The sequence below is a fragment of the Curtobacterium sp. S6 genome, assembly GCF_000710345.2.
In the GTDB taxonomy this organism is placed as follows: Bacteria; Actinomycetota; Actinomycetes; order Actinomycetales; family Micrococcaceae; genus Rothia.
The window spans coordinates 57672-171352 of record NZ_JHEL01000009.1 but is presented as its reverse complement, the minus strand read 5'-3'; the positions used below and the strand labels follow the sequence as shown (position 1 = coordinate 171352).

104 protein-coding genes, 3 tRNA genes and 1 riboswitch (2 of these 108 cut by a window edge) are annotated in these 113681 nt (G+C 66.6%); of the genes, 45 read left to right on the top strand and 62 right to left on the bottom strand.

From position 1 onward, the window contains the following. From CURSPS6_RS01030 to CURSPS6_RS01010, 5 genes are all read left to right on the top strand, one after another. A protein-coding gene (locus CURSPS6_RS01030; RefSeq protein WP_030013446.1) for an MFS transporter crosses the window boundary here: on the top strand, positions 1 to 25 show its 3' end. 1121 nt of this gene lie to the left of the window's left edge; only the last 25 of its 1146 coding nucleotides appear in the window; its start codon lies beyond the left edge, outside the window; the stop codon is at positions 23 to 25. A 91-nt stretch (positions 26 to 116) separates the two neighbouring features. After that, on the top strand, positions 117 to 1892 hold the full coding sequence (locus CURSPS6_RS01025; protein ID WP_030013445.1) for an AMP-binding protein: 1776 nt from the start codon (positions 117 to 119) through the stop codon (positions 1890 to 1892). Between the two features lie 88 nt (positions 1893 to 1980). Further along, positions 1981 to 2673 carry a hypothetical protein gene (locus tag CURSPS6_RS01020; protein WP_030013443.1) on the top strand — a complete coding sequence of 231 codons (693 nt, stop codon included), beginning with the start codon at positions 1981 to 1983 and terminating at the stop codon, positions 2671 to 2673. Between the two features lie 86 nt (positions 2674 to 2759). Beyond that, on the top strand, positions 2760 to 4256 hold the full coding sequence (locus tag CURSPS6_RS01015; protein ID WP_035809893.1) for a PepSY-associated TM helix domain-containing protein: 1497 nt from the start codon (positions 2760 to 2762) through the stop codon (positions 4254 to 4256). Next, positions 4253 to 5287, top strand: coding sequence for a Gfo/Idh/MocA family protein (locus tag CURSPS6_RS01010; RefSeq protein WP_030013440.1), 1035 nt, complete (start codon positions 4253 to 4255; stop codon positions 5285 to 5287). Before CURSPS6_RS01015 ends, CURSPS6_RS01010 begins: the two co-directional genes overlap by 4 nt. Positions 5288 to 5356: 69 nt before the next feature. Here the strand turns inward: CURSPS6_RS01010 and CURSPS6_RS01005 are convergent, their stop codons facing one another. The 5 genes from CURSPS6_RS01005 to CURSPS6_RS00985 form a co-directional block, all read right to left on the bottom strand. Continuing rightward, positions 5357 to 6142 (bottom strand): enoyl-CoA hydratase, encoded by a 786-nt coding sequence (locus CURSPS6_RS01005; RefSeq protein ID WP_030013438.1) that lies wholly within the window; start codon positions 6140 to 6142, stop codon positions 5357 to 5359. Further along, positions 6139 to 7038: a 3-hydroxyisobutyrate dehydrogenase gene (gene mmsB / locus CURSPS6_RS01000; RefSeq protein WP_030013436.1), complete on the bottom strand. Its 900-nt coding sequence runs from the start codon at positions 7036 to 7038 to the stop codon at positions 6139 to 6141. The genes CURSPS6_RS01005 and mmsB overlap by 4 nt, the downstream gene beginning before the upstream one ends. Continuing rightward, the gene (locus CURSPS6_RS00995; RefSeq protein ID WP_035809892.1) at positions 7035 to 8132 is read right to left on the bottom strand and encodes an enoyl-CoA hydratase/isomerase family protein; all 1098 of its coding nucleotides are present in this window, start codon (positions 8130 to 8132) and stop codon (positions 7035 to 7037) included. Before CURSPS6_RS00995 ends, mmsB begins: the two co-directional genes overlap by 4 nt. A gap of 46 nt (positions 8133 to 8178) precedes the next feature. Further along, complete coding sequence (locus CURSPS6_RS00990) at positions 8179 to 9690, bottom strand: CoA-acylating methylmalonate-semialdehyde dehydrogenase (protein ID WP_030013434.1); 1512 nt, start codon at positions 9688 to 9690, stop codon at positions 8179 to 8181. Between the two features lie 118 nt (positions 9691 to 9808). Then, positions 9809 to 10747, bottom strand: a complete 939-nt coding sequence (locus tag CURSPS6_RS00985; protein WP_051687471.1) for an SDR family oxidoreductase — start codon at positions 10745 to 10747, stop codon at positions 9809 to 9811. A gap of 135 nt (positions 10748 to 10882) precedes the next feature. Here CURSPS6_RS00985 and CURSPS6_RS00980 point away from each other — a divergent pair, with 135 nt between their 5' ends. Then, positions 10883 to 11689: an exodeoxyribonuclease III gene (locus CURSPS6_RS00980; RefSeq protein ID WP_030013432.1), complete on the top strand. Its 807-nt coding sequence runs from the start codon at positions 10883 to 10885 to the stop codon at positions 11687 to 11689. An 89-nt stretch (positions 11690 to 11778) separates the two neighbouring features. Here CURSPS6_RS00980 and CURSPS6_RS00975 read toward each other — a convergent pair whose 3' ends face one another. Further along, positions 11779 to 12405, bottom strand: a complete 627-nt coding sequence (locus CURSPS6_RS00975) for a hypothetical protein (RefSeq protein ID WP_030013431.1) — start codon at positions 12403 to 12405, stop codon at positions 11779 to 11781. An 828-nt stretch (positions 12406 to 13233) separates the two neighbouring features. Between CURSPS6_RS00975 and CURSPS6_RS00965 the strand changes: the two genes are divergently transcribed. The 3 genes from CURSPS6_RS00965 (at position 13234) to CURSPS6_RS00955 (ending at position 16505) form a co-directional block, all read left to right on the top strand. Beyond that, positions 13234 to 14682: an amidohydrolase family protein gene (locus CURSPS6_RS00965; RefSeq protein WP_051687470.1), complete on the top strand. Its 1449-nt coding sequence runs from the start codon at positions 13234 to 13236 to the stop codon at positions 14680 to 14682. After that, positions 14679 to 15389, top strand: a complete 711-nt coding sequence (locus tag CURSPS6_RS00960; RefSeq protein ID WP_030013427.1) for a sulfite exporter TauE/SafE family protein — start codon at positions 14679 to 14681, stop codon at positions 15387 to 15389. The genes CURSPS6_RS00965 and CURSPS6_RS00960 overlap by 4 nt, the downstream gene beginning before the upstream one ends. 84 nt (positions 15390 to 15473) lie before the next feature. Continuing rightward, positions 15474 to 16505, top strand: coding sequence for a LacI family DNA-binding transcriptional regulator (locus CURSPS6_RS00955; protein ID WP_030013426.1), 1032 nt, complete (start codon positions 15474 to 15476; stop codon positions 16503 to 16505). A gap of 40 nt (positions 16506 to 16545) precedes the next feature. Here the strand turns inward: CURSPS6_RS00955 and CURSPS6_RS00950 are convergent, their stop codons facing one another. The 7 genes from CURSPS6_RS00950 to CURSPS6_RS00920 all read right to left on the bottom strand — a co-directional run bounded on the left by CURSPS6_RS00950 (position 16546) and on the right by CURSPS6_RS00920 (position 23783). Beyond that, positions 16546 to 17949, bottom strand: a complete 1404-nt coding sequence (locus CURSPS6_RS00950) for a uracil-xanthine permease family protein (RefSeq protein ID WP_051687469.1) — start codon at positions 17947 to 17949, stop codon at positions 16546 to 16548. 166 nt (positions 17950 to 18115) lie between these two features. Further along, positions 18116 to 20389 (bottom strand): glycoside hydrolase family 3 C-terminal domain-containing protein, encoded by a 2274-nt coding sequence (locus CURSPS6_RS00945; RefSeq protein ID WP_030013422.1) that lies wholly within the window; start codon positions 20387 to 20389, stop codon positions 18116 to 18118. Positions 20390 to 20685: 296 nt separating this feature from the next. After that, positions 20686 to 20758, bottom strand: a tRNA-Phe gene (locus CURSPS6_RS00940). 72 nt (positions 20759 to 20830) lie between these two features. After that, a tRNA-Asp gene (locus CURSPS6_RS00935) sits at positions 20831 to 20904 on the bottom strand. Positions 20905 to 20973: 69 nt separating this feature from the next. Then, positions 20974 to 21046: transfer RNA gene (locus tag CURSPS6_RS00930), tRNA-Glu, on the bottom strand. Between the two features lie 161 nt (positions 21047 to 21207). After that, a complete protein-coding gene (locus tag CURSPS6_RS00925) occupies positions 21208 to 22233 on the bottom strand; it encodes a universal stress protein (protein WP_051687468.1) in 1026 nt (341 codons plus the stop codon). Between the two features lie 146 nt (positions 22234 to 22379). Further along, on the bottom strand, positions 22380 to 23783 hold the full coding sequence (locus tag CURSPS6_RS00920) for an FAD-dependent oxidoreductase (RefSeq protein ID WP_030013420.1): 1404 nt from the start codon (positions 23781 to 23783) through the stop codon (positions 22380 to 22382). A gap of 164 nt (positions 23784 to 23947) precedes the next feature. On the opposite strand from CURSPS6_RS00920, the gene CURSPS6_RS00915 reads away from it, so the two are divergent. The 4 genes from CURSPS6_RS00915 to CURSPS6_RS00900 all read left to right on the top strand — a co-directional run bounded on the left by CURSPS6_RS00915 (position 23948) and on the right by CURSPS6_RS00900 (position 28203). Further along, on the top strand, positions 23948 to 25957 hold the full coding sequence (locus tag CURSPS6_RS00915; protein ID WP_030013419.1) for a M13 family metallopeptidase: 2010 nt from the start codon (positions 23948 to 23950) through the stop codon (positions 25955 to 25957). Then, positions 25957 to 26892, top strand: a complete 936-nt coding sequence (locus tag CURSPS6_RS00910; RefSeq protein ID WP_030013418.1) for a ribokinase — start codon at positions 25957 to 25959, stop codon at positions 26890 to 26892. The genes CURSPS6_RS00915 and CURSPS6_RS00910 overlap by 1 nt, the downstream gene beginning before the upstream one ends. Then, positions 26889 to 27650 (top strand): LamB/YcsF family protein, encoded by a 762-nt coding sequence (locus CURSPS6_RS00905; protein WP_152978008.1) that lies wholly within the window; start codon positions 26889 to 26891, stop codon positions 27648 to 27650. Before CURSPS6_RS00910 ends, CURSPS6_RS00905 begins: the two co-directional genes overlap by 4 nt. 244 nt (positions 27651 to 27894) lie before the next feature. After that, positions 27895 to 28203, top strand: coding sequence for a hypothetical protein (locus tag CURSPS6_RS00900; protein ID WP_030013416.1), 309 nt, complete (start codon positions 27895 to 27897; stop codon positions 28201 to 28203). A gap of 101 nt (positions 28204 to 28304) precedes the next feature. Here CURSPS6_RS00900 and CURSPS6_RS00895 read toward each other — a convergent pair whose 3' ends face one another. The 6 genes from CURSPS6_RS00895 to CURSPS6_RS00870 all read right to left on the bottom strand — a co-directional run bounded on the left by CURSPS6_RS00895 (position 28305) and on the right by CURSPS6_RS00870 (position 34905). Next, positions 28305 to 29591, bottom strand: coding sequence for a glycosyltransferase 87 family protein (locus tag CURSPS6_RS00895; RefSeq protein WP_051687467.1), 1287 nt, complete (start codon positions 29589 to 29591; stop codon positions 28305 to 28307). Positions 29592 to 29611: 20 nt separating this feature from the next. Continuing rightward, positions 29612 to 30184: a hypothetical protein gene (locus CURSPS6_RS00890; protein ID WP_051687466.1), complete on the bottom strand. Its 573-nt coding sequence runs from the start codon at positions 30182 to 30184 to the stop codon at positions 29612 to 29614. 19 nt (positions 30185 to 30203) lie between these two features. After that, the gene (locus tag CURSPS6_RS00885) at positions 30204 to 30704 is read right to left on the bottom strand and encodes a DUF456 domain-containing protein (protein WP_030013411.1); all 501 of its coding nucleotides are present in this window, start codon (positions 30702 to 30704) and stop codon (positions 30204 to 30206) included. Between the two features lie 91 nt (positions 30705 to 30795). Then, positions 30796 to 32199 carry a S8 family peptidase gene (locus CURSPS6_RS00880; RefSeq protein ID WP_051687465.1) on the bottom strand — a complete coding sequence of 468 codons (1404 nt, stop codon included), beginning with the start codon at positions 32197 to 32199 and terminating at the stop codon, positions 30796 to 30798. A gap of 136 nt (positions 32200 to 32335) precedes the next feature. Beyond that, entirely contained in the window at positions 32336 to 33688 is a 1353-nt protein-coding gene (locus tag CURSPS6_RS00875) for a D-arabinono-1,4-lactone oxidase (protein ID WP_082469892.1), read from the bottom strand. Then, positions 33688 to 34905: an alanine racemase gene (locus CURSPS6_RS00870; protein ID WP_030013407.1), complete on the bottom strand. Its 1218-nt coding sequence runs from the start codon at positions 34903 to 34905 to the stop codon at positions 33688 to 33690. The genes CURSPS6_RS00875 and CURSPS6_RS00870 overlap by 1 nt, the downstream gene beginning before the upstream one ends. A gap of 68 nt (positions 34906 to 34973) precedes the next feature. On the opposite strand from CURSPS6_RS00870, the gene CURSPS6_RS00865 reads away from it, so the two are divergent. The 3 genes from CURSPS6_RS00865 to CURSPS6_RS00855 all read left to right on the top strand — a co-directional run bounded on the left by CURSPS6_RS00865 (position 34974) and on the right by CURSPS6_RS00855 (position 38131). Beyond that, on the top strand, positions 34974 to 36566 hold the full coding sequence (locus CURSPS6_RS00865; protein ID WP_051687464.1) for a succinic semialdehyde dehydrogenase: 1593 nt from the start codon (positions 34974 to 34976) through the stop codon (positions 36564 to 36566). A gap of 84 nt (positions 36567 to 36650) precedes the next feature. Next, positions 36651 to 37256, top strand: a complete 606-nt coding sequence (locus CURSPS6_RS00860) for a lytic transglycosylase domain-containing protein (protein WP_051687463.1) — start codon at positions 36651 to 36653, stop codon at positions 37254 to 37256. A 26-nt stretch (positions 37257 to 37282) separates the two neighbouring features. Next, positions 37283 to 38131 (top strand): sulfurtransferase, encoded by an 849-nt coding sequence (locus CURSPS6_RS00855; protein WP_030013403.1) that lies wholly within the window; start codon positions 37283 to 37285, stop codon positions 38129 to 38131. Positions 38132 to 38189: 58 nt separating this feature from the next. On the opposite strand, the gene CURSPS6_RS00850 is transcribed toward CURSPS6_RS00855, so the two are convergent. The 3 genes from CURSPS6_RS00850 to CURSPS6_RS00840 form a co-directional block, all read right to left on the bottom strand. Then, positions 38190 to 39455 carry a PLP-dependent aminotransferase family protein gene (locus CURSPS6_RS00850; protein ID WP_235503641.1) on the bottom strand — a complete coding sequence of 422 codons (1266 nt, stop codon included), beginning with the start codon at positions 39453 to 39455 and terminating at the stop codon, positions 38190 to 38192. A gap of 40 nt (positions 39456 to 39495) precedes the next feature. Continuing rightward, a complete protein-coding gene (speB, locus tag CURSPS6_RS00845) occupies positions 39496 to 40509 on the bottom strand; it encodes an agmatinase (RefSeq protein WP_035809941.1) in 1014 nt (337 codons plus the stop codon). Between the two features lie 160 nt (positions 40510 to 40669). Next, a complete protein-coding gene (locus tag CURSPS6_RS00840) occupies positions 40670 to 41425 on the bottom strand; it encodes a fructosamine kinase family protein (protein ID WP_030013398.1) in 756 nt (251 codons plus the stop codon). A gap of 83 nt (positions 41426 to 41508) precedes the next feature. On the opposite strand from CURSPS6_RS00840, the gene CURSPS6_RS00835 reads away from it, so the two are divergent. After that, the gene (locus CURSPS6_RS00835; RefSeq protein ID WP_152978001.1) at positions 41509 to 42318 is read left to right on the top strand and encodes a glycerophosphodiester phosphodiesterase family protein; all 810 of its coding nucleotides are present in this window, start codon (positions 41509 to 41511) and stop codon (positions 42316 to 42318) included. A gap of 211 nt (positions 42319 to 42529) precedes the next feature. Further along, the gene (locus CURSPS6_RS00830; RefSeq protein WP_160319762.1) at positions 42530 to 43216 is read left to right on the top strand and encodes a S1 family peptidase; all 687 of its coding nucleotides are present in this window, start codon (positions 42530 to 42532) and stop codon (positions 43214 to 43216) included. 92 nt (positions 43217 to 43308) lie between these two features. Here the strand turns inward: CURSPS6_RS00830 and CURSPS6_RS00825 are convergent, their stop codons facing one another. Continuing rightward, on the bottom strand, positions 43309 to 44106 hold the full coding sequence (locus CURSPS6_RS00825) for an SDR family oxidoreductase (RefSeq protein ID WP_152978000.1): 798 nt from the start codon (positions 44104 to 44106) through the stop codon (positions 43309 to 43311). A 97-nt stretch (positions 44107 to 44203) separates the two neighbouring features. Beyond that, positions 44204 to 44770 (bottom strand): helix-turn-helix domain-containing protein, encoded by a 567-nt coding sequence (locus CURSPS6_RS00820; protein ID WP_030013392.1) that lies wholly within the window; start codon positions 44768 to 44770, stop codon positions 44204 to 44206. 81 nt (positions 44771 to 44851) lie between these two features. Between CURSPS6_RS00820 and CURSPS6_RS00815 the strand changes: the two genes are divergently transcribed. The 4 genes from CURSPS6_RS00815 to CURSPS6_RS00800 all read left to right on the top strand — a co-directional run bounded on the left by CURSPS6_RS00815 (position 44852) and on the right by CURSPS6_RS00800 (position 49725). Continuing rightward, a complete protein-coding gene (locus tag CURSPS6_RS00815; RefSeq protein ID WP_030013391.1) occupies positions 44852 to 46303 on the top strand; it encodes a sodium:solute symporter in 1452 nt (483 codons plus the stop codon). A 223-nt stretch (positions 46304 to 46526) separates the two neighbouring features. Then, the gene (locus CURSPS6_RS00810; RefSeq protein WP_082469874.1) at positions 46527 to 48170 is read left to right on the top strand and encodes a thiamine pyrophosphate-binding protein; all 1644 of its coding nucleotides are present in this window, start codon (positions 46527 to 46529) and stop codon (positions 48168 to 48170) included. Between the two features lie 42 nt (positions 48171 to 48212). Next, the gene (locus tag CURSPS6_RS00805) at positions 48213 to 48800 is read left to right on the top strand and encodes a hypothetical protein (protein WP_152977999.1); all 588 of its coding nucleotides are present in this window, start codon (positions 48213 to 48215) and stop codon (positions 48798 to 48800) included. Between the two features lie 4 nt (positions 48801 to 48804). Then, positions 48805 to 49725 carry an AEC family transporter gene (locus CURSPS6_RS00800; RefSeq protein ID WP_030013387.1) on the top strand — a complete coding sequence of 307 codons (921 nt, stop codon included), beginning with the start codon at positions 48805 to 48807 and terminating at the stop codon, positions 49723 to 49725. A gap of 893 nt (positions 49726 to 50618) precedes the next feature. Here the strand turns inward: CURSPS6_RS00800 and CURSPS6_RS00795 are convergent. Genes CURSPS6_RS00795 through CURSPS6_RS00785 form a run of 3 tightly spaced genes read right to left on the bottom strand, consistent with a single transcriptional unit; the run spans position 50619 to position 51706 of the window. Continuing rightward, the gene (locus tag CURSPS6_RS00795; protein ID WP_051687461.1) at positions 50619 to 50798 is read right to left on the bottom strand and encodes a hypothetical protein; all 180 of its coding nucleotides are present in this window, start codon (positions 50796 to 50798) and stop codon (positions 50619 to 50621) included. 51 nt (positions 50799 to 50849) lie between these two features. Then, positions 50850 to 51236 (bottom strand): fluoride efflux transporter CrcB, encoded by a 387-nt coding sequence (gene crcB, locus CURSPS6_RS00790; RefSeq protein WP_030013383.1) that lies wholly within the window; start codon positions 51234 to 51236, stop codon positions 50850 to 50852. After that, positions 51233 to 51706, bottom strand: coding sequence for a fluoride efflux transporter FluC (locus tag CURSPS6_RS00785; protein WP_051687460.1), 474 nt, complete (start codon positions 51704 to 51706; stop codon positions 51233 to 51235). Before CURSPS6_RS00785 ends, crcB begins: the two co-directional genes overlap by 4 nt. A 314-nt stretch (positions 51707 to 52020) precedes the next feature. Here CURSPS6_RS00785 and CURSPS6_RS00780 point away from each other — a divergent pair, with 314 nt between their 5' ends. Both CURSPS6_RS00780 and CURSPS6_RS00775 read left to right on the top strand, forming a co-directional pair. Beyond that, the gene (locus CURSPS6_RS00780; RefSeq protein WP_051687459.1) at positions 52021 to 52716 is read left to right on the top strand and encodes a GntR family transcriptional regulator; all 696 of its coding nucleotides are present in this window, start codon (positions 52021 to 52023) and stop codon (positions 52714 to 52716) included. A 65-nt stretch (positions 52717 to 52781) separates the two neighbouring features. Beyond that, positions 52782 to 54017, top strand: coding sequence for an MFS transporter (locus tag CURSPS6_RS00775; RefSeq protein WP_051687458.1), 1236 nt, complete (start codon positions 52782 to 52784; stop codon positions 54015 to 54017). A 9-nt stretch (positions 54018 to 54026) separates the two neighbouring features. On the opposite strand, the gene CURSPS6_RS00770 is transcribed toward CURSPS6_RS00775, so the two are convergent. Continuing rightward, on the bottom strand, positions 54027 to 54977 hold the full coding sequence (locus tag CURSPS6_RS00770) for a phosphoglycerate dehydrogenase (protein ID WP_030013377.1): 951 nt from the start codon (positions 54975 to 54977) through the stop codon (positions 54027 to 54029). Positions 54978 to 55131: 154 nt separating this feature from the next. Here CURSPS6_RS00770 and CURSPS6_RS00765 point away from each other — a divergent pair, with 154 nt between their 5' ends. Both CURSPS6_RS00765 and CURSPS6_RS00760 read left to right on the top strand, forming a co-directional pair. Then, a complete protein-coding gene (locus CURSPS6_RS00765) occupies positions 55132 to 55455 on the top strand; it encodes a putative quinol monooxygenase (protein ID WP_030013375.1) in 324 nt (107 codons plus the stop codon). Then, a complete protein-coding gene (locus tag CURSPS6_RS00760) occupies positions 55452 to 56264 on the top strand; it encodes an NUDIX hydrolase (RefSeq protein ID WP_030013372.1) in 813 nt (270 codons plus the stop codon). Before CURSPS6_RS00765 ends, CURSPS6_RS00760 begins: the two co-directional genes overlap by 4 nt. 28 nt (positions 56265 to 56292) lie before the next feature. Here the strand turns inward: CURSPS6_RS00760 and CURSPS6_RS00755 are convergent, their stop codons facing one another. The 6 genes from CURSPS6_RS00755 to CURSPS6_RS00730 all read right to left on the bottom strand — a co-directional run bounded on the left by CURSPS6_RS00755 (position 56293) and on the right by CURSPS6_RS00730 (position 62440). Continuing rightward, positions 56293 to 56775, bottom strand: coding sequence for a pyridoxamine 5'-phosphate oxidase family protein (locus CURSPS6_RS00755; RefSeq protein WP_051687457.1), 483 nt, complete (start codon positions 56773 to 56775; stop codon positions 56293 to 56295). A 112-nt stretch (positions 56776 to 56887) separates the two neighbouring features. Next, complete coding sequence (locus CURSPS6_RS00750; protein ID WP_030013368.1) at positions 56888 to 58249, bottom strand: NAD-dependent succinate-semialdehyde dehydrogenase; 1362 nt, start codon at positions 58247 to 58249, stop codon at positions 56888 to 56890. Positions 58250 to 58405: 156 nt separating this feature from the next. After that, the gene (locus tag CURSPS6_RS00745) at positions 58406 to 59038 is read right to left on the bottom strand and encodes a superoxide dismutase (RefSeq protein WP_030013367.1); all 633 of its coding nucleotides are present in this window, start codon (positions 59036 to 59038) and stop codon (positions 58406 to 58408) included. 108 nt (positions 59039 to 59146) lie between these two features. Then, complete coding sequence (locus CURSPS6_RS00740) at positions 59147 to 60055, bottom strand: GDSL-type esterase/lipase family protein (RefSeq protein ID WP_030013366.1); 909 nt, start codon at positions 60053 to 60055, stop codon at positions 59147 to 59149. A gap of 61 nt (positions 60056 to 60116) precedes the next feature. Further along, the gene (locus tag CURSPS6_RS00735; protein ID WP_030013365.1) at positions 60117 to 60785 is read right to left on the bottom strand and encodes a response regulator; all 669 of its coding nucleotides are present in this window, start codon (positions 60783 to 60785) and stop codon (positions 60117 to 60119) included. After that, positions 60782 to 62440 carry a sensor histidine kinase gene (locus CURSPS6_RS00730; protein ID WP_035809885.1) on the bottom strand — a complete coding sequence of 553 codons (1659 nt, stop codon included), beginning with the start codon at positions 62438 to 62440 and terminating at the stop codon, positions 60782 to 60784. Before CURSPS6_RS00730 ends, CURSPS6_RS00735 begins: the two co-directional genes overlap by 4 nt. Positions 62441 to 62590: 150 nt before the next feature. Between CURSPS6_RS00730 and CURSPS6_RS00725 the strand changes: the two genes are divergently transcribed. Both CURSPS6_RS00725 and CURSPS6_RS00720 read left to right on the top strand, forming a co-directional pair. Further along, positions 62591 to 64090 (top strand): CitMHS family transporter, encoded by a 1500-nt coding sequence (locus CURSPS6_RS00725; protein ID WP_030013363.1) that lies wholly within the window; start codon positions 62591 to 62593, stop codon positions 64088 to 64090. Positions 64091 to 64133: 43 nt separating this feature from the next. After that, on the top strand, positions 64134 to 64595 hold the full coding sequence (locus tag CURSPS6_RS00720) for a universal stress protein (RefSeq protein ID WP_030013361.1): 462 nt from the start codon (positions 64134 to 64136) through the stop codon (positions 64593 to 64595). Between the two features lie 27 nt (positions 64596 to 64622). On the opposite strand, the gene CURSPS6_RS00715 is transcribed toward CURSPS6_RS00720, so the two are convergent. The 5 genes from CURSPS6_RS00715 to CURSPS6_RS00695 all read right to left on the bottom strand — a co-directional run bounded on the left by CURSPS6_RS00715 (position 64623) and on the right by CURSPS6_RS00695 (position 69805). Beyond that, positions 64623 to 65312: a TenA family protein gene (locus tag CURSPS6_RS00715; RefSeq protein WP_030013359.1), complete on the bottom strand. Its 690-nt coding sequence runs from the start codon at positions 65310 to 65312 to the stop codon at positions 64623 to 64625. A gap of 20 nt (positions 65313 to 65332) precedes the next feature. Continuing rightward, on the bottom strand, positions 65333 to 66271 hold the full coding sequence (gene thiD / locus CURSPS6_RS00710; RefSeq protein WP_030013358.1) for a bifunctional hydroxymethylpyrimidine kinase/phosphomethylpyrimidine kinase: 939 nt from the start codon (positions 66269 to 66271) through the stop codon (positions 65333 to 65335). After that, entirely contained in the window at positions 66271 to 66957 is a 687-nt protein-coding gene (thiE, locus tag CURSPS6_RS00705; RefSeq protein ID WP_030013356.1) for a thiamine phosphate synthase, read from the bottom strand. Before thiE ends, thiD begins: the two co-directional genes overlap by 1 nt. After that, complete coding sequence (gene thiM / locus CURSPS6_RS00700; protein WP_030013354.1) at positions 66954 to 67790, bottom strand: hydroxyethylthiazole kinase; 837 nt, start codon at positions 67788 to 67790, stop codon at positions 66954 to 66956. Before thiM ends, thiE begins: the two co-directional genes overlap by 4 nt. Beyond that, a riboswitch (TPP riboswitch) is annotated at positions 67781 to 67874 on the bottom strand. It overlaps the preceding gene by 10 nt. A 716-nt stretch (positions 67875 to 68590) precedes the next feature. Further along, on the bottom strand, positions 68591 to 69805 hold the full coding sequence (locus CURSPS6_RS00695) for a VanZ family protein (RefSeq protein WP_030013352.1): 1215 nt from the start codon (positions 69803 to 69805) through the stop codon (positions 68591 to 68593). Positions 69806 to 69981: 176 nt separating this feature from the next. Here CURSPS6_RS00695 and CURSPS6_RS00690 point away from each other — a divergent pair, with 176 nt between their 5' ends. The 3 genes from CURSPS6_RS00690 (at position 69982) to CURSPS6_RS00680 (ending at position 72495) form a co-directional block, all read left to right on the top strand. Then, positions 69982 to 70539: a pyridoxine/pyridoxamine 5'-phosphate oxidase gene (locus tag CURSPS6_RS00690; RefSeq protein ID WP_030013351.1), complete on the top strand. Its 558-nt coding sequence runs from the start codon at positions 69982 to 69984 to the stop codon at positions 70537 to 70539. A gap of 86 nt (positions 70540 to 70625) precedes the next feature. After that, positions 70626 to 71540, top strand: coding sequence for a LysR family transcriptional regulator (locus CURSPS6_RS00685; RefSeq protein WP_082469871.1), 915 nt, complete (start codon positions 70626 to 70628; stop codon positions 71538 to 71540). A gap of 55 nt (positions 71541 to 71595) precedes the next feature. After that, the gene (locus tag CURSPS6_RS00680) at positions 71596 to 72495 is read left to right on the top strand and encodes a VOC family protein (protein ID WP_030013348.1); all 900 of its coding nucleotides are present in this window, start codon (positions 71596 to 71598) and stop codon (positions 72493 to 72495) included. On the opposite strand, the gene CURSPS6_RS00675 is transcribed toward CURSPS6_RS00680, so the two are convergent. The 6 genes from CURSPS6_RS00675 to CURSPS6_RS00650 all read right to left on the bottom strand — a co-directional run bounded on the left by CURSPS6_RS00675 (position 72492) and on the right by CURSPS6_RS00650 (position 77224). After that, complete coding sequence (locus tag CURSPS6_RS00675; RefSeq protein ID WP_152977998.1) at positions 72492 to 73325, bottom strand: rhomboid-like protein; 834 nt, start codon at positions 73323 to 73325, stop codon at positions 72492 to 72494. The two genes, CURSPS6_RS00680 and CURSPS6_RS00675, sit on opposite strands and share 4 nt — an antisense overlap. Before the next feature lie 50 nt (positions 73326 to 73375). Next, positions 73376 to 73792 (bottom strand): DoxX family protein, encoded by a 417-nt coding sequence (locus CURSPS6_RS00670; protein ID WP_030013345.1) that lies wholly within the window; start codon positions 73790 to 73792, stop codon positions 73376 to 73378. An 84-nt stretch (positions 73793 to 73876) separates the two neighbouring features. Further along, on the bottom strand, positions 73877 to 74806 hold the full coding sequence (locus tag CURSPS6_RS00665; protein WP_030013343.1) for an ABC transporter substrate-binding protein: 930 nt from the start codon (positions 74804 to 74806) through the stop codon (positions 73877 to 73879). Then, the gene (locus CURSPS6_RS00660; protein WP_030013341.1) at positions 74803 to 75474 is read right to left on the bottom strand and encodes an ABC transporter permease; all 672 of its coding nucleotides are present in this window, start codon (positions 75472 to 75474) and stop codon (positions 74803 to 74805) included. Before CURSPS6_RS00660 ends, CURSPS6_RS00665 begins: the two co-directional genes overlap by 4 nt. Continuing rightward, positions 75471 to 76157: an ABC transporter permease gene (locus CURSPS6_RS00655; RefSeq protein WP_030013339.1), complete on the bottom strand. Its 687-nt coding sequence runs from the start codon at positions 76155 to 76157 to the stop codon at positions 75471 to 75473. The genes CURSPS6_RS00660 and CURSPS6_RS00655 overlap by 4 nt, the downstream gene beginning before the upstream one ends. Further along, a complete protein-coding gene (locus CURSPS6_RS00650; protein WP_051687455.1) occupies positions 76154 to 77224 on the bottom strand; it encodes an ABC transporter ATP-binding protein in 1071 nt (356 codons plus the stop codon). Before CURSPS6_RS00650 ends, CURSPS6_RS00655 begins: the two co-directional genes overlap by 4 nt. Before the next feature lie 137 nt (positions 77225 to 77361). Between CURSPS6_RS00650 and CURSPS6_RS00645 the strand changes: the two genes are divergently transcribed. Beyond that, on the top strand, positions 77362 to 78120 hold the full coding sequence (locus CURSPS6_RS00645) for a GntR family transcriptional regulator (protein ID WP_030013337.1): 759 nt from the start codon (positions 77362 to 77364) through the stop codon (positions 78118 to 78120). Between the two features lie 16 nt (positions 78121 to 78136). Here the strand turns inward: CURSPS6_RS00645 and CURSPS6_RS00640 are convergent, their stop codons facing one another. Continuing rightward, a complete protein-coding gene (locus CURSPS6_RS00640) occupies positions 78137 to 78649 on the bottom strand; it encodes a MarR family winged helix-turn-helix transcriptional regulator (protein WP_235503640.1) in 513 nt (170 codons plus the stop codon). Positions 78650 to 78940: 291 nt separating this feature from the next. On the opposite strand from CURSPS6_RS00640, the gene nhaA reads away from it, so the two are divergent. The 8 genes from nhaA (at position 78941) to CURSPS6_RS00605 (ending at position 90546) form a co-directional block, all read left to right on the top strand. Then, the gene (gene nhaA, locus CURSPS6_RS00635; RefSeq protein ID WP_030013334.1) at positions 78941 to 80245 is read left to right on the top strand and encodes a Na+/H+ antiporter NhaA; all 1305 of its coding nucleotides are present in this window, start codon (positions 78941 to 78943) and stop codon (positions 80243 to 80245) included. Positions 80246 to 80304: 59 nt separating this feature from the next. Continuing rightward, positions 80305 to 81489, top strand: coding sequence for an alpha/beta hydrolase (locus CURSPS6_RS00630; RefSeq protein WP_030013333.1), 1185 nt, complete (start codon positions 80305 to 80307; stop codon positions 81487 to 81489). A gap of 3 nt (positions 81490 to 81492) precedes the next feature. Beyond that, a complete protein-coding gene (lysX, locus tag CURSPS6_RS00625) occupies positions 81493 to 84966 on the top strand; it encodes a bifunctional lysylphosphatidylglycerol synthetase/lysine--tRNA ligase LysX (protein ID WP_082469870.1) in 3474 nt (1157 codons plus the stop codon). Continuing rightward, a complete protein-coding gene (locus CURSPS6_RS00620; protein WP_051687454.1) occupies positions 84963 to 85673 on the top strand; it encodes a hypothetical protein in 711 nt (236 codons plus the stop codon). The genes lysX and CURSPS6_RS00620 overlap by 4 nt, the downstream gene beginning before the upstream one ends. Positions 85674 to 85805: 132 nt before the next feature. Further along, the gene (locus tag CURSPS6_RS00615) at positions 85806 to 87311 is read left to right on the top strand and encodes an alanine/glycine:cation symporter family protein (protein ID WP_035809883.1); all 1506 of its coding nucleotides are present in this window, start codon (positions 85806 to 85808) and stop codon (positions 87309 to 87311) included. Between the two features lie 117 nt (positions 87312 to 87428). Next, entirely contained in the window at positions 87429 to 88007 is a 579-nt protein-coding gene (locus CURSPS6_RS00610) for an arsenic metallochaperone ArsD family protein (protein ID WP_030013327.1), read from the top strand. A 492-nt stretch (positions 88008 to 88499) separates the two neighbouring features. Further along, on the top strand, positions 88500 to 89324 hold the full coding sequence (locus CURSPS6_RS12235) for a class I SAM-dependent methyltransferase (RefSeq protein WP_082469869.1): 825 nt from the start codon (positions 88500 to 88502) through the stop codon (positions 89322 to 89324). Then, the gene (locus CURSPS6_RS00605) at positions 89311 to 90546 is read left to right on the top strand and encodes an MFS transporter (protein WP_082469868.1); all 1236 of its coding nucleotides are present in this window, start codon (positions 89311 to 89313) and stop codon (positions 90544 to 90546) included. Before CURSPS6_RS12235 ends, CURSPS6_RS00605 begins: the two co-directional genes overlap by 14 nt. Here the strand turns inward: CURSPS6_RS00605 and CURSPS6_RS00600 are convergent. Next, positions 90541 to 91470, bottom strand: coding sequence for a hypothetical protein (locus CURSPS6_RS00600; RefSeq protein ID WP_030013325.1), 930 nt, complete (start codon positions 91468 to 91470; stop codon positions 90541 to 90543). The two genes, CURSPS6_RS00605 and CURSPS6_RS00600, sit on opposite strands and share 6 nt — an antisense overlap. Before the next feature lie 88 nt (positions 91471 to 91558). Here CURSPS6_RS00600 and CURSPS6_RS00595 point away from each other — a divergent pair, with 88 nt between their 5' ends. After that, positions 91559 to 92308, top strand: a complete 750-nt coding sequence (locus tag CURSPS6_RS00595) for a hypothetical protein (protein ID WP_051687453.1) — start codon at positions 91559 to 91561, stop codon at positions 92306 to 92308. 23 nt (positions 92309 to 92331) lie between these two features. Here the strand turns inward: CURSPS6_RS00595 and CURSPS6_RS00590 are convergent, their stop codons facing one another. Beyond that, the gene (locus CURSPS6_RS00590; protein WP_200910802.1) at positions 92332 to 92739 is read right to left on the bottom strand and encodes a hypothetical protein; all 408 of its coding nucleotides are present in this window, start codon (positions 92737 to 92739) and stop codon (positions 92332 to 92334) included. A 48-nt stretch (positions 92740 to 92787) separates the two neighbouring features. On the opposite strand from CURSPS6_RS00590, the gene CURSPS6_RS00585 reads away from it, so the two are divergent. Continuing rightward, a complete protein-coding gene (locus CURSPS6_RS00585; protein WP_030013320.1) occupies positions 92788 to 93258 on the top strand; it encodes a MarR family winged helix-turn-helix transcriptional regulator in 471 nt (156 codons plus the stop codon). Here the strand turns inward: CURSPS6_RS00585 and CURSPS6_RS00580 are convergent. Genes CURSPS6_RS00580 through CURSPS6_RS00570 form a run of 3 tightly spaced genes read right to left on the bottom strand, consistent with a single transcriptional unit; the run spans position 93249 to position 95724 of the window. After that, a complete protein-coding gene (locus CURSPS6_RS00580) occupies positions 93249 to 94235 on the bottom strand; it encodes a phosphatidate cytidylyltransferase (protein WP_030013319.1) in 987 nt (328 codons plus the stop codon). The genes CURSPS6_RS00585 and CURSPS6_RS00580 overlap by 10 nt on opposite strands. Next, the gene (locus CURSPS6_RS00575; protein WP_051687452.1) at positions 94232 to 94933 is read right to left on the bottom strand and encodes a lysophospholipid acyltransferase family protein; all 702 of its coding nucleotides are present in this window, start codon (positions 94931 to 94933) and stop codon (positions 94232 to 94234) included. The genes CURSPS6_RS00580 and CURSPS6_RS00575 overlap by 4 nt, the downstream gene beginning before the upstream one ends. Next, positions 94930 to 95724: a CDP-alcohol phosphatidyltransferase family protein gene (locus CURSPS6_RS00570; RefSeq protein WP_051687451.1), complete on the bottom strand. Its 795-nt coding sequence runs from the start codon at positions 95722 to 95724 to the stop codon at positions 94930 to 94932. The genes CURSPS6_RS00575 and CURSPS6_RS00570 overlap by 4 nt, the downstream gene beginning before the upstream one ends. 82 nt (positions 95725 to 95806) lie before the next feature. Between CURSPS6_RS00570 and CURSPS6_RS00565 the strand changes: the two genes are divergently transcribed. After that, positions 95807 to 96430 (top strand): hypothetical protein, encoded by a 624-nt coding sequence (locus CURSPS6_RS00565; protein ID WP_051687450.1) that lies wholly within the window; start codon positions 95807 to 95809, stop codon positions 96428 to 96430. Here the strand turns inward: CURSPS6_RS00565 and CURSPS6_RS00560 are convergent. The 6 genes from CURSPS6_RS00560 to CURSPS6_RS00535 all read right to left on the bottom strand — a co-directional run bounded on the left by CURSPS6_RS00560 (position 96399) and on the right by CURSPS6_RS00535 (position 104718). After that, entirely contained in the window at positions 96399 to 97853 is a 1455-nt protein-coding gene (locus tag CURSPS6_RS00560; protein ID WP_030013312.1) for an amino acid permease, read from the bottom strand. The two genes, CURSPS6_RS00565 and CURSPS6_RS00560, sit on opposite strands and share 32 nt — an antisense overlap. Before the next feature lie 94 nt (positions 97854 to 97947). Continuing rightward, on the bottom strand, positions 97948 to 99288 hold the full coding sequence (gene gabT / locus CURSPS6_RS00555) for a 4-aminobutyrate--2-oxoglutarate transaminase (protein ID WP_030013311.1): 1341 nt from the start codon (positions 99286 to 99288) through the stop codon (positions 97948 to 97950). A gap of 29 nt (positions 99289 to 99317) precedes the next feature. Continuing rightward, positions 99318 to 100748, bottom strand: coding sequence for a gamma-aminobutyraldehyde dehydrogenase (locus tag CURSPS6_RS00550; RefSeq protein WP_030013310.1), 1431 nt, complete (start codon positions 100746 to 100748; stop codon positions 99318 to 99320). A gap of 45 nt (positions 100749 to 100793) precedes the next feature. After that, positions 100794 to 102269 carry an NAD-dependent succinate-semialdehyde dehydrogenase gene (locus tag CURSPS6_RS00545; RefSeq protein WP_030013309.1) on the bottom strand — a complete coding sequence of 492 codons (1476 nt, stop codon included), beginning with the start codon at positions 102267 to 102269 and terminating at the stop codon, positions 100794 to 100796. 80 nt (positions 102270 to 102349) lie between these two features. After that, complete coding sequence (locus tag CURSPS6_RS00540) at positions 102350 to 103273, bottom strand: universal stress protein (protein ID WP_051687449.1); 924 nt, start codon at positions 103271 to 103273, stop codon at positions 102350 to 102352. Continuing rightward, positions 103270 to 104718, bottom strand: coding sequence for a flavin monoamine oxidase family protein (locus CURSPS6_RS00535; RefSeq protein WP_051687482.1), 1449 nt, complete (start codon positions 104716 to 104718; stop codon positions 103270 to 103272). Before CURSPS6_RS00535 ends, CURSPS6_RS00540 begins: the two co-directional genes overlap by 4 nt. Positions 104719 to 104867: 149 nt before the next feature. Here CURSPS6_RS00535 and CURSPS6_RS00530 point away from each other — a divergent pair, with 149 nt between their 5' ends. After that, on the top strand, positions 104868 to 105581 hold the full coding sequence (locus CURSPS6_RS00530) for a TetR/AcrR family transcriptional regulator (RefSeq protein WP_030013305.1): 714 nt from the start codon (positions 104868 to 104870) through the stop codon (positions 105579 to 105581). 77 nt (positions 105582 to 105658) lie between these two features. Here CURSPS6_RS00530 and CURSPS6_RS00525 read toward each other — a convergent pair whose 3' ends face one another. Genes CURSPS6_RS00525 through CURSPS6_RS00515 form a run of 3 tightly spaced genes read right to left on the bottom strand, consistent with a single transcriptional unit; the run spans position 105659 to position 110113 of the window. Then, complete coding sequence (locus CURSPS6_RS00525) at positions 105659 to 107284, bottom strand: APC family permease (protein ID WP_082469867.1); 1626 nt, start codon at positions 107282 to 107284, stop codon at positions 105659 to 105661. A gap of 55 nt (positions 107285 to 107339) precedes the next feature. Beyond that, a complete protein-coding gene (locus tag CURSPS6_RS00520) occupies positions 107340 to 109055 on the bottom strand; it encodes an amidase (protein ID WP_030013302.1) in 1716 nt (571 codons plus the stop codon). 5 nt (positions 109056 to 109060) lie between these two features. Beyond that, on the bottom strand, positions 109061 to 110113 hold the full coding sequence (locus CURSPS6_RS00515; protein ID WP_030013300.1) for an agmatine deiminase family protein: 1053 nt from the start codon (positions 110111 to 110113) through the stop codon (positions 109061 to 109063). A gap of 233 nt (positions 110114 to 110346) precedes the next feature. Here CURSPS6_RS00515 and CURSPS6_RS00510 point away from each other — a divergent pair, with 233 nt between their 5' ends. Further along, complete coding sequence (locus CURSPS6_RS00510; RefSeq protein ID WP_051687448.1) at positions 110347 to 111417, top strand: YdcF family protein; 1071 nt, start codon at positions 110347 to 110349, stop codon at positions 111415 to 111417. A 178-nt stretch (positions 111418 to 111595) separates the two neighbouring features. On the opposite strand, the gene CURSPS6_RS00505 is transcribed toward CURSPS6_RS00510, so the two are convergent. Then, on the bottom strand, positions 111596 to 113482 hold the full coding sequence (locus tag CURSPS6_RS00505; protein ID WP_152977996.1) for a YcaO-like family protein: 1887 nt from the start codon (positions 113480 to 113482) through the stop codon (positions 111596 to 111598). Further along, positions 113466 to 113681, bottom strand: the final stretch of a protein-coding gene (locus CURSPS6_RS00500; RefSeq protein WP_030013297.1) for a hypothetical protein. 1692 nt of this gene lie beyond the right edge of the window; the window shows 216 of its 1908 coding nt (coding positions 1693-1908); the start codon falls outside the window, past its right edge — the gene reads right to left on this strand; the stop codon is at positions 113466 to 113468. The genes CURSPS6_RS00505 and CURSPS6_RS00500 overlap by 17 nt, the downstream gene beginning before the upstream one ends.

Sequence of the window (113681 nt, the reverse complement as noted above, 5' to 3'; positions counted from 1 at the left end):
GCGCATGGGGCGCTCCGCCGCGTAATCTTTCGCTCGCTCCACGAGCTGGGTTAGGCTACGTTGCGTGAGTTGCCTCACATTTTGGGTGAGTCGACAACCGTCGAGGAGGAAGCCACATGACCGTCACCGAGCAGTTCCGCCAGGCCCGAGATCGTCTCGTCGAGCTGCGGGAGGACTATCCCGCGGCCAGGGCAGAATTCGAATGGCCTCGATTCGAACACTTCAACTTCGCGATCGACTGGTTCGACGCCGTCGCCGCCACGCCCGAGCGCGCGGAGCAAAACGCGCTGGTCATCGTGGAACAGGACGGATCGTCTCAGCGGCTGACGTACCGCGAAATGTCCGATCGGTCGAGCCAGGTGGCTCGATGGTTCACGGAGATCGGCGTCCGCAGGGGCGACCACATGATCCTCATGCTCGACAACCAAGTGGAGCTGTGGGAAAGCATGCTCGCGGGCATCAAGATGGGAGTGGTGCTTCTACCCACCACCACGATGCTCGGGCCGAAGGACCTGGAGGAGCGCGTGAGCCGGGGATCGGCCTCCTGGGTCCTGACCAATTCGGGCAACGTCGCGAAGTTCGCCGAGGTCCCCGGCGATTTCTCGGTGATCGAGACCGGCGGTCTGACCCCGCACGCGGTCCCAGGGCGATTCCACGCGGCCTACACCGACAGTGCCGACGCCCCGCAAGAATTCACCCCGGAAGCCCCGACCCCCGCCGACGAAACGCTCTTGCTGTACTTCACCTCGGGCACCACGTCGCGGGCCAAGCTGGTCGAGCACACGCACGTCTCCTACCCCGTGGGCCACTTGTCCACGATGTACTGGATCGGCCTGGAACCGGGGGACGTGCACCTCAACGTTGCCTCGCCGGGATGGGCCAAACACGCGTGGTCGAATATCTTCACGCCGTGGATCGCCGAGGCCACGGTGTTCATCTACAACTACTCGCGCTTCGATGCCGCGGCCCTCATGCAGATCATGGACGCCGAAGCCGTCACGAGCTTCTGCGCCCCGCCGACCGTGTGGCGGATGTTCATCCAGGCGGACCTCTCGACGCTGAAGACCCCGCCCCGGAAGGTCGTCGCCGCCGGCGAACCGCTGAACCCCAAGGTCATCAACCGGGTCCGGGAGGCCTGGGGCCTGGACATCCGCGACGGATTTGGGCAGACCGAGACCTCGGTCCAGATCGCCAACACCCCCGGTCAGGAGCTCGTGGTGGGCACCGTGGGCCGCCCCCTGCCGGGATTCGACATCGACCTGGTGGATCCGGTCTCGGGCGAGGTCGTCCAGGGCGCCGGCGAGGGCGAGGTCTGCATCGTGACCACGCCTCGCCCGGTCGGCCTGATGACCGGCTACAAGGGCGACCCCGCCAAAAACGACGAGGTCTTCCGCGACGGCGTTTACCACACCGGAGACATCATGAGCCGGGACGCCAACGGCAACTTCACGTACGTCGGCCGGGCCGACGACGTCTTCAAGGCGAGCGACTACAAGCTCTCGCCCTTCGAGCTCGAGTCCGTGGTGATCGAGCATCCGGCCGTCGCCGAGGCCGCGGTCGTGCCATCCCCCGACCCCCTGCGTCTCGCCGTCCCCAAGGCCTTCGTCTCCTTGAACGCCGGTCACGAGCCCACGGCCGAGCTCGCGGAGTCGATCCTCGCCCACTGCCGGACCAATCTGGCCCCCTACGCACGCATTCGGCGCCTCGAATTCTTCGACTTGCCGAAGACGGTCTCCGGGAAGATCCGCCGCGTCGAGCTGCGGGCCCACGAGCGGGAGGTACACGGCGAGGACGGGGAGAAGACCGCCGCCGTGCGCGAGAACCGCAACACCTCGGAAGGGTTCGGTCACGAGTTTTCGGATGCCGATTTCCCCGGGCTGAAGGAGGGTTAAGTAGGGTCGCGCGGCCAACGAAACTCCTGGTCAGCCACGGGTTATCGGGATAGTACCCTTCGCGAAGATCGGCACTTAGAATGAAGCGATGAGCCAGCACGAGACCCAACCCCCGGTGGACGTTCGTTCCACGGGATGGCGTCTCACGCGCACCCTCCTGGTGGTCCTGGTGATCTTCTGGCTGGGATGCGTCGCCCACGTCACGGGCGGTGGCCGGATCGAGATTTCCGGGCTATCGCTGGCGCTTTCCCTCCCGCTGATCAGCGGGGTCTTTGCCCTCACCCGCTTTCGGCTCGGCCCGCTGGGTTGCCTTCCGGTGCTCGCGGCCGGACAATTCGCGGTGCACGGACTCCTCATGATCGGTGCCCACGGAACGGCCCCCGGCCCCAGAATCCTGGCCGGGGATCCCGTGGGTCCTTCGGCCGCCGCATCGGGCGCGGCCCATCTGCACGGCCCACACGCCGCCGTCGGCATGAACGCCGCCCACACGATGGCGAGCGGCATGGACGGCATGTCCATGGACCACGGCTCGGTGCCCATGCTCGTGGCGCACATCGCGGGGACGCTCCTGGCGATGGTGGTCCTCGGATCCGTCGACGCAACGCTCTGGATCCTCACCGCCCTCGTCCTTCCCTGGTTGAGGCGACTCTGCCTCCGCGCGATTCATCCGCGACCCCAGATGCCCCTCGCGGCCGCCGTCGAGACCGTGCCGCCCCGCAAATCCCCACCCAGGGCCTTTGACCCCGTTCGGGGACCTCCCGCTTTCCTCACTCTCGCCTAAATCAACGGCCGAGCCCTCCCCCTGGGCTCGGAGCATTCATCGTGCCTCGATGCTTTCCCGAGGCACCTGCTCACTGTGAGGAATTTATGTCCATCAACACCACAACCCGCCCCGAACGGGGCGCCCGTACGACCGGAACCGGAAGACGAGCACGCGGATGGTTTCGCCCGATGATTCTCCGGCTCCACTTCTACGCCGGGCTGGTCGTTGGACCGTTCATCCTGGTCGCGGCCCTGTCGGGGGCCCTTTACGCCGCCGCACCTCAGCTGGAAAAGATCGTGTACGCGCACGAGCTGAACGCCGGTTCCGACGCCCGCAACCTGACCGTCGACGACCAAGTCCACCGCGCGGTCGATCACGTCCGTCGGGAGGGCTCGACCGGGACGGACAATCCCCAGCCGATCGCTGTGCGCCCCGCCCCCGAGGCCGGGGACACCACCCGGGTCATGTTCGCTTCCCCGCCCGGCTCCTCGGAGTCCGACCGCCGAGCCGTATTCGTCAGCCCGGCCGACGGCGAGATTCGCGGCGATCTGACCGCTTACGGATCCTCGGGGGCCCTCCCCTTGCGGACCTGGATCGATCACCTCCACAGGGACCTGCACCTCGGAGAGACCGGCCGGCTGTACTCGGAATTCGCGGCCTCGTGGATGTGGGTCATCGCCCTGGGCGGCCTGATCCTCTGGCTGCCGCAGCTGACCTCTCGACTGCGCGCCGGCATGAGCCGCCGTCGCGCGATACGCGAGTCGACTCTTCCCCGGCGCGGTGCACGCGGCCGGAGCCGCCTCCTCGGATGGCACTACTCGGCGGGCCTCGGGCTGCTGGTCGCCATGTTCTTCCTCTCGGCCACCGGCATCACCTGGTCGGCACACGCCGGGGACAACGTGGCCTCCCTGCGAGCCGCCCTCAATTGGGGCTCCCCGAAGCCGAATACCTCGCTCACCGGGGCGGCAATGCCCACCGGTGGCGAACACGCCGGGCACGGCGCGGGCGCCGGCCACTCGTCGTCGGGGTCCGGAGGCATGTCGATGCCCACGGATTCCGGATACGACGCTGTGCTGCGGGCCTCCCACCGGTTCGGCATCGATTCCCCGAAGGTCGAGGTCGTTCCCGCCGAGTCGATGGATCAGGCGTGGACGGTCCAGGAGGTCGACCCGCACTATCCGACGCATATCGACAGCGTCACCATCGACCCGATGACCTACCGGGAAGTCGACAAGGTCTCCTTCGCGGAGGACTACTCGCTGCCGGCCAAGCTCGCGCGATGGGGAGTCGACATCCACATGGGCCTGTGGCTCGGCCTGGTCAACCAGATCATCCTGTTCGTCATCGCCATCGGCCTCGCCTCGATGGTCGTCTCCGGGTACGTGATGTGGTTCAAGCGGCGCCCGACGTTGCGCCGACCCAAGGCTCCGCGCGCCGGGGCCTCGACGGCGCCGTGGTGGGCCTGGCTCGCCCTGGGCCTGCCGGCCTTGTATCTCGGGATCTTCCTGCCGCTCTTCGGCATCCCTCTGGTCGCCTTCATGGTGGTCGACGCCTTGGTGACCCGATGCCGGAGACCCCTCCTGCCTAGGATGGATGCATGACGGAGACACAGAACCCCCTGACAGCAACCGGTCGGACCCTCGGCTGGGGCATCGTTTCGACGGGCGCCATCGCCCGCAAGGTCACCCCGGACATCTCGGCCCTCGAGGACGCCCGCCTCGTGGCGGTCTCGTCCCGCGGACAAGATTCCGCGGAGGAGTTCGCCCGCGATTTCGGCGTCGAGAAGGCCTACGGGAACGACGCCGACCGCACCGGTTTCGAGCGGCTACTCGCCGACCCGGAGGTTGAGGTCCTCTACATCGCCACGCCGCACGGCCAGCACTACGAGAACATGCTCCAGGCCCTGGACGCGGGCAAACACATCGTGTGCGAGAAAGCCTTCACGATCACCGCGGCCGAGGCCCGCGAGGTCCTCCGAGTGGCGGCCGAGAAGGATCTCTTCGTGATGGAGGGGCTCTGGACGCGGTTCCACCCACTGCGCGCCCGGGTCGCCGAGCTGCTCGACGCCGGCGAGATCGGAACCCCGCGATGGGTCCAGGCCGACCTCGGTTTCCGAGGCCCGGCGGACAAGTCCCACCGCCTGTGGCGCGAGGATGCCGGCGGCGGGGCCACCTTGGACATGGGCTGCTACGTGTTGCACTGGCCGTGGTTGGCGCTGGGCCGCCCGACCGGCGTCGTCGCCCAGACGGTCAAGCGCGGAAACGTCGACGCGCTGACCCAGGTGACCGCGACCTTCGACAAGGCCGGGGCCCAAATGAACATGTCCCTGGTCTCCCAGGGGCCTCGGGAAGCGGTGATCTCCGGGCACGAGGGGTACATCTCGATCCCGGCACCGATGCATCGGGCCGAGACCTTCACGGTGACCGACGCGCAGGGCCAGGCCCGGGAGGAATCATGGCCCCTGGTCGGCCGCGGCTACTCCTATGAGATGCGCGAGGCCACGCGTTGCATCCAGGAGGGTCTGCGGGAGTCACCGATCATGCCGTGGGAAGACACCATCGCGCAGATGGATCTCCTCGACGAGATCCGTCGGCAGATCGGCGTCACGTTCCCGGAGCACGACGAGGCCTAGCCCCACGGGCCAAACACCGCTTCGCCGCCGGCGCCATGGTTCGGCGTCGGCGGCGAAGCGGTGTCCGCCTCAGCGATTCGTGAAGTTCGGCGTGCGCCGTTCGCTGAAGGCCGCCATGCCTTCCTTCTGATCCTGCGTGGCGAAGAGGGAATGGAATATGCGGCGTTCGAACGTCAGGCCTTGGGCCAGCGGCGTTTCGAAGGCGGCCGTGATGGCTTCCTTGGCCATCATCGCGGCCGGCCGGGACTTCTGCGCGATGGTGGCGGCGATGTCCTGGGCGGTGTCGAGAACTTCTCCGTCGGGGACGACCCTCGAGACGAGCCCGGCCCGCTCGGCCTCCTCGGCGCCGATGTTTCGGGCGGTCAGGATCATGTCCATCGCCTTGGCCTTGCCGATGGCGTGCGTCAGGCGTTGGGAACCGCCCATCCCCGGGATGACCCCGAGATTGATCTCGGGCTGACCGAATTTCGCGCCTTCACCGGCAACGATGATGTCGCACATCATCGCGAGCTCGCATCCGCCACCCAGCGCATAGCCGTGCACGGCGGCGATGATCGGCAGGCGAACCTGCGTGAGGCGCTGCCACTGCGCGAACCAGTCGCTCGCGTACATGTCCGTGTAGCCCTTGGCCGCCATCTCCTTGATGTCGGCACCTGCCGCGAACGCTTTCTCGGAACCGGTCAACACGATCGCCGAGACGGACTCGTCCCGCTCCCACGCCTCGGCGGCGTCGACCACGGCGACCATCGTGTCGTAGTTCAACGCGTTGAGGGCCTTGGGCCGGTTGAGTCGGATGATCCCGACGCCGTCGCCCTTTTCGGTGAGAATCGGGGCGTTGTCTGTGGAATCGCTCATGATGCGTCCTTCCTCATCGTCTGGATGATCGCGGAAAAGTCGAGGTCCCCGTTGCCGGCCTCGGCGAACTCAGCGTATGCCTTCTGCGCGGCGCGCCCGAAGGATGCGGAGGTTCCCGTGGATTCCAGGGCCGCGAGAGCCAGCCCGAGGTCCTTGGCCATGAGTTTCGTCGCGAACCCAGGCCGATAGTCGTTGCTGGCCGGGTTTCCGGGAACCGGCCCAGGAACGGGACAGTTGGTGGTCACGGACCAACACTGCGCGGCCGAGGTAGACATCACGTCAAAGAGGGCCTGATCGGTCAGACCGAGCTTCGACCCCAGGGTGAAGGCCTCGCTCGCGCCGATGGTCGTGATGGCAAGAAGCATGTTGTTGCAGCACTTCGCGGCCTGTCCGGCTCCGTTGTCGCCGCAGTGGACGATCTTGTGGCCCATGGTTTCGAGCAGCTCGTGGGCGGCGTCGAAGTTGTCCTTCGGGCCGCCGACCATGAAGGTCAGCGTTCCGCCTTCGGCCCCCGCGGTTCCCCCCGAGACCGGCGCGTCGAGCGCTCGATGTCCGGCGTCGCGGACCAACCCCGCCGCCTCGACGGCCTCGTCGACGCTGATGGTCGAGCTGTCGATGAACAGCGTGTTCGGGCGTGCCGCGGACAGCAGGCCAGGCTGCCCGTCGGCGCCCCGGTAGGCGGCGAGGACGTGCTTGCCGGCGGGGAACATCGTGATGACCACCTCGGCGTCCCGCACGGCCTCCGCACCGGTATCGGCAACGGTCAGCCCGTCCGCGGCGGCGTTCTCCCGCGCGGCGTCGACGAGGTCGAAGGCCACGACATCGTGACCCGCTTCCTTGAGGTTCCGCGCCATCGGGCCGCCCATGTTTCCGAGTCCCAGGAATGCGATCTTCATGGCTTCTCTCCTTCGTCGGGCAACCGAAGGTCCTCGTGATTCGGCACGGGACCGAAGAAACCGAGAACGGTCTGGCGATCCACGTCCTCGAGCGTGCGCGGTTGCCATTGTGGGTTGCGATCCTTATCGATCACCTGCGCCCGGATGCCCTCCGCCATGTCGTGGGCAAACAGCGCGTTTCCGCTGGTGCGGAAGTCTTGGACCAGGGTCTCGGCGAGGCTCTGATCGGCGGCGCGGCTCAGGCCTTCGAGCGCCGTCTTCATCCCGGTGGGGCTGTTGCGCCGGATGGCCGTCAGAGCCGCGGCCGCGAGCTCGTTCTCCGGCTCCTTCGCGACGCGGGCCTCGAGATTGGCCAGGATTTCCTCGACGGTATCCGGGGCGTAGTCCGCATCGATCCACGACGCCGCCTCGGCCAACCGGGAGGCGGGCCGTTCGGCCTCGAATTCCTGAAGCGTGGTGGCCACGGTCCCGGGATTCTCGGTGCCCTCGAGCCGGGTCAGCAGCTCCTCGATCCGTGCGTCCGGAACGTAGTAATCGGCCAGACCCGCGTGGACCGCATCGGCGCCGTCCACGTGGAGGCCGGTCAGGGCCATGTGCTTGCCGGCCTGTCCGGGCGCGTGGGAAAGGTAGTTGAGCCCTCCGACGTCGGGCGAGAAGCCGATGCCGGTTTCGGGCATCCCGGTGCGAGTCGAGTCCGTGGCCACCCGGTGCGAGCCCGGCACCGACAACCCGATGCCGCCGCCGAGGACCAGGCCGTTCATGATCGCGACGTACGGCTTCGGGTACCGGGAGATGCGGTAGTCGAAGTCGTACTCGCGGCGAAAGAAGTCGATGCCTTGCCCGGGATCGTCGCTGGCCGCGGCCCGGTAGAGCGCCACGACGTCACCGCCCGCGCACAGTCCACGATCTCCCGCGCCCACGATCGCTACCGCCTTGACGTTGGCGTCCTGCTCGAAGTCATCGAGCGCCTGGTTGATCATCCCGATCATCGGGACATTCAGCGCGTTGACCGCGCGCGGACGGTTCAGAGTGATCAGCCCGAGGTGTCCGCGGATCGTGGACAGCACGGGGGTTTCCTGTTGCTGGTCGGCCATCGATGGTCCTCCTGTGGGATGGATTTCGGTTCCTCGGCGAAGCTCGTCAGTTGCCGGTCGGCATGACGAAGCTGGCGCCTTCCTTGATTCCGGAAGGCCAGCGCTGCGTCACCGTCTTGGTCTTGGTGTAGAAGCGGAAGGAGTCCGGTCCGTGCTGGTTGAGATCGCCGAAGCCGGAGGCCTTCCAGCCGCCGAAGGTGTAGTAGGCGATCGGGACCGGGATCGGGACGTTGACGCCGACCATGCCCACCTCGACTCGGCGGGCGAACTCGCGGGCCGTGTCGCCGTCGCGGGTGAAGATAGAAACCCCGTTGCCGAATTCGTGGCGGGTCGGCAGGTCCAAGGCCTCGTCGAAGTCCGCGGCGCGCAGGACCGTCAGCACCGGCCCGAAGATCTCCTCGCGGTACACGCTCATCTCGGGGGTCACCCGGTCGAAGAGGGTGGGCCCCGAGAAGAAGCCGTCCTCGTGACCGGCGACCGAGGCCCCGCGGCCGTCCAGGACCAGCTCGGCGCCTTCCTCGACGCCGCGGGCGATCATGGTCTCGACGCGGTCCTTGGCCACCGCAGAGACGAGCGGGCCGAAATCGGAGGACTCTTCCAGAGACGGGCCGAAGGTGAGTTTCTCGGCCTTCTCACGCACCTTGGCAACCAGGGCATCGGCGGTCTCCTCCCCCACGGGAACGGCCACCGAGATGGCCATGCACCGTTCCCCCGCGGAACCGTAGGCCGCGCCGATCAGGGCGTCCGCGGCCTGGTCCAGGTCGGCGTCGGGCATCACGATCATGTGGTTCTTGGCGCCGCCGAAGCACTGCGCGCGCTTTCCCCGCCGGGCCGCGTGCTCGTAGATGCTCTGCGCGATCGGCGTGGATCCCACGAAGGCCACCGCCTGGACGTCTTCGTGGTCGATCAGCGCGTCGACGGCTTCCTTGTCGCCGTTGACGACGTTGAAGATGCCGTCAGGCAGGCCGGCCTCCTTCCACAGGCGCGCGAGGATCAGCGGCACGGAGGGGTCGCGTTCGGACGGCTTAAGCACGAACGCGTTGCCGGCCGCGATCGCGGGTCCGGCCTTCCACAGCGGAATCATCGCGGGGAAATTGAAGGGGGTGATGCCCGCGACCACGCCGAGGGGCTGCCGCATGGAATACACGTCGATGCCGGTGCCGACCGCGTCGCTGAACTCGCCCTTCAACAGGTGCGGGGCACCCATCGCGAATTCGACCACGTCGAGCCCGCGCTGGAGATCGCCGTGAGAGTCGGGCACCGTCTTGCCGTGTTCGCGGGAGAGCGCCTCGGCGATTTCGTCGGCGTGTTCGTTGGCGAGGTTCACGAATCGGCCGAGCACCCGGGCGCGCTTCTGGGCGTTGGTGGCTCCCCACGCGACCTGGGCTTCCTTGGCGTTGCGGACGGCCTCGTCGACCTCCTCGCTCGAGGCCAGCGGGACCGAGGCCTGCACGTGACCCGTGCTCGGATCGTAGACGTCGGCGAACCGGCCGCCGCGACCGGCGACCTCCCGCCCTCCGATGAAGTGCTTGAGCTGCGTGACCTGGTCCTTCGACATCCGCCGGTTCTCCTCTCGAGAGATTCCGCTGTTGGTAATTGTGTCTCGGGTCACAGGCTATCGAGCGCCGGGGAACAACACCAGGAACCGGGCGAACCACGCCGTAACATCTCCGTCGCTAGACGTTCCGATGCTTCTTGGATTCGGCGGCGGCGCGCTTGCCCTTCTCCGCGATCTCGGCCCAGTCGGAATCGTCCAGCCCGGCGAGCGCCGAGAAGGTCGAGGGGCCCGCGAGCATCTGGCCGCCATCCATGGTGATGGTTTGCCCCGTGATGTAGTCGCAGGCCCCGGAGATCAGGAAGATCGCCAGGTTGCCCATCTCTTCGACCGTTCCGGGGCGACCCGCCGGCACCGCGTCGATATCCGTCATGGCACCCTGCCCGTCCTTATTCGAGCTGAGCACCACGGAGGTAAATTCGGTGGGGATCGGGCCGGGGGCGATCGCGTTGAGCCGGATGCCATACTTGGCCCATTCGACCGCGAGGGACATGGTCATGGCGTTGACGGCGGACTTGGCCATCGCGGAGGGCACCACGAAGGGCGATCCCGTGTACACCCAGCTGACCAGGGTCGAGAGGATGTTACCGGTGAGCCCCTGCTCGATCCATCGGCGGCCGACCGCGTGGGTCACGTTGTAGGAGCCCTTCATGACGGTGTCCGTGATGGCCTGAAAACCGCGCGGGCTCAGATCCTTGGTTTGGGCGATGAAGTTTCCGGCGGCGTTATTCATCGCGCCGGTCAGGGGGCCGTAACGCTCCCAGATGTCCCCCACCGCGGCACCCACGGCCTCGGAGTCGCGGACGTCGACGGCTTGATAGTGCACCGTTCCTCGGGCGCCCTGGGAAATCTCCTCGGCGGTTTCCTGAAGGACGTTTTCGCGACGGCCCCAGATGTGAACGGTCGCGCCGTGCTGGGCGAAGTGCCGCGCGACGCCCTTGCCCAGGTCGCTTCCGCCACCGGTCACGAGGATGCTCTGCCCCTCGAGGATGTCCTCCCGGAAGGGCGAGGGCGGCGGCTTGGGGTGGTTGCGGTGGTTCTGGACGGTCGAGTCGGTCATGCGTTTCCTCCGAGAGTTTCTCTTGCGGGGGCCGCGAAAGGCCACCCCCGGGACGTGTCCCCCATCACGTTAGTCGCGCCGGTGACGACCTCCCAACCGGGCGCGCGGCGAGCGGAAGCCGGTAGCCTGGACATCATGAGAATTGCGACCTGGAATGTGAACTCGATCCGCGCCCGTGCCGACCGCGTGGAGGCCTGGCTGGACCGCTCGGACATCGACGTCCTGGCCATCCAGGAGACCAAGGCCAAGGACGAGAACTTCCCGTTCGCCATGTTCGAGCGGCTCGGCTACGACGTCGCCCACTTCGGCCTGAACCAGTGGAACGGCGTGGCCATCGCCTCCCGCGTGGGGCTCGACGACGTCGAACGCACCTTCCCCGGCCAGCCGGCCTTCGGCAAGCCCGGCAAGGAAGAGGTTCAGGAGGCTCGGGCCATCGCCGCCACGTGCGGTGATGTTCGGGTGTGGAGCCTCTACATCCCCAACGGCCGAGGTCTCGACGACCCGCACATGGCCTACAAGCTCGAGTGGCTCAAGGTCCTGCGGGAGAACACCCAGAAGTGGCTCTCGGATGATCCCGCGTTGCAACTCGCCCTGGTCGGCGACTGGAACGTCGCGCCCCAGGACGACGACGTCTGGGACATCGACTTCTTCCGCAAGAACGAGATGACGCACGTGACCGAGCCCGAACGCGCGGCGTTCTTTTCCTTCATCGAGGAGGCCGGGTTGGCCGACGTCGCCCGCCCCTACACGCAGGGCGAGAAGGACTACACCTACTGGGATTACACGTCCCTGCGGTTCCCCAAGAACGAGGGCATGCGCATCGACTTCCAGCTGTATTCCCCGGCATTGGCCGAACGCGTGACCGGCGCCGAGTACGACCGCGAAGAGCGCAAGGGCAAGGGCGCCTCGGATCACCTGCCCGTGATCGTCGAGCTGGACTAGCCCTTCCCTCCAAGCAACCACAAGGCCCCCTTTGCCACTCACGGGCAAAGGGGGCCTTGTCACGCCCCGTCAAAGGCGTGGGGTCCGGCTCAGTATTGGACGCCGGACATCGGGTCGTAGCCGTCGGACATCTCGCCCAACTTATTCTGGGCGCAGTAGGACTTCATGAGCTGGTCGGTCGTCAGATCGTACGGCTCCGAAGAGGTCCAGGCGATGGTGCACTGCCCGCCGCCGTTCCAATAGTTCTGGATCTTCTCGACGACGGCGGCGTTGCTGGCGTCGGCCGCGCCGTTGGCACCGGATTGGTCGCCGCCGGTCGCACTGCCGTTGGCGGAGGAGCCGTCGGCACCCGAGGCTCCGCTGGTCCCGTCGGCGCCGTTCGCCCCGGCACCGTCGGATCCCGAGCCGCCCGTGGCCCCGTCACTACTTGCTCCACCCGTGGAGCCGGACCCGCCGTTCGCATCGGCGCCAGCGCTCGCGCCGCCACTGGCGCCGTCGCTGGATCCGCCATTGGCGCCCGAGCCGGAGGACGAGTCCCCCGAGGCGCCCGACGACGAGTCCGAACCCGCCGAGGCCGAATTCGAGCTGTCGGCGGAGCTGGACGAAGAATCCGAGGCGGACGCGGAAGAATCCGATCCGCCGGAATCGCTCTGGCTACATCCGGCCAAAGCCAACGCGGCGATTGCCGCGGTTACTGTCAGAACACGAGCTTTCATGGGGCCCTCCAGGTGTGTCTTGGATAACACCTGAGTATAAACAGATAGCTCCTCTATTTGTCTCTAGTTTTCATCAATATTTCCAAGACAATGCGAAGCCCAGCCGTGAAGGGCCGTTCAAGAAGCCGCTATTCCTCCCGCGCCTGACCGACGGAGGCATTTCTCCACGCCCGCCGCACCGCCAGATTGTGCCACAGCAGCATGAAAACGGTGCTCCCGATGAAGAGAGCCACCCAGAAGAAGCACCACCAGGGTTGCTCCTTCTGCAGCCCCGCTATACCGGGCACAAAGAGAAGTACCGCTATTACCGTCAATCTCCTCTCCCCGTTCGGCCGAACGACCGGTCGCCCGAAAAGCAATGGAATCGCATACTTCCGGTTGGCGCGGGTCAACCTCACCAACCTCGCCACATTGACGCACGTTCCCGCCACGAAGCAGAGGTTGATGAGAAGGAGGTTCATGCCCACATAACAACAAAAACTCGCATGGATGACAAGGTCCTCGAAAAATCGCACGAGTCCCTTTTATTCAATATCTCAAGTTATTTTTTGAGGTACTTTTCCCGCGGCGAGCTACGGTGCGCCTACCGTCCGCCTGCTTCACACCAAAAACCGCCACGACCCTTCCCGCGCGTTCACCGCAACGACGTTGTCTTTCGACGCAAGCTCGCATTGGTCCCAGCCCTACCCCCGACTGCCACCCCCCCGGCATCTCATGCACCATGAAACCCGTCAACATCGTAGCCAAATCGATTTGCTTACCGTTGGTAGTTCGTGGAAAGATGACGCCATGGCACCATTGTCGGTCCAGGAAACATAGGTGAGCCACATGTCCGATTTGCGCGAGCTGCACCACGCCCCGGCGGTTTTGGTGCCCGACTATGTATTGCTACCCGAAGGTCCGGCGCGTGACCACGCCGTCGTGGTGGAGGGCGACGCCATTGCCGCAACGGGGCCGGTCGAGGAGGTGACCCGGCGATTCCCCGCGGCGCGCCGCATCGACCTACCGGGGCGCTTGCTCATGCCCGGGTTTGTCGACGCCCACCACCACCTCTCCCAGTCCTTCGGAAAATCGCTCGTCTTTGGGGAACCATCCGAAATCTTTCAGCGAGTCTGGGTCCCCATGGAGTCCCATATGGACGCCGACGCCGTAGAGGTCGCCACCCGGCTGGCGGCCTGGGAATCGCTACGAGGCGGCTTCACGACCGTCGCCGATGCCGGGACTCGTTCCGCCGCGGGCGCCGAGGTCATCGCCCGAACCGTCGACGAGGTCGGGATCCGTTGCGTGCTCGGTAGCATCTGTGACGACCTCAGTCAGGGGTCCCCGGTTCGGGAGGTCGCCGAGGCCCGTCGTTCCGCCGAGGAGCACCTGAATCGCTGGGCCGATACCCCACTCGTCCATCCCTCGCTGGCGCTTTCCATTCCCGACGCCGCATCCGACGCGGCGATAACGGCCGCATCCCAGCTCTCTCGCGAGGCGGGCGTGCCGCTCCAGATTCACCTCAACGAGCACCTTGCCGGGGTCGAACGGTCTCTCAAGGCCTCACGGGAGAGGCCGCTCGAACGGCTGCACCGCCTCGATGCGCTCGGCCCCGAGCTGTTGGCCGCCCACACCACCCTCCTGACGCCCCGCGAAATACGGCTCCTCCGGGAATCGGGCGGAGCCATCTCCTATAACCCCGTGGCCAGCTCGTGGAAGGGAAACGCCGTCGCGCCCGCCCTGCTCCTGCACGAGCTCGGCGTCCGCGTGGGCCTGGGCACCGACGGAACGCGCTCCGATGCGTTCCGTCTCCTCGACGCCGCCGAGACCGCCCAACGCCTGACCTCCGGAATGGCGTCCGGCGATTCCTCCTCCGGCGGAGGTTGGACGTGGCTGGAGTGCGGCCTGCGCGGGGGCGCCGACGCCGTCGGGCTTTCGGACGCGGTCGGCCTCATCGCGACGGGGGCTCAGGCCGACCTCCTCGTGGTCGACCTCGAGGTGCCCGAATTCGCGCCGTCGTGGGATCTCCCCTGGGAACTCGTGCGACTCGGGAACCGGGATCAGATCGATGCGGTCATCGTCTCGGGACGGCTCCGTCTCGAGAACGGCTGGCCGGTCGACTGGGACGGTCACGCGCTTCTCGCCAAAGCCCGAGAGGTCTCCCAGCGAGTCGTGACCGCGGCGTCCATCACGAGGGTCGATCCTTTCTCGGCAGAGCATCGCCGTCGATGGTTCGCCGAGCATCCGATGCGCCCCCGCCAGGGACCCCCGGAAGACACGACGGGACGGCCCTCATGACCACCGCGGCCCTGATCATCATCATTGCGGCCGCCCTTCTGGCGGCCTTCGTGCAGGGCGCCACGGGCATGGGCTTCGCGATGATCGTGACGCCCGTGGTGAGCCTTCTCGAACCCTCACTGGTGCCCGTCCTGATCCTGTTTCTCATGCTCCCCCTCAACCTGTACGTGCTGGCCCGAGAGAGGCACGCCGTCGATTGGCGGGGTGCCTCGTGGGTGAGCGTCGGGCGATTCCTCGGGACCTTCCTGGGGCTTTGGGTGCTCGTGCTCGTCAACCTCCATCAGCTTTCCCTGCTGATCGGTTGGTCGACGCTCGTCGCCGCCGTCATCGCGATCCTGGCCCCCGAATTCAAGGCCAACAGGACCGTCCTGACGACGGTCGGCCTGGTCACGGGAATCACCGAAACCTCGACGGGCGTTGGCGGACCGCCCTACGCGCTGGCGTACCAGCACCGGCCCGGCCCGGAGCTGCGGTCAACCGTGGCGCTGTGCTTCTTAGTCGGAGAAATCATTTCGCTGCTTGTCCTGGCCCTCGGCGGGCGAGTGACCGGGGCGGACCTCACGGCGACCGCCGCCGTCGTACCCGCCGTTCTCGTGGGCGCCTTTCTCTCGCGGTACGTGCACCGGCGCCTCGACGGTCCGGTGCTGCGCTACATCGTTTTGGGGTTCGCGATCGTTTCGGGGATCGTCGTCATCCTTCGAGCGTGACCCGCGGATCGCCCCGAACCCGTGAGGTCCGCGTCGCGCCGCCGGGAATGCGTCCCAGGTCCGCCCGCCAGTAAGATCGCTTCCATGAACAATACGTCGCGCCCTCGTCGAGCAACGATCGCCGATGTTGCCCGTGAGGCCGGCGTATCGCGCACGACCGTCTCGCATGCCCTCAACGACCTCGGCAAGGTGAACCCTCAGACCCGCGAGCGCATCAAGGAAGTCGCCGCCCAGCTCAACTACCGCCCGAGCGTTCGTGCTCAGGGGCTCCGCTACGGGCGTTCCCACACGGTGGCCCTTCTCTCCTCGATGCCGTCGGAGGTTTCTGCGGGGTCTTCCCAACTCGGCTTCTTCATGGAATTGGCCATGGGTTGCTCCAGGCACGCCCTCTTACGCGGATACGCTTTTGTCCTGGTGCCTCCCATGGCGGACGGCGATCCCCTGGACCGCCTCGACATCGACGGGGCGATCCTTTTGGAGCCCCTCCCCGGCGATCCGATGACGGCGGCGCTCACGTCGCAGGGCATTCCCTTCGTGACCATCGATGGCAACGATGGACCCCGGGAGGTCACCCTCCGACCGACCGAGACGGCGGATCTCATGCTCGAGCACCTCCATGGCCAGGGAAGCACCGCCCCGGCGTTGGTGATTTCGGATAGCGACCGCACGGCACAGTCGGCCGCGCTGAGCCGATACCTCGAGCGGGCCGAGACGTTCGGCTTCACCCCGCACGTCGCCCGGGTCGCCGAATCGGAGGGTGAACACGGCGGCTACCGCGCGACCTCCTCATTACTGGCCGCCCATCCCGAGATCGACGCGCTCTGCGTCCCCATTGACGCGTTCGCCACCGGCGCCGTGGAAGCGGGCCAGGCGAACGGGCGAACCATCGGCGAGGATCTGTTGGTGGCAACCCGGTACGACGGCCTGCGTGCCAGGTCCGCCACGCCGCAGTTGACGGCCGTCGACCTGCACCTCGAACAGATCTCCCAGCTGGCCGTGGCCAAGCTCCTGAGCCTGATCGCGAACGGTGGTGAGCAGGACGGTCCCCTGACGGAGGACTCCGCCCCTTACCCGTCGCTTGTTCCGCGGGCGTCGACCCGCGCCGGTCGGGAATGACCGAGGCGCTGCCATGAACCGTGACGGCGGCGCTCAGATTCTATAGTCCCCCGGCCGCCGCTCGGCCTCGACGGGCCCGGGCCGCCCCTTCCCCCTCGTCCGCCCGGTCCGGATCCCCGGACTCCTTCGCGGCGCCACGCCGGCCCAGATGATGAAACAGAATATTGAGGGCGACGGCCACGAAAGCCGACATCGCAACCCCGCTACTCAACAGGGATTCCACGATGGTCGGGAATTGCGAGTACATCCCGGGCAGAAGCAACGGAAGTAGGCCTACCGCGAGGCTCACCGTCGCCGTGACCAGGTTGCCCGTCTGATTGAAGTCCACGCGTGCCAGCATCTGAATTCCCAGCACGGAAATGATGGCGAACACGACGATCGCTGCGCCTCCGACGACCGCCGACGGGATACCACCGAGGATCCGGGCCAGGGGGCTCAGGCCAATGATGACCAGCAAGACGCCGCCGAGCGCGGTGACGAACCGGCTCCGCACGCCGGAGGCCCTGATGATCCCGACGTTCTCCCCGCTCGTGACCATGGCCGGGGTGCCGAAGAGCCCGCCCACGAGTGTCACGAGACCATCGGAGCGGACCAGTCGGGGAACGTCGCGGCTCGGCTCCACCTTTTTCTGCACGATTTCGCCGTTGATGATGGTCTGCCCGGTCGCTTCGGCCATCGAGGCGAGGGCCCATACCAACATGGGGATCGCCGCGAGCAGGTCAAAGGTCGGGCGGCCCAGGGGAAAGAGCTCCGGCGTGACGAAAAGTGGTCCGGGCATCTTCTCCGTAAAGTGCGTCACCCCCATGAGGGCGCCCACCACAGTGCCCCCGAGAAGCCCGAGCGCAATGGACAGCCGACCCAGCGTCCCCTTCAGGAACCGGAAGCACAGCACGATGATGCCCACCGTGACGACGCCGAGGAGCAGATTCTGGGGATCGCCAAAGGCCTGACTGCCTTCCTCCCCCACCACGAGCGACCCGGTCACCTGCAACAGGTTGATCCCGATGACGACCACCATGATGCCGACGACGAGCGGCGGGAAGTAGTCGAGTATTCGCACGAACAGCGTGACGGCAAGGATATAGAACACGCCGGTGATGAGCACCGAACCGACCGCCGTGGAGACGTCCGTGCCTTGTGCCACGGTGATGAAAAGGACCGAGGCGGCACCACCGGGAAGCATCACGAACGGTAGTCGCACACCGATTCTCCAGACCCCCACCGACTGCAATACCGACCCCAGGCCCGAGAATATGAAGACCGCGGAGAGAACGGCCGAGACGACGCGCGGCGGCAGATCCAGCGAATTTCCGATCAGGAAAACCGACGATATGGGCGTGGCCACCATGACCAGCACGTGCTGAATCGCGAAAGGGATCATCGGCAGGACGGGCCTGACCTGGTCGACGGGGTGGACTGTCGTGGATGTCTTCGCCTGATGCATGAGTGATTTCCCTCCGACGGCGTCGATGAACACCGTTAACACACGAGCCAAATCGATTTGCTTCAGTGTGCTCTGAATCACTACAACAGTCAAGTATTTTGCGCCCCCGGGGCAACAGCCACTCGGCTACCCCACGAACCCTCGGTGGGACGAAGCGGAACGCCCTCTAGCTCTGCCCCAGCCTGATGAGTTCGTCGACCTTCTCCTGCGGCACCCCGAAGCTGACGAGCCGCCCCACGGGGAAAGAGGCCATCATCATGCCGATGTCCGTCTGCTCACCCCCGGGCGACGCCTCCGCACCGGCAGCGGCCCCTGTCTGACTCTCGGTTTTCTGCCCGGCGTCCTCCGCGTCTGGATCCCCCATGAACCCGGCCAACCATTGACGCGCCACAGGCCCGGCCTTCGGGTGGGCCAGGACTTCACCGAGGGAAGCTTCCCGGGTGAGTTCGATGTCGGGATCGTCGCCGTCGATCGAGACCGATACCTCGCCCCGGATGTCTCGAGACGAAGCACCCACTTCCACGCGATAGGTGCCTTCCTCAACCACAAAGCGGTCCACTCGGATGTCCCAGTATGCGAGGTCGGAGCGGTCGACGGTCAGCGTCACACGCCGGGTCTGCCCCGAGGCGATCTCGACCGAGGAGAACGCCTTGAGCTCGCGCGGGGACCGGTCCACGGCGGATTCGTCTCGCCCGACGTACACCTGCACCACTTCGCGTCCGTCGCGCGGGCCCACGTTGGTCACGTCCACCGAGACATCCAGGCCGCCTCGAGCGTTCACCTGAACCGTGGGCTCCCCGTAGTCAAAGTCGGTGTAGGTGAGGCCGTGGCCGAAAGGAAAGGCGACCTCAAGGCCTCGCTTGTCGTACCACCGGTAGCCGACGTGGACGCCTTCGCCGTACCTCACGTGCCCCAATTCGCCGGGGAAGTTGCCGTATGAAGGGGTGTCCTCAAGCCGGTGCGGGATGGTTTCGCTGAGTCGCCCTGACGGATCGGAGGCACCGGTAAGGATGTCCACGATCGCTGATCCGCCGGCCTGCCCCAAGAGCCATCCCTCGACGATCGCCGGCACGGTGTCCGCGAAGGGCAAGGAGACGACGCCGCCGTTGGACAGAACGACCACGGTCCGCGGGTTGGCCTCCACGACCTCATCCAAGAGCTCGATCTGGTCGGCGGGCAGATCGATCGTGGTGCGATCGAAACCTTCCGACTCGGCGGCGTCGGGCAGGCCGAGGAAGACAACGGCGACGTCGTTCGAACGGGCCAACTCGACCGCTTCGGCGCGAAGCGACGCCGACGGTTCGCCATCGAACGTGAAGCCCGGCGCGAAGGAGACCCGGTCGCCCACCGCCTGCGTGAAACTGTCCAGCGCCGTGTCCACGCGAGTCGGGGTGATGTGGGAGGAGCCTCCGCCCTGGTATCGCGGGGTCCGGGCGAACTCCCCGATCAACGCGATGTCCTGCCCCTCGGCCAGCGGAAGCAACGACCCTTCGTTCCGAAGCAGGACGACGGATCGCGCCGCGGCCTCGCGCGCCAGGGCGTGGTGGGCATCGACGTTGAGGGAGCCGTCAGGCTTCTCGCGGTGGCCGGATTTCTCGACCAGGTCCAGGACCCGTTGCGCCGCCCGGTCGACCAGCGCCTCGTCCAGGTCTCCACCGCGGACGGCGGCGACGATCTGGGCATCCGTGACGCCGTCCGAGGATGGCATTTCCAGATCCAACCCCGCCGCGACGCCCTTGACCCGGTCGTTGACCGCGCCCCAATCGGAGACCACCAGGCCGTCGAACCCCCATTCGTCGCGCAGAACATCGGTGAGCAGCCACGGGTGCTCCGACGCGTATGTCCCGTTGACCTTGTTGTAGGAGCACATCACGGTCCACGGCTGCGCATTCTTGACCACGCGCTCGAAGGCACGGAAGTAGATCTCGCGGAGCGGCCGGGGGTCGACGTCGGCCGAGACGCGCATCCGGTCCGTCTCCTGATTGTTCGCGGCAAAGTGCTTCAGGGATGCGCCGACGCCCCGCGACTGCATGCCCCGCACCATCCCGGTCGCGACCTCGCCCGCGTGGTGCGGGTCCTCGGAAAAATACTCGAAATTGCGGCCGCACAGGGGTGAACGCTTGATGTTGACGCCGGGGCCCAAGAGGACCGCGACGTCTTCGATCGCGGACTCCACCCCCAGGGCGATGCCAACTTTCGCGGCCAGCTCCGGGTCAAAGGCCGAACCGAGGCCGACGGCCGGAGGAAAGCACGTGGCCGGGATCGAATCATTGATCCCCAGGTTGTCGCTGGACCCCGTCTGTTTGCGCAGGCCGTGGGGTCCGTCGGGCATCATGATCGATGGGACGCCGGCCCGGTCGATATTTTTGGTGGTCCAGAAGTCCTTGCCGCTGAGCAGGCTTGCTTTCTCTTCGAGAGTCAGATCTCGCGCGGTCGTCATGATGTCTCCCTCTGTTTCGCTGATGCGGCGGTTGGGAATGGGGGGCGTTGGTCGGGTGAAAAAGCGTGGACCATCCCGTGATCAAGCGGATTTGATGGATATCACGGCCATGGTTTCCATGATGCCGACAACGAGGGCTCAGGGGAAGAAGATTTCGGCGCGAGGGACCGGGCCAGCGGCGCCGAGCAGGAGACCGCCGTCTGCCCGAAGATCCTCACCATGGCGGAATCGGCAGATCAGCAAACCGTTAAATAAAGAAAACCGCCCCGCATAGAAGCCTACGGGGCGGTTTTCAGTGGCTCCGACCGGCGTCGATCCGGTGACCTTACGATTTTCAGTCGTACGCTCTACCAACTGAGCTACAGAGCCAGGCATTTCTTCTCAGATATGCCGCGACGGCGCCTTCACCTGAATTTCTTCAGAAGAAATACGCCGCCTGAGCGACCCTGACGGGACTTGAACCCGCGACCTCCGCCGTGACAGGGCGGCGCGCTAACCAACTGCGCTACAGGGCCTTGGTGTTTTTCCAACGAGAATCAATCTTATTGGAACAACATGTGGTGCGCAAATCCAAGGATTTGCAGTACCCCCAACGGGATTCGAACCCGTGCCGCCGCCGTGAAAGGGCGGTGTCCTAGGCCGCTAGACGATGGGGGCTTAGGCCAGCTCGGGAAGCTTTCCTCGCTTGGACCTCCATAAGCATACTCACCCCGTCGGGGAAAGTACAAATCAAATCGGCCAAAAGCGGTGGGGATCACAGGCCGACGCCGTGGCCCCCGGGATGCCGCGGCGCCCCGGGGGCCTCAGGGGGGGGCAAATCAGCCCCACACGACTCCCGGCTCCGGGGCCGACTCGATGCGTTCGTCCTCGATGTCCGGGACGATCATCACGGGGTTGTCCGCGGCGTGAAGCACGCCCTGCGACGTCGAACCGAGGATCATGCCGGTCAGCCCACCGCGGCCTCGGGTACCGACGACGATCATGTCGGCCTCTTCTCCGGCCTCGATGAGGACCTTGACCGGCGAACCGTCGATGAGCTCGGCGGTGACCTCCAGGTCCGGATAGAACCCGTTGACCCACTTCTTGGCGGACTCCTGGAGCTGCTCGACCTCGCGATACATCGCCTCGAAGTCCACCGCCGCCGGAACCCAGTTCACGGCCCCGGTGAAGGGAGCGAGCGCGTTGACCAACTTGAGACCCACGCCCATGCGCTCGGCCTGCTCGGCGGCCTTGAGGATCGCGATGCGTGCCTGGTCCGAACCGTCCGAGCCGACCGCGACGCCGTACTTCGGGGTGAGGACCGTGGCATCCTCCGCGTGACGCTTGGCCCAGTTGAGCGGCACCACGACCACGGGGCAGCTGGACTTCGCCGGGAGCGCCGTCGAGACGGTCCCCAGGAGCCGTCCGAGGAAACCCCGGGCGGAGCGAGAACCGACCACGATCAGCTCGGCGCGCTTGGACAACTCGATCAGGATCGCCGAGGCGTCCCCGGTCTCGACGGTCGCGCGCAATTCGACGCCTTCGTCCTCGACCCGGCGATACGCCTCGTCGAGGATCTGGCGGACGCCGTCCTCGAGGGCTTTGTCGTCGATCACCGAATAGCCGGCGTCGAATCCCGTGCCGGTGAAGATGGGCAAGGAATACGCGGTGACCAGCCGGACGGCGACCTTGCGCCGCTTGGCCTCGGAGACGGCCCAGGTGAGGGCGCCGTAGCTCTGGTCCGACCCGTCGATTCCAACCACGATCTCGCCGTGGATATCTCCCAAATTCGACGGCCCGCTGCTGTCCTTCAGTGCCCGCGCACCAAAGGTGTTTTCGGAATTGAAGCCGCTGGTCTCTGACATGGCGCCCCTCCTTGGGTAGTTCCTCTTCCCATTCTAGGACGTAGATCACTAAAGTCAGCCGGTCTGTGAGAAAGATTTCAGATATGAAAAACCGCCCCGAATCCAGGATCCGGGGCGGTTTTCTGGCACGAATGCGCCGGGCGAAATTACTCTCCGCGGGAAATATTCACCATGTCCTCGCGGGGCACGACCTTCACGCGCTTGCGCGGCTGGCCCGCGGCATCGGTCGCGGCCTCGCCGAGGGAACGCTCGTGCTCGTCCAGGGTGTGCCACCCGTCCCACGTGGTGAACCGGACGCCCTTGGCGTCGAGGAACTCGTTGACGTGTTCGGGCTCGGCGTCGGAGGCCGAGAAGCTGTGGTCCTCAATGAGGTGGGTGATGGTCTCCAGCGCATCCGACTTGGTCGAACCGATCAGACCGACGGGTCCGCGCTTGATCCACCCGGTCGCGTAGAGCCCCGGGATCGGGCTCTCGGTGTCGTCCAGGACCCGACCCTCCTGGTTGGGGATGACGCCGCGCAGTTTGTCGTAGCCGACCTCCGGTAGCTCCGAGCCGAAGTACCCGATCGCGCGGTACACGGCCTGGACCGAGTACTCGATGGTCTCTCCGGTCGGGCGGATGCCGCCGGCGCCGTCCAGCTCGTTGCGCTCCATGCGGATCGCGCGGACCTTGCCGTTCTCGTCGCCCACGATCTCGGCCGGCGACTGCAAGAAGTGCAAGTGCAGGCGGCGCGAGGCCGTGCCCGGATTCTCCTTCTGCTCCTCGCGCCACTTATCGAGGGTCTTGATCATGGCCTTGATCTGATTGTTCGACTCGATGGCCGCGCGGGAGGCTTCGTCGAACTCGAAGTCTTCGTCGTACAGCACGATGTCGACGTCGCGAGACTTGGCGAGTTCGCGCAATTCCAGCGGCGTGAACTTCATCTGCGCCGGGCCGCGGCGGCCGAAGATGTGGACGTCGGTGACCGGGGACTTCTTGAAGCCCTCGTAGACGTTGTCCGGGATCTCGGTGACCAGCAGATCATCCGCGTGCTTGGACAGCACGCGGGCGACGTCGAGGGCCACGTTGCCGTTGCCCAGCACCGCGATCTCGCGGGCCTCCAGCGGCCATTCGCGGGAAACGTCCGGGTGTCCGTCGTACCAGGCCACGAAGTCCGCCGCGCCGTAGGAGCCGTCCAGGTCCACGCCGGGTATGTGAAGGGAGGCGTCGTAGTAGGCGCCGGTGGCAAAGATGACGGCGTCGTACCGCTCCTGGAGCTCCGCGAGGGTAATGTCCGTGCCGTATTCGACGTTTCCGAAGAATCGGATCGCGGGATTCTCCATGATCTTGTGCAGCGAGGTGATGATGCCCTTGATCCGGGGGTGATCCGGCGCCACGCCGTAGCGGATGAGCCCGAACGGCGCGGGGTACCGATCGAAGATATCGATGCTGACCTCGAGGTCGCCGTCGGCGACGGCGTCGGACTTGGAGAGCAGATCCGAGGCGTATACGCCTGCGGGACCCGATCCGATCACGGCTACGCGCAATGGACGGTCGGGGGCTTGAGTCACGGCGGATTCCTTTCATCACGGATTCCGGGGTTCGTTCCCGGCCCTCATCCGGAGGGGCGGCACTAAGGCACTGTCAGCCAGTCTAACGACCGAGCCTGAGTAGGTCAGGGTGACCTTAGTAATTCTTCAGCTGGCGTCACGGAGTCACCGGTATTCTTGGAACCATGACCTCAAATGCTTCTGATCACACCCTCGCCGAGTCGGGCCGCGGCCTGGACACGGCGGGCATGGACACCGATGTCGACCCCAAGGACGACCTCTACCGATACGCGAACGGCGCCTGGATCGCGCAGCATGAGATCCCTTCCGACCGCGGAATCGACGGCGCTTTCTACGCCCTGCGCGATCGCTCGGAGGAGCAGATCCGAGACATCATCACCTCCGCCGGCGAGGCCGACCCCGAGTCTAAGGTCGGCGCGCTGTACAACTCCTTCATGAACGAAGACGCCATCGAGGAGGCCGGCAACCTCCCCTTGGATAAGGACCTCGAGCTGCTCGAGACGGCCAAGGACAAGGACGGACTCGTCATCGTCATGGCGGCCCTCGACGCGAGCGGCGTCGGAAGCCCCGTGGGCGTCTACGTGAATAACGACGCCAAGAAGGCCACGCAGTACGTCCCGTATCTCGCCCAGTCCGGACTCGGCCTGCCCGATGAGGAGTACTACCGCGAGGAGAAGTACGCCGAGATCCGCGAGGCGTACCGCGAGCACATCGCGTCGATGCTGACGATCACCGGCGTCGCCGAACGCTTCGGTCAGACGCCCGAGGCCGCCGCGAACACGATCTTCGATCTGGAGACCCGCCTCGCCGGGCACCACTGGGACAAGGTCACCTGCCGCGACGCCCACAAGACCTACAACCCCTATTCGCCCCAGAAATTGGCCGAGGACTTCCCCGGTTTCCCCTGGGAACGCTGGATCGGCGCCCTCGGCGGAACGCCCGAAGGCTTCGAGCGCGTGGTCGTGGCGCAGCCCTCGTACCTCGAAGGCTTCGCCGAGATGTGGTCCTCCGAGCCGATGGAACACTGGGTCTTGTGGCTGGCCTGGAATATCGCCCACTCGCGCGCCGCATTTCTGCATTCCGCGGCGGTACGGGAGAACTTTGAGTTCTACTCCAAGCGGCTCATGGGCACCGAAGAGATGCGCGACCGGTGGAAGCGCGGCGTCGGACTGGTCGAGTCGCTCCTGGGCGAAGAGGTCGGCAAGGAATACGTGGCCCGCCACTTCCCGCCGGAGCACAAGGCCCGGATGCAGGAGCTCGTGGGCAACCTGATCGAGGCCTATCGCGAGTCCATCTCCGCGCTGGACTGGATGACCCCCGCGACCCGCGAGCGTGCCCTGGAGAAACTGGGCAAGTTCAATCCCAAGATCGGCTACCCCGACGAGTGGCGCGACTATTCGAAGCTGAGCATCGGCGAGAACGTGGTGGACAACGTCCGGGCGGGCAACCGCTTCGAGCACGAATACGAGCTCGGCAAGCTCGGGCAGCCGATCAACGTGCACGAGTGGCACATGACCCCGCAGACCGTGAACGCCTATTTCAACCCGGTCATGAACGAGATCGTGTTCCCCGCCGCGATCTTGCAACCCCCGTTCTTCTCGATGGACGCCGACGACGCCGCGAACTACGGCGGCATCGGCTCCGTTATCGGTCACGAGATCGGGCACGGATTCGACGACCAGGGCGCCAAGTACGACGGCGACGGCAACCTCAACGACTGGTGGACCGAAGACGACCTGCGCGAATTCGAGAAGCGGACCGGCTCCCTGGTCAGCCAGTATTCGCAGTTCACGCCGGAAGGGCTCGACCCGTCCGAGGACCGCATCAACGGCGAACTGACCCTGGGAGAGAACATCGGCGACCTCGGCGGACTGACGATCGCCATCAAGGCCTACCGCAAGGCCCTCGAAAAGAGCGGAACCACGCTCGAAGAGGCGCCCGACGTCGACGGGGTCAGCGCGATCAAGCGGCTCCTGCTGGCCTATGCGCAGATCTGGCGGTCCAAGGCGCGTCCCCAGACCGCCAAGATGTTGCTCTCGATCGACCCGCACTCCCCGTCGGAGTTCCGTTGCAATGGGACCGTGCGCAACGTGGACGAGTACCACGAGGCCTTCGGCGTGCAGCCCGGTGACGAGATGTGGCTCGCCCCGGAGGAACGGGTCCGCATTTGGTAGTGGCCGAGGTCTTCGTGGTCGGGTCGGTCAGCCGTGACGTCACCGTCACAGCTGACCACTTCCCCGCCCCCGGCGAAACCGTGGTCGGGGATTCCGTGACCTACGGTCTCGGCGGGAAAGGCGCGAACCAGGCGGTGGCCGCGGCCCTGACCGGGGCGCCCACCGCATTTCTCGGGTGCGTCGGTTCCGACGAGACAGGGCCCCGCCTGGTCGAGGCCCTGCGCGATCGCGGGGTACTGACCGAGCCCATGGCCGTCGTGGACGGGGACACGGGGACGGCCCACATCACCGTGGACTCTCACGGTGAAAACACGATCACGATCGTCCCCGCGGCCAATCGCGGTGTCAGCCCGGAGCGGGTGAGCCGCGCGAGCCGTGACGGCTTCGGCGGGGCCGCGGTGGTGGTCGCCCAGGGCGAGATCCCGGTCGAGACCATCGAGGAGCTAGCGCGCGGCGTCGCGGCCTCCCCCGCGAGGTTCGTGCTGAACCTGGCGCCGGCCGCGGAGGTCTCCGGCGAGTGCCTCTCGCTCGCGGATGTGCTGGTGGTCAACGAGTCCGAGGCCCGCGCGGTGATCCAGCGGCACGGCCTCCCGGACCGCGGCTCCCCCGCCGCGACGCTGACCGGCATCGTCCCGGCGGCGGTCGTCACCTTGGGCGGGGAAGGCTCCGAGATCGCCACGCGCGCGGATGCCCGCCCCACCCGCATCGATGCGACCCGCGCCGAGAAGGTCGTGGACACGACCGGGGCCGGCGACGCCTACGTGGGCGTCTTCGCGGCGTGTTTGGCCTCCTTCGCCCGCGGCCTCGATTCCCGGCACGACCTGACCCTGGACGCCCTGACCCGGTGCGCCCGCATCGCCTCCCGGGAGGCGGCCCGCGTGGTCGCCGCGCCGGGGGCGTCTTCGTCCTACCGCCACTTTTCCTTGGAGGAATAATGCAGATCGATATGAATTCCGACTCCGGAGAGTCCTTCGGCTCCTGGACCATGGGCGACGACGCCGCGATGGCCAGGATCGTCTCTTCCCTCAACGTGGCCTGCGGTTTCCACGCGGGCGACCCCGACGTCGCCCGGGCCACCTGCCGCTCGGCCGCTCAGAACGGCGTGGCGGTGGGCGCCCACGTCGCGTACCCGGATCTTCAGGGATTCGGCCGCCGGGTCATGGACATGGCCCACGACGAACTCGTCAACGCCGTGATCTACCAGATCGGCGCGCTCCAAGCCCTGGCTCTGGCCTCGGGAACCCGGGTCTCCTACGTGAAACCCCACGGCGCCCTGTACAACCGCATCGCGAAGGACGCGGCCCAGGCCACGGCCGTCGCGGAAGGCATCGCGACCGTGGACCCGAGCCTGCCGATTCTGGTCCTGCCAAACTCCCAGATCGCCGAGGCCGCGGAGCACGCCGGCCTGCGCGCCGTCCCGGAGATCTTCGCGGATCGCGGGTATTCACCGGACGGCTCGCTGGTCTCGCGTCGCGAACCCGGGGCCGTCCTTCACGACGCGGAAGAGATCGCCGCCCGCGTGGTGCGCATGGTGACGGAAGGAAAGGTCACCGCGGTGGACGGCACGGATGTGCCGGTCTCGGCCGAAAGCGTGTGCGTTCACGGCGACACCCCCGGCTCCGTCGACATCGCCCGCTCCGTCCGCGCGGCCCTCGACGCCGCCGGCGTGGAGGTCCGCAGCTTCGCCGCCTGACCGGACTCGATGGCCCCAGGCCGGGGCCGAGCTTGCCCGCGGCCGAGCCGAGCGATCCGCTCGACTTATCACAACATATTGCCGCTTCCTTATATGTAGTGGATAATTTTGAAAGAGGTCGGACACCTAGCGCGTCCTCGTCGGCGAGCCTTCCGCCGAGGTATGCGTCGGGCGGCCCGATACGGAAGCCCGGAAGGACGACCTTCGTTTCGATGTCGAGATTCTCACTCATCAGGAGCACGTCATGACCACCGATCACCACGGCGCCGAGCACTCAGTGGCCGAGCACGAACACGGAACCGACTGCGGCCACGAAACCGTCCAGCACGGAGATCACGTCGACTACGTCCACGACGGACACCTCCACGCCCTCGACGGCGACCACTACGACGAGCACGGTTCGGCTCCCGAACGCAAGGCCGAGCATTCAGTGGCCGAGCACGAACACGGAGCCGACTGCGGCCACGAAACCGTCCAGCACGGAGATCACGTCGACTACGTCCACGACGGACACCTCCACGCCCTCGACGGCGACCATTACGACGAACACTGACCAACCCGACGCGCACATCGCGACACATCGTGAAAGGCCGACCGAGCATCGTGCTCGGTCGGCCTTTCTCGTCGGCGCGGGGCCGAGAGCGGTTGCCGGGGTCAGGCCGGGGCGACCACCCGGTCGTCGGTGACGTTCCGCTTGCGCCAGGCCCCCACGATCCACATCCAGAAGAATATGAACAGGCAGATCATCGGGATCGCCGAGACCACGAGCGGAAGAGTCGAGATGTCGTCCAGGTACTGCGAGGAGCCGTAGAGGGCGATGCCGATCCACATCGGGGAGATGTACAGGCCGATTCCCGCGATCCACGCGAGCGTCAGCGCGATCACGCGTTGAGCTCCCGGGCGCGCGAACAGCCACGGCACGGCGTCGACCGCGATCGCGGCGATGATCAGCGGGTACCAGGTGTTGTGGTGCGACCACGAGATCGGGGAGATCGAGAGCATCACGAACGCGTTCAAGGACACGATCGACAGCTTCATCCCGCGCTTATCCAGGGACGGAATGACCGCGGCAACGCCCACGATCAGCGCGAGGATCAGGACGTACATCACGATCTTGAGGACGGAGCCGGTCAGCCCGATGTGCATGAGCCAGCCCTGGATCGAGATGTTGTCCAGGTAGTTGATGTTGCCCACGCGGGAGGGATCCGAGATGGCATGGAACCAGAACTGCTTGGCCTGGTGCGGCAGGAAGATCACGCCGATCAGGATGGTTCCGGCAAAGGATGCCGCCAGGGTCACCAGGCCCTTGAGGTCCTTGCGCATCAGCATCACCAGGCCGAAGGCCAACGGCGTGAGCTTGATGCCGGCGGCGATGCCGATCAGCAGTCCGCGGGGCACCTTGGTCGCGGGACGCAACAGGTCCGCGAGGATCAGCAGCATGATGAGCGGGTTGATCTGTACCAGGCCGAGACCGCGACGCCACGGCCCGGAGAGACAGATGAGCGCCGCGAGGAGGGCGATCGTGGTCGTCCGGCCGAGCTTGTCCTGGAAGGGAATCTTCCGGCCCCGGTGATTCACGTAGTCGTAGATGATCGCGGCGAACCACCAGGCCACCGCCATGGAGAAAATCACCATGATCGCGATGCCCGCCTTGACCGGCAGGAACGCGAAGGGGAGGAACAGGATCGCCGCGAAGGGCGGGTACGTGAACGGCAGGAACGAGGTTTCCGTGAGGGGAACGAGCTGCAGATCGTACAGGGACTTGTCCATGCCGTCGTTGCCGAACAGCGTGGTCGCGCCGGCGCGGTACACGGTGAAGTCCAGCCCTCCGGTGGTCATGGCGTACCAAAACTGGCCGCCCAGGACGATCACGACGATCGCCCACGCGACGATCTTCCAGGGGAGGGATTGCCCGGTCTGGGCTGCGGGGGAAGAGGTCATATCGGTGTTCTCTCGGGTGCTCAACGCTGGTGCTCGGCGTCGGTCGCGGAGTCCGCGCCGTCACGCCCGGTGGACGGGGTCTGCTGGGCTCCGGCGGCGGAAGAACCGGTGGACGTCGACTTCGACGTGGCCACCAGGTTGGTCGGCCCAGAACCGGCGCGCCGGCGACGACGCTTGGTCGGTTTAGCCGGGCGTGGTGCGTCCTCGCCGTCGGCGGCGGATTCCTCGTCCTCGGCGGATGCCTTGGCCTTCTTCGGCATTGCCGCGATGCGCAGGGCGGTCTCGACGATGATGACCAGAAGGAAGATGTAATACATGATCAGCGAGGGGTACAGGGCCCAGATGGTGCCCACCATGCCCACGATGGTCGCGACGAGCCCTAGGACGCCGATGACCGCGATGATCATGTGCGCGACGTAGAACCGTTCGGAGTCCTTATTGCGCCACGCCAAATAGATGGACATCAGAGCGAACAGGACGGGAAAGAACACCTGCCCGGCGACGGCCATCTGCGTGCCTCCCCACTGATAGACGCCCATCGCTTGGATGATCGCGGCGGCGGCCAGGGCCAGGGAAGCAGGCAGAGATTTCATGGCGGCCAGTCTACCGGCCTCAGGCCGTGATGAAGTACGTCAGCCCAGCGATCACGAACACGGTTCCGGCCAGCAAAGCGCAGGCCAGCTCGATCAGCATGCCCACGCCGGCGGCTTTGAGCGCCGCGACCGAGGAGGAGACCGCCGAGTCGAGGTCGCGCTGGCGGTACAGCTCCGAGGCGAAGAGCCCCACGACGAATCCGAGGAGCAGGCCGAGCACCGGAATCACGAACATCCCGACGATCGCGCAGATCACGCCAATGAGGACGGAGCGATTCGGGATCTGCCGGCGTTTCATGGTGCGCCCCGTCAGGAAGAGCGAGGCACACAGGCCGATGACGGCCAATCCCCCGCCCGCCCCGAGGACCCACCAGCCCTCGGGCGCGCGCACGGTCAGCGACCACACGAGGGTCGCCGCGAGCACCAGGATCGAGCCGGGCAGGATCGGAACGATGATGCCGACGATCCCCACGATGATGAGTAGCGCGGCGACGATGGTCGCGATGATGGCGGGAAGCATGCCTCGAGTCTATGGCCGGCCACGATGATCACGCGAGACCTCCCGCCGGCCGCACGGGCCGCCGCCTCGGGGGCGCCCGGGTCCTGCGACCCTAGGCGCTGCCCGCGACGGCGGCCGCCGCGTTCATCTGGACGTAGTCGCCGTTGGCCGATCCCGTGGATTGCAGGATCGACCGGATGTCCTCGACGCCGAGGCCCGGGTTCCGCTGCTTCATCATCGCGATGGTCCCCGCGACGTACGGGGAGGCCATCGAGGTCCCGTTGAGGGTTCCGTAGGTGGCCGCGCCCGGGGTCGTGGCACCGTCGTTCATGGTCGACCAGATGTCTGCGCCCTCCGAGCCGCCCGGGGCCAGCACGTCGAGCATCGGACCGTAGTTCGAATAACCGGTCATCGCCCGGTCGGTCGAGGTCGCGCCGACCACCACCGCGCCGAGGCAGTTTGCGGGTGCGGCGCTGCCGGCGTCGATCCCGTCGTTGCCGGAGGCCACGACCACCGGAACATTCTTCGCGTGGGCGCCGTCGACCGCGTCCTTGAGCACCGAGGGGCACGTCCCGGAGGGCCACGAGGCCGAGAGGTTCACGACGTCGGACGGATTCTGATTGTCTGGTACTCCGGCCACCGACTGACCCGAGGACCAGCTGACCGCGTCGGCGTTATCCGAGACGTAACCGTCGGCCCCCGCGCCCAGGGCCCGGGCGGGCTGGATGCGGGCGTCGGGCGCGGTTCCCGCCACGCCCTCGCCGTTGCCCGAGCTCGCCGCCGCGATGCCCGCGACGTGCGTGCCGTGCCAGTTCGAGGTGCCTCCGTCGGCCCAGTCGCCCTCGTCCGTCGGGTTGTCGTCGCGCGCGTCCCCATCCCGAGCCGTCTCCGGGTCGGAGACGAAATCGTAGCCGGGGACGATCTTGTCGTTGAGGTCCGGATGGTCGGTGATGCCCGTGTCCACGACGCCGATCGTGACGCCGTCGCCGGTCGCGCCGTTCCACGCCTCCGGGGCACCGATGTCCTGGAGGGCCCACTGCTTCGAGAAGTAGGGATCGTTCGGCGTGGTTCCCGGGTTGGCCGCCGAGGCCTGGTGGATCTTCTGGTCCGGCTCGGCGTAGACGACCGAAGGGTCGGCGGCCAAGGCTTCGGATGCCTTGCGTGAGTCGTCGTGACCCATCTCGTGCGGCAGGGCGACGACGTCGGCGTGACCGGCGGTCTTCTTGACCCGGTGGTACGAGGCGTCCCGCGACGACAGGGCTCGCTGTTTGGCCTCCTCGGGGACCCCGTCCCGGAATTTCACGATCAGGCGGTCGGTGGTCTCATCGACGGTCGCGGCTTTGCCGGTCGCGCCGGAGGATTTCTGGGTGTTGGCCGCCTGATGGCCCTGCTTGAGCTGTGCGGCGCTCGGCCCGGAGGCGGGAGCCGCCGAGGCCGGGGCCAGGGGAAGCGCGGACAGGGCGAGGATTGCGGCACCGGCCGAAAGGGCCGCGGCGAGTGATCGAGAAGAAGTCATATACGGTTCGGGTCGACGACGGATGGGGCCGCCCCCGCACCGGGCGGACGGCGACCGATCCGATCCTAGGCAACCCCGAGGAGAGAAAACCACCCCGCCGCGGCCCGCCGGGCAAGGAAGAGCTGATCCCCGAACGCTACCTGGAACCGGCCTGGGCACCATCCCGACGGACGCCGAACAGATGGTCCGTGTGCTCGTTGCCGAACATCGCGTCCGGGTCGAGGCGATGACGCATCCGCCGGAAATCCTCCCACCGGGGATACAGCTCGGAGAGCTCCTCATGCCCCAGGGTGTGGCGTTTTCCCCAGTGAGGGCGTCCGCCGTGGGCCCTCAGGATGGGCTCGACGCCGTGGAAATATTCCGACGGGTCTTCCTTGGCGAAGCGGTGAACGGCCAGGTACATGGTCTCCCGACCGTAGGCGGTCGACAGCGGCACATCGTCGCCGGCCGAAACCCGCGCCTCCACGGGGAAGGTCACGGAGATGTCCTTCGACTCGAGGAAAGCCCGGATCTCGCGCAGGGCCTCGGGGCCCTCCGCGAGCGGCAGGGCGTATTCCATCTCGTTGAAGCGGACGCGACGCGGGGACACGAAGACCTCGTGCGCGGCCGCCCGGTAGGAACGGTTGGAGGTGGCCTTGGCCGCCAGTCGGGCCAGGGGCTCTGCCGTTGCCGGGAATCGTGCGCCGACCTCACACATCGCGCGCAACGCCGCGTTATCCACCAGCTCCTCGCTGATCATGCGCATCCACGCGGGTCGTCGTCGGATCGACGCGAGGTGCGGGGGCGCGGCCGCACCGCCGGCCACCCGGGTGTTGGTCTTGACCATCGTCCGATCCGTGTGAGGGAACCAGAAGAACTCGAGGTGATCGTGCGAGCGGGCGCGCTGTTCGAAGCCGTCCAGGATCTCGTCGAACGATTCCCCGGTCTCCTGCGCAATGAGGTCGAAGGCCGGAACGCATTGCACCTCGACCTCGAGGATGATTCCCAGAACGCCGAGGCTGACCCTCGCGAGGTCGAAAAGTTCCGGCCGTTCGGACTCCGAGACCCGCAGGATCTCGCCCGACGCGGTCAGTAGCGTCAGCCCCGTCAGGATCCCGCCGAATCCCGTGAACCCGAGCCCCGTCCCGTGGGTGCCCGTGGAGATGGCGCCCGCGATCGCCTGAGGATTCACATCCCCCTGATTCGGCAGCGCCAGCCCGTACGGAGCCAGGAGGCCGGGTATGTCACGCAACCGCGTCCCGGCCAGGAAGCGTGCTCGCCGGTTCACGGGGTCGACGTCGATGACGCCGGTGAGCCGGTCCAGGCTGATCACGTGATCCGTGCCCATCGCCACCGGGGTGAAGGAGTGAGCCGCGCCCACCACGCGAACCCGCTGGCCCGAGCGGGCCGCTTGCTCGACCACGCCCGCGGTCTGCGCGAAGGTTTCCGGCTTCCACAGATGCCTCGGATTTGAGGTCTCGATCCCCGACCAGTTGCTCAGCGTATTCATCAAAATGCCCATCCTCTTCCACGATAGGTCGACCAGGTGTCGACGACTCGGCCCTCGGAGACCACCAGGTACTCGTTGAGATGTTCGGCCGGCTCCCCGGCCTTGGCGTGCCGCAGATAGACGAGATCGCCGAGGCTCAAGAGGTCGGCTCCCGGCCCGTGGAGCGGCGTCTGCACCTCGCCCGGGCCTTCGGTCGACGAATAGTTCAGCCCCTCGGGCCAGTCGACGATCGGGAGGCGGTCCCGGCCCACCGGACCCGAGGCGACCCAGCCGCCCTGGAAGAGCGTGACCCATCCCGGGGCGGGACGCCGCACGACCGGCGTCGCGATGAACGCCGCAGGTCGATGCTGGAAATTCGTGTAGCCGTCGAAGAGCCCCGGGGACAGGAACCCCGACCCGGCCGCCATCTCCGTGAGGGTGCCCTCCGCCGCGGAGCTTTCGAGCGAGCCCGTGCCGCCGCCGTTGACGAATTCGAGGTCGTGCTCGCTGCGGATCGCATCGATCACCCTGGTGCGGCGGCTCTTCAACTCCGCCATAGAGACGCGCTGCATGAGGCGCGTGGCGGCCGCCTTGAGGCTACGACCGGCGTTCCCCTGCCCCGCGATCTGGCCCTCATAGGACATGATCCCCACGAGCTTGAAGTGTGGCCGTTGGGCGATCTGATGCACCACGTCGAGGGCCTGTTCGGGGGTCCGGATCGGCGAACGCCGGGCGCCGAGGTGAATGGTGTCGGACAGGACCTTCTCGAAGACCCTGAGGGACGCGTCGACGTCCAGGCACAGGCGAACCGGGGGTCGGGGCTCACGCAGGGAGGGTTGTTCCTCGATCCCTTCCCGGAGGTATTTCTCCACGTAATCCAAGTGGCCGGGGGAATCGATCATCACGGTGATGTTTTCCCGATCCCGATTGCTCCTCGCGAGGCGTCGCAGACCCGGCCGGTTGGTCGTGGGATAGCCGACCAGGATGTCGGTGAACCCTTCCGCGGACAGGGCCAACGCCTCTTGGAGCGAATAGGCCAGGATGCCGGCGAAGGAGTCGTTGGCCAGGATGTGCCGCAGGGCCCCGGGGGCACGAATCGACTTCGATGCCACGCGAATGCGCAGGCCCTGGGCGCGCTCCCGCAGGGCGGCCACGTTGACGTCCAGGGCATCGCGGTCGATCACGCCGACCGGTCCGTCCATCCCCTCGAGGGCGCGGCGAATCGACAACGAAACCATAAACATCCTTGCGTATCTCTATGAGTGCTTCTCATCACAGCCTAGGCGAAATCTGCCAGACTGGACGCATGAGCGCCCACCATGTCGAAACCGCCGGTATCGCACACTTACCCCTCGCGACGAGGCGATTGAACGAATTCCTCACGGACAATCTGGCCGATGACCTCCTGAGCACGGGGCCCCAATTCGACGCGCGGGCGCCCGGACTGAATGCCCGGCTCAGCACCTTGCCCTCCGCGACGGCGGAGGATGTACGTCGCGCCGCAGCCTATGCCTGCAGCGCGCAGCAGGGGTGGGCGCGTCGGCCGGTCCGCGAGCGCGCCGCGGTCCTGCTGCGATTGCACGACGAGATTCGACGGAACGAGGCCCTGATCCTCGACGTGATCCAGGCGGAGACGGGAAAATCGCGGATCCACGCCTACGACGAAGTCTTGGACGCCTATAACGTGTGCCGCTTTGCCGGATATGACGCCCCGGGGGCTCTGGCGCGGGAGCGACGCCGCGGCGCGCTTCCGGGGTTGACCGGCACGAGCGTGGATCACCTGCCGATGGGCGTCGTCGGCTTCATCACGCCGTGGAATTACCCGGTGTCCCTGGGCGCGACCGATCTCCTCTCGGCCCTCGTGGCCGGCAATGCCGTGCTCCACAAGCCGGATTCGGCGACGACGCTCTCCGCCCTGCTGCTGAGGCGGCTCGCGGTATCGTCGGGCCTCCCGTCCGGGCTGTGGCAGCTCGTCCCGGGCCCCGTGGATGAGGTGGGCGAGGCGCTCCTGGAAAGCTCCGACGCGATCTCTTTTACCGGTTCCACGGCCGCCGGGCGGGGCATCGCGGCGTCGGCCGGCCGTTCGCTCACACCGGCGACCCTCGAACTCGGCGGCAAGAACCCGATGATCGTCTGCGACGATGCTTCCCTCGACGCCGCCGTGGACGGCGCCCTCCGCGGGTGTTTCGCTTCGACGGGCCAGCTGTGCCTGTCGATCGAGAGGATCTACGTCGCCGAACCGCTTTATCAACGGTTCTGTGAGCGTTTCGCCCGGGCCACGCGCGAGCTGCGGCTCGGCTTCTCTTTCGACCACCGATACCAGGTCGGTAGCCTCATTTCCCCCGAACACGTCGAGCGTGTGCGTTCCGCGGTCGGGGACGCGGTGGAGGCCGGCGCGCGGGTCATCGCCGGGGGCGAGGCCCGTCCCGATCTCGGACCGTGCTTCTTCGAGCCCACGGTCCTCGTGGACGTTCCCGCCGCGGCGCGCCTGACGCGCGAGGAAACATTCGGCCCGGTCGTCGCGGTCTACCCGGTGAGCGGGGACGATGAGGCGATCGCCGCCGCCAACGACACGCCCTACGGCCTGAACGCGAGCGTCTTTTCGGGCCATAAAGCGCACGGGTTGTCGGTCGCGCGACGCCTAGAGGCCGGGATGGTCAACGTCAACGAGGCCTTCGCGGCCGCGTGGGGTTCGATCGCGGCACCCTCGGGCGGGCTCAAGGCCTCGGGCCTCGGCCGCCGCCACGGCCGCGAGGGTATCCGTGAGTTCACCCGGACGCGCACCGTCGCCCATCAGCGGCTCCTGCCGATCGCGCCCTCGGGCGTCCTGCCCCCGGAGAGGTTTCAGAAGGTCTTCACCACGGCCCTGGCGGCCATGAAGCACGCCCGCATTCGCTAGGGCGTTCGCCGGGTCGGTCACGACGTCGTGACCTGCCTCATCCGCCCGTGGGGGAGGGCGAATCCACTCTGTAAGCTATGGACGATGCCTACTTCGAATGCACGCTCGACCAGCCCCTCCCCCTCCCGCGGTGGGGGCCCCTCGATCCTGCGCACCCTCGCGACGCACTGGCAGGTCGTGGTCGCCCTCGTGCTGCTCGTGGTCGGCGCGACCGGCCTGATGGTCAGCAATTACGGCAAGTCGGAGTGCTCGGCGATGAACTCCTCCCCGATCCCGGATCATCTGGCGAATGACCTCCAGAAGGCCTCCGAGACCTCCGGATTCCCGGTCAGGGTCCTCGCGGCGCAGATCGAAGCGGAATCCGGGTGGGACCCGGACGCCCATTCTCACGCCGGCGCGATGGGGATCGCCCAGTTCACCCAGGACACCTGGGACGTCTGGGGTGAGGGCGATCCGATGAACGAGAAGGACGCCATCGCCGCTCAGGGCCGGTACATGAAGTATCTCCACGGGGAAGCGGACAACTACTCCTCCTCGGAAGAAGACTCGACGCGTTTCGCCCTGGCCGGGTACAACGCCGGACCGAACGCCATGAAGAAGGCCAAGGGCGTCCCGGAGATCTCCGAAACCCAGCACTACGTCGATAAGATCATGAAGCTTTCCCAGGGCAAGTACTCGCAGACCTGCTGACGACCTGCCCGCGTAGAATGGGCACCATGTCACATCTTCCGTGGATTCTGTCGGTCACCGAGGCTCAGAAGCTGCTGGCCGACCCATCATCGCCGACCGCCCTCGCGGATGTCCGCTGGTACCTGGACGGGCGCTCCGGCCGCGAGGCATACGCGGGTGGCCACCTGGCGGGGGCGGCGTTCGTGGACCTCGAGACGGTCCTTGCGGCCCCGGCAACCCCCACGAGCGGCAGGCATCCCCTGCCCGATGAGGAAACCTTCGCCGCCGGGATGGAGGCCGCCGGCTTCACCGAGGAGACCACGGTCATCGCCTACGACGACGCCTCCGGGGCCTCGGCCTCGCGGCTGGTCTGGCTCCTGCGCGCCACCGGCCACCGGGCCGCCCTCCTGGACGGCGGCATCCAGGCGTGGACCGCCGCTCGCGGTGAAGGATCCCTCGAAACCGGCGATCCCGGCGTCTCCCCCGCGCCGGCCGGTAGCTTCGCGAGGACGCCCGTCGATCCGGAATGGCTCGCGACCATGGACGACGCGGTCGCGGCGGGCCGTGAGGGGCAACCGCTCATCGACTCCCGCGCGCCGGCACGATTCCGCGGGGATACCGAGCCCATGGACGCCTGGGCGGGGCATATTCCGGGCGCGACCAACGTGTTCCACGCCGAGAACATCGGCGCGGACGGGCGGTTCATTCCGGCCGACGAGATCCGCGAGCGCTTCGCCGCCGCAGGGGGCCCGGCGGAGGGGCCGGCGCCCATCGTGTATTGCGGCTCCGGCGTCACGGCCTGCCACAATCTCGTCGCCATGGAGGCCGCGGGTCTGCACGGTCGCCTATATCCGGGCTCGTGGTCGCAGTATTCGGCGCTGACCCCGGCCCCGTGAGGAACCACCACGGCGCCGGCGCGCGATGCGTGGCGACGCCGTGGTTCAGGGCCGGCTCTTAGAGGACCCCCGCGAGCCGGGAGACGCCCTCGGACAGGCGCTCCGGCGCGACCGAAGAGAACGCCAACCGGAGGTTCCGGGCCCCCGCGGGCTCGGTGACGTCGACGCCCGCGGCCGAATCGTCGTAGAACGCTGTCCCGGGGACGAAAACGACCCCGGCGTCGATGGCCTCGGGCAGCGCGAGCTCCGCGTTGGAGACCTTCGCCCCTTCCGGCAGGGTCAGCCACGTGAAGAAGCCACCCTCGGGCTCGGTCCATTCCGTGCCCGCGGGCATGTGCTGCTCGCACGCCTCGAGGACGGCCCGGCACCGCTGCGCGTACAGCTTCGAGGTCTTCCGGGTGTGGGATTCCCACATGCCCTCGCTCATGAACCCGAGGACCAGGCGCTGGGAGAGCACCGACGGACAGATCGTGACGGCCTCGCCCGCGATCTGCAGGAATTTGCGGACCCGCGGCGGCGCGACCATCCAGCCGACGCGCACCCCCGGCGAGAAGACCTTGGAGAAGCTGCCCAGATAGATCACGGCCTCGGGGTCGTACGAGTGCAGGGAACGGTGGCGCGTGCCGTCGAATCCGAGCTGACCGTAAGGGTTATCCTCGACCACCAGCACGTCGTTCTCCCGGCACACCCGCACGAGCTCGGCCCGGCGGTCGTCCGCGAGCGTCACGCCGGTCGGATTCTGGAAGTTCGGGATCGTGTAGAGGAACTTGACCTTCTTGCCCTCGGCCTTCAGCGCCTTGATGCGCTCCTCGACCTGTGCCGGGACGAGCCCGTGCTCGTCCATCTCGACCTGCTGGACCTCGGCCTGGTACCCCTCGAAGACGCCCAGGGCGCCCGTGTACGTGGGGCCTTCCGCGAGCACGACGTCGCCCGGATCGGTGAACAACTTGGTCACCAGGTCCAGGCCCATCTGGGAGCCCGCGGTCATCTGCACCTCGTCGAGCGTGGGGCGCGAACCCTCGGACTCCATGAAGGAACAGACGAGCTCCGCGAGTTCCTCGAGCCCGGCACCGGATCCGTACTGGAGAACCTCCAGGCCCTCCCGGGCGATGATGGATGAGGCCATCTCGCCGATTTTTTCGAGCGGCAACAGCTCGAGGTCCGGGTTGCCGCCCGCGAGGGAGATGATGCCCGGGCGCATCGAGACCTCGAAGACGTCCCGCACGGGCGAGGGGCGGAATCCCGCGGCACGGTCGGCAAAACCACGCATGAGGCGGGCATCGGCGCCGGTCGCGCCGGCCATGAGTTCCTGGATGTTGACCACTTAATTCTCCTGTGAGTCGAGTGGGGGACGCGTGCGTCCGTTACTGTCCGTAGGTGTGCTGGGCTTCGCCGTAGGCTGGGCCGTCCGGCGCGGAGTCCTTGCCCAGGGCGAGCAGGCTCAAGAATTCGTAGACGATGTGGGCGGCCGCGATGCCGGTCAGTTCGGCGTGGTCGTAGGCCGGGGCGACCTCCACGACCTCGGCCCCCACCAGGTTCAGCCCGCGCAGGCCGCGGATGATCTCGAGGATCTCCCGGCTCGTCGCGCCGCCGGCCTCCGGGGTTCCGGTCCCGGGAGCGTGCGCCGGATCGAGCACGTCGATGTCCAGGGACACGTAGAGCGGGCGGTCGCCGACGCGGCGACGAAGCATCTCGACGATGGCGTCGACACCCATGCGGTAGATGTCCGCGGAGGAGACGATGCCGAAGCCGAAACGGGCGTCGTCATCCAGGTCCTCCGTGCCGTACAGCGGGCCTCGGGTACCGACGTGGCACAGGGCGTCGGTGTCGATCAGGCCCTCCTCGAAGGCCCTGCGGAACGGGGTCCCGTGGGTGTATTCGGCACCGAAGTAGGTGTCCCAGGTGTCCAGGTGAGCGTCGAAGTGCAGGAGCGCGACCGGTCCGTGCAGCTCGTGCATCGCCCGCAAATTCGGCAGGGCCACGGTGTGGTCGCCGCCGATCGTGACCATCTTGGTGCCGTTGCGCGTCAGTTCTCGGGCACCGGCCTGCATCGCGGCGAGGGCCTCTTCGATATCGAAGGGGTTGCCAATGATGTCCCCGGCGTCGGCGACCTGTGTGTTCTTGAACGGGGAGACGTTCTGCGCCGGATTGAACGGGCGCAGCAGGCGGGAGGATTCACGCACGTGGTTCGATCCGAAGCGTGCACCGGGTCGGTACGAGACGCCGGTATCCCACGGCATGCCCGCCACGACGACGTCCGCCGACTCCACCTCGTCCAGGCGCGGCAGGCGCGCAAACGTGCCGAGGCCCGCCCACCGGGGAACCTGCGCGGCGTTCACGGGTCCGACGTACTCGCGGCCGTTCGCGTCCTTTTCCACGACGCGCTGGGGCTTCGCCGAGAAGCTCGGCTGGACCTGAGGCTGTTCGTTCTGATGATTCACGGTCGTCCTTCCGCAACGATGATGAGGGGCTTGTTTCCCATTGTGCAACGAAAGTTGCGTCGGCGCACGAGGTCCCGCGAGATTCGTGCGGGCGCGATCAGACGTATCGCCGGGCGGCCTCGATCGCTCGCCGCTCATAACCGCCGCCGAAGAGCGCGGCGTGCAGGAGGATCAGGTGCAGCTGATGCAGGTCGACCCGCTCCTGCCATCCGGCTTCCAGGCGGTGGGCCTCTTCGTATCCGTCAAGGATCTCCCCGAGGTGGGGCGCGCCGAACATCGCGAGCGCCGCCAGGTCGTCCTCCCGGTGACCCCCGTAGGGAGTCGGGTCGATGAGCACGGCGCCATCTTCGGCCCACATGACGTTTCCGGCCCATAGGTCGCCGTGCAGCCGCGAGGGGGCGTCGTCGTCATCGAAGACCCCGTCGCGCAGGCGATCGCAAAGCTTTCCGAACAGGGCGCGGTCCTCGCCGGTGAAGCCCGAGACCTCGCGCACGAGCGGGGCGATGCGGAGCTTCGCGAACATCGCGCCCCACGAGGAGAACTCGCCGAGCGGAAGGGCGAGCTGCTGACCGGCCGGGCCCTGGTACCCGTCGCCCTCCCACCCCGTCGGGCCGGATCCGAAGGCGTCCGCGCCGGCGTCGTGCGTCAGCGCGAGGCCCTGGCCGAAGGCGCGCGCGGCCGACTTCGAGGCGGAGGATTCGCGGATCATCTCGAGCTGAAGCCCGTCCTCGACGACGTCCAGCACGCGACAGACGCGCACCCCGCCGTCGTTTTCGGCCTCGGCCAGCCAGTCGAGTCCGGATTTTTCCCAGTCAGCCTGGCGTCCCGTGGTGCGTTTGGTGAAAGTCTCCATAGACAAGGTGTATCACCGGAGCGCTCACCCAAAAAGAGGCGAAAATTCATTCCGTCGCTACTTTTTTCTGTCACGCTGATGGCGTGAGTTTCTTGATCGCCCATCGCGGGCATTCCGCGAAAGCACCCGAAAACACCATGGTCGCCTTCCGGGCCGCCGAAAGAGCGGGGTTCCCCTGGGTCGAGACCGACGCGGATCTGTTGGGCGACGGAACGGTCGTGCTGATCCACGATCCCACCTTCAAGCGCACGGCCCGTAGCCCCGAGCGCGTCAGCGAGGCCGTCGCTTCAGACCTCGAAACCCTCGATGCCGGCAGCTGGTTCTCCGAGGAATACCTCAACGTTCGCGTCCCCCGGCTCGACGAGCTGGTCGGGTTGATGCTCGATACAGACCTCAACGTGAATATCGAGCTCAAGCTGACCGATCCGACCCCCGAGCGGATGGAGGAATACCTCACGGGGCTGGGCCGTAGCCTGCGCCGGCTCCCCGCCGCGGAGCGTGGGGAGCGGATCATCATCTCCTCCTTCAACCACCAGTTGCTCGCGGCCTGTCACATCCGCCTGCCGGAATTCCCGGTTGCTTGCCTCTTCGAACGCGGCCGGTTCGCGCCCTTCAACCGGCACTCCGTGTGGCGCGAGGCCGCCCGATCCACCGGGGCGACGTTCGTGCACCCCGGGCACCGGGAACTCACCGCCGACATCGTGCGGAAGATTCACGAGGAAGGGCTGCGGGTCAACACCTGGACCGTCAACGATCCCGCGCGGGCCGCGCAACTTGCGAGCTGGGGCGTCGAGGGCATCTGCACGGACGGGCCGAGCGGACTCACGCCCGGAACCGCCCCGGAAAGTATCGGCCGGGAAAATAACTTTCCAAAGAAACAATTGTCTGCTTAGCGAGCCATTAGTTGAACCAGCTTTCAACTATACTCAGAATCGTCTTTCGTCAATCTTTTAAAAAACTCTTGTTGACTCTTCATCACCTGAATAATATGTATCGCATCAGGGCTCGACACCCCGTTGAGACCGTGGATAATGGAGAAAATCAATGAAGAGATCTCAGCACCTCAAGAGGACCAGTTCAATCGTCGGAGTTATCGGAGCCGCAATGGCACTCGGACTCTCGGGAACTCCTGCTCTTGCAACCACGGACGCCAAGCCTACGGAATACATCGTGGGCGGACATGCCACCAATAGCCCGAATATCGTTCAGCTTTCCTTCGACACCCCTGGCCAGGAGGGCTCCTTCGCTTGCACCGGCGAGGCCATCAGCGACGAATGGATCCTCACGGCAAGGCACTGCACCGAGGATTCGGTCAATATGAAGGCCTACTATTCCAATGACACACATAATCCAGGCCGGGCCAGCTACGCGGATAGGGTCGTCAATTCGCCCTACGGTGACGTCGGGCTGGTCCACCTGAACACACCGCACCCCGTAAGTCAGTACGCCCGTCTGGGTGACGGCTACGACCCGCGCCAGGGCGATTCAGGCGACATTTACGGCTATGGCCTCCGCGGCAACCAGGTTCCCGCCGACTGGCTCTTCACGGCCCGTGTTAATGTGCTCGGCCAGTCCACCGATGCCTACCACGGCGCTGCGGTGCACGTCCGGGGAGTCAACGGCGCCTCCAACCACGGTGATTCGGGTGGCCCGCTGGTCATCGACGGTGTGATCGTCGCCGTGTGCTCCACGGGCGACACCGCCGACCCCGGCTCGGACATCAACGCCGGTAGCAACTACGCGAACCTGAACGATCACCGCGACTGGATCGCACAGGAGACCGGAGTCTAATCTCCGTGTCGCTGAGGCAGCGAGGCGTCGGTTCGCCCCGTGCGGACCGGCGCTTCGTCGCCACAGTGTCAACGGCGCCCGGTGACGCCGGGTCACGCGTCGATCGGTTGTCCCCAACCGGTGGCGGGCCCGCGTTCGCCGTAGGAGCGGTGTCCAACGATGTCGGCATCTTCCACGAGGTTCAGGCCGGCGCGGAAGTACCGCCCGACCGCACCGGGCACCGGCATTCCCATCGCCACGTACTTGCGGCCGCGCAGCGTCCCGTAGCGGGTGGCCACCTCCCGGGAGGTCAGGACCTCGGGCCCGGAGGCGGTCAGGTCCCGCACGGTCCCCTCGGCGACCACGCGCACCATCTCCTGGGCGAGGTCCTCCGGGTGCAACAGTTGCCAGCGCACTCCCCTCGGGGCCAGCACGATCCCCGTCCGCGACGTCGTGGTGAAGATGTCCTCGATAAAGCTCGTGAATTGCGTGGCCGCGATGAGGGAGTACCGGCCCAGGGCCGAACGATACGTGCGGTCCTGGTTCGCCTTGCCCGCGTAGTAGGCGTACGAGGTGCGGTCTTGATTGACGATCCCGAGGCAGTACATGGCCGGCTGCTTTGCCACGGGAAGATCGCCGACGGTCGCCGCCACGCCGTGGGCGATCTGGGGAAACCTGGCGGGCTTCTTGCGGCTATCGGTCACGTCGACGATCGCATCGGCCCACCCGGCGACGCGCTCGGGCAGGGGGATCGTGGCCAGGTCCAGGCAGAGGTGACGGAGCTTCTCGCCCATCCACCCCTCGGGCGCCGCCCTACGGCTGACGGACACGACCTCGTGCCCTTCATGCAGGAACTTTCGGGTCAGCAACCGTCCCATCTGGCCGGTGGCCCCCAGTATTACTACTTTCATGGGAAACCTTTTGTCACGATTGAACGGTGCGAGTGAAGTATTTCAATTCTAAGGATGAATCACACCGTGTAAAGGGTTTCCCCTGGTCGTTTTCCGACTATGCGTTGACCAGAACCCAGAGAATCTCCGCGGTTTCCTCACCAGTATTGCGCCAGGAATGTGGCTCGTGACCGCTCAGGGTAATCGAATCTCCGGCCGTCAAGTGAAAATCTCCGCCGCTGGTGCGCAGCAGGAATTCCCCGGCCATCACGTGAAGAACCTCGGTTTCGCACTCCACGGTGTAGAGGGCGTCCTCCCCCGCGCCTCCGGGGGCCACGGTGGCCCGGATGACCTGGACCTTTTCCAGGCTCGCTCCGGAAACCAGTCGCTCCTGGATGCCCGCGCCGCCGAGGTCCACCTCCGGAGCGTCTTCCAGGCGAATCACCTGGGTATCCGGCTCTTTGAACAGGGCACCGATATCCACGCGAAGCGCCCGGCAGATCTTGACGAGCGACGTGACCGACGGGGAGGTCTGATCCCTCTCCACGCGGCTAATAAAACCCTTGGTCAGATCCGTGGCCAGCGCGAGTTTTTCGATGGTCATGTGCTGACGGAGCCGATGATTCCGCAGCCGAGAACCGATCTCTGGGGAGCGATCCGACTGTTGTACGGGCAATGCCTTCACCGCTCGATCCTTTCCTTGGGCTTCTTGCATGGTACCGATAGAGTTTCCTGAGTTCCCCATCACGTCCCCGATTGGACCCCCGTGAATCTCCTCATCATCCTGCTGTATCTCGCTGCCATGGTCCTCATCGGTTGGTACGGCAAGAGGAAAGCCAAAAGCACCGAGGACTACCGCGTCGCCGGACGACGACTGGGATACCTGTTCTTCACCGGAACCATGTCCGCGGTGGTCCTGGGCGGCGCGGCGACGATCGGCGGCGTGGGACTCGGGTACAGCTACGGCATTTCCGGCATGTGGATGGTCGCCGCGATCGCGGTGGGCGTGATGGTGCTGTCCCTGGCCTTCGCCGGGCGCCTGCAACGGCTCGGGGTGTATACCGTCTCGCAGATGTTGGAGTTGCGCTACGGCGGGAGGGCCGTCAAGGCGTCGTCGATCGTGATGCTCGGATACACCGTGATGCTCGCGGTGACCTCAACCTCGGCGTACGCCTCGATTTTCAAGGTCCTGTTCAACCTGGACCGCCCGTGGGGGATCCTCATCGGCTCGGTCGTGGTAATCGGCTACTCGATCCTCGGCGGGATGTGGTCCATTACGCTGACCGACCTGCTGCAATTCCTCGTCATGACGGTCGGCATGTTTTTCCTGCTCCTGCCGTTCTCCCTGCACTCCGCGGGCGGTTGGTCTGGCCTGCACGACCGCCTCGACGCCGAGTTTTTCCACCCCGGGGCCATGGGCACCGAATCCATCGTCACGATGTTCGTGATCTACACGCTGGGCCTGCTGGTGGGGCAGGATATTTGGCAACGCGTCTTCACCTCCCGGACGCCGCGCGTGGCCCGCTGGGGCGGCTTCGCGGCGGGCGTCTACACCCTGCTGTACGGCATCGCCGGTGCCGTGATCGGAATGGCCGCCGCGGTGGTCCTCCCGAACCTCGAATCCCCGGATGAGGCCTTCGCGGCCCTCGCCCAGGACTACCTCCCCGCCGGGCTCGGCGGCATCGTGCTCGCGGCCGGCGTCGCCGCGATGATGTCTACGGCCTCGGGAGCGCTCATCGCCTCGGCGACGGTGGCACGGGTCGACGTCGTGCCGCTCATTGGGCGCTTGCTCGGACGAAAGGGTGGCCAGGCGCAGGGGCCCGAGGGCGCGGACGGCTCGTCGAGCGTCTCGGGGGACCGCTGGTACGTGCTCGGCATCGGCGTGATCGCGACGCTGTTGGCGATGCTCGTGCCAAGCGTCGTCACCGCCCTGACCATCGCGTATGACATCCTCGTCGGCGGGTTGCTGGTGGCGATCCTCGGCGGCCTGTTCTTTAAGCGCGGCACCGGCCCGGCGGCGGCCAGCTCGATGCTCGTCGGAGCGATCAGTGTGCTGGTCTCGATGATCTTCTTCGGCGTGGACGCCAACCAGCCGATCTACATCGGCCTGGTGGCCTCCGTGGTGGTCTATATCGTGGTCTCGCTCGCGACGCCGCGCACGGACGCGGCGGTGCTGGCCGAGTGGCGTGGGCGACTGGAGGGGTCGAGGCGGCCGTAGGCCTCCGGCACCCTCGAATCCGTGCAGGGCCCGTCGCGCCAGCCATGGAGCACTAGACAATCCGGCATTCCCACCAAGTTGCATATACGTATATTCTGGTTGCGTGCTCGGATACTCCGGGCGGGGTCTCGCGCGTCGCGATAGGCTCCCACACGGGACACGACCCAACGAACACACGGCCGTCACGACCATCAGCCGCAGTGCCGCGGCGAGGAGGAATCTCATGAGCGAGCAGCCCACGCAGAACACCATCACCCAAACCGAATCCCGCCACAACGCCGGTTACGCCATTCTGGCGACCCTCCGCAACTACGGCATCGACACCGTCTTCGGCATCCCGGGCACCCACAACCTCGAGTTCTACCGTCACCTGGACGAGCTGAACATCAAGCCCGTGACCACTCGCCACGAGCAGGGTGCCTCCTACGGCGCGGACGGCTGGTCGCTGACCACCGGGCTGCCCGGCGTCGTGATCACCACCTCGGGGCCCGGCCTGCTCAATTCGCTCTCCGGCGCGGCCACCGCCTACGCCGAGTCCCGCCCGATGATCATCCTCTCCCCCGGCCGCCCGCGCGGTCAGGAGTTCCGCGACATTGGCGCGCTGCACGAGACCAAGAACCCCACCGGCGCCGTGGGCGCGATCGTGGGAACCTCTCGCCGCGTCAACTCCGCCCTGGAGGCCGTGGAGATGATCCACAATGCGTTCGTCTCCTTCAAGCACTCCCGCCCGCGCCCGGTGCACATCGAGGTTCCGCTGGATGTCCTCGAGGAAGAGGCCGAGTTCACCGAGGCCGACCTGAAGGCCCGTCCGCTCGGTTCCCCGCAGCCGGCGCCGGTGGACGACGTCGCCCGCGCGGCCACCATGTTGGCCAAGGCCAAAAAGCCGCTCATCGTGGCCGGCGGTGGCTCGTTGGCGGCTCGAGAGTCGTTGCTCGAACTCGCCGAGATGCTCGAGGCCCCGGTCATCACCTCGGTCAACGGCAAGGGCGCGATCCCGGAAAAGCACCGGCTCTCCCTGGGTGCAGACCTCCGGCTGACGGCCGCGCACGAGTTTTGCCGCGAGGCCGACGCGATGCTGATCGTCGGCTCCAAGATCGGCGAGGCCGAGCTCTGGGACGGCGACATCCACCCCAACGGCCCCGTGATCCGCGTGGACATCATGCGCGACCAAATGCTCACCAACATGACCCCGGACCTGGAGCTGCCCGGAAACTCCGCCGCCGTGATCCCGCAGCTCGTCGCGGCCCTGAAGGTCACCACCGAGGGGCAGGACCCCCGCGAGAAGCGCGACCTCCAGCCGATCTTCGACCGTCTGGACGACGAAGGCCGCTCGATCGCCCCGGAACTGGCCAAGCTCAACGAGCTGATCATGGAGGTCCTGCCGGACGACACGATCATCGCGGGCGATTCCTCGCAGGTCACCTATATGGGCACGACCACCTTCTACCGGGCACCCAAGCCCAATTCGCTGCTGTACATGGCGACCTACGCGACCCTCGGCTACGGCCTGCCCGCCGCGGTGGGCGCCAAGATCGCGGCCCCGGAACGCCCCGTCGTGTGCCTGCTGGGCGACGGCGCGCTGATGTTCGCGATCCAGGAGCTCATGACGGCCGTCCAGGAGGAGCTGGATATCCAGATCATCTGCGTGGACAACGGCGGGTACGGCGAGATCCGCGCCAACGAAGAGGCGCGGAACATCGCCCCGACCGCGGTGGACCTCAAGCAGCCGGACTGGGTCAAGCTCGCCGAGGGCTTCGGTGCCACCGGTTTTTCCGCGACCGTGGATACCCTGGGCGAGACCGTTCGTCGTGCCCTGGGCACCAAGGGCCCGTCCCTGATCCACCTGACCATCGGACGCGACCTGTAACCATTAGCGCTTTAGCCTTTCGAATGTGCCACAGTGGAGGCCGTGACTCACCTCAAACGCGCCGCGGCCTTCACTGGCACAGAGATCTTCTCGCCCTTCATCCTGGCGACCATCCTGCTCGTCGGGGTTCCTTTGAGTACCGGAGCCGGTTGGCTCTGGCAGGCGCTCGTGGGCGTCGTCGCGGTGGTGGTCATTCCGTGGAGTCTGTCCCTTTACATGGCCCATACGGGTAAGGTCAGCGACCGATTCATCTATCACCGCAAACAGCGGTACGTGTTCTACGGGATCTCGCTGATCTCGATCGCGGTGGGAACCCTGATCCTCTTGATCGCCCCGAGCGCCCCGGCGACCAAGAGCATCATCACCGTGATGCTCTTGGCGATCTTGATCATCGCCCTGGTGAACTTCAAACTCAAGGCCAGCGCCCACGCGGGCATGAGCGCCGTCTTCGGCATGGTGTTGCCCGGGCTGCTCGGTCCGTGGTGGATCATCGCCTCGGTGATCGTGCACGGCACGGTGTGCTGGTCGCGCTGGCACCTGAAGAAGCACACGGCTCCCGAGATCGTCGCCGGATCCATCATCGGCGTGGTGCTCGGGGCCGGGCACCTCTGGTTCGTGGCGGGACGGTGATCTCATGATCGGAGTGCTTGAAGGCTTCGCCATCATCGGGATCGTCGTGGCGATCGGCTATGTGGTCGAGAGGCAGGGGATCCTCGGCAAGAACGCGGGGTGGACGCTCAATCGCTTCGCGTTCTTCGTCGCGCTTCCCGCGCTGATGTTCACGACGCTGTCCACCGCGGATCTCCACGTGATCTTCTCCGCGCGCCTACCTGTCGCGGCGTTCAGTTTCCTCGCGATGGTCGCGGTCTACACGATCATCGCGGGTCTCTTGTTACGTCGGGGCGTCGGCCGGGTGACCGTGGGCGCGGTCGGTTCCTCCCTGCTCAACGCCAACAATATGGGTCTGCCGGTGGCGACCTACATCTTCGGCGACCCCACGCAGGTCGCACCGATCCTGCTGTTTCAGCTGATCCTGGCGACGCCGACCTGCCTGGCGATCTTCGACATCGTCGCCAAGGGATACGTTTCCTTCCGGGCCATCGCGACCCAGCCGGTACGCAACCCGATCATCATTGCGTCGCTGCTCGGCGTCGTGTTGAACGCGTTCCACCTCAAGGTCCCCGACGTGATCCATCAGCCGCTCAGCATCCTGGGTGGGGCGGGTATCCCGCTCATTCTCGTGGCCTTCGGCATGTCCCTGCGGGGCAACAAGCCGCTGGCCGTCGCCGGCGAACGCCTCGAGACCCTGCTGGCGGTGGGCCTGAAGGTCGCGCTCATGCCGGTTGCGGCATACCTCTTGGGCCAGTTCGTCTTCCACCTGCCACACGACGACCTCTTCGCAGCGACGGCCCTGGCAGCGCTTCCCACCGCACAAAACCTCTTCAACTTCGCGTCGCGCTACAACCAGAACGTCGGGTTGGCGCGAGACATCGTATTGCTCTCCTCGATCGGCGCGATCCCCTCCCTGCTGGTGATCGCTGCGTTGATGACTTAGGGCCACTGGACGGGCGGGTAGCCGTTGGAGCCGTAGGGCGTTGCACCCAAGCCGCCGCATGCCGTGGACCTCAGCTCATTCGACGCTTCTGCCAGAGAAAAGTCGATAACCCGAATCCAAACCGCTCTCAGTGCCCGCTCAAAGCGCCTTCTCAAGCCCCCTCCACTCCCTGGGCCGGCTACATCTGGCACAAGCAGTCATCACCTGGGAAGGCGGCAGACTTGTTAGTCTCCCTGCCTATCAGAATGACCCAGTCAGACGACAGTTGACCTACCGAGCACCGCCAGGAGACGGTTAGGGGTTGACACGGAGGCACACCCAAAATAAAATTATTTAAATTTTAGGATTATGTAGCGGAGGCATAGGGTTGACCACATGAAGAAAATTTCATTTATTCCCTCCCTATGTTTGATGCTAGCTATTTACCTAGGCGCGTCAATTTCTCTAGGGACTCTCAATCGAGAATCACTTATTATTGTTTCCTCTTTTACTTCCACAGCGATCTTTGGCAACCTTGTGATCAGCACGTACCTACACAGGACGGCGGTGAGGAACAAAAAGAAGAAACGAGTAGAGCGCACGTCAACCCAATGATTTAAAAGGACATATACTTTCTTCGATCCAAGCCAACATGATTCCCGGACACCTTTACCTGATCCTGATCGGCGTTTCACCTCAAGGAAACAAACTACTTTTGGATAAATAGATTCGAGGACATGCCCATCCCACCATGTTTCGAACCGTCAGATTAGAGAACACATGACTCGCGTTTGATTTTAATTAATACTTGCCACGTAAAACAGGCAGAATATTTTTAGATCAGCATAAATAATCAATTATCAAACTTTATGGTTATTTACCGCGACTCCATGGATGATCGCGGCGTTGATGACTTAGGTCCACTGGACGGGCGGGTAGCCGTTGGAGCCGTACGGCACGGGTCCGCCCTGCGGCTCGTCGAAGCGACCGGCGGCGGGGCTTCCCGGAAGAAGCGTCATCACGAGGATCACGATCGATCCGGCCGGGGCCAACAAGAGGAGCAGAAACAGGGCGCTGAAGTTCGCGTCGTGCAATCGACGTGACTCTGGATAACCCGGGACGAGATGCGCCCCGGGCACCCGCGTTCAGTCCCCGCCGATTAGCAGGCCCAGCCACATTCCGAGGCCGGCCGCCGCAATAGCCACGATCAGCAATCCGATGGCGTACAGGAGCGAGGCATTCCACCGACCCGACTGGATAAGGGTCACGGCCTCCAAGCTCGCGGTCGAAAACGTCGTGTACCCACCCAGGAAACCGGTCCCCACCGTGGCCTGTAGTTCCGGGCCCATCACGTGGCCCGTCGCGAGCCCGGTCACCACGCCCAGGGCCAGCGAGCCGGTGACGTTGATGATCGCCGTGGCCCACGGCCACGATCCTCCCACCAGGAACTTCACCCAGCCGTCGACCACCATGCGCAGCACGGCGCCCAGACCCCCGGCCAGAGAAACCGCGAAAAAAATCAGGACGCTCATGACCGCTCCCCCTCTTCACCGCGCACGGCCGGAACCAGACGGTTCACGGCGAGAACACCCAAGGAGGCCGCGCCGACGCCGAGGATCACGCTCACGGCCCCATAGGCGATGCCCGCGACCGGACGACCGGAGGCCAGGAGTTCGAAGGAGCTGACCGCCAAGGTGCTGTACGTGGTGAAACCGCCCATGACTCCGGTGCACAGGAGTATGCGGGCCTGCCGGCGTCGACCGGTATCGGGGCCGAGGCGGGACATGGAGCCCAGGATCGCCGCCAGTACCGCGGAACCGACGAGATTAATGACGAGGATCGCGCCGAGGGCCTGGCCCGATCCTGGCGCCGCGAGGGTCAGGCCGTAACGAAGGGCCGTGCCGACGGCACCGCCGATAAAGGCGAGCGCCAAAAACTCCGGCCGCACGTGGAGGGGCCGTGCCGAGGCACGGTCGCGCGGACTCTTCGACGCGCTGGTCATGATCTCCTACCTTTCAGGCCCGCGGCGCCTCTAGGGCACGACGAGGCCGCTTTGGTAGGGACCGTTGTCGCCCCGGAACCGTTCGATCCGGGTGGCGAAGTTGGGTGCGGCGGGCCCCACCGCCGCGGCGGGGATGCCCCGCCTGCGAGTCTCAAAGTATGTGCCGCCCCGAACGGGTGTCAAACGGACCAGGCACAACCAGGAGCCAGGGACCCGTGAGCTGGACATCCTCCCAGGCCAGAACTAACGTGCAACTTGTATCTATGTTGCATATGCGGCCCGTTGGCCGCCGATTCCAGCCGTCAGGAGCACCCATGGCATCCACCGCCGACCACCCCCAGGGCGGGAGGACGACGTCGGGGTCTTCCGCGCGCAAGGTCGCCTCGCCCGCCAGCGACCTCGTCTATCACGAGGTCAAGGCCAGAATCCTCGACCACCGGTTGGAGGGCGGGACCCTGATCAGCGAGGGCGACATCGCCGCGGAACTCCAAGTCAGCCGCACCCCGGTCCGTGAGGGATTCGTCCGCCTTCAGGCCGAGGGATGGATGACGCTGTACCCCAAGCGCGGCGCCCTCATTCGCCAGGCCGGGCCCGAGGAAGCCAGGGAAGTCATCGAGGCGCGGATCGTCGTGGAATCCCACGCCGTGGACGCCATCGTCTCCGCCGGTGAGAGCGCCGAGGCGGCCGCGGAGCTTCGCGACGTCATTGCGCGGCAACGGATCGCGCTGGCCGACGGCGACACCGAAGAGTTCGCCGCCCTGGACACCGCCTTCCACCACCGGCTCGTGAGCCGGGCTGGCAACAGCCTCTTCGTCGACTTCTTCGACAATCTGGGAGACCGTCAGCGGCGCATGTCCACGCGGGCCATTTGGAATTCCAGCGGCAATGCCGAGGCCGTGCTGGCCCATCACGAAGAGCTCGCCGACCTCGTCGAGGCCGGCGAGGCGGAGGCTTTCCGTGATCACTTGGCCGCCCACCTCCGCGAGATCCACCGCCGCTTCCTCGCCTAACCGCCACCACTCCCATCCCCCACGCCGAGCCGGCGCGTACCCCCGTCCCCGAAAGGACCTTTGCTGTGCCTTCGCAGAAGCGATTCGCCCCACCCTGGCTGCTCGCCACGATCTCGATCTTTGCGGTGGCTTGGGGCGGCAACCAATTCACCCCGTTGCTGATCATGTATAAAAATCTGGACGGCCTCTCGACCGGGGCGGTCGACGTGCTTCTCGGTGCCTACGTCCTCGGCATCGTTCCCGCTCTGCTCATCGGCGGGCCCCTCTCGGATCGATTCGGCCGACGCCCACTCATGTTGCCGGCCCCCGCCCTGGCCCTGGTGGCCTCGGTGCTGCTCATCCTCGGCGCCGGCAACCCCGCGGTGCTGTTCATCGGACGGATCTTCTCCGGGGTCGGCCTGGGGCTCGGCATGGTGGTCGGCGGTTCGTGGATCAAGGAGCTGTCCGCGGCGCCGTACGACACCCGGGCCGACGAGACCGCGGGCGCGCGGCGGGCGTCGATGTCCCTGACCGCCGGTTTCGGGCTGGGCGCCGCGGTCGCCGCCGCGCTGGCGCAGTACGCGCCCTTCCAGGCCACCCTCCCGTACCTGGTGCACATTCTGGTGGCGCTGGCCGGGCTGATCGCTGCGGCCATGACCCCCGAGACGCACGCCCGCCAGGTCGAGCCGGCGCGTCTCGTCGAGGACCTGCGCATCCCCACCGCCAAACATCGCCGCTTCCTGTGGGTCGTCGTTCCGATGGCCCCCTGGGTCTTCGGGTGCGCCGGTAGCGCGTACGCGATTTTGCCCGGGCTGATGGGCTCGCGGACCGCCGGTTTCGACGTCGGCTTCTCGGGCTTGCTCTGCCTAATCGGCCTCGGCTGCGGCCTGATCCTGCAGCAGGTGGGCAAGAAGATCGACAACGCCGACTCGGCCCGAGGGGTCGTGGTCTCGCTGGCCGTGGCCGTCCCCGCGATGGCCTGCGCCGCGTGGGCCGCCGCGACCGTCAATCCGTGGATCGCGGTCTTGGCCGCGGCCCTCTTGGGAAGCGCGTACGGGCTCCTGCTGGTCTCGGGCCTCCAGGAGGTCCAGCGGATCGCGGGTCCCCACGATCTCGCCGGGCTGAGCGCGGTGTACTACTCGCTGACCTATCTCGGCTTCTTCATCCCGGCCGCGCTGGCCGTGCTCCACTCCTGGCTCACCTACCCGTGGATGTTCATCGGGGGCGGCGTGCTGGCCGCTGTGTGCGTCGGCATCGTCCTGACCTTCTACCGCAAGCACCTTCCCCAGGCCACCCGGGATCCGCGGCAGATCACCGCGTAACGGCCCCCGCTACGCGGTCATCGCGTTGCGATATTCGCCCTGGCCCCTGAGGGCCAGCAGATTGTGACCGATCAGCTCCTCCGCGCCGACCGGCCGGCCACCCGCCGAGTGCGGCGTGATGATCAGGTTCGGCGCATCCCACAGGGGATCACCCTCGGGCAGGGGCTCCTGGCTGGTGACGTCGATGGCCGCGCCGGCGATTCCCCCGTCGGTCAGGGCCTGAATCAGGGCGGTCTCGTCGACCGTCGGCCCGCGGCCCACGTTGACGACGTACGCGGTATCGGGCAAGGTCGCGAGCACCTCGGCGTCGAGGGCCCCCTGAGTCGCCTCGGAATTGGGCAGAATCATCACGAGCACGTCGGTGCGGGCCAGCAGCTCGTCCTTCTCCTCGGTGGCGACCACGTTGTACCCGTGCCGTTGACCGGTCGAACGCGCGATCCCGGAGACCTTGGCGCCGAGAGCCTCGAAGAGCCCGGCAACACTCGCCCCAATGGAACCGAATCCCCAGATGGTCACCTGCGCGTCGAGCAACGTCGTGACCGGTCCCGCGGGGTGAAGCTCCTGCGGTCCGCCCAGTTCACGGGACCAGACGTGCCGCTTCTGAAGCTCGCCGAGCTCGGGCAGGGATCGCACGAGCGCCAGCGTCAGGGCCAACGTGTGCTCCGATACCGTCCGGTCGTGCAGGCCGATGCCCGAACAGATGACCACCTCGTCCCCGAACCCGGCCTTCGCGACCTGGTCCGGTCCGGCCGCCAGCGCCTGGATCAGGCGCAGGTTGGTCATGCGTCGGGCCGCATCCGCGAGCTGATCATCGGTGTTGACCCAGGCCACAAGGACCTCGGCGTCCGTGTGCTCGTCCGGGATCGGGGACTTCGGATCGTAGGAGACGGCGACGTCGTCCTCGCCAAGCGGCAACTGTTCGGCGTCGATCGTCACGGACGTGGGCAACAGAATTTTCACGGGATTCTCCTGAGGTTCGCGGGGCTTCTGCCCACCAATGTACGGAACGCGGGCCGAAAAGCCCGAGGGGGCGCTTAACCCATCTTGCCACCGGCCCCCGGCTTCCGGGTGTGACACCATAGAGGCACTGACTCAGCGTTCACGGAGGTACCCGTTGATTTCCATCATCGTGAAATTTCACGTCACCGCGGATTCGGCAGACGCGTTTCCCAGCATCACTCGCGAATTCACCGAGGCCACCCGGGCCGAGCCCGGAAATAAGTGGTTCCAGTGGTCCCGCAACGTCGAAGATCCGCAGGAATACGTGCTGATCGAGGCGTTCGACGACGACGCCGCGGAGGCTCACGTCTCGAGCGATCACTTCGCCAAGGGTCTCGAGGCCATGCGCCCGCACCTCGTCGAAACCCCCAAGATCTTGTCCCGCCAGATCGAGGGCGACGACTGGGATCTCATGGGCGAATTGCAGATCGACCAATGATCCAGCCGGAGCCGGTCGACGATCGGCCCGTGGACCCCGCTCGGCAGCACGGTTCCGTGCAGCTGGCCGTCTCGACCGTCATTTTCGCGATGCGCCAGGACGGCGACGACGAACACCACTCCCTGTGGTTGCCCCTGGTCCGCCGGTTGCGTGAACCCTACCGGGGCATGTTCGCTCTGCCGGGAGGCCCCCTCTCGCCGGATCTTTCCCTGGAAAAATCCGCCGGCTCGACGCTCGAGCGGGCCACCGGCCTCGTTCCGGGATACCTGGAACAGCTCTACGCCTTCGGGCGCGTTCACCGGACGTCAGGCCCCGAGGACGAAGCTTCCGAGGCCGTGACCCCTCCCTGCGAGCGCGTGGTGTCGGTGGTCTACTGGGCCTCGATCCCGGCCACCGAGGTCGGGCACACCCGGGTGCACGAGAACATCCAGTGGATGCGGGCCGACGCCCTGCCGCGGCTGGCTTTCGACCACAACGAGATCGTCGACTACGCCCTGTACCGGCTCAAGAACAAGGTCGAATACTCCCGGATCGCCCACTCATTCCTGGGCGAGGAGTTCACCCTCGCCGAGTTGCGCGAGGTCTACGAGGCGATCCTCGGGCGCAGGCTCGACCCCGCCAATTTCCGGCGGCAGATAGCGGCGTCGAAGAGCATCATCGACACCGGAAAGCGCATCGAGGGCACCCGCCACCGGCCGCCCCGGCTCTTCCGTTACGACCACACCCAGGCCTTCGCGGATCAGGGCCCCCTGGGCATGTATCGGGCCGCCGCCCACGACGCCGCCGTCAAGCGGGGCGAGGCGACGTAGGCCCGGGCGCCGGACGCGAGCGGGCCGATCAGAGCTCGATCGCCCCGGCCGGTCCTTCCGCCGCACCGTCGGTGAGTTTGGTCCGCGCGATCTCCGCGACCGAGGCGATCCTGCCGCTCGGATTCCCCCAGAGTTGTGCCGACTCGCCCACAAAGCGCATCAGGCCCAGTTGGGGATCTTCCTTACCGCCCTCGAACCACGCGGCCGTGCTGTCGGTCCACAAGCGGTCGATCATGGCCCGGTTGGAGTTCTCGAACTGAACGTGCCCCGAGACCGACAACCACGAGCCCACCTCCGCGAAGGAGAGGTTGATCTCGGGATTCTTGTCGATGTCGTCGGCCTGACCGCCGTCCAACCCGATGAAGAACCACACCTCGGCGTCGTCCGTGACCAACTGCGGGGTCATCGGGTGCGAGTGCAGGCGTCCGTCGTCCCGGGACACCGAGGTCATCATCACGAATCGCTCGCTCCGCATGATCTCGACGATCGTCTCCAGCGTCAGTTCGCTCATGTCAGTTCCTTCCACAGCGCGGGCTCTAGGCTGGCAGGCCCGTCCCTCCCATTTTCTCCGGGTCGCGCCACCGATGCCAACGACGCCGCGAACATCGCGTCCGCGGGCTTGGTCACGCCCGGAAAAGTCGCTGATTGGCGAATTCGACGATGCCCAGCCGCCCGAGTTCGCGGCCATTGCCCGACCTCTTGACCCCGCCGAACGGCAATTCGGCATCGGTTCCCCCGGGAACATTGATCGAGACCATCCCCACCTCGAGGCCCTCGCCGACCGCCTCGGCCCGCTCGGGATCCCCGCCGAAGACGGCGCCGCCGAGGCCAAACACGGAGTCGTTGGCGATCCGGATGCACTCTTCGTCGCTGTTCGCCGAGTGCACCACCACGACCGGCCCGAAGAGCTCCTCGTGGTAGACGTCCATCTCCGGGGTGACGCCGGTCAGGAGGGTCGGCGCGTAATAGAAGCCCTCTCGGTCCAGGCGATGCCCGCCGGTCTCGAGGGTGGCGCCCTGAGCCACCGCCCGGTCCACCTGATCCGCGATGGTCTCCCGGGCCGACTCCGAGGAGAGCGGGCCGAGGGTCGTCGCGGGATCCTGCGGATCTCCCGGCCGGTAGTCGCCCTCGAGAGCGCGCTTGACCGAGGCGACGAACGGGGCATAGGCCTCTTCCATGACGATGAATCGTTTGGGCGAGTTGCAGGCCTGACCCATGTTTTCCATGCGCGCTTCGACCGCCAACGCGGCGATGTCGTCGATATTCTCCTCGTCGAGCACGATGAAGGGGTCGGAACCGCCCAGCTCGAGGACCACCTTCTTGAGTTCCTCGCCGGCGACCTTGGCCACCGTGGCGCCCGCGGCCTCGCTGCCCGTGAGCGAAACCCCCGCGACACGCGGGTCGCGGATGATGCCCTCGATATCCCCGCTGTCTACCAGGAGGGTGCGGTACACGTCCGAGCCGAGCCCGGCGGCGTCGAGGACGTCGGCGAAGGCCAGCCCGGAGGCCGGGGTCGAGGACGCCGGTTTGATGAGCACCGCGTTGCCCAGGACCAGGTTCGGCGCGGCGATGCGGGCGAGCTGGTACAGCGGATAGTTCCAGGGCATGACCCCGAGGATCACGCCGGTCGGGCGGTACTGAATGACGTCGTTCTGGGTGGAGTCTTCCACCGGGCGTTCCGCGAGCATCTCGGGGCCCTTGGTGCCGTAGTACTCGAAGATGCGGGCGACGATCTCGATCTCTCCCGTCGCATCCGCGTGGCGTTTGCCCATCTCCTGAGTGATCACGGCCGCCAATTCCTCGGAACGTTCCCGGAAAAGCTCGGCGGCCTTCAACAGCGCCGCGGATCGTTCCTCCGGGGTCGCGTGACGATTGGCGCGATAGCCGTTATGGAGGGTTCCCAGGGCGAATTCGATCTCGTCGCTCGTGGCGGCGTCGAATTCCCGAACGGTCTGACCGCTGGCGGGGTTAATGATCGCGTACATGCAGCTCCTCGGGATGTGTCTTGGGGTAATGCCACGACTCTTCCCGCTTTGGGCACGCCTTTCCACAGCCGTTCATCATGAGAGACGACCCGAGACGCGACGAAGCCCCGCGCCGTTCACGGCGCGGGGCTTCGTACGTCGGGAACCGACTCGTCCTTAGTTGGGGACGATGAGGCCCTTCGTCTGCTGACGAGCACGGTCGAAACGTGCCTGGGCGTCGGCCCAGTTGGCGATGTTCCAGAATGCCTTGACGTAGTCCGGCTTGACGTTCTGGTAATCGAGGTAGAAGGCGTGCTCCCACATATCCAGCTGCAAGATCGGGGTCTGGCCCAGCGGGACGTTGCCTGCCTGCTGATCGTAGAGCTGGAACATGTTCAGGCGCTCTCCGATGGCGTCCCACGCGAGGACGGCCCAGCCGGAGCCCTGGATGCCGGTGGCAGTTGCGGTGAACTGCTTCTGGAAGGCATCGAAGGAACCGAAGAAGTCGTCGATCGCGGCGGCGAGCTCACCGGTCGGCTTGTCGCCTCCGTCCGGCGACAGGTTGTTCCAGAAGATCGAGTGGTTGGTGTGACCACCCAGGTTGAAGGCGAGGTCCTTCTCGAGCTGGTTCACGTAGGTGAGGTCGCCTGCGGAGCGGGCCTCTTCCAGCTTCTGAAGCGCCGTGTTCGCGCCCTTGACGTAGGTCGCGTGGTGCTTGTCGTGGTGCAGCTCCATGATGCGAGCCGAGATATTGGGCTCGAGAGCCGCGTAATCGTAGGGAAGATCGGGGAGTACGTACTGGTCAGCCATAACCATTCCTTTCGGTGATCCAGCTAATAGATCCGCTTCGACCTTAACACCGCGCTCCGAACGTCATCCAGGAAAACGTCATAACTTCCGCCGCCAGCGGAAGTGACGTTATAAGCGGTCGCGCAGGTAATCGTGGAGGACGCGGTGCCCTTCCGCGGACGGATGGAGGCCGTCGCCGAGCAGGTCGGGCCGGTCGCGCACGGCGTCCCAGGCGTCGACGAAGTCGATGTGCCGTTCCTGACACCACGCCCGCTGGCGCTCCACGGCGCTGTGAACGGCCTTGACGGTCGACTGCATCCCGCCGACCGTGGTCCTGCGGGTCTCATCCAGCCAGATGGGGCTGATGACGACCAACCGCGCGCCCAGGGCGGCGCAGGACCGGCGGATGGTCTCCAGGGCGGACTCGATGTCGGGGTTGGGTTGAGGGCCGTCGAGCGGGCGGGCCATGTCGTTGACGCCGGCCGCGAGGAGCACGGTGTCCGGGCGCCGCCACGGAAGTTCAGCGGGCAACTGTTCGGCGATCTCGACCAGGGTGATACCGGGGATCGCCAGGTTAAACCAGCGGCGATCGGGGTCCGCGTAGGCGTGCATCTCGCGAGCGAACCTCCCGCTCCAGCCGCCCTCGGGATCGTGCTGACCATAGGCGATGGAGTCCCCGCCCACCACCACGCGCTGGGCCGCCGCCAGTGGGGTCGCGGGCACGTAGGCCCAGCACGGCGAGCCGTCGGCCAGCAGGACCTCTCGGCGCACGTAGTCGGAGACCTCGTAGCGGTCCGCGGCGGCCAGTTGCTCGTCGTCGAGCTCCAGGAGGACCCCCTCCACCGAATCCTCGATGCGGCGGACCAGGCTCGGGTGCCGGTCGGTGCCGCTCAGCTCGACCACGGCCGGATCCGTGATCTCGAGATCCCGGACGACGAATCCCGGCAGACGGGCGGGCGAGGAGGGCACATCGCCACCGAAGAGCTGGGTCTGGACGCGCGGATTCTGGAGGGTCCCGTAGGAGAAAAGTCGGTGCATGATCGACACAGTAGCGAAATTTCGCGGGCCGTGGCACGGACTCACCGTCGCCGCAGGTCAATCAGGATTCCGCCTCCGCGGCGGCCCCGTAGAGGTGTTCCGGGCGGCCCGTGGACCCGTAGTGCAGGCTAACGGTCGCGGCCCGGGTCTCGGCCAGCTTGGCCAGGTGACGCTGGGCGGTGGCCCGTGAGATTCCCACGGCATCGGCGACCTCGACCGCGGAGAGCACGCCGCCGCGGTCGCGGAGGCACTCGAGGACCTTGGACGTGGTCGAGGAGCCCGCCGCGACGCTTCGGGGGCCCGCGCCCGACGCGTCGTGCAGGACCCGGAGCGCACGATCGAGGTCGGCCTGTGACAATCGATCCTTCTCCCACATGCGGCGATACCTCGCGTACCGGCGAAGAACCCCCTGGAGATGAGCGGCCTCGAAGGGTTTGAAGACGTAGGTCAGGGCCCCCGCCCGCAGCGCCGAGCGCACGAGCGACGCATCGGTCACCGCCGAGAGCATGATCGCGTCGACATCCCATTCCTTGATCACGTCCACGCCGCGCCCGTCGGGCAGCACGTGATCGACCAGCAGCAGGTCCACTTCCTCACGGGCGAGCACCTCCCGCGCGGAGCGCACGTCCCGGACCGGCTCGAGCACCCGGAACTCCGGGATCTCGGCGACGTACTGACAATGCAATTGGCCGACGTACAGATCGTCGTCGAGCACCAGAACCGTGATCATTCCTTCTCCTCCAAGACATCGGGCAAAATGACGCCGAAGCTCGCCCCGCCGAGCCGGTCGTCGTGGCGGGCCAGCAGCCACACCCGCCCGCCGTGGCGGCCCGCGACGCGGCGGCACAGCGCGAGTCCGATGCCCAGGCCGTGGCCGTCGGCATCGGGGGCTCCCGCGCCGCTCATCCCCTCCTCGAAGGCCGCCTCCCCGGCCTCCTCCGAGGCGATGCCCGGGCCGGTGTCCGTGACCACGGCGTGCAACGCGGAGCGGTCGCTCAGCAGCTGGATCTCCACGACCCGCGAGACCGCATCGCATTGGGCGACGGCGCGCACCGCGTTATCGATGAGGTTCCCGAGGATCAGGGTGACGTCCTCGGGATCGCGCACCCGGCCTAGGACCAGCGAATCCTCCGCGACCCTCAGGTCCACGCCGGACTCGGCCGCGGTGGTCCCCTTGGCCTCGATGAGCGCCCGCAGATAGGGGTCGTCGACCAGCTCGACGCCCTGGATGGGCGCGCCGATCGGGCCGGTCCGCAGGATCTCGCCCAGATAACTCTCGGCCTCGCCGTAAGCTCCGGTGCCGACCAGGCCCATGACGGTGTGCAACCGATTCGCGAACTCGTGGCGCTGGGCGCGCAGGGCGTCGGCCATCGTCGTGACCGAGGCGAGCTGACGGGACATCGTCAGCACCTGGGTTTCGTCGCGCAGGGTCACCACGCCCCCGACCGACATCCCGCCGCGACGCACCTGCACCGCGGTCGCCAACAGGATCCGGTCGGCCACGGCGATGCGGCGGCGCAGGGCGGTGTCGTCGCCGTGGTCCCCGCCGAGGACCTCCGCGACCATGCGACGTATCTCCTCGGGGACCGAGGCCAGATCGGTGACCGCGTCCTGGCCCAGGAGTCGGCGGGCGGTCTGATTGGTCAAGGTAAGCTCCCCGTCCGGGGAGAAGCCGAGGACGCCGTCGTCCAGGCCCCTGAGCACCGCTTCCTGATGTTGCGCCATCTGGCTGAGTTCTTCCGGGCCGATCCCCAGGGTCTGCCGCTTGAGCCGGCGCCCCAACGCGATCGAGGCCACGACGCCGACCGCGAGCGCCGCCGCCGCGAGACCGCCGATCGCCAGGACCTCCCGGCGCACGTCCGCGCCGACCGCCGAGGTGCGGATCCCGACCGATACCTCGCCGACGACCGTCCCGTCCCCCGTCGAGGAGTACACCGGGACCTTGGCCCGCACGGTCTCACCGAGGGTCCCCGCTTGGTGGGTGATCTCCTCGTGCCCGGCGAGGGCGGCGTCGGGAGAGGTCGAGACCTTCTTGCCGATCAGCGAAGGCTCCGGATGGGCCAGGCGCAGCCCCCGGTCATCGGTGACCACCACGAAGTCCACGGAATTTCTCGCGCCGGTCTCCATCGCGAGTTTCTGCACGTCCGAGGTTCGGGCCGTGTCCGGGGAGATGCCCCGCGCGCTGGCGTCGGTCGCCGCCTGGGTCACGACGCTGTCCGTCGAGAGGGTTCGCGCGATCGCGAGCGCCTGGGTTTCGGTGGTGTCCGTGACATTGCGGATGCCGAGCCACGAGAAGATGACCGCCGCCAGGGTGAGCACGACGATGATCACGGCCAGCTGGCTCGTGAGCACGCGACGCGAGAAGGAATCCGAAGGGCGGGGCATGCGATCAGCCTAAGCGCGCACGGGCCATGAGCAAAATGCGCATAAGGCGATCAATGATCAGAACGGGATCTGTGAGCACAAGGGAGCGCGAAACTCCCAGACTTCCCTAAGGTGTATCCCGCATCACAATTCACTTCGAAGGAGAAGCCCGTGATCGTCCTTCTCGGATTCGTCATGATTCTGGTCTTCATGGCCCTGATCATGACCAAAAAACTCTCGCCCGTCTTGGCGCTCATTCTGATCCCCACGATCTTCGGCCTCTTCGCCGGGGCGGGGCTCGGCATCGGAGACATGGTCATGGACGCGATCGAGTCCATGTCCTCCACCGCGGCCCTGCTGCTGTTCGCGATCATCTATTTCGGCATCATGATCGACGTGGGGTTGTTCGACAAGCTCGTCGAGGTGATCCTTCGATTCTGCGGCAACGACCCGGTCAAGGTCGTCTTTGGCACCGCGCTGCTGACCGGCGCGGTCTCGCTCGACGGCGACGGCTCCACGACGTTCATCGTGGTCACCGCTGCCATGTTGCCGATCTATCAGCGCCTGCAGATGTCGCCGGTGGTGCTGACCTGCGTCGCGGGCCTGATCAACGGCACGTTGAACATCGTCCCCTGGGGCGGGCCGACGGCCCGCGCGGCGTCGGCCCTGCATATCGACGCCAACTCGATCTTTGCCCCCATGGTCCCCTCGCTGATCGTCGGGTTGATCGTGGCCCTGTTCTTCTCCTACCTGTTGGGTAAGTCCGAGCGTCGCCGCCTGCTCGCCAAGGGCGTGGCGTGGGTCAACGACCCCTCGACGGAAGATTCCCAGGCCGAGTCCGGCAACCGCGGAGGCTCCGGCAAGCGCGGGGGCTCGATCGCCGCATCCGTGGCCGCCCGCACCGAGGGCTCCGACGACGCCGCCCCGGCCGGCTCCGAGACCGCGGGACCGGCGACCCAGGCCCTGGTCATCAACCAGTTCGAGGACGAAGGCAAGACCACCTCGGCGCTCACCGACACCGCCTTGGACCCCAACCGCGCGACCCTGCGGCCGCACCTGTTCTGGTTCAACCTCGTCCTCACGGTCGCGATCATGGTCCTGTTGATCGCCGATATTCTTCCCCTGCCGTACCTGTTCATGATCGGTACCGTCTTGGCCCTGCTGGTCAACTTCCGCGGCGTCAAGGAACAGCAGGAAGAGCTGGCCTCCCACGCGACCTCCGTGATCTCCGTGGTCGCGATGGTCATGGCCGCGGGCGTCCTGACGGGCGTCATGAGCGGAACGGGAATGGTCGATCACATGGCCTCGTGGCTCGTCGACATCATCCCGCCGGCCCTGGGGCCGTACATGGCCGTCATCACCGGCGTGCTGTCCATCCCGATGACGTTCTTCATGAGCAACGACGCCTTCTACTTCGGCATCTTGCCGGTCCTGTCCGAAACCGCAGCTCACTACGGGATCCCCGCGACGGATATGGCCCGCGCCTCGATCACGGGCCAGCCGGTCCACCTGCAGTCGCCGCTGGTCCCCGCGATCCTGTTGCTGGTCTCGCTCTCGGGCGTTGAGCTGGGCGACCATCACAAGAAGGTTCTCTGGCGCGCGTTGATCGTCGCACTGGTGATGCTCGCCGTCGGCGTGCTGGTCGGCGTGATCGCCATCGGCCACGCATGATCGAGTACGGGACGGAACCGAAACCCTCCGGGAGGAAAACATCATGACCGACTTCTACTCGAAGCCCATTCGCCGTAGCGCGGAGCCCTCGCTGAGGGTCTCGTCATCCCAGGCCATCGACCGGGCGGCCCGGAGCATCGTGGTGGGCTACCGGACGGACGCCAGCCCCCAGGTTATGAAGGAGGCGATCGCCGCCGCCGAACGGCACAAGGCCGCGTTGCGGGTCGTCGTGTACGCGACCGACACCACGGCCGCCCCCGCGAGCGGCCGGATCGATCAGGTCAAGGAGATCTCCTTGCAGATCATCGAGGCCGGCCTGGAATTCGAGATCCAGCGCGCGGGCAGCGACGTCGCCGAGCAGGTCCTGGACCTGGCCGCGGAGCATCACGCGTCGCTGATCGTGCTGGCCACGCGGCGTCGCTCGCCGGTCATGAAGCTCTTCCTGGGATCGAGCGCCCAGCGCGTGATCCTCGAGGCGGAGTGTCCCGTCCTGACCGTCAAATAGCACCGCGGCGCTCACGGCACCGGCGGGTCAGAGGCTCCAGCTCTCCCGCCGGTGCGCCGCGTCCCAGAACAGCTCTTCGTAGCGCGAGGCATCCAAGAAGACCTCGCGCATCCGCTCACGCACGGGTTCGGTGGCCGCCGCCGCGGCCTCTTCGACCACGTCGATGGCCCGCTGGGTCGCCTCCGCGAAGGCCGGGTCGCCATATTCCATGACCCACTGCCCATACGGGTGATCCGCGATCTCGGTGGCCCGCCCGGCGAGCCTCCGGCCCACGTCGGCGTAGATCCAGAAGCACGGCAGGACGGCCGCGGCCCCGACCTCGTAGGGCTCGTAGGCGCAGGCCGCCAGGAGCGTGTACATGTAACCGCGGGTCGTTGCCGAGGGAACCTCCGGGACGCTGTGCCCACTCAGGCGCTCGTCGCCCAGGAGCTGCTCGTGGAGAATCTTCTCCTCCGCGACGGCGCTGCTCGCGCTTCCCGCCCAGAACTCCGCGGCGTCGCTCGTCGGCGCCCGCGAGGCCAGGACCGCCATGGCCCGGGAATAATTGGCGAGGTAGAACTCGTCCTGCTGGATGTAGTGCACAAAGACGCCCGGGTCCAGGGTCCCGTCCGCCAGCTCGGCGAGGAACCTCAGCTCCCCGACCCTGGCCAGGATCTCCGCGGCGTCGCTCCACAACCGGCCGGTGAAGGGCCCGGTCCGCCAGATGGTCTCGTTCATGCTCGGCCTTTCCTCTCTTGTCACCGCACGGTGTGGGCGAAGTGATCCACGGGACCGTGCCCGCGCTCTGGGGTTCGGGACAGGGTCCACGACGCCCCTTCTTCCAGGGCCGCGGTCAGGTACGACTTTCCGTGGCGCACGGCCTCGCTCAAGGCCGCGTCCCGCAACGGATGAGGCTCGGCGGGGCGTCCGGCCGATGCGTCGTCGCGGTGTTCCGCCAGGCGGGCCGAGTCCCGCGCGGCGTAGGCGGCGATCGCGGAGGACAGCGTGCACCCCGTGCCGTGCGTGTTTCGCGTGGTCACGCGCGGGGCGGCGAATTCGGAGAGGACCGGCTCCCCGTCGAATCCGCCGTGGCCCGGGCTCCAGGTCGGGTTGATGGCCAGCACGTCGACGGCCTGGGCGTCGTCCAGGTGACCGCCCTTGAGAAGAACCGCACGGGGCCCGAGGCCGAGCAACTCCGTGGCCTGCTCGCGGACCCGGGCGAGGGTATCGGCCACGTCCTCCGGGCGTCCCAGGAGCCGGGCGGCCTCCGGGAGGTTCGGCGTGATGACGTCCGCGAGCGGCACGAGCTCTTCGCGGAGGGCCGCATCCGCGTCGTCGCTCAGGAGGGGATCCCCGCTGGTCGCGACCATGACGGGGTCGAGGATCACGGTGCCGAACTCCGACCGACGATCCTCGATAAGGCGCGCCAGGGCCCGGACGATCTCCGCGGTGCCCAGCATGCCGATCTTGGTCGCATCCACGGGCAGGTCGTCGATGACCGACTCGACCTGAGAGGCGACGACGTCGGCCCCGATGCCGTGGACCCCCCGCACGCCGAGGGTGTTCTGGCACGTCAGTGACGTGATGCAGGCGCAGCCGTAGGCCCCGAGGGCCGAAAAGGTCTTGAGGTCTGCCTGGATTCCGGCGCCCCCGGAAGGGTCCGATCCGGCGATGGTCATGGCGATGGGTGGGCGCATCAGTGACGTCCTTTCGGTTCGAGGGTCCGGCGTGAAATCTCCAACAGTTCGGCGGCGGCGCTCCGCGGATTCGGCGCGGAGGCGATCGCCGAAACCACGCACAGCCCGTCGGCGGGCACTCCCGCCAGAGATCGGGCCGTCTCGGGGTTGACTCCCCCGATGACCACGCTCGCGAGCCCCCCGGCCCGGGCGATGTGCGCGCACTCGGCCACGCCGTCGGGACCGAGGGGAGCGGCGGCGTCGGTCTTGGTCGGGGTCGCCCAGGCCGGACCGATCCCCAGGAGGTCGGCGTGGCCTTCCGCCACGGCGTCGCGGGCCTGTTCCGGGGTCGAGACGGACAGCCCGATCATCGCGGACTCCCCGAGAACCTGCCTGGCCCGCCTGGCCGCGGCGTCGGACTGGCCCACGTGAACGTCGAGTCCCAGATCGGCCGCGATCGACAGCCGGTCGTTCACGACCGTCCGGGCCGCCCGGCCCGAGTCCTCGCCGGCGCGGCGCACCGCGTCGGCGCACGCGCGGGCCAACCGGGCGAAGCCTTGGTCGTCGAGCTCCTTGTCCCTGACCTGCACCACGCCGACGCCGCCCATGACCGCCTCGTAGACCACCCGCGCGGTCTCGTCGACGCCGCCGCACAACCGGGTGTCGGACACGAAGTACAGCGAAAGGTCCGTCCCGGGGGCGATCACGCGACGTCCTCAATCTCGACGACCCGCGCGATCGCGGCCGGCGAGAGGGTGTAGAGGGCATCGATCCACTGGGTACGGAAGGTGCCCGGGCCCTCGGCGACGCGGCCCGCCAGGGTGCCCGCCGCCCCGAGGTGGGCGTGGGCGGCGAGAACCGCGTCGTGGTCGCTCAGTCCGACCGGCCGCGCGGCCCCGAGATACGCGGCGACGGCGGCGCCCAGGGAACATCCGGTGCCGATCACGAGCGGCATCAGGGCATGCCCGCTCCTCAGGCGCGTCACGCGTCCCGAGGAAACGATCAAGTCCCGCTCCCCCGAGACGGCGACGACCCCGCCGGTCTTCTCGGCGAGCGCGAGGGCCGCGTCTTCGGCGGCCTCGACGGTGTCGGTCGAGTCAACGCCACGGCCGCCCTGACCCAGGCCGGCGAGGGCGACGATCTCGCTGGGGTTTCCGCGGATCGCGCTGGGTGCGAGGCCCACCAGCTCGCGGGCAAGGTCCGTGCGCAAGGGCAGGCCCCCGACGGCGACCGGGTCCAGAACCCACGGGACCCCGTGGCTGCCCGCGGTGGATACGGCGGCGCGGATGGCGTCGATCTGTTCGTCCGAGACCGTCCCGACATTGACGACGACCCCTCCCGCGAGGCCGGCAAAGATTCGGGCTTCCTCGGGATGTTCGACCATCGCGGGTGAGGCGCCGATGGACAGCAGGACATTCGCGGTGATCTCTTTGACCACGGCGTTGGTCAAGCAGTGCACGAGCGGGGCGGTGGCCCGGACCTGCTCGGCGCACTCGACGACGGCTGTTGCCCCGTGGGGATGGCGTGGTGAATCCGTCATGGTGACGATCCCTTCGCTAGTTCTGGCTAGATCAGGTTCAAAGAGTCTTATCTCAGCCCGCCTCGGGCACCCCTTGTCACTGGAGGTAAGGCTTCTTCGCCTCACCCGTCGAGTCTAACGCCGTCGGGCTCGAGCCTTGGGGGATCTCGCCGCCGGAACATCACGACGCGGGGGAAACCCTTCACTCGAACACGGATATCCACATGGTCTATCCACACTGTGGAGAACTTACATCCCTGTGACTCCCCACGGTGTCATTTACGTCCGCATCGGCTCACATACGCGGCGATCGAAAGTAATTTTCCCGGGATTTTGCCGGGTACTTCCAGGTAATTTCCCCCGTCACGCCGGTCTATCCCGACGCTCTGCGCGATTCGGCGCCGCGGCGCACCGCCGGTTTTCCCCACCTGTGGATAACTTTGTGCACAGCGGGTGGACAATCCGGGACGGCTCATCCCCCATCCTGTGGATAACCCGGTTCAGCGGGGCCCCTCCAGTACCCCCGGGATATCGGGCCTCACGCCCGTCGCGGAGCTGCCGAGGCCCGGAGCGTCGGCGCGTTATCCACAGAAGTTATCCCCACCTGTGGGCGAGTTACACGCGCGTAGTTCGATTCCCCGGATAACTGCAGACCGGCCGCGTTCCCCGAGATGAGCGCGTCTTCCGGAAGTCGTCCACCGATCCGTCGGACACATATTCGAGTTGTTCACACCGTTGTGCACACCTGTGGATAACTTTCTCCACCGTGTGTGCAGAACATGCGCCCTTTCGAGCGGCCCTCGCGATGGACGGCCGGTCCGCTACCCGGTCTCTCCCCGCTCGGACCGCGAGACGTCCCGCGGGGAGAGACCGGTGGCCGACGCGTCCCGCGCGTCGGCGATGTCCACGCCCGCGAGCACGAAGGAGAGCCCTCGCCGGGACCGGGTCAGAGGCACCGAGATCAGGGCGATCACGATCCACAGGTCGAACAACCCCCTCGCGATCTGCCCTCCACCAGAGCCGGGCGCAGCCCCGGAGGCCGCGCCGACCAGCACGTAGGGTGCCGCGACGACGCTCACGCGCAGGGCCGCGCGCCAGGAACCCAACCGGTTACCCTCCGACGTCGCGTGCCGCGCGGGGAGACGCCGTGCCTCGCCGGTCGTCGGGCCCCGCCGCACCGGGGCAAGCCAGAGGGTTCGCTGCCCGACCGATGCGCCGGTCCCGGTCAGCACCGGCAGGTAGACGTAGGCGAGCCCGGCCAACGCTGAGGTCCATCGGGACCACGCGAGCGTCGTCGCGACGTTCGCCCCCGGGTCCGCCAGGTACCAGGCCATCGTGACGGCCACGCTCACGCCCGTGACGATCACGTTAACGCCGATCCAGTCCAGGAGCATCGAGAACCACCTCCGCCCGGCGGTCACGGGCCGTGGTTCGCCGCGATCTTCCCGGAGGGAACGCGGGGAGGGCATCCACGCGAGCAGCAACGGGGCCAGGATCGCCCCCAGGGCGCCGCCCAGGGTGTTCAACAGGACGTCATCGACGTCGGCCATCCGGTATGCACACGGGTAGAGGCCCCACAACCCGGTCAGCTGGGTCGTCTCGATCGCCACGGAGGCCACGAGCGCCGTGATCGTCGAGACCATCGGACCGTATGTGAAGAAGCCCCGCGCGAGCACTCCCCACGGCAGGAACAGGACCACGTTGAACACCACCTGCAGGAGGGCGTGCGAGGTCAGGGCCTGGTCGAGGGGAAGGCCGGCCGTGTTCTCCCGCACGACCCCGAGGAAGTGCAGGGGCACCGGGTTGGGACTCGGGGAGGACGAACAGCGCGGTCCCGAGGGAGGGGGCAACGGCAACATGGTGTACGCGAAGACGCCGGCGAGATAGATGCTCACGGCGCACGTGCCCAGCAGGCGGCGCGCGGTCACCCGCCCGAAGCGTCGAAACTGCACGACGAGGAGGGGAAGCAGGCTGAGCAGAAAAACGGCCGCTCCCCCGCCGAAGCCGGCGAAGAACGGCCACACCCACTGGTTCACAGGCGACTCCAGGCCCTCGTCATCCGATGATCCTTCCCGCACTAGGCTACTGAGCATCGACGGGTCTCACCGATGAAGCACGACACACCTCGTCCGATTCATGACCGTCTGACATGGAACGATGCCGTTTCGCGATGTCACCGCCCGAACCCCAGGCACGCGTCTAGCATCGAATCATGAGCACCTTGAGAGACCAACTGGCCGCGCTGCCGTCGTTCCCCCATCCGTTACCGGTCCTGGACCCCGAGCAGGCCCCCGAGGACCCGCACGAGCTGTTCTCGCGGTGGTTCCAGGACGCGATCGACTCCGGGCAGAGGCAACCCCACGCGATGACCTTCACGAGTATCGACGGCGAGGCGGCCGTCGGCCGGACGCTGATCGTCAAAGACATCGACGAACGGGGCTTCCACTTCTCGACCCATCGCACCTCCCGCAAGGGGCAACAGATCGAGGCCAACCCGCGTGCATCCATGATCTTCTTCTGGCGAGAATCGGGGCGCCAGGTTCGCGTCACGGGCGTCGTCCACGCCCTGAGCCGGGAGGAATCCGAACGGGACTGGCAGGCCCGCCCGAGCTACACGGGCTCGCCCAATCCCGACTGGCAGCTCTACGCCCTCGAACCGCGGGAATTCGAATTCATGCAGGCCCGCGAGGACCGCAACCACACGCGCGTGGAATACATCCGCCATGGGCCGACGTGGAGCCACGGAACGGTCGACACCCCCGCGGGCTGACCACGGACGGCCCGAATCGACCCTCTCCAGAACCTGGTGGCTGCGGCTCAGGTTCCTTCCTGCTGGAACGTCTAAGCTGTGGGGTCATGGACATAGAGTTGCGCCATCTTCGAGCACTCGAGGCCGTCGGGGACCAGCAATCTTTTACCCGGGCGGCTCAGGCCCTGCACATCACCCAGCCCGCGCTGAGCCGCACCATTCAGCAGCTCGAATCCAGGCTCGGGGTGAGCCTCGTGGACCGGACGTCGCGTTCGGTCCGGTTGACCCCGCGGGGCCGCAGGCTCCTCTCCCGATCGCGGGTCATCCTCAAGGACGTGCAGCAGGCCCTGGAGGAGGTCTCCGGCGAGCCCGAGTTGCGGGTCGGCTTCCCCTGGGCCCTTCCGGACCCGTGGATCTCCCAGACCACGGCCCACTTCGAGACCGTCAGCGGCCTCGATCTGAGGCTCGCCCGCAGGGACGACGTCCACGAGGCCCTCGTGGAGAAGACCATCGACGTCGCGGTGTGCCGCGACGACATCTCCTCCGAGGCGGTGCACTGCACCGTGCTCATGTGGGAGCCGCGCGTGGCCGCGGTCAGCGCGCGGGGTCCACTCGCCCATCGGTCGTCCATGTCCTGGAATGAGTTGGGAAAATACCCCCTCGTGATCAACACGGTCAGCGGCAATACCGGGCCCGCGCTCTGGGAGAGGGGCCACCGCCCACGCAGGATCGTCGAATGCCGCAATTACGACGAATGGGTCGCCCTGGTCGCGGCGGGACGGGGTGTGGGCGCCACGCCTCGATCCGCGGCGTTCACGCACGGGCATTCCGGCGTCGAGTTCATCCCCCTGGAAGATGCCCCTCCCGTGCCGCTGTGCATCGCGTGGCTCCGGGACGGGGAGAATTCCGCGATCCGCACGTTCCGCGAGGTTTCCGTCGCTAATCTCCCCGAGCGGTTATCCCTGCTCACGCCGCCCAAGGGGCCCGTATGTCCCCTCCCGCAGCGGGGCCGATCCGGCTAGCCTGGGATCACGGCGGGGAGTTTCCCACCGGTCACCGAGTGTGAGGACTCTGGTCATGGCAGTCATCCCCAATATCTGGTCGAACGGACGGGCGGGCGAAGCCGCCGAATTCTACGCGAAGGTTTTTCGCGACACCGAGGAAATCTCCCGGCAGAACTACCCCACCGAAGGCCTCCTGGACTTTCAGCAGCCCCTGGCCGGCAAGCTCCTGACCGTGAACCTGCGGATCCACAACCTGCCGATCATCCTGGTCAATGCGGGAAACGAATTCCGCCCGAATCCGGCGGCGGGCTTCATGGTCAACCTCGACCCTGCGAGCATCGAGGACGCCGAGGCCTACCTCGAACACCTGCACGCACTCCTCGTGGACGGCGGCCGTGAGCTCATGCCGCTCGGCGAATATCCGTTCTCCCGAAAGTACGCGTGGGTCGAGGACCGCCACGGCGTCAGCTGGCAATTGATCCTGTCGAATCCCGACGGCGAACCACGCCCGTTCCTGATGCCGGCCCTGATGTTCTGCGGGGCGGCGCAGAACCGTGCGGCGGAGGCCACCGCGGAATACGTGGAGCTCTTCGACGGCTCGATCATGGGCAACCGTGCCACCTTTCCCGCCCCGACCGGCCCGGCCGAGCAGGGAGCGGTCATGTTCTCCGACTTCCGGCTCGGTGACGAAGAGACCGGAACCTGGATCACCGCGATGGATTCGGGCGTCGAGCAGCCTTTCTCCTTCACGGAGGGTTTCTCGTTGATGGTCGAGGCCCCCGACCAGGCGGAGATCGACCGCTTGTTCGACACGCTCAGCGCCCACCCCGACGCGGTGGCCTGCGGGTGGTGCAAGGACCGATTCGGGCTCAGCTGGCAGATCGTTCCGGACACCATGGACGAACTCATGGAACGTCCCCAGGCCTACGAGCACCTGCTATCGATGGGCAAGATCCAGATCGAGGATTTCTAGGCCCTCGGAGACCTGCCCTTTCGGCGTTCGGCCGCGAGGCTGGCCCTCGCTTCGCCGGTCCCATCCGCGGTGGTGCGCTTCCAGAGATCGACGAGGCTACGGCCCGCACCGCGCCGGGACACGACGTCGCCCACGCGGGTCATCGGGTACAGCGCCAGGCCGATCAGGGCGGCAATAGCGTGGCCGCGGGCGGTGAATCCGTGGCCTTCGATGGCCCCATAGATCACCACGACGCCGATCGCGGCCCCCAGGACCCACCGCGACCAGCCGCGCACGCGGAACACCAGGAGGGCCGCCAGGGACATGAAACCGTAGCTCGCCCCGGTGTCCTCCACGTTCCACAGGCGGTCCGAAAAGTGGAAGTACCGGATGTGGACCCAGACATCCAACGCGGCCCCCGCGGTGGAGAGCACGTGGCCCACGGCGAAGACCGCGATCGTGCGCGCCGTGCCGAGCCACCGCTCGGCCGGGGCCAGCAACAGGCCGAACAGGCCGATCCACAGGAGCAACTCCGCGTTCGAGACGAAGAACGCGCTGCGGACCAAGGCCCGAATGGGGTTGGTGGTCAGGTGCTGCAGATTGGTCGATTGCGCCTTGAGAAATTGATCCCGGGCGAGCTCGGGCATCCCGAGCAACGCCCACGTGGTGATGAGAAGGATAAACAGGTAGATGTAGGTGGCCGGCGCGCTCGCGACGTACCACCGGATGAATCCGCTGTGCCGCCGCCACAGGCCGACGATGGGGCGAGTGAAGCGCCAGTCATTCGCCAGGGAAACGATGACGAGAATCATCAGGACCGCGGCGAGCATGCGGATCAGGGTCAGGATCATGATCCGCATCTTAGCCGCGAGCGTTGCGACTCAGCCCGCGACACCCCTGATCAGGCGAAGACCCCCCAGCCGCGGCGGCCTTCCAGGCCGCCGGCGATCGCGAACCGACCCGGGCCGAGGAGAAATACCGCCAGGGAGGCCAGGGCCAGGACGAGGGGAAATTCGTAGCCCCCGTTCGCGGAGAAGAACCCGCTGGAGCCGTGCGCGAAGTAGATCGCGCCGAACATGTCGACGGCCAAGACCAGGCCCGCGATCCGCGACAGCAGGCCCACGATGAGGGCGATGCCGCCGATCAGCTCGGCGTAGGCCGCGACCGTCGCGGCGAGCTCGGGCGAGGGGACGCCCATCTGCTGGAAGTTCGATGCGGTACCGGCGATGGTCCAATCGTTGAGCTTCTGCAATCCGTGCATCAGGAAGACGATGCCCAGGCCCACGCGTAGAAGGAGCAGCCCCAGGGGAGCGGACAAGGGAGAACTATGGGAATAACTCATCATCACATCACTTTACCGATAAAGTTTTTACGGGTCTCCCCCGTGAGATCGGACGGACTCTCACAGGCCTTTCTTCTCGGTCCAATCCTTCGCGGCCTGCACCGTGGACGCCTTTTCGTCGCCGCTGACCCGATCGTTGAGGCCGATCAGGTCCTCCGTGGTCAGGCTCCGAGACACCTTGTTGATCACGTCGCGGGCGGTCTGCGGCACCTGGTCACCCCGGATCAAGGGGATGACCTGCTGCGCCACGAAGTTATTCTTCGGGTCCTCGAGGACCACCAGGTCATTTTTCTCGATCGCGGGGGTCGTCGTAAAGATGTCCGCGACCTGCACCTGATCGTCCAGGAGGGCCTTGACCGTCAGCGGCCCGCCGGAATCGTTGATCGGCGAGAATTTGCCCGGCACGCAACCGTATTTATCCTTCAGGCCAGGCAGCCCGTAGGACCGCTCCTGGAATTCCGGGGGCCCGGCGAGGGTGATATTCGAGCAGACCTTGCCCAGGTCCACGAGGGAGGACAGGCCGTACTTCGCGGCAACGTCCCGGGTGACCACGAGGGCGTCCTTGTCTTCCGCGGGAGAGGGCTGAAGGACCTCGAGGCCCTGGGGGACGGCGGTCTTCAACCCCGCCATGATGTCCTCGGCGGTGCTGGCCGTGGATTTCTTGTCGAAATACTGCAGGAGGTTTCCGGAGTAGTCCGGCACGAGGCTCACGCTGCCCTGGGTCACGGCGCCGATGTACGCCTCGCGGGCCCCGATCGCGGGGTTGGTCTCGGCCCGATGACCCGCGTGGTTGAGGGCTGCGGCGTAAATTTCGGCGATGATCTGGGACTCCACGAAGTCGGCGGAGCCCACGACGATGGTTCCTCGCCCCTTGGCCGGGCCGAGGGCGTTCTCCCCCGAGAGCCCGCAACCGGTCATCGTCAGGACCGAGGCCGCGGCCGCCAGCCCCAACACCCGACGGCGCGAGGGCTTCGCGTGTGGCATCGTCATGATTCCTCCTTCACCAGACCGGGCGAGGTCAACAGCCGTTGCACGAGGGCCAGGAGGCCGTCGAGGACGAGCGCCAAAACCGCCGCGAGAAGCATCGAGGCGACCATGCGGGAATAATCCCTGACCGCCAGGCCGTCAATCAGAAAGCGACCCAGGCCGCCGAGGTCGATGTAGGCCATGACCGTGACGGTCGCGACGACCTGAAGGGTCGCGTTCCGGATGCCGCTGAAGAGGACCGGGACCGCGTTCGGGATCTCGACCTGCGTCAAGATCTGCCATTCCTTCATGCCCTGGGCCCGCGCGGCGTCGACCACGTTCGGATCGACCGTCGCGACGGCCGTGTACGCGTTGGCCAGCATGGGCGCGATGGCCAGGATCACCAGCGCCATCACCGGCGCGGTCAGGCCGATGCCGATCCACAGGGCGAACAGCGTCAGCAGGCCCAGGGTCGGCAGGGACCTCAGCGCCCCGGTCACCCCGATCACCAGGTTGCCGCCGCGCCGGGTATGCCCCAGCCAGAGCCCGATGGGCAGGGAGATGACCGCCGCGATCCCCAGGACCAGCCCCGAGTATTCGAGGTGCTCCCCGAGGCGGGCCCAAATGCCGCTCGCCCCGGACCACGAGTCCGGATTCCCGAACCAATTCCACGTTTCCTCGACGACGTTCATGCCTTCACCTGCCAACGAGTTGCGACCGCGGCGGACCAGGCCACCAGCCGGTCCAGGACGATCGCCAGCAGGGCGATCAACACGATGCCCACGACGATCTCGGTCGTGAAGTCACGCCGCAGCCCGTCGGTGAACAGCGTTCCCAAGGACTGGATTCCGATCACGGCGCCGACCGAGACCATCGAAATATTCGACACGAGGGCGACCCGCAATCCCGCGGCCATGACCGGGATGGACAGCGGCAACTCGACGGCCCAGAACCGGCGAGCCGGCCGATACCCCATCGAGGTCGCAGCGTCGAGCACGGCGACATCCACGGATTCGAAGGCATCCACGCACGTGCGCACCATCATCGCGATCACGTACAGGCTCAACGCGATCAGCACGTTGGTCAGGGAGGTGATCGCGGTGCCCAGGATCAACGGAAGCAACACGAACAGCGCCAGCGACGGGATGGTGTACAGCAGAGATGCCGCGTTCACGACGATCCCGCGACGGGCCTTACCACCCCGGGCACCGTGGCCGCTTGCCTTGCCCTCGGAGCCCCGCGCCCGCCGGACGGCCGAGAACCGGGCGATGGGAATCGAGACGATCGTCCCGAAGATCACGGGCAACACGGACTGCACGAGGTGAAGCCACGCGAGCTCACCGACGTAGGAGAAATTCTGGAACAGCCACGTCACGAGCCGACCCCGTAGCGGCTCAGGCGTTCCCGGGTGGTCGCGTCCATGACCTCGTCGGAGGAGATCATCCCGAGGGCGACCCCGGATTCGTCCACGGCGACGCCCCACCCCGAGGGAGAGGAAAGCACCGAGTCCAGGGCCTCGCGGAGGCTCTGCCCGCGGCGGAAGAGGCTGCCGCCGGTGATGTTGCGGTCCCCCAGGCGCCAGCCCTGCGGCCGGCCCGCATCGTCGAGGACCAGCTCCCACTCGCCCCACGGGCGGTCCGGCGAGTCCAGCGGATGGATCGGCACGGCGTCGGCGCCGGCGAACGTCAGCCGGCGCGTGCCGCGGTCGTGGCCCACAAAGGAGGCGACGAAGTCGTTGGCGGGCTCCCGGAGAATCTGTTCGGGGCTACCGAATTGCTCGATCTTGCCGCCCGTCCCGAAGACCGCGACGCGGTGGCCGAGCGTCACGGCCTCGTCGATATCGTGGGTCACGAACACGATCGTGCGGCGGAGGGTCTCGTGCAGGCGAATCAGCTCGCGCTGAAGATCGGCCCGGACCACGGGATCCACCGCGGAGAAGGGCTCATCCATGAGCAGGATCGGGGAGTCCGCGGCGAGCGCTCGCGCGACCCCGACGCGTTGCGCCTGGCCGCCGGACAGCTGCGCGGGATACCTTTTGCTCAGGCCCCGGTCCAGGCCGACGGTGTCCATCAGCTCGAGGGCGCGAGCGCGGGATTGTTTGACCGAGAGGCCGTTGAGCCGGGGCACGGTGGAGACGTTATCCACGACGGTGCGATGCGGCAGGAGGCCCGACTGTTGCATGACGTAGCCCATCGAGCGGCGCAGCCGATACGCCGGCTCGTCGCGGTGATCGCGTCCCTGGATCAGGATGCGTCCGTCGGTGGGTTCAACCATCCTGTTGATCATCCGCAGGGAGGTGGTCTTGCCGCAGCCCGAAGGCCCCACGAACACCGTGATCAGCCCGTCCGGAATGGCCAGATTCAGGTCCTCGACGGCTGTGGTCGAGGCGTACCGTTTGCTGACCCCGATGAATTCGATGGCGTGTTCGGATGTGGATTCCACGGTGGTCCCTCCAATGGACAAACTGTAAGTAGCTTACGACATCTCAAGGTGCATCTGGGGCCCGCCATGACACATACTGGTACCGCAGACCCCCGCGCCTCAGATAGGCATTCGGGATCCCGTATCCAGGAGGCCGCATGCCCGAGACGAGGTTGCCCAAGTACCGCATTGTCGAGCGGCAATTGCGGACGCGCATCGACGGTCTCGAGGACGGCGCGCTGTTACCCACCGAGGCCGAGATGTGCCGCGAATACGACGTCTCGCGCATCACCATGCGGCGCGCGATCGAGGAGATCGTTCGCGATGGCCTGCTGACCCGGCACCGGGGGCACGGCACCAAGGTCAGCCGGCCCGAAAGCACCGCCGTCGAGAACCGAGCCGACCAGGGCGAACACTTTGACAGCACGTTCACCGGCTTCTTCGGACAGCTCACGGGTTTCGGGCATCGGGTCCATTCCGACGTCGTGGAATTCGGCCCCGTCAGCGCGAATATTTCCGTCGCCCGCGCGTTGCGGATCGAGCCGCATTCCCCGGTGTTTCACATGACCCGGCGCCGCTACGTGGACGGCACCGTGCATCAGCTCTCGCGGACGTGGTTTCCCGTCGATCGGTTTCCCGGGATCGAGCGGGAGGACTTCTCGGAGCAATCCCTCTACGGATATTTGGAGCGGCACCACGGGGTAACGATCGCTCAGCAAAACCTGAGCGTCTCGCAGCTCGTGCCGTCCCGCGACGAGGCCCGGCTGCTCGGGATCGCGGATCAGCAACCGCGTTTGGCCCTCTCGATCACGGCCCTGGACGGGGACGGCGAGAGCTTTCTCTACGGGGAGTCGATCTTCGTCTCCCACGACGCGCACATTTTCTTCACCGCGTCCGGAAATACCCCGCGCCGGTGACGGTGGCGCCTACGGGTCAGGACCTCGGTTGCGAGCCCTTGGCCAGCTGGGCGGCGACGATCGCCGACGGCCTGCCGCCCAGAAGCGCCTCCCCGATGCCCGCGAGCTGCGTGACCTGACGTTTGGAGAGTCGGTTGAAGACGGCCGCGCGCACCTGCTGGACGTGGCCGGGTGCGGCGGCGACCACGGTGTCGCGGCCGGGTTGGCGCAAGTGGCAGATGCTCACGCGACGGTCGGTCTCCGAGGTGGTGCGCTCCACGAGGCCGTCCTCTTCGAGACGCTTCACGACGCGGGAGAGCCGGGCCAGGCGGGTGTTGGTCTGCGTGGAGAGTTCGGTCATCGTCAGGTGCTCGTCCGGTGCCTCGGAGAGCATCGCCAAGACCATGTACTCGACGAATCCGAGGTGGGCGTCGCGCTGAAGCTGATTCTCGAGCTGTCCGGGGAGCTGGAACATGATGGCCGAGAGGCAGAGCCACGCCTCGCGCTCTTCCGCTGAGAGCCACTGGGGCTCGCGCTGATCTTTGGGCACGTGCGACACCGGACCTCTCCCGCTGAACTTTTCTGGGCTGACCCCTCGATCAGCATGACACCGACATTATGCCTTACGCCGTCCGCGCGACCTTTTTCTGACGCACACATTTCTGGTCCCCGACATGGGGCGACGCGTGACCGGTGCCATGGACCGTCCGGTAACCACCCCGTACAATAGGTGGTTCTGGTGTGCCGGGAAGTCTGGTCGGCAAGCGTGTTTCGCGCGCTTTCATGTCATCGGCGGTGCCGATGGCCGTCCGTCGGTTCTCGACCCTTCACAGGAGACCACATGTCACACCGTGCACCTTCCCTCATCGGCCGCCTGGGCCACGCCCTGCGCTCCGAGCCCATGGGCGGAATCATTCTGCTTCTCGCCACCGTGGCGGCCCTCGTCGTCGCGAACACCGGCGCCTCGTCCTGGTACTTCGCCGTCCGCGACCAGCACCTCGGTTTCCAGCTCGGGGCGATCGACCTCGATCTGAGCGTGGGCCACTGGGCCTCCGACGGGTTGCTGGCCGTGTTCTTCTTCCTCGTAGGTCTCGAGCTGAAGAAAGAATTCACCCTGGGCGACCTGCGGGATCCGCGCACGGCGGTCGTGCCCATGGCCGCGGCCGTCGGCGGCGTCGCCCTCCCGGCGATCATTTTCGTGGCGGTCAATGCCTCGACCGGTGGGCAGGCGCTGGGCGGCTGGGCCATCCCGACCGCCACCGACATCGCCTTCGCCGTGGCGGTCCTCGCGGTCGTGGGGCGTCACCTGCCCTCGGCGGTGCGCACCTTTCTGCTGACGCTCGCGGTCGTGGACGACCTCATCGCGATCACGATCATCGCGGTCTTCTATTCGGCGGACCTCAACCTGGGCCTCCTGCTCGCGGCCGCGATCCCGCTGGCCCTCTACGCGCTCGTCGCCTACCGCGGGGAGCGGCTCTTCCACCTCTCGCCCGCGGCGGCGTGGCTGATCCTTCTCCCCCTCGGCGTCGCGACCTGGGTGCTCTTCCTCGGGTCCGGGGTGCACGCGACGATCGCGGGCGTCCTGCTCGGTTTCTGCGTGCCGGTGCGGTCCGGGGCCCGGACTCCCGAGACCAGCGAGCACGGGCTCTCCGAGGTGCTCGAGCACCGCCTGCGCCCCTTGTCGGCGGGCCTGTGCGTGCCGATCTTCGCGTTTTTCTCCGCCGGGGTCGCGATCGGCGGCCTGCGCGGTTTCACCGACGCGCTCGCCAGCCCGATTGCCCTCGGGATCGTGGTCGGGCTCCTGGCCGGCAAGTGCCTCGGCATCACCGGTGCCACCTGGCTGGTCACCCGGTTCCGCGGCCCAAGCCTGGACCCCAGCATCTCGTGGGCGGACGTGATTGGTCTGTCGGTGGTCGCGGGTATCGGTTTCACGGTGTCGCTGTTGATCTCCGAGCTGAGCTTTGACCCCGGCAGCGCCTCGGGCGATACCGCCAAGGTCGCGATCCTCACGGGGTCGGCCCTCGCCGCGGTCCTGGGCGGGGCCCTGCTCGCGGCGCGAAGCCGACGGCATCGCCAGGCTCACCCGGGGCCGGAAGAAAGTTTCGACGGCGGCATCGCACGCTCCGAGACCAAGACTCCCGCCTGACCACGTAGACTTGCGGCGCGACATGCGCAGAGTGCGCCGGTGGACGTCAAGGAGGATCCATGCAGGTTTTTGAGCTCACGGAATGGGGCTTCTTGATCGCGCTCTGGGTCCTCACCCTCGCGGTCTTCCTCCTCGCCGTCGTGTTCCTCCCGCGTCTGCCCCGCCGCCGCCTGATCAACTATGCGGCCCAGGCGGTGGTCATGCTGCTCGTCTCGGTGCTGATCCTCACCTCGGTCGCGGCGTGGCTGAACCGGCAGAACAGTTGGTACACCTCGTGGTCCGACCTCACGGGAGGCGCGGCGACGGCGCTGCCCCGGCAGTCGTACGGGGCAGCGTCCCCCAGCCGGGTCGCTCCCCAGGCCATCACCGGACAACTCACCGACCTGCAGAAGAACCCGCAGGACAACCCCGCTTTTCAAGACAAGATCTCCGACGCGGCGGATCACGGCCAGTACTTCAGCGTCTCGCTGCCCGGCGCGGAAAGCGGCCAGACCTACAACGTCATGGTGTGGTTGCCGAAGTCATACCTGCACAACAGCGACCAGATGTACCCGGTGATCATGGGCTTCACGGGGTTCCCCGGGTCCCCGCAGACGTACTCCAAGTCCCTCGACTACGGGCACCTCATCCAACGGGCCGTGGACGAGGGCCGCCTCCGCGATTCGATCTTCATCGTCCCGGATGTCATGCCCGGAACCTACGACTCCGAGTGCGTGGACGGCACGATCGATCAGCCGCGCAAAAAGACCCCCCGGGCCGAAACCTTCATCACGAAGGACGTGGTCCCCTGGGTGAAGGAGAATCTGCGCGTCGGAGACAACCCCCAAGCGTGGGCGACCACCGGATACAGCGCGGGCGGATTCTGCTCGGCGATGTTGAGCCTGCGCCACCCCGATCTCTTCGCCTCGGGCCTCGTGCAGTCCGGTTACTTCACGCCCGACTACACCAAGGGTCAGCGCTGGAACGAGCCCGACGACCCCCGGTACGACCTGCCCCGCATCGCCTCGACCGGAACGGCCCACGTCAACCTCCACTACTTCTCCAGCCGTGATGATCCCCTGTCCTGGCCCTCGCTGTCCGCGTTCCGCGGCCACGTCTCCGGAGAGACCTCGCTGACCGTGGATTCGGTCGCTTCCGGCGGCCATCGTCAGGACGTCTGGCTGCCCGGTATGGTCAAGAGCCTGACCTGGTTGGGCCACAGCAGTCCGTTCTTTGCCCCTCTGCCCCACACCTCACGGAATTGATCGATGAGCATCCGACGCACCTCGAACCGCGCTTCCTCCTCTCGCGCCACGGAAGGGGCCCATCAGGGACGCCGCACGGCCCGCTTGATGATCTGGCTCTACGCCCTGGCGACCTTCATGAACGTCGCGCTGATCGTCACGCGACCGACGCGTCACGACCGGACCGGCGTCTTCGAGTTCCTCTTCGGCATCCTGAACGTCCCGGTCGAGAGAAGCCTGATCACGCTCGTCATCACCGCGGTCATCTTCTGGGCGTTGCTCCGGCGCAAGCGCGCCGGCCTGTGGGCTGCCATGTTCTTCCAGCTCACCGGGGTTTTGCTGGGCGTCTTGTCCGCCATCGCCTTCCCCATCTCGGACCAATGGAACGAGGTCTGGGCCGAAGCCCCCTTAGAGCACCCGGTCTGGGATTACGTCGGGGCGGTCGTGGGCCTCGTCATGTTGTTCCTGCTGTTTCGCGGCCGACGGGAGTTCCCGGCGCGCATCGTGCGGGCCTCCTACGGTGCCGCATTCTTGGTCCTGCTGATCGGTCTGGTCCTCGCCGCGCTCCTCGCGTGGATCTTCCTCCCACTGGATTCCGCATCCGACGTCGGCCACGTGATGCTCCGCGCCCTGGGAGGAACCTCCCCGGCGATCATGAGCCACCTTCACGGGATCCCTCCGTGGTCCATCCAAATCATCTCCACGGTCTACGGCATCACCGCGATCGTGGCGATCTGGGTCTTCTTGCGCTCGGCCCGCCCGGTGCACTCGTGGACCGGCGAGCGCGAGCTTCGCCTGCGAAGCCTGCTGCGTGATTACGGGCATCAGGATTCGCTGGCCTATTTCGGCACGCGCCGAGAGAAGTCCACCGCGTTTTCCGACGACGGCCGCGCGGCCGTGACCTATCGCGTCTTCGGCTCGGTCTCGCTCGCCTCTGGCGATCCCATCGGTGAACACGCCTCCTGGGAGAACGCGAGCCAGGAGTGGAAGAGCGAGGCCCGCGAATACGGCTGGATTCCCGCGGTCATCAGCGCGAGCCGCGACGGCGCCCGCGCCTACGCGCGGGCCGGCATGACGGTCATCAGCATGGGCGACGAGGCGATCCTCTACCCGGACCGCTTCTCCCTGAACAACACGTCGATGACCGAGATCCGCCACAGCTTCCAACGCTTGGAACGCGAGGGGGTGACCGTCAAGATCGCCCGGCAGGGCGACCTCACGGACGAGCAACGCGAACGCGTCGCCTCGCTGACCGACGAGTGGCGCCACGGCAAGATCGAACGGGGCTTTTCGATGGCCCTGAATCGGGTGGGGGATCCGGCGGACTACCGCACGGTGATCCTCGTGGCCTACTCGCCCGACGGCTCCCCCATCGGCCTGCTCTCCTTCGTGCCGTGGGGAGGCAACGGGCTGTCCCTCGACGTCATGCGGCGCGCCCCCGGGGCCCCCAACGGCACCACGGAATTCATGATCGTCAAGATGATGGAGGAGGCCGAAGGCCTGGGTGTCGGCCGGGTTTCCCTGAACTTTGCGATGTTCCGCGAGACTTTCGCGCGTTCCGAGGAGCTCGGGGCCAACCCGCTGACCAAGTTTGGGTCCTCGGTCTTGGGGGTTCTGGACCGATTCCTGCAGCTCGAGCGTCTCTATAAGTTCAACCAAAAATTCAGCCCCTCGTGGGTCCCGCGATACATCTGCGTCGAGTCCTATGTGACGCTGGGCCCGGTGGGTATCGCCTGCGGGGTGGCGGAGGGCTTCCTCCCCGCCTGGCTGACGCACAAACCGAGTCAGGCGGGAACCCTCGGCAACCACGAACTCGGCCGTCTCCGGGAGATCGAACGACGCCGGGTGGCCGCCGAGGACCTGGAACCGACGTGGTCCGACCAGACGCGGCACCGCATCGCCCACCTCGAGCAGATGCGGGAAGCCGGCATCGAGCCTTACCCCAAGGGCACCGGGGAGGGCATGAGCGTGCGTTCCTTCGCGTCCCTGTTGGCCTCGCCCGAGGCCGCGGAGGCCCGCGTCGGCAGCGGCTCGCACGCGGCCGGCGAGTCTACGCGAGCCTCGGGTCACGCGCAGGCCCCCGTGCCCGCCGCGGATTCGGCGCTGTCGGTTACCGGACGCGTCCGGTCGATCCGCCGTCACGGCAAGGTCAGCTTCCTGGACCTCTACGAACACGGAACCGTGGTCCAGGCTGTCCTGGACGACTCGGTGTGCGGCAGTGAAACCCGCCGCGCCATCCGCTGGATCGACACCGGCGACCACGTGCTGTTGCGCGGCCGGATCGGCGCCTCGCGCAACGGGACGCCGTCGCTAATCGTGGAGTCCTGGGACATGCTCTCCAAGTGCCTGCACCCGATCCCGTTCGATTCCTTCACCGATCCCGAGGCCAGGCTCCGGCGTCGTTCGATGGATCTGATCGTCAACCCGGCCGAGTCCCATCGCCTTCGGATCCGTTCGGCGACGATCCGGTCGATCCGCCGGACCCTCGACGAGCAAAATTACCTCGAGGTCGAGACCCCGATGCTCAACACGGTCCACGGCGGCGCCAGCGCGAGGCCGTTCAAGACGTTCATCAATGCCTACGGCGTGGACCTCACCCTGCGCATCGCCCCCGAGCTGTACCTCAAGCGGTTGGTCGTCGGCGACATGGGACCGGTCTACGAATTGGGTCGCGACTTCCGCAATGAGGGAGCCGACGCGACGCACAATCCCGAATTCACCGTGCTGGAGGCCTACCAGCCGTACGCGGACTACAACGTCATGCGGGAGCTGACCGAACGCATCCTCAAGAACGCCGCCCGCGAGGTCTTCGGCGAGGTGGTTCTGCCGTTGCGCCTCGGCGAGGATCCCAAGGATCCCCGCCAGGAGGCCGTGCTGACGGACGTCTCCGGCCCGTGGCCGGTCGTGAGCGTGTGCCAGGCCCTGTCTGAGGCCGTGGGGCGGCCCGTGGGCCTCGACACCGACTTCGAGGATCTCCTGCGCCTGGCCCGCGAGCACGAGATTCACGTCCGCGACGACATGGGTCCGGGCGCGGTCATCGAAGAGCTCTACGGCGAACTGGTCGAGGCCAAGACCTCCCGCCCCACGTTCTACAAGGACTTCCCCGTGGAGACCTCCCCGCTGGCGGGTCCGCACCGTAGCGAGCCGGGCCTCGCCGAACGGTGGGACCTGGTCATCAACGGCACCGAGATGGGAACCGCCTACTCCGAGATGGCCGACGCGCTCGAGCAACGTCGCCGCCTCACCGAGCAGTCCCTCAAGGCCGCCGCGGGCGACCTCGAGGCGATGCAGATCGACGAGGACTTCCTCGATGCCCTGGAGACCGGCCTTCCGCCCACGGGCGGCATGGGCATCGGCATCGACCGCCTGATCATGATGCTCACGGGAGCACCCATCCGCGGGGTCTTGGCCTTTCCCTTCGTGCGGCCGGGCTCGAATCCTCGCCTCCGGTCCGCTCCCCGCAAGGCCTCGGGGCCGGATTCGGCGTCCGTGGAATGAACGAACTCCAGTTTTTCGGGGTCGCCTCGGGGCTCGGCATCGGGGGCTTCGACCCGGCCCCCGCCCTGATCGCCGCGGTCTACATGGCCGCGCGATCCTCCGCCCCGGGTCGCGGGCCCGCGAAGGCCCGCAGAGACGTGCTGCTCTTCGGAGCGGTGCTGATCCTGGGAACGGCCCTGTGGGGGATTCTTCTCTCGCGCCTCCTCGGCGAGCATCTGGCCGAGATCCCCTGGCACTCGCTCCTGCGCGCCGGCGCTTGGGCGGCCGGGGCCGAGGTGATCGTGGCCGCCGTCGGCCTCGGCTACGCCGGATACCGCTGGGCCCACCGTAACGACCCGCCCGAGGAGAAGGACCAGAAGAACCGGAGCCTCACGGGGCTCCTGGTGGTCGCGCTCGGATTCGTCGCGCTCGTCACCGCGGATGTGCCGTTCGTCGTCACGATCGGGCTCTCCTCGCACCATCCCCCGTGGATCGTCGTCCCGGCATTCATCGTGTGGGCCATCATCTCTCAGGTGCCGTTGTTCATCCTCTGTGTCGCCGTGCTGTTCAATCGCCACGGGAGGGTCGCCGAGTGGATCGGTGCGGCTTGGTCCGCGGCCCGCCGGTGGATCCGCATCGCGATTCCCTTGACCATCGCCGCGGTGTGCATTCTGCTCCTTGCCGACGCCGCCCGGTACTTCCTGGTAGGTCGCTTCCTGGTCGGTTAGCACGCCCACGCCGGCCATCCACGGCCGGACGGTCGCTCCGTCAAAGTTTCATATATTCTCGGGGCCGGATATGCTGGCACCGCCCTGAGATATCTCATCGACTGGGCCCACTCGCACCGGAAAGTTGTACCCATGGACGCATTGACCGACCTCGTGACAAATATCGGCGACTTCATCTGGCAGGGCATGTTTATCGTCCTGATCGGAGTCGGCCTTTACCTGACGATCCGGACCCGGGCCGTGCAGTTCCGCTCGATCCCCGAAATGTTCCGGGTCCTCGGCGAACCCAGCGGCAAAGACTCCTCCGGGCGGACGCAGATCTCCTCGTTCCGGGCCTTCACGATCTCGGCGGCCTCCCGCGTGGGCACGGCCAATATCGCCGGCGTGGCCCTGGCCATCAGCATTGGCGGCCCCGGGGCCGTCTTCTGGATGTGGGTCATCGCGTCCCTCGGCGCGGCCAGCGCGTTCGTCGAGTCGCTGCTCGCCCAGCTGTACAAGCATCCCGGCAAGGAGTCCTACGTCGGCGGACCGGCGTACTACATGCAGCGCGGCCTGCGCGCGCGGTGGATGGGCGTGGCCTTCGCCGTGATCATCTGCCTGACCTACGGGTTCGTGTTCAACACGGTGCAGTCCAACTCGATCGTCGATGCTGTCTCGCAGTCGACCAAGTCGTTCGCCCCGGACATCGCCGACGGAATGGGCCTCAAGGTCATCATCGGCGTGGTCCTGGCGATCATCACGGCCGTCATCATCTTCGGCGGGGTCCGGTCCATCTCCTCGGTCACGCAGATCCTCGTGCCCGTCATGGCCATCATGTACGTCGGCCTCGGCCTGCTGGTCGTGGTCATGAACCTGAACCTCGTGCCGGAGATGTTCGTGAAGATCATCCAGGGCGCCTTCGGGATCAAGGAGTTCGTCACGGGCGGCCTGATGGGCGTCATCATCCAGGGCGTGCGCCGCGGCCTGTTCTCGAACGAGGCCGGCATGGGCTCGGCTCCCAACGCGGGTGCCACCGCGGCGGTCTCCCACCCCGCCAAGCAGGGATTCGTTCAGTCGCTGGGCGTGTACTTCGACACGATCATCGTCTGCTCGATCACGGCGTTCATCGTGTTGCTCTCCAACCCCACCTTCGGCGACAAGGCCGCCGGGGCCTCCCTGACCCAGTCCGCGCTGGCCGCGCAGCTGGGTGGCTGGGCCGTTCACTTCCTGACGATCGCGATCTTCCTGTTCGCCTTCTCCTCGGTGATCGGCAACTACTACTACGGCGAGTCCAACATCGAGTTCTTGACCGGAAAGAAGTGGGTCCTTCAGGCCTACCGCGTGGTCGTTCTCGTGTGCGTCTTCGGCGGCGCGGTGGTCGCCCTGGACCTCGTGTGGTCCCTGGCAGACGTGTTCATGGCCATCATGGCGTTGCTGAACCTCGTAGCCATCCTGCTCCTGGCCGGTGTGGCCAATAAGGTCCTGAAGCACTACGAGGGTCAGCGCAAGCAACGGGTCGAGCCGATCTTCCGCGCGGCGGATCTGCCGGACATTCGAGGACTCGAGGCCTGGGACGGCGACGACGAGGTAACGACCCGCCAGTTCTGGATCGATCACGACGCGATGCGCAAGGCCGCCCGGACCTCAACGAAGAGCTAGTTCGGGGGCTCTCATCCACCGCCCTGTTCTGCGCGTCCGGTCGGCGCCTCGCGAACACGCTTGGTGTTCCGGCCGCTCGCGGAGGACGATGGGCTGTGATTCAACGTGGAGGAGACAATGTCCGATCTGACTGAGGTAGAGGTTTTCATCCCCGCCGGCGGCCCCGAGGATGCCGAGCGGGAGGCGTTCCTCGACGCCGCGGCGTCGCTGGCCCAAGAAGGCTACCCGATCACCGTGTACGTGCGCGGTGAGGACGAGTGGGCCTTCGAAGAATGCGAACACGTCGCGGACATGCTCGCGGCCTCCGGGGACATGGTCCTGCCCATTACCCTGCTCGGCCCGCAGATCGTCGTCTCCTGGATGTATCCAACCGCGGAGCAGATGCAGCGCTTCGCCAAGGCCCGCGCACCCAAGCGCAAAGACCCGCGATTTTCCGCGGCGGCCGCGGCCTGCGGGCCCGGGGGCCGGCAGACCCCGGGCGCGGTCGGAGCACCCGCGGAGAAGCCGGAACCGGCCGGATTCGCCGCGGTCCTGGCGGGCGTTCGGGAGAAGCCTCGCGGGGGCCCCGAGATCGGTGCCCGCCGCAATCTCATGGGCGGAGATACGGGCGACGGCCTTCCCTTGCCCGAAGACTCATCCAGGAATGCCGACTCCGGCGGATGCTGCGGCGGATCCTGCGGGTGCGGCGGCCACTAGGCCGATACACGGGACGCTGAACGTCCCCCAGGCTTCTCCATGGCAGGTTTCGGCGACGTCCGGTTCCGCCAAGATCGCCGGGACCTGACAGGAACCCGAAGTCAGCCTCGTCGCCGAGGGCGACCTCATCAGACCTGATGGGCCACCCCAATCACGCACTTACTAACGGTATATCCACTGGTCAATGGCTCTTTCTGACATTTGCGCCGCTAGACCAACGATCAGCAACCACACCACCCTCGCCATGCATTGGCCTCGGAGGCCTCACACGCAGAGCTGAAATAATTCGTAATATATTGCAAGTTTGAAGCAGTTCAGCCTACCCTACAACCGTGTTGGCCATCACTCTTCTATAATCAAATTCAACCTTAGGAGACACTCGATGCATTTAGCGCAATATCCTAATCCCACCGCGTAAACTATAGTTCCTTAATAACATTACAGGGGTGCCTCGTAGCCAAACGGGGCACCCCTTGGGGCCGGAGCATTCAAATGCAATATGAGTATTTTGGCGCTTTTAAGAAGCTACAAAACGATTTAGAAACATTTCAAGCAGAGGGATACTACGACGAAACCCTCAGTGAATTCATGAGGGATACATCCTGGCAGCAATCATGGGATGTAGAATCCCTATCAGAGCACGTCAATGAGAACGATCACGTCATAGTGGATTTGGGGGTCGGAGACGGCAGGCTAATAAAACAACTTCAAGATGGTGGCACCAATTCCACATTTATCGGGGTCGACTCCTCCCCCTCGGCTCGCAATCGTTTCCTCAAGAGACAAGAGGAATGCAATTTCAACGGTGAATTTATTCTTGCTGACTTTATCTCAGACAAAATACCATTAAATAACGTTGACTTCGTTTATTTTGGTGCGATATCAGTCAACGGACTAACCACAATAAAAAACGTTTCAAAAATATTTTCAAATGTCGAAAGGTGCATGTCATCAGTCGGTCGGTTTGCCATTTCAGTCTACACAAATAGTTCAGTATCCAGGTTTCCAGAACTCAACGGTATACTCACTCCAGAAATTTACACGACAGAGTCTGGAAAAGAGCGGATCATCTGGAGAGGACTAAAGTATGAGGCTCCGTTTCTAATTCACAATTCGTTTATAGATCGCAGGTCCGAGGGGTTAGAACCGGTGCTTTGCTCACACCATGAAAGAATTTGGAGAGAGCAGGACATTACCGAAATAGCTAATATCCTTGGATGGACGGTAGCCTATCGGAACATCTCCCAAGTTGGAGACGGAGGGGCTCAAGGATATGAAGTAGCTACGATTTCATTCTCAAAAAATGATCGGCAATAAACTATCAAAATATCCAATAACTATAGCTTTGACACTGTCCTTATTCGCCGAAGGCTCAGTGTATTACTTAATGATCTTCTCGATCTCCCAGCAGGGTGGCACATGGATGCTCACCGCAACCAGTTTGGCCACCCTGCTCCCCAGCATTCTGGTAGCCCCAGCCGTGGGATGGGCCGTCGACAAAATTCCTACGAAGACTCTGTGGGTATTGTCTTTGTTCGTTTCGGCCATGACCATGATCTGCATGATCCTGACATCCAACGTCTCTCTTAACGTCGCGCTACTTTCGCTGCAAACGGTTTGCTCGATTATGGTCGGGTCCGTGGTCTTCAAGGCATTACCCAACCTTCATGGATTCACCGAGCAGACCGCTAGCGCCTACGTAGTCGGAATAAATTCCCTCTTAGCGATCGTCACACCGCCTCTGTCGGCACTTCTGTTTTCGCTGGGATTCAGTGGGGCAATCTGGGTGGCAACCGCGCTGACCCTTATTTCTCTCGCGATCATAGCGATTCATATCCCTCGCGCGCGTCCGGATACGACTCGCGACCACACAGACTTCAAACACCTTCGCCGCGGCTTGAAGTCTCTCTCTGGAATCTCGTCGCTCAAACTGTATTTACCCGCCATGTTTGCTGTCGTGTTATTCACGACCATGGAAGATCTCTCCGGCGTCGTCTACCTGCAGGATATCGGCCGTGCCCGGTTGGGAGATATTCCCCTCGACATGGATCCGGGCCTGGTGGGTTACTCGATCATCTTGGCCGCATGGTCGACGGGATCCCTCCTGGCTTCGGTGCGCGCGAGTAAGGCCAAGCGGCGATTTGACCCGGTCACCTTGCTCATACTCGGGGGAGCTCTCATTTGCGTCGCCATTATTGTCGAAGGGATCGTGGAATATTTATCCGTGATACTCATATTCTTCGTTATGGGCGGGATAGGAAACGCCATGCATAACATCGGGGTGAGAAATACGGTTTACGAGGCTGTGCCGGAAGAGATACGAGGGAGGGCGTGGTCGCTCATCGGATCTTCCTTTGCGGCGTTTTCCATCATGGGCAAATTTTTGGGAACGCCTCACCTCGTCGGTGAGCCCAAAGGCGTCATCACTTTTTCCGGCCTGGCCGGAATGACCGTTATCGTGGCGTCCTTCCTCTGGATTCGGAGGAGAGGTTGGACACCACATTTGTGGGATCGTCCTCAACCACCGCATTCCTCATGAGGATTGTTCCCGTTGGGGAGACGAGGGCGTTCGATGGGTTGTCAGTCTCGGTATGTTTCGAGCCGGCGTGTCCGGTCGGACCATGTCGATCCGGCGCGTCGCCGGCTGTTGCGCATTGTCGGCCCGACGTTCGGGCTTCCCGGGCGTCTGCGACGAGACACGCGCGGCCGCCTCGGCCCGACGGGCGGTCAGGGCCTGCCCCATAAACCACAGCCTCATCGCGATCGTCGTCGCCCATCCCGCCACGATGACGAGCAGGGCCACCGCGAAAATGTACCCACGGCTCGAACCAAGCGCCTCGAACCAGCTGAGGATTCCGGCCAGGATCAGCACGTACATCGCCCTCCGGCTGCTCATCGGCCCCTGCGTAAAACGCCCGACGCCGCCCAGCTCGCCCAGTGCCGTCAGATACGGCGCGACCACCGAGAGAATCGCGGCGATCCAGGCGAAGGTCAGTCCGGCGTCGAGGTTGTCGCGCGTGAGCCACACCTGAAAGGTGGCCCCTCCGGCCGCGATCAGAAGGAGGACGTCGGCGGCCGCGTCCACGAGGCTCACCGGGATGTCCCCGATGCGTCGATCCCCCGAGACCCTCATCCGCAACGATTCCAACACGATATTGCCCGCGAGCCTGGCCCCCAACAGGATCACGGCGACGAGAATCCACCAGAACCGACCGACGTCCGAGCCCACCCACGAGCTCAGCGCGATGGCCACCGCCGCCCCGATCCCGCACCCGGCGGCGGCCACCGAGACCTTCCTCGGCGGGATGCCCGCGCGGTGCGCCGAGCCGGCGAGCCTGCCCAGCGCGTTCCGAGTGTTTCGCGGGATGCCTCGCCCCGCGGATTCGACCTTTTCCCAGGGCGCGGCGACCCTGGCCCACGGCGCGGAACCGGTTGACGTGGTGCGGCGAGTGCTGTCCTCCATAACTCCTGCTTTCTCCGGACGAGCGACTGATAGCACCAGAATAAGCGGCAGGTATTGTGGGGAACCAGTATCGAGTGAAGGGGTAGCTATGGGGTTTTTCCCGAAGAGAACGAAAAAGCACGGCGAATGGAATCTCGCGCTCTCGCCCGATGAGCAGAAGAAGCGCCGCCGCGAGGCCGAGGAGCGCCGTCGGGCCATCGCCGAGCGATCATCGAAGCGCTCGAAGGGCCAGCGTTCGGCCAGGTCGGCGGCCTCCGAACGCGAAGGAAACGGCGTGGCCGGTGCGATCGCCCGAGAGCACACCGTGGCCTTCGCCCTCGGCGTGGTCGACGGAGCCCTCGGACTCGTCTCCCCCGACCTGTGGACCTCGAACCTCGCCCTCCGCAGTCCCAAACGCGGTCTGACGGCCACCGTCGCCGCGACCGCGGGCTCGGTCGTGGGCGGCGCGCTCACGTATCGCCGCTCCCAGAAGATCGGCAAGCGCGCCAGCCGCGCCGAGTTCCTGGGCCGCCCGGGCATCGGCGGGTCGACCCTGTCCCGCGTCGAGCGCGAATCCGCGAGGTACGGCACGCGAGCCATGGTGTCGGGTCTCGTGGAGGACGTCCCCTACGCCGCCTACGCCCGCGAGCTGGGGTTGCGCCGGGTGGACATGACGGAGTTTCTCGCCTGGTCCGCGGCCACCCGCATGACCCGGTTTGCGGCGATGACCGGTGGCGTCGCGATCGCGTCGGGACTCGCCCGATCGGTCGCCCCGCGCCTGACCCGGGTCGCGGCCCCGGTCCTGCTGAACGCGGCGTGGATCGCCCACTACTCGTACCGGTGGAATAAGAACGGCTGAGCTAGGCCCCGGGGACGGACCCGTCACGCCTGCCCGAGTGACCGGTCCGTTTCCGAGCCTTCCAGCATCATGGTGGTTTCGTGGAGTTCCCGGAGCCTCCCGTCGGCGGCGCGATGAGCGAAGACGTAAACCTCCTGGACCGTGAGGCCCCCGCCCCTTTTGTGGACCCGGACCACATGGCGATCCGCGTACAGCCGCCCTTGGCTCAGCTCCTCTTCCACCACGATGTCCGCTCGTTCCGCGACCTCGCGCACGCGCGCTAGGTGGTCCACGACCTCCGCCCGGCGCGACCACGAGCCGTTGGTGCGCTGGCGGTAGTCGGGCGCGAAATATCGATCGGCGATCTCGTCCAGGAGGAGATGCTGCCGGTTAAAGACGTCGTGAAGGACCCGCCCCATCACGGACGGGCTTTCCTCGTGTGTGTGCAACATGCACACACCATAACAGAATCGTGCAAAGAGCACGGTTAAGATGGGTTCATGACCTCTGCACCTCGAGAAATCTCCGATGCCCTCGGGCTGATCCTGAATCAGGACTTCCGGAAGCGCCTGTACGCCGAGATCACCGAGGGCGTCCACGAAGGTTTCGACGCCGGTACGTATTCGACCCTGAGCGCGCTGGCGCGATGCCTTTCGACCCACGAGTCGGTCAGTGCGGCGACCCTCGCCGGCTCCTTGGGTCTGGACCGCAGCGTCGTGAGCCGTCGCTGCTCGGCGTTGGCGCGAGACGGGCTGATCAGCATCGACCGACCGCCGCACGACGAGCGCAAGGCGCTACTGTCGCTGACGCCCGCCGGAGAAGCCGCGATCGGGGTCGCCCGAGAACGGCTCGACGCCGCCATCTCGGCGCGAACGCGCGGATGGACCGCCGAAGAACTCGCCACGTTCGCGCGCCTGATCGGACGATTCGCCGGGGACGGGCCGTTGTCCCTGACCGAGGCTCAGGTATAGAAGAACCTGATCAGGTGGAAGAACACCGGCGCGGAGAAGACCAGCGAATCCATGCGATCCATGATGCCGCCGTGGCCGGCGATCAGGTTGCCGAAGTCTTTGATCCCGCGGTCCCTCTTGACCGCGCTCATCACGAGGCCCCCGGCGAATCCCAGCAGGCAACACACCAGGGAAAGCCCGGCGGCCGCGACCGGGGAAAACGGCGTGAGCCACCAGAGGCCCGCACCCAGGGCCGTCGCCGTCAGGATGCCCCCGAGGAAACCTTCCACGGTCTTATTCGGCGAGACGCTCGGGGCGATGGGGTGCCGCCCGATGGTCTTCCCCCAGATGTACTGGAAGACGTCGCTGCCCTGAACCACGAGCACCAAGAACAGCAGCAGGTGCGCGCCCATGGGGCCTCCGGAACCCGGCGGGGATCCTTCCGCGGCCTCGCGGCCCGTGGTCATCGCGGCCGGTAGCTGGAGGATGGCCGGCAGATAGCTCATCGCGTACACGCACACCATCAGCGCCCACTGGATCGTCGCGGTCCGTTGGAGGAAGCCCTCCGTCTGGCCCGCCCACGCGTTGCGCGCCGGGAGGAACAGGAACGCGTAAACCGGGATCAGCACCGAGAAGAACCCGTAGGAGTGGTCCCACAGGAAGTAGTAGTTCAGCGGCGGGATCACGAAGACCAGCCACACCAGCACCTTGTGGTCGCGGTGGGAGGTCGGCAGGATCGTCAAGAATTCCCGCAGGGCCAGGAACGAGAGGACGAGGAAGAACACCAGGGTGACGGTTTCTCCGCCCATGAGGACCAGCGCGAGGATGGCCGCCATGATCCACCACGCGCCGACGCGCTGCTTCAGGTTCGACACCAGGCTCGATTCCCGGCCCTTCAGCCGCACGGCCAGGATCCCGGTGATGACCGAGGCGACGACCAAGACCCCGCCGACGCCGAGGAACACCTGACCCGCTTGGGCATCCAAGAGACCGATCATCGTTCCGCCTCCCCCTCGTCGTGGCCCCGGAGCGAACGGTCCAAGACATCGCGGGCCCTGTTCAGGAAATCCTCCTGAGACTCCCCCGGGCCCACGACCAGCGGGGCGTGGACGATGACCGTCGGAAGGTGGGGAACGGGGATGACCTCGCCCTTCGGGAGAATTCTCCCGAGATCCCTCAGGGTCACCGGGATGACGGGGATCGTCGGGTCGTGCAGCGCCAGGCGGTACAGGCCCCCGTGGAATCGAGCGACCCGCTCGCCATCGCCGCGCGTGCCCTCCGGGAAGATGATGAGCGAGTCGCCGCCGTCGAGCACCGCCGTCATTCCCGCGAGCTGGCCGGCACCCTTGGGACTGGCGCCCGCGGAACTCGCGCGAGGCGGCGTCCTACCCGACCCGTCGCGTTTCCCCGAACCGTGCCGATCCACGAGATACGCGTTGAAGACCCCCTCGGCGACCTTCTGCTTGATGCCGGATCCCCAATAGTCCTGGGCCGCGATGGGCCGCACGCGCCGGCGGAGACGCGGAGGCAGCACCGACCAGAGGGTCACGAAATCCAGGTGGCTCGAGTGGTTGGCGTAGTAGATCGCCTGATCCGGGAAGGTTGGTTGCCCGCCGTCGGGATCCGTGACCCGAACGCCCTCGGCCGCGGTCAGGACGCGCGCCAGCCCGTTCCGGGCGAGATCCCCTAGGCTCATGCCGGGCCCCGGGTGCGCGAGGAGCTCGCGGCGGCGTCGGGGGCGGCCTTCCGTTCGAGCGCCCGAGACACGAACCACCAGCGCATCCCGACCGTGACCGCCGCACCCACCGCGATCAGGACCAGGGCAAGCGCGAGGAACAACCCCCGCATCCCGAAGAGCGGTTCGAATAGCGACAGAAGGCACGCGACGACCAGGACCCACATACGCCGCGGCTTGGCCATCGGCCCCTGGAAGAAATTGCCGACGCCGTTCGCCGCACCGAGAGTGCGCATGTAGGCGGTCATGAGCGCCAGCACCGCGGCGCTCCAACCGAAAAACAGCCCCCAGTCGAGCCCCGCGTCGACGGCCCAGAGCCCGCGCGTCGCGTATCCGGCCGCCGCCAGGAGCAGGACGTCGGCGACCCGATCCGGCACTTCGTTGAAGAGGTCGCCGGTGGGCGAGTGCATGCCCTTCTCGACGGCGAGCATGCCGTCGAGCATATTGAGCAGCAACCGGAGGGGTATACACACGACCGTCATGATCAGCCACACCGACCGGGCGCCGTCGTGTTCGACCGTGCCGGACAGGACGAGGGCCAGCGCCCCGATCGCCGCGAAGATCACGGACCCGACGGAGACCTGGTTGGGCGTGAGGCCCGTGGAGTGCAGGAGATCCGCCGTCCGCGCGGCCCAGCCGGTGGTCCGTTGGGGAATGGCCCGGCGGTCGGTGCCGGTGGCTTCCCACGGCGCGCTGGGGCTCGGGTCGGGGGTAGGGGACGTGCTGTGACCGTGTGACGATGCGTCGGACATGCTGATACTCGCTTGGTGCTGGCTCGGAATCCGATGGGTGAATGGCTCATACTCAATGTAGAGCACGTCACGAAGGAGTACCATGCATCGCCGTCGATCCCTTCGCCCTTCTCGCGGGTTGGCCGACCGTCTGGTGGCCGCCGCGTGGGGCTTTGCCGAGGCCACCGCGTTCTTCATCGTTCCCGACGTCTGGACCAGCCGGATCGCGCTGCGGTCCCCTCGCCGCGGCATGGCCTCCACCGCGGACGCCCTCGCCGGGGCGCTCGCAGGCGGCCTCTGCATGTACGCGGTCGGCCGGTCCGTGGACCCCGAGCGATGCCGGGAGCTGGTCACCAAGATCCCAGGCATCGATCGGCCCCTGGTCGAGGAGACCGAGCGGGCCGTCCTCCGTTCGCCGGAGGTCGCGCTGTTGCTCGGCCCTCCCCGAGGCGTGCCCTATAAGCTCTTCGCCCTGGCCCACGGCAGGCAACGGCGGCCCCTGGGGCGCTTCCTCGTGGTCAGCGTCCCCGCGCGGTGGGTGCGGTTTGCCCTGGTCACCGGTGGAGTCGGCGCGGCGGGTGCCGCCGGCCGGTCCCATCTGCCGCCGGCGCTCCAACCGTGCCTGCCGGTCGTGTTCTACGGCGGGTGGGTGGCCTTCTACACCTGGTACTTCCGCCGCGGCCCCGGGGCCCGGCTCACGCCTGCCCGGCGGCCTTCCGCTTCTTGAGCCCGCGACGCACGAAGGGCCAGAACACCAGCAGCACGACGGTCGCGATGAGGCTGGTCCACACCTGGCTTCGCCCGTCCTCGGTGGTCAGCATGACCACCAGCACGAAAGCGACGCCCGCCATCAGCAGGATGTTCAGCCACGGGTGCAGCCAGACCTTGAGCTTGAGACCCGCGCGCTCCTCGGGCGTCATCTTGCGCCGCAGGTTCATCTGCGTGAGCGCGATGAACACGTAGACGAACAGCGCGACGAGGCCCGCTGAGTTCATGATGAAGTCGAAAACGCCGGACTCGGGAGCGGCGAAGTTGACGATGGTGGCGACCACCCCGCCGATCGTGGAGGCCAGCAGGGCCATGTACGGCACGCCGTGGCGGGACCGCTTGGTCACCAACTGCGGCGCGAAGCCCTGATCCGCCAGGGCCGCAAACATGCGCGAGGCGGAATATAGCCCCGAGTTCAGCACGGACAGCACCGCGGTGAAGATGATCAGCTGCATCACCAGGTCCGCGCCGGGAAGGCCGAACTTGGCGAAGGCCAGGGTGAAGGGGGCCTGGGAGACATCGGTCGGGACCGGCAGCTCGTTCCACGGGATCACGGTGGTGATCACCAGGACGGCGCCGACGAAGAACAGCAGGATGCGCCAGATGACGGTCGAGGTGGCTTGCCGAATGCCACGGGCAGGGTCCTCCGACTCGGCGGCGGCCATGACCGCGATCTCGGTCCCGAAGTAGGAGAAGATCACCAGGGCCACGCCCGTGAAGGCGACGCCGAAGCCATGCGGGGCGAATCCGCCGTGCTGCCACAAATTGCCGACCGAGAAGTCGGCGTGCGGCCACCAGCCCAGGGCGAAGAGGACGCCCACGCCCAGGAAGACGACGATCGAGATGACCTTGATGCTCGCGAGCCAGAACTCGACCTCACCAAACGTGCGGACCGAGATCAGGTTGGTGCCCACGAACATGGCCAGCAGGACGAAGGAACCGGCCCACGCGGGAACCGCGGGGAACCACCCGTGCAGGGTCTCCCCGCCGAGCACGGATTCATAGGCAAGCACCCCAACCCAGAAGTACCAGTAGAGCCAGCCCACCAGGTACGCGGCCCAATCGCCGAGCCCGACGCGGGCGTATTCCATGAAGGAGCCGATGGCCGGCCGGGACGCCGCCATCTCGCCGAGCATGCGCATCGCCAGGAAGACGAGCAGCCCGCCGATGAGGTAGGAGACCACAGCGGCCGGGCCGACGGAGCGGATGACGTTGCCTGACCCCACGAAGAGGCTCGCACCGATGATCCCGCCGAGGGTGATCATGGTGACGTGGCGCGATTTAAGTTTCTTGCCGGCGGGTTCGCCGGAACGACGCCGATGAGCCGTCGAGCCCATCGAGGTTTGGGGCGAGACGGGCTCGTCGTAGGGGGAGTGACTCATGGAGGATCTTTCTGCCGGGGGACTGCGGCAACGGTGCGCGGCCCTCCCACCGGAGGACCGCGCACCGTTGTCCAAGAGCTCGGAAGCTCGAAGGTTAGATCGAGCGGATGCCCGCCACGAGAATATCCAACGCTTCGCCCAAGAGCTCATCGCCGATCGTCAACGGAGGCAACAATCGGATGATGTTTCCGTAGGTTCCGCAGGTCAGCGTCACGACGCCGCGCTCAAGGCAGTAGGCCGCGATGTCCTTGGCCGCCGAGGGATGCGGCTTCTTGGAGCCGGAGTCCGCGACCAATTCGACGGCCATCATGGCCCCGCGTCCGCGGACCTCGCCCACGATGTCGAGCTCGTCGACGAGGGGTTCGAGGGCCGAGCGGACCGACTTCTCGATCGCGGCGGCGCGATCGGTCAGGTTCCACTCCTCCATGGTCTCGATCGAGGCCAGCGCCGCGGCACACGCCACGGGGTTGCCGCCGTAGGTTCCGCCGAGGCCGCCGGGGCCCACGGCATCCAGCAGGTCGGCGCGGCCGGTCACGGCGGACAGCGGCATGCCGCCCGCGATGCCCTTGGCCATGGCCACCAGGTCCGGCTCGACGCCTTCGTGATCGACGGCGAACCACTTGCCCGTGCGGCAGAAGCCCGCCTGGACCTCGTCGGCGATGAAGACGACACCGTTCTCGCGGGCCCACTCGGCCAGCCGCGGCAGGAAGCCCTCGGCCGGAACGATGAATCCGCCCTCACCCTGGATGGGCTCGATCAGGATCGCGGCCACGTCCTGGCCGCCGATCTGCTTCTCGATCTGCAGGATCGCGCGCTCCGCGGCTTCCTTGCCGTCGATCTCCGCGGGTTCGCGGTAGGGGTAGCTCATCGGGACGCGGTACACCTCGGAGGCGAACGGCCCGAAGCCGCGCTTGTAGGGCGCGGCCTTAGCGGTCAGGGCCATCGTGAGGTTGGTGCGGCCGTGGTAGGCGTGGTCGAACACCACGACGGCGTTGCGGCCGGTCGCGGCGCGGGCAACCTTCACGGCGTTCTCCACGGCCTCGGCGCCCGAGTTGAACAGGACCGAGCGCTTCTCGAAGTCACCCGGGGTGACCTCGGCGAGCTTCTCGGCGACCGCGACGTAGCCTTCGTACGGCGTGACCATGAAGCACGTGTGCGTGAAGTGCTGCGCGGACTCCTGGACGGCCTCGACCACCTTGGGTGCCGACGCGCCGACCGTGGTCACGGCGATGCCCGAGCCGAGGTCGACCATCGAATTGCCGTCGACGTCGACGATCACGCCGCCGTCGGCGTCCGCCGCGTAGACCGGAACCGAGGAGGCCACGCCGCCCGGCACGACCTTGGCCCGACGGTCCGCGAGGGCCTGCGACTTGGGCCCGGGGAACTGCCCGGTGAGCCGAATCTCCTGGGGGAGGCGGTAGGAAATCTCTGTCATCAGTGAAGTCTCTTTCTACGAACGATCGGTTACGCGCTGATGTCGTGCATGACGTGCTTGACGCGTGTGTATTCTTCGACGGCGTACATGGACAAATCCTTGCCGTGGCCGGAATCCTTGAATCCGCCGTGCGGCATTTCCGCCGCGAGCACCACGTGGGTGTTGACCCAGACGCACCCGAAATCGAGATCGCGGGAAACGCGCATCGCGGTGCCGTGGTTGGCGGTCCAGACCGACGAGGCCAGCGCGTAGTCGACGTCGTTGGCGAGCTTAAGGGCCTCTTCCTCGGTCGTGAAGGTCTGTACCGTCAGGACCGGGGCGAAGGTCTCTTCCTGGACGATCGCGTCGTCCTGCCGAACCCCCGAAATCACGGTCGGTTCGATGAAGAATCCCTTGTCACCCAGCTGCTTGCCGCCGCATTCGACCACCGCGTGCTCGGGCAGGCTTTCGAGCTTACCCATGACGGTGCGGAAATGGTTCACGTTGTTCAACGGACCGTAATAATTCTCGGCGTCGTTCTCGGAACCGGTCTTGGTGCCCTTGGCGGCCTTGACCAGCAGACGGGTGAATTCCTCGGCCACGGACTCCTCCACGATCACGCGCGTGACCGCCGTGCAGTCCTGCCCGGCGTTGAAGTAGCCGAACTCGGTGAGCATCCGCGCGGTGCGCTCGAGGTCGGCGTCCGCGAAGACGACCGCGGGGGCCTTACCGCCCAGCTCGAGGTGGGTCAGCTTGAGGTCCTTCGCGGCGGACTCGGCCACGGCGCGTCCGGCCCGAACGGAACCGGTGATCGCGACGAGGCGCGGCGTCTTGTGCGAGACCACCTTGGCACCGACCGTGCCGTCGCCCAGCACGATGTTGACCACGCCGGCGGGGAAGATCTCCGAGATCAGCTCGGCGAGCACCAAGGTCGACTCGGGGGTCGTATCCGAGGGCTTGAGCACCACGGTATTTCCCGCCGCCAGGGCCGGGCCGAGCTTCCAAATGGCCATGTCCAGGGGGTAGTTCCACGGGGTGACCTGCCCGACGACGCCGATCGGCTCGCGCCGCACGTACGAGGTGTGGTCCTCGACGTACTCCGTGGCCGCCTTGCCCTCGAGCGCGCGGGCGGCGCCGGCGAAGAAGCGCAGCTGGTCCGCGCCGCCGAGGATCTCCTCCGAGGTGATGGCCTCGCGAGGCTGGCCCGTGTTGCGGTACTGCGCGTCGGCCAGCCGCTGGGCGTTGGCTTCCATCGCGTCGGCGAGATCCAGCAACATCTTCTGCCGGTCCGAGGGGGTGGTCTTGCGGAAGGTCGTGAAGGCCTCCGCGGCCGCGGCGAAGGCCGCGTCGATGTCCTGATCCGTCGAGATCGGGGAGACCGCCACGGTCTCGCCGGTCACGGGGCTGACGATGTCCAGGGTCTCGGTCGCGGGTGAGTCGACGAATTCGCCATTGATGAAGTTCTTGAGTCGGTTGACCATGAGGTTCCTCCTGCTACATATCTGGGTGGGTGGCGATGGCGGGAATCAGCGTCCCGCGTAGGGGTCCTTGATGCCGATGTACTGCGTGGTCGTGTATTCCGCGATGCCTTCCGCGCCGCCTTCGCGGCCCAGGCCGGACTGCTTGACGCCCCCGAAGGGCGCGGCCGCGTTGGAGATGACCCCCGCGTTGAAGCCCATCAGGCCGAAGTCGAGGTGGTCCGATACCCGGAACATCCGGGAGGTGTCCTGGGTATAGACGTAGGAGGCCAAACCGTATTCGGTGGAATTGGCCAGCTCCATGGCTTCCTCTTCCGTGGAAAAGGTCACGATGGGCGCGACCGGGCCGAAGATCTCCTCGGTGACCACGCGGGCGTCGCGGGGAACGTCGGCCAGAACGGTCGGCTCGTAGAAGTATCCGGCGCCGTCGGCCGCCTTGCCGCCGACCAGCACTCGCGCGCCCCGCTGGGTCGCGTCGTCCACCAGGCCCGAGACGGACTTCAACGCCTTTTCCTCGACCAACGGGCCACACGTGGTCTTCTCGTCGAGGCCGTTGCCCAGGCTCAGTTCCGCGATCTTCGCGGCGAATTTCCGGCCGAATTCCTCGGCGACGGACTCGTGGACGAGGAAGCGGTTGGCCGCGGTGCAGGCCTCGCCGGTGTTGCGCATCTTGGCGCCCATCGCGCCGGCGACCGCGTCGTCAAGGTCGGCATCCTCGAACACGATGAACGGCGCGTTGCCGCCGAGTTCCATGGAGGTCCGCAGGACGTTATCCGCGGCCTTGGCCATGAGCTGCTTGCCGACCGGGGTGGAGCCGGTGAAGGAGACCTTCCGCAGCCGGGGGTCCTCCATGATCGGATCCGAGATCGCCGAGGCCGAGGCCCCCGAGACGACGTTGAGCACGCCAGCCGGCAGGCCCGCGTCGAGCATCGTCTGGGCGAAGTACTGGCTCGTCAGCGGGGTGAGCCGGGCCGGCTTGAGGACCATCGTGCACCCGGCGGCCACCGCGGGGGCGACCTTGCGGGTGCCCATCGCGAGCGGGAAATTCCACGGGGTGATGAGCAGGCACGGGCCGACCGGCTTGCGGACGGTCAGCATGCGGAGGTTGCCCTCGGGGGTCGGGGCGTAGCGGCCGTAGTCGCGCACCGCTTCCTCGGAGAACCAGCGGAGGAACTCGCCGCCGTAGACGACCTCGCCGCGGGCCTCGGCCAGGGGCTTGCCCATCTCGAGGGTCATGAGGGTCGCGAACTCTTCCTTGCGCTCCTGGACCAGGTCGAAGGCCCGACGCAGGATATTCGACCGCTCGCGGTTGGGGGTCGCGGCCCATTCCGCCTGAACCGCGCACGCGGCGTCCATCGCGGCGCGGGCGTCGTCGCTCGTGCCGGAGGCGAGGGTCGCGATCGTCTCCCCCGTCGCCGGATTTTCCACCTCGTAGGTTCCGCCGTCCGACGCGTCCCGCCACTGGCCCCCGATCAGCAGACCGGTAGGAACCCGAGCGAGCAGCTCATCAACATCGATGGCCATGGTCTCAAACCTCTTTCACACGTCCCACGGCACGGATCGCGCCGCGGTTAACCATTAGGAAAATTTTGTTTCATGATACGTCAGGATCGACCGGCTGTCCCCCGGTCCGGGGACACCGCTTTCAGCTGTCCGGTCCACGGCTGGGCCTCGGATCCGTACCGCCCCGGGTGGTAGTCCCGCGGGACCACGAGCACGGGAATCGGCAGCTTCGAGAGGATCTTCGAGGTCGTCGAGGACAGGAACAGCTCGCCGCGCTGGGCCAACTTGGACGAACCGGCCATGAGCACCGCGCCCGGGTCCCAGTCCACCGACTCGACGGCCTCCGCGATGCCGCGGCCGTGCCCGACGACGACGCGGAGCTTCTCGGGTTCCTCGGGCCGGACACTGGAGTCGGCCACCAGGGCCTCGACCGCCGCCTGGACCCTGCCGTCGTCCTCGTCACGGGACCCGTCGACCATGCAGACCAGGCGCACCGGCAGGCCCGTGCGGTTCAGCGTCGCGATGGCTTCCTCGACCAATCCGATCGAGTCCACCTTGGGGCTCACGGCGCAGTCGATCGAGGTGATCGAGGTCGAGTTTTCGTAGCTGCTCGGGGCCATGATGACCGGGAGCTTGGCCCGGTGCAGCAGGGCGTTGTCCACGGAACCGATCCCGTGCCAGAGCCAGGAGGTGCGCGACGAACCGCCCACGATGATCGCACCGGCGTTGACCACCTCGGCCATCTCCATGAGTCCGGTCGCGGCGTTCGTCGAACGGCGCAGGTGGTACCGGGCGGTGACGTCCTCGGGCACGAGCTCGGCCGCTTCCTGGAGCCACTCCTTGGCCTGTTGCTCCACGAGTTGCGTGTAATTGCCGCTCCCGCGGAGGGCACCCGCGTAAGCGTCTTCGACCTTCAACACGAGCACGACGTCGAGTTCGGCGCGCATCGAGCGGGCGAGCGCGATACCGAGGTTCAGGGCGTCGCGGCCTCGGTGGTCCGCGGAGTATCCAACGATGTATCTCATAGTGATTCCACGATATCCCTGGCGGTCTTCTGGCCCATCCGAACGGCGCCGTCGACGTGCTGGTACCCCTCGGCGGCGATGTCCGAGCACGACCAGTGGATCGGGCCGACGGTCTCGGCTTGGTCCATGCCGTACCGGTGCAGCCCGCCGAGGTCGTAGCTCGCGGCGTAGGCCCCGCGGGTCCATTCCTCATTGCCCCAGTCGGATTCGTAGTAGACCACCGGGTTCTTGGCCTCGTCGCCCAGCAATTCGGCGATCGAGGCGAGCAGCTTTTCCTGACGCTCCTGAGCGGACATCGCGAAGACGTGGTCGGCCTTCTCGTCCGAGACGAATCCGACCAGGGTTCCGCGGGATTCCTCGCGGCCGGTCTCCGGATCCACGTTGGTATTGTCGTAGACCTCCTGGACCAAGGAATCCGCCGAGAACGCCGTGCCCGAGAGGCCCTTCTCGCGCCAGAACGGGGTTTCGTAGACCGCGTGGACCTTGATGACCAACCCGAGCGACTGGTGCTGATGCAGCTGGTGTTGGCGGCGCGGCAGGGCCGGAACGTAGGAGATGCGGCTGTACAGGTTCGGCGGGACGGCGACGACGGCGCGGCGGGCGTGAACGATCACGCCGGCCCCGGTGGCCTCGCCATCCTCGGAGAATTCCTCGGCCTCGACCTGCACGGGGTATTCCCCCTCTTCCTGCCAGCGCAGGACGCGCACGGGGTGGCCGGTGACGACGTCGTCACCCAACCGGGCCGCCATGGCCTGGGAGACCGACTGCATGCCGCCGACGACGCGCTTGTCCAGGATGAAGTCCTCGTCCACGAGGTTGGAGAAGGATCCGGCCGACGCCGCCATCAGTACCGCCTGGAGGGCCGAGAACGCGTGCGAGGGCTTGGTCAGCATCCCGCCGGCGACGAACAGGCCGATGTTATTGCAGGCTTCCTCGTCCGAAGACTGCTCCCGCAACCAGTGGTGGAAGGAGATGGTGTCCAGCTCGCGCGCCTTGGGGTGGGCCCAGGGCTCGTGCGGGCCGATCTCGGCGGCGAGCCCGTCGAGGATCTCGATGAGTCGTTCCATCTCGCGCTCGGTCTCCTCCGAGACGGGGAACATTTCGCCGGTGTACTGGGTCACCGTGCCGTCCGGCGCGCGGTAGACGCTCTTGCCCTCGCGGTAGCGGGAGAACGTGTCCATGCCGAGCTCCTCGACGAGCTCCGACAACACGGTCTGGTCCGGGGAGATCCACTGGCCGCCGATCTCCAGGAAGGCGCCGTCCACGTGCTTCGACCAGGTGCGGCCACCCACACGCTCGCGGGCCTCGAGCACCGTGACGGACTTCCCGGCCGCGCGGAGCGTGGTCGCCGCGGAGAGGCCGGACGGACCCGCGCCGATCACGACGACGTCGGACTCGCGGACGGTCCACGCGGAGTGCTGGGGATTGTGGGGGTTGGCGTTCATGGTTCGACCTTTCGCTGTGGCTTCGTCATTCATAAACGAATCATTTTCGTTTACTGTATCGGTGCGATTGAAATTTGTGAAGCGGGTCCCAGGCAAAACTCCGTGCCTTTCGGGGTGGCTCGCCGGGTAAAGTCGATGGGGTGGAAAAGATGGTGACGAGACGACGAGGAAGACCCGCCCAAAACATCCTGACGTCGGAGACGATCGTGCGAGCCGCGCGGGATCTCCTGGAGACCGACGGGGAGAACTTCACCATGACGATGCTGGCCAAGCGCCTGGGCGTCGCGGTGTCCTCGCTGTACAACCACGTCGCGTCCCGCGATGAGGTGTTCGCCAAGATCTCGGACGACGTCGTCCGCGGCATCGACGTGCGCCCCCTGAACCGCCTGGCCAAGCGCATGGCCAAGGATGACCCCGGGACCGTGAGCCCCGCCGAGGCGGCCGCGGCCTGGCGGGCCGCCGCGGAGAAGTGGGCCCGGTCCTACTACCGCGCCTTCGCCGCGCAGCCCTCCGTGGTCGCGACCCTTGCCCTGACGCCGGTGGCCGAAGCCCCGCAAACCCTCATGATGTACGAGACCGTGGCCCACGCGTTCCTCGCCGCCGGGTGGCCCGAGAGCGAGGTCCTTCTGATCATCGAAACCTTGGAGTCTTTCCTCCTCGGCACGGCCCTCGACGCCGCGGCCCCGGCGGATATCTTCCATCCGGGCGATCTCGCGGCGGACTACCCGATCATGTCCCGCCTGCACGACGCCCGGTCCCACCTGAACGGCGCCCAGGCCGCCGAGGAAGCGCTCGACGTCGGGCTGTCGAGCCTCCTCAACGGGCTCGAGCAACGCCTGCGCGAGGCACTGACCGGAGCCTGAGCGCGTGTCCCGCCCCGCCGCGGAACGCCCCCTCGGTGCGGAACGCCAGCTCGGGCCTCGGTCGCGGGCAGGCGGTCTCACGCCCGGTCCACGGCTCCCGGGGCGATGTCGACCCGCCCCCGGAAGAAGGCCGGAAGCCTCCGGGACAGAACCCACATCACGATGAGCCCCAGAACCAGCATCCCGGCACCGAGGTAGAAGACCAGCCCGACGCCGAAGAGCGACGACCCGGACCCGTAGGACGGATCGAAGGAATCGATCGTGGTCCGCACGAAGAAGATCAGCAATAGAATTCCGCCCAGGAGCGGGCCGACGAATTGGCTGAGGGCCGTGCGGACCGAGCGGAAGGCGGACTTCCGGAAATACCAGACGCACGCGAGGGCGGTCAGCCCGTAGTAGAAGCAGACCATGAGGCCCAGCGCGGAGATCGTGTCCCAGAGGACGTCCTCCGAGACCACGCGCATGACCGCGTAGAACACGGCGGCGATCACGGTGGCCGTGACGGTCGCGGTGCTCGGGGTCTGGTATTTCGGGTGAATCCGGGACAGGCCCTTGGGAAGGGCGCCGTAGTAGCTCATCGACAGCATCGTGCGGGCCGGCGAGACCATGGTCGATTGCAGCGAAGCGATCGAGGACATCAGCACGGCGATCGACATCAGGATCCCCAGCGGCCCGAGCACCGGCGTCGCGAGCGCGGCAAAAACGTTTTCCTGGATGTTCCCGTTGGTCAGCCCGAGGTCCCCGTCCCCCACGCCGGAGTAGGCGAGGGTCGCGCACGCGACCAGCAGGTAGAGGACCACGACGATGCCGATGACCAGCAGTGCGGCCCGGCCGGGGGTCTTATCCGAGCCTTCCGTCTCCTCGTTGAGGGTCAGCACGGTGTCCCACCCCCAGTAGATGAACACGGATAGCGAGACGCCTGCCGAGAAGGCCGAGAAGGAGTCCACCCCGAGCGGGTTGAACCACTCGAGGCTCGGCATGTGACCGTCGAAGGCCGTCCCGTTGCCCACGTGAATGAACGCGACCACGGTGAAGGCCAGCATGATCAGCAACTGAAAGCTGACCAGAAAGATCTGGAAGCGCTTGGTTTCCTCGACCCCGCGGTACGAGACCGCGCAGGCACCGGCCATGAACACCAGACAGGTCGCGATGTTCAGGGGGATATTGCGGGTCAGGTCGGCGATGGCCTCGTTGTGGAAGATCTGGGACAGCAAGAGGTAAAAGAAGTCCACGCCGATCCCGGCCAGGTTCGATAGCACGAGGATCGTCGAGGCCAGCAGACCCCAGCCGCCCATCCACCCGACCCACGGGCCGAAGGCCTTGGTGGCCCAGGTAAAGGTCGTCCCCGAGTCCGGCATCGCGGAGTTCAGCTCGCGATACCCCAGCGCGACCAGCAGCATCGGGATGAACCCCAGGAGAAAAATCGCCGGCAGGTGGAACCCGACGACCGAGACGGTCGGCCCGAGCGCACCCGAGAGGGTATAGGCCGGGGCGATGGTCGAGACGCCGATGACGGTCGCCCCGACCAGCCCGATGCTCGCGGCGCTGAGCCCCTTGGCCTGCCGCTTCGCGTCGCCCTCGACGACCGTGACGGAAGCGCCGGCTTGGGCGCGACTGACCGTCGGGGAGGTCGAGGTATGGATCGTGACGTGGGAGTCCGCGGAGGGTCCGGACTTCTTTCCGGACGGTGACGTTGAGGACATGAGTTCCTCCTATGGGTCGGTGAAGCGGTGGGGGCGGCCCGGGGCCGGCCGGGGATCAGGGGGTCAGCGGGGGCGTCCGGGAGGGTTCGGTGCGCCGCGGGCCCAGGGCGTCGTAGGCAAAACCGAGTTCCAAGGGGCGGTTGTCCGAGTAAGCGCGGCCCGCGAAGGTCAGCCCGACGGGCATATCGATGTCGGCCGCGACCCCCATGGGCGCCGTGACCGTGGGAATGCCGAGGTGACGGATCGCGAGGTTGCCGTTCGCGACCCACACGCCATTCCGCCAGCCCTCGTCGGCGGAGGCGGGGTTCACGTCCATATCCGCGGGGGCGACGTCGGCCAGCGCCGGGAACACCACCGCGTCCAGGCCCAGCCCGTCCATCCACTCCTCGAGGTCGACCCGGCGGGTCTCCTCCAGGCCGGCGAGCCCCTCGGCGATGCCCGGTATCTCCGACGGCGAGCCGATCGGGCGCTCGCGGATCACCTCGGGATAGGTCGCGATGTCGTCGTCGAAGCCGTCGTACCGGTCGGGCAGGGCGCCCTCCGGATGCGGGAAGATCTCCGAGCCATCCACCACGCTCAGGTCGGGCAGGTCCGGATCGCCGTTGGCGCGGAGGAAGTCGTCCCACGCCCACGCGGAGAGTTCGGTGATTTCGCGGTCGAGGTATTCCTCGCTCACGAATCCACGGGTGCGAACGGTCGGCTCGCCGGGACGGTCGCCCTCGTACCGGGTGACCACCGGGAAATCGACCTCCACGACGCGGGCGCCGGCGCTTTCGAGCTCCTCGCGGGCGCGCTCCCACAGGTCGATGATGGACTCGCGCGTCTCGATGCGTCGGCCGGTGGGTCCCCCGATGCCCGGATTCTCCGCGGTTCCGGCCTCGGGGTCGCGGTTGATGTACAGGCGCGGCACGCCGAGAGTCACCCCGTCGAGGCGTCGGCGGGCGTCCTGCGGATCGGTGGCGACCAGCGCGGCGTAGGACGCCGGGCGGACCTCCGAGGAGCGCGGGATCTCGACCGACTCCTGGACGCGCCAGAAATCGCCGCGTGCGGTGTGGTCGTCGGCCACGACGACGTCCAGGATCTCCGCGAGGTCCGCGGCGGTGCGGGCGTGCGGCACGACCACGTCCATCGTGGGGACCAGGGGCCAATTGCCGCGCACCGAGATGACGCCGCGGGATGGCGTATAGGCAAACAATGCATTGCAGGACGCGGGGGCGCGGCCGCTGGACCAGGTCTCCTCGCCCAGGCCGAAGGCGGCAAAGCTGGCCGCGGTCGCGGTGCCGGAACCGTTCGAGGACCCGGACCCAAAGGCCGAGGTGAGGCGTTCGCCGTTGTACGGGCTTTCCGCCCGGCCGTAGAGCCCGCGCTGCATCCCGCCGTTGGCCATCGGCGGCATATTCGTCAGGCCCAGGCAGATCGCCCCGGCCGCGCGGAGGCGTTCGATCGTGAACGCGTCGCGCTGGGCGATCAGATCCCGAAAGGCCGGGCTGCCCGCGGCCGCCGTGAGGCCCCGAACCAGGTAGCTGTCCTTGGCGGTGTAGATGATGCCGTCCAGCGGCCCCAGGGGTTTCCCATCCGCCCGGCGGCGATCCGACGCGCGAGCCTCGGCGCGGGCCTCGGGATTGCGCACGATCACGGAGTTCAGGCGCGGGCCGGCGACGTCGTAGGCCTCCAACCGGGCCAGGTACTCGTCGAGCAGGGCCTCGCTGGTCGTCTCTCCCGCCTCCAGGGCCGCCCGGAGATCGGCGATGCTGACCTCGACCACGTTCATCCGGCTCACGCGCGATCACCCACCGCGGGCTGCTGCTGGGTAATGCAGTGGATTCCGCCGCCGCGTTCGAAGATCGGGCGGGCCTCGACCGAGACGACCTCGCGCCCCGGGTAGGCCTCCGCGAGGATCTCCCGGGCGCGCCCGTCGGCCCGGTCTTCCCCGAAGGAACAGGCCACGACCACGCCGTTGGCGACGTAATGGTTGATGTAGCTGAAGTCCACGGGGCCTTCGGCGTCGCGGATGAGCTCCGGGGCGGGCACCTCGAGGATCCTCAGCGGGCGGCCCTCGGCGTCGGTCTGCCCCTCGAGCGCCGCGCGGATCTCGCGCATCGCGGCGTGGTCTGGGTGCTCCGGGTTCTCCTGAGCGTGCAGCAGCACCGTGCCCGGGGACGCAAAGGAGGCGACGATGTCCACGTGGCCGTTGGTGCCGAATTCGTCGTAGTCGCGGGTCAGCCCGCGGGGCAGCCAGATGACCTTACGAGAGCCGAGGGTCCTGGCGAACTCCGCCTCGACGCGTTCCCGGTCGGCGTGCGGATTGCGGCGCGGGTCCAGCTGCACGGTTTCGGTGGCCAGCACGGTTCCCTGGCCGTCCGTGTGGATCCCGCCGCCCTCGTTGACCAGCACCGAGGAGATGACCTCGGTGGCCCGGTCCGAACGGGATCGTTCGGCGACCAGGCGGCCGAGCTTCGCGGACTTGTCCCAGTCCGCCCAGTCGTTGGCGCCCCACCCGTTGAAGATCCAGTCCACGGCCCCGAGGCGATCGGGATCCTCGGCATCTCGCACAAAGGTCGGCCCGACGTCGCGCATCCAGAACTCGTCCACCGGCGCCTCGACGACGTCGATCCCCCGGCCCAGCATGTTCCGCGCCCTCGCCGCCTCGGACGGATCCGCGACCATGGTGACCGCCTCATACTCGGCGATGGCGCGCGCGACGGCCGACCACGCCTCGTATCCTTCGGCCCGCTCGGCGTCGGTCGAGCCCAGCGTCTGGCCTTCGCAAGGGAAGGCCATCCAGGTGCGTTCGTGGGGCGCCGTTTCGGCGGGCATGATCCAAGCCATGGTGAGTTCTCTCCTTTTCGGCCAGCGACCGGGGCTCGCCGTGCGGTGGGGCCGTTCAGTCGATTTAACGAACTTCGTTCGTTTACGTTGAGAGCCAGGTTACATGGCGACCGACGTATCCGTGAACCCACTCACGTTTATTGATGGTGAAAATTTTTTCCGGCCCCGCTTGGATACAGTCGACATGGACCGCGAGTTTTCGCAGATCACCCCGACGTCGCACGGAGACCTTGATGACGCCCCAGACCGCTTCGGACCTCTTCTATCTGGCTCTCGGGATCGGCATGGTGGCCTACTGCCTCGCCGGATTCCGGCGCGCGGGGCACCGCCTGCGATACGGGGTGCTCAGCATCATCGGCGTGCTCATGATCGTCAATGCGGCCACGTCCCTCTTGGCCAGCACCCGTCTCGAATGGCTCAACCTCGCGATGGGCATCGTCACGCTGATAGTCCTGGCGGGGCTCTTCCTCGGCTATATCTGCCTGGCGGCCTTCCTCCTGATCAACGGCGCCACGGTCATTCGCAAGGAAGGAAGGCGGCCCAAGAACCTGCTGGCCCTCTGCGCGGGGCTGTGGATGCTCGCGCTTCCGTTCGGCGTCATCGTCATGATCGCCGTGTTCTCGACCGGCTCCGGATGGTGGATCACCGTCTGCGGGTGCGCCTACGCCATACTCTGGTACGCCACGGGATACGTCGCCTTCTGCTTCCTGAGTTTCCTGATCTCGGCGGTGGCCTATCGACGCCTGTCCGCGCGCTTTCACCCCGCGTACGTCATCATCCTGGGCGCCGGGCTGATCGGGACCAAGGTGACCCCGCTGCTCGCCTCGCGGCTGGACCGCGCCGTGACGATCTTCCGCCGCGAGCAGGCCAAAGGCCGCGCCCCGATCCTGATCCCGAGCGGCGGTCAGGGCGCGGACGAGGTGGTTCCCGAGGGCCACGCGATGCGCGAGTACCTGCTCGAGCAGGGCATCCCGGCCGAGTCCATCCGGGTCGAGGACAAATCCACCACGACCATGGAGAACCTGCGGTTTTCCCAGCGGGTCATGGACGACCCCAAGGCGCCGGTCTACGTGGCCACCAGCGATTACCACGTGTACCGGGCGGCCATCTTCATGAATAAGGTGGGGCTCAAGGGCCGCGGCGTGGGCGCCAAGACGGCCAACTACTACGTTCCCAGCGCATTCCTCCGGGAATTCGCCGCAATCATGTTGGCCAACCGCTGGATCCACCTCGTGGTGCTCGCTCCGGCGATCCTCGGCTCGCTCGCGCTGATCCTATTCGCCCTCACGGCGTCGATGAGCTAGTCCGCCCGAGGAATCAGTCCTTCGACATTTTCCGCCACACGTAGTACCCAAATCCAAAGACAATGAAAATAATTCCAAAGATCGACGGTGTCATATTATAACCTTTCAATAAATGTAATTTTATTTACCATGAACAACTGATACGAAAAGACCGCGCGCTCTACGGCTGAGAGCCTGGTCAAGGAAATGGGTGCGGGACATCGTTGGCGGCGGGAATGCCGAGACGGGCCAGGTGCTCCTTCATCCGAGGCATCTCGCGGAAACGCTGGCGCTCGGCGCCGAAATCTATCGGCAGGAGCCCCGGAACCGTCACGGCCGTGCTGACCAGGCCGAGTGCAGCTTGCGCCGCCGTGGTTAATACGGTGCTGTGCACCGCGAAACCCCGCGTGGCCAACAGGTCACAGATCCTCCGGAGGTGGTCCGTCACCTGGTCCGCCATCACCCCCCGAGCGAAGTCTTTTCCGCGAAATTCGCTCAGGGACGTCTCCACCGGAGACGAGATCAGAATCCCCAAATGTCGCGAGGCCACCTCGGGCAGACTGAAAAGATCGGCGTGATCGGAAAGCGTCCGGACATTCTGAGGTTGTTGCGCCAAGGCCACGACCTCATCACGGCGTCGCTCGAGGCGCTCTCCCATGGTGGGCGCGTCGGAGGCGATCTCCGCGAGCGCTCCTCGAACGGCGTCGTACACATCCAGCGAACAGCCGGCCCCGACGCATCCCCCGACGCGCCGGGAACGGTCGATGGCGACCGCGATCACCACCGGTATGCCGAGGTCGCTGGTCGCGTCGAGCAACGTCACCGTGAATCCGAGATGGTCCAATCGGGCGCAGGTGAACCGAAGATCCTGGGGCGTATCCGCGTCCAGAGTGAGCCGGGGAAGGGCCCGGCCTGCGCCCCACGCGAGCAGGAACGCGTCCCGTTCGATGAGTTCGAAGAGCCCGTGCAGATCGGCCTCGGGCCGCACGCTTCCGGTACTGCAACCGTTGGAGGTCTCCTGAACGAACCGTTCCTCCAGGGGTACCGCGTCGTAGGCGACCGAGGACAAGGGGACCCAGGACGGTGAGCCTGACGTCAGACACCGCGAGCGCGCCCACAACAGGGGCGCATCCGGGCGGTATCGCATAGCCGTGGGGTGCAGGGCCTCGAAGCGGGCGTCGTACAGCCCCAACTCCGCCGGATCGACGACGAGGGGCCCACCGGTTGCGCTCTCTCTGCTCAGGTCGGCCCAGGTCGAGCGGAGGACATCGACCTGCCGGTCGCCGTTGGAGGGCCCTTGGCGTTCCAGGCCTTCGAGCATCGCCACGAGCCGACTCCCCCGGACGCTGTTCGTGTGGCCTCCCCAGGTCACCGAGTGCCGCCAACCGGTATCGCCGACGGAGCTACTTCCGTAGACCACCGCGTTGACGGGATGGTCCCACCTGACACCGTAGCTCTCCGCGAGGAGGCCGCACCTGAAGTTCGTCAGGGCCTCCTCTTCCTCGAGCAGTCCGTGGACCGACGAGACCCTCTCGAGGCCTTTCGGCCAGTCCTGTGGATCGGGCGGTTGGCAGATGCGGCGCAGGTCCTGGGCGTCGGCCGGCTGAGATCGAAGGCCTCCGCGGTGGAACACCAGGAGCCGGCCGGGCGCGACTTCGCCCGTGAGTATCCTCGCCACCAGGATGGACACGGACGTCCGGTGCCACCCCAACCCATCGAGAACCTGCCCCGTGCGCTTCGGCCCCTCACCATCCGGTGCGGACACCGGCAGAGCGTTCCGCCATCGTCGGAGGATGCCGCGCCACGTGTCGCGTCCCGAGGATCCGGCCGAGCCGGTGCCCACGTGCACCAGCAACCAGGTTCCGGCGACGAGCAACCGCACCCGCATCCGGACACCTTCCGCGCTCCCCTCAGGATCGATCGCCCCCGAGGCAACACGGCATCCCGCCGAGTCGTGCACGTCGATGACGGCCGAAAATCCGATGCCCGGCGCCAGGTTCCTCACATCGCGGGCGAGGCCTGCGGCCCATAGCTCGAGCGGCGTGTAGGCGGCGTCCACGCCGTTTGCCTCAGGCATCGAGTTCATGGGCACGCACCACGGTCAGGCCACGGTCGGCGAAGACGTCCGGCGTGATCTCGAGGACCTCCAGCCGTAGGGCGTGGTCCTGGGCCGCTCCGAGGGACCCGGGAGAGATGCCTTCCAGGGCCTTCCAGTCGACATCCCGCAACAGCTCGAACCCCTCGATCAAGGGCCTCGGGGGCGCATCGGGGGCCTGGAGTTGCAG

Coding starts and splice junctions, on each gene's coding strand:
- CURSPS6_RS01025 (WP_030013445.1), top strand. CDS start 117: ATGACCGTCACCGAGCAGTTCCGCCAGGCCCGAGATCGTCTCGTCGAG.
- CURSPS6_RS01020 (WP_030013443.1), top strand. CDS start 1,981: ATGAGCCAGCACGAGACCCAACCCCCGGTGGACGTTCGTTCCACGGGA.
- CURSPS6_RS01015 (WP_035809893.1), top strand. CDS start 2,760: ATGTCCATCAACACCACAACCCGCCCCGAACGGGGCGCCCGTACGACC.
- CURSPS6_RS01010 (WP_030013440.1), top strand. CDS start 4,253: ATGACGGAGACACAGAACCCCCTGACAGCAACCGGTCGGACCCTCGGC.
- CURSPS6_RS01005 (WP_030013438.1), bottom strand. CDS start 6,142: ATGAGCGATTCCACAGACAACGCCCCGATTCTCACCGAAAAGGGCGAC.
- mmsB (WP_030013436.1), bottom strand. CDS start 7,038: ATGAAGATCGCATTCCTGGGACTCGGAAACATGGGCGGCCCGATGGCG.
- CURSPS6_RS00995 (WP_035809892.1), bottom strand. CDS start 8,132: ATGGCCGACCAGCAACAGGAAACCCCCGTGCTGTCCACGATCCGCGGA.
- CURSPS6_RS00990 (WP_030013434.1), bottom strand. CDS start 9,690: ATGTCGAAGGACCAGGTCACGCAGCTCAAGCACTTCATCGGAGGGCGG.
- CURSPS6_RS00985 (WP_051687471.1), bottom strand. CDS start 10,747: ATGACCGACTCGACCGTCCAGAACCACCGCAACCACCCCAAGCCGCCG.
- CURSPS6_RS00980 (WP_030013432.1), top strand. CDS start 10,883: ATGAGAATTGCGACCTGGAATGTGAACTCGATCCGCGCCCGTGCCGAC.
- CURSPS6_RS00975 (WP_030013431.1), bottom strand. CDS start 12,405: ATGAAAGCTCGTGTTCTGACAGTAACCGCGGCAATCGCCGCGTTGGCT.
- CURSPS6_RS00965 (WP_051687470.1), top strand. CDS start 13,234: ATGTCCGATTTGCGCGAGCTGCACCACGCCCCGGCGGTTTTGGTGCCC.
- CURSPS6_RS00960 (WP_030013427.1), top strand. CDS start 14,679: ATGACCACCGCGGCCCTGATCATCATCATTGCGGCCGCCCTTCTGGCG.
- CURSPS6_RS00955 (WP_030013426.1), top strand. CDS start 15,474: ATGAACAATACGTCGCGCCCTCGTCGAGCAACGATCGCCGATGTTGCC.
- CURSPS6_RS00950 (WP_051687469.1), bottom strand. CDS start 17,949: ATGCATCAGGCGAAGACATCCACGACAGTCCACCCCGTCGACCAGGTC.
- CURSPS6_RS00945 (WP_030013422.1), bottom strand. CDS start 20,389: ATGACGACCGCGCGAGATCTGACTCTCGAAGAGAAAGCAAGCCTGCTC.
- CURSPS6_RS00925 (WP_051687468.1), bottom strand. CDS start 22,233: ATGTCAGAGACCAGCGGCTTCAATTCCGAAAACACCTTTGGTGCGCGG.
- CURSPS6_RS00915 (WP_030013419.1), top strand. CDS start 23,948: ATGACCTCAAATGCTTCTGATCACACCCTCGCCGAGTCGGGCCGCGGC.
- CURSPS6_RS00900 (WP_030013416.1), top strand. CDS start 27,895: ATGACCACCGATCACCACGGCGCCGAGCACTCAGTGGCCGAGCACGAA.
- CURSPS6_RS00895 (WP_051687467.1), bottom strand. CDS start 29,591: ATGACCTCTTCCCCCGCAGCCCAGACCGGGCAATCCCTCCCCTGGAAG.
- CURSPS6_RS00890 (WP_051687466.1), bottom strand. CDS start 30,184: ATGAAATCTCTGCCTGCTTCCCTGGCCCTGGCCGCCGCCGCGATCATC.
- CURSPS6_RS00885 (WP_030013411.1), bottom strand. CDS start 30,704: ATGCTTCCCGCCATCATCGCGACCATCGTCGCCGCGCTACTCATCATC.
- CURSPS6_RS00880 (WP_051687465.1), bottom strand. CDS start 32,199: ATGACTTCTTCTCGATCACTCGCCGCGGCCCTTTCGGCCGGTGCCGCA.
- CURSPS6_RS00875 (WP_082469892.1), bottom strand. CDS start 33,688: ATGAATACGCTGAGCAACTGGTCGGGGATCGAGACCTCAAATCCGAGG.
- CURSPS6_RS00870 (WP_030013407.1), bottom strand. CDS start 34,905: ATGGTTTCGTTGTCGATTCGCCGCGCCCTCGAGGGGATGGACGGACCG.
- CURSPS6_RS00865 (WP_051687464.1), top strand. CDS start 34,974: ATGAGCGCCCACCATGTCGAAACCGCCGGTATCGCACACTTACCCCTC.
- CURSPS6_RS00860 (WP_051687463.1), top strand. CDS start 36,651: ATGCCTACTTCGAATGCACGCTCGACCAGCCCCTCCCCCTCCCGCGGT.
- CURSPS6_RS00855 (WP_030013403.1), top strand. CDS start 37,283: ATGTCACATCTTCCGTGGATTCTGTCGGTCACCGAGGCTCAGAAGCTG.
- CURSPS6_RS00840 (WP_030013398.1), bottom strand. CDS start 41,425: ATGGAGACTTTCACCAAACGCACCACGGGACGCCAGGCTGACTGGGAA.
- CURSPS6_RS00830 (WP_160319762.1), top strand. CDS start 42,530: ATGGCACTCGGACTCTCGGGAACTCCTGCTCTTGCAACCACGGACGCC.
- CURSPS6_RS00825 (WP_152978000.1), bottom strand. CDS start 44,106: ATGAAAGTAGTAATACTGGGGGCCACCGGCCAGATGGGACGGTTGCTG.
- CURSPS6_RS00810 (WP_082469874.1), top strand. CDS start 46,527: ATGAGCGAGCAGCCCACGCAGAACACCATCACCCAAACCGAATCCCGC.
- CURSPS6_RS00800 (WP_030013387.1), top strand. CDS start 48,805: ATGATCGGAGTGCTTGAAGGCTTCGCCATCATCGGGATCGTCGTGGCG.
- crcB (WP_030013383.1), bottom strand. CDS start 51,236: ATGAGCGTCCTGATTTTTTTCGCGGTTTCTCTGGCCGGGGGTCTGGGC.
- CURSPS6_RS00785 (WP_051687460.1), bottom strand. CDS start 51,706: ATGACCAGCGCGTCGAAGAGTCCGCGCGACCGTGCCTCGGCACGGCCC.
- CURSPS6_RS00780 (WP_051687459.1), top strand. CDS start 52,021: ATGGCATCCACCGCCGACCACCCCCAGGGCGGGAGGACGACGTCGGGG.
- CURSPS6_RS00760 (WP_030013372.1), top strand. CDS start 55,452: ATGATCCAGCCGGAGCCGGTCGACGATCGGCCCGTGGACCCCGCTCGG.
- CURSPS6_RS00755 (WP_051687457.1), bottom strand. CDS start 56,775: ATGAGCGAACTGACGCTGGAGACGATCGTCGAGATCATGCGGAGCGAG.
- CURSPS6_RS00750 (WP_030013368.1), bottom strand. CDS start 58,249: ATGTACGCGATCATTAACCCCGCCAGCGGTCAGACCGTTCGGGAATTC.
- CURSPS6_RS00745 (WP_030013367.1), bottom strand. CDS start 59,038: ATGGCTGACCAGTACGTACTCCCCGATCTTCCCTACGATTACGCGGCT.
- CURSPS6_RS00740 (WP_030013366.1), bottom strand. CDS start 60,055: ATGCACCGACTTTTCTCCTACGGGACCCTCCAGAATCCGCGCGTCCAG.
- CURSPS6_RS00735 (WP_030013365.1), bottom strand. CDS start 60,785: ATGATCACGGTTCTGGTGCTCGACGACGATCTGTACGTCGGCCAATTG.
- CURSPS6_RS00730 (WP_035809885.1), bottom strand. CDS start 62,440: ATGCCCCGCCCTTCGGATTCCTTCTCGCGTCGCGTGCTCACGAGCCAG.
- CURSPS6_RS00720 (WP_030013361.1), top strand. CDS start 64,134: ATGACCGACTTCTACTCGAAGCCCATTCGCCGTAGCGCGGAGCCCTCG.
- CURSPS6_RS00715 (WP_030013359.1), bottom strand. CDS start 65,312: ATGAACGAGACCATCTGGCGGACCGGGCCCTTCACCGGCCGGTTGTGG.
- thiD (WP_030013358.1), bottom strand. CDS start 66,271: ATGCGCCCACCCATCGCCATGACCATCGCCGGATCGGACCCTTCCGGG.
- thiM (WP_030013354.1), bottom strand. CDS start 67,790: ATGACGGATTCACCACGCCATCCCCACGGGGCAACAGCCGTCGTCGAG.
- CURSPS6_RS00690 (WP_030013351.1), top strand. CDS start 69,982: ATGAGCACCTTGAGAGACCAACTGGCCGCGCTGCCGTCGTTCCCCCAT.
- CURSPS6_RS00685 (WP_082469871.1), top strand. CDS start 70,626: ATGGACATAGAGTTGCGCCATCTTCGAGCACTCGAGGCCGTCGGGGAC.
- CURSPS6_RS00680 (WP_030013348.1), top strand. CDS start 71,596: ATGGCAGTCATCCCCAATATCTGGTCGAACGGACGGGCGGGCGAAGCC.
- CURSPS6_RS00675 (WP_152977998.1), bottom strand. CDS start 73,325: ATGATCCTGACCCTGATCCGCATGCTCGCCGCGGTCCTGATGATTCTC.
- CURSPS6_RS00665 (WP_030013343.1), bottom strand. CDS start 74,806: ATGACGATGCCACACGCGAAGCCCTCGCGCCGTCGGGTGTTGGGGCTG.
- CURSPS6_RS00660 (WP_030013341.1), bottom strand. CDS start 75,474: ATGAACGTCGTCGAGGAAACGTGGAATTGGTTCGGGAATCCGGACTCG.
- CURSPS6_RS00645 (WP_030013337.1), top strand. CDS start 77,362: ATGCCCGAGACGAGGTTGCCCAAGTACCGCATTGTCGAGCGGCAATTG.
- nhaA (WP_030013334.1), top strand. CDS start 78,941: ATGTCACACCGTGCACCTTCCCTCATCGGCCGCCTGGGCCACGCCCTG.
- CURSPS6_RS00630 (WP_030013333.1), top strand. CDS start 80,305: ATGCAGGTTTTTGAGCTCACGGAATGGGGCTTCTTGATCGCGCTCTGG.
- lysX (WP_082469870.1), top strand. CDS start 81,493: ATGAGCATCCGACGCACCTCGAACCGCGCTTCCTCCTCTCGCGCCACG.
- CURSPS6_RS00620 (WP_051687454.1), top strand. CDS start 84,963: ATGAACGAACTCCAGTTTTTCGGGGTCGCCTCGGGGCTCGGCATCGGG.
- CURSPS6_RS00615 (WP_035809883.1), top strand. CDS start 85,806: ATGGACGCATTGACCGACCTCGTGACAAATATCGGCGACTTCATCTGG.
- CURSPS6_RS00610 (WP_030013327.1), top strand. CDS start 87,429: ATGTCCGATCTGACTGAGGTAGAGGTTTTCATCCCCGCCGGCGGCCCC.
- CURSPS6_RS12235 (WP_082469869.1), top strand. CDS start 88,500: ATGCAATATGAGTATTTTGGCGCTTTTAAGAAGCTACAAAACGATTTA.
- CURSPS6_RS00605 (WP_082469868.1), top strand. CDS start 89,311: ATGATCGGCAATAAACTATCAAAATATCCAATAACTATAGCTTTGACA.
- CURSPS6_RS00600 (WP_030013325.1), bottom strand. CDS start 91,470: ATGGAGGACAGCACTCGCCGCACCACGTCAACCGGTTCCGCGCCGTGG.
- CURSPS6_RS00595 (WP_051687453.1), top strand. CDS start 91,559: ATGGGGTTTTTCCCGAAGAGAACGAAAAAGCACGGCGAATGGAATCTC.
- CURSPS6_RS00590 (WP_200910802.1), bottom strand. CDS start 92,739: ATGTTGCACACACACGAGGAAAGCCCGTCCGTGATGGGGCGGGTCCTT.
- CURSPS6_RS00585 (WP_030013320.1), top strand. CDS start 92,788: ATGACCTCTGCACCTCGAGAAATCTCCGATGCCCTCGGGCTGATCCTG.
- CURSPS6_RS00580 (WP_030013319.1), bottom strand. CDS start 94,235: ATGATCGGTCTCTTGGATGCCCAAGCGGGTCAGGTGTTCCTCGGCGTC.
- CURSPS6_RS00575 (WP_051687452.1), bottom strand. CDS start 94,933: ATGAGCCTAGGGGATCTCGCCCGGAACGGGCTGGCGCGCGTCCTGACC.
- CURSPS6_RS00570 (WP_051687451.1), bottom strand. CDS start 95,724: ATGTCCGACGCATCGTCACACGGTCACAGCACGTCCCCTACCCCCGAC.
- CURSPS6_RS00565 (WP_051687450.1), top strand. CDS start 95,807: ATGCATCGCCGTCGATCCCTTCGCCCTTCTCGCGGGTTGGCCGACCGT.
- CURSPS6_RS00560 (WP_030013312.1), bottom strand. CDS start 97,853: ATGAGTCACTCCCCCTACGACGAGCCCGTCTCGCCCCAAACCTCGATG.
- gabT (WP_030013311.1), bottom strand. CDS start 99,288: ATGACAGAGATTTCCTACCGCCTCCCCCAGGAGATTCGGCTCACCGGG.
- CURSPS6_RS00550 (WP_030013310.1), bottom strand. CDS start 100,748: ATGGTCAACCGACTCAAGAACTTCATCAATGGCGAATTCGTCGACTCA.
- CURSPS6_RS00545 (WP_030013309.1), bottom strand. CDS start 102,269: ATGGCCATCGATGTTGATGAGCTGCTCGCTCGGGTTCCTACCGGTCTG.
- CURSPS6_RS00540 (WP_051687449.1), bottom strand. CDS start 103,273: ATGAGATACATCGTTGGATACTCCGCGGACCACCGAGGCCGCGACGCC.
- CURSPS6_RS00535 (WP_051687482.1), bottom strand. CDS start 104,718: ATGAACGCCAACCCCCACAATCCCCAGCACTCCGCGTGGACCGTCCGC.
- CURSPS6_RS00530 (WP_030013305.1), top strand. CDS start 104,868: ATGGTGACGAGACGACGAGGAAGACCCGCCCAAAACATCCTGACGTCG.
- CURSPS6_RS00525 (WP_082469867.1), bottom strand. CDS start 107,284: ATGTCCTCAACGTCACCGTCCGGAAAGAAGTCCGGACCCTCCGCGGAC.
- CURSPS6_RS00520 (WP_030013302.1), bottom strand. CDS start 109,055: ATGAACGTGGTCGAGGTCAGCATCGCCGATCTCCGGGCGGCCCTGGAG.
- CURSPS6_RS00515 (WP_030013300.1), bottom strand. CDS start 110,113: ATGGCTTGGATCATGCCCGCCGAAACGGCGCCCCACGAACGCACCTGG.
- CURSPS6_RS00510 (WP_051687448.1), top strand. CDS start 110,347: ATGACGCCCCAGACCGCTTCGGACCTCTTCTATCTGGCTCTCGGGATC.
- CURSPS6_RS00505 (WP_152977996.1), bottom strand. CDS start 113,482: ATGAACTCGATGCCTGAGGCAAACGGCGTGGACGCCGCCTACACGCCG.